Raw genomic sequence first — 113,553 nt, 5'->3', positions numbered from 1 at the left:
CTGGTCATCATGACATAGCCCTTGCCCTTGCATGCGTTCTGGCCCTTGCAGTCGCTCGCGGCGCTCTTGCACGCGCTTTGCCCTTTGCAGGCATTGCCGGCGACGCATTTCACCTCCGAAGCAGCCGCTTTCGATTCGTCCGCGGCGAGCGCCGCGCTGCCCATGAACGACAGCGCAACCGCCGTAGCCAGAACCGCACCAGTAAGTCTCGATCTGTTCATCGTTCGAATCTCCCTTCGATTGTCGCCGGAGCCTGTCTCCGGCGTCTTGTCATGATTCATCCGTCGTAACCGCGAACGCAGCCGCAAAATTCCCGCGCCCGCCGCCAGTAATCGTCTTAGCGAATTCCTGGCGCGTTACATAGCGACTTTCCTCTTCTAGGATGCGCCTGCGGCCGCCGAGTTACATCCCAGTCGCGCGATCCGGTTCAAAATTATCGCCGCAATCGCAAGCTAGTTTCGCTCGGCGGGAACATATCGGGCCGCCGCAAGATTTTAATGATACGGGATGCTATGTATCTAGACTTCGCATATGGCGGGCAAGGGTGGCATCGGCGACGACCGCCGCAAGCGGTTCGAAGAGGAGGCTTTGCCTCATCTCGACGCGCTCTACAGCACGGCGATGCGCCTTGCGCGCAACCCCGACGACGCCCACGATCTGCTGCAGGAAACTGCGCTGCGGGCCTATCGTTTTTTTCATCAGTTCGAAGCCGGCACCAACTGCCGGGCGTGGCTGCTGACGATACTGTTCAACAATTTTCGCAACGGGTACCGCCGGACGGCGCGCGAGCAGCCGGCCTCGAGCGCGGAGGATTTCGAGCATAGGATAGAACTCGAAAGCATCCGCGGGAATCACGCCGAATCGAACCCTGAAGCCCTGCTGGCGGGCTACGGGATGGAGCAGGAAGTCGAGGCGGCGCTTGCTAAATTGCCAGACGAATTTCGCGAGGCGCTGCTGTTGGTGGATGTGGAGGAATTGAGCTACCAGGAAATTTCGGGGGTTCTCAACATTCCGATCGGTACGGTAAAATCGCGGGTATCGCGCGGGCGATCGATGCTGCGCGAGGCGCTGGCGGGTTACGCCAAAGTTAGAGGAATAATTCGCTCTTGACTCACGCGAAGCACGAAGCCTACTGGACGTTAATGGCGCATCGTAGCGAGGGGGTTCGGCGCCGGGCCGCGGTTTCTAGCGTCAGCGGCTCATAGCGCGGAAACTCAACAATGGATTGCACCACTTACATCGAGCGGTACCTGGACGCCCACGTTGATGGCGAGCTCGGCGCGGTCGAAGCCGGCGCCGTCGAGCAGCATCTCAAGGGATGCGCCAATTGCCGGCTTCTTTATGCCGAAGAGCGCGCGGTCAAGGCGCTGGTTCATGAGCGCGCGCGGCGCTATCAGACGCCTGCCCAGGTGCGTGGCTCGATTCTCGCTGCGCTGGACGCGGTCGATTCAGCCGCCGGGAATCGCGAACGGCCGCAGCGGACCAGGCGCGCTGCGCTCTCCGCCCTGCGGAGCGCGCGGCTATGGATTCCGACCGCGGCCGCCGCGGCGGCCGTGATCGCATTCGTGATCTTTCATGGCGGAGGCGTCCCACCGGCAGGCGCGGTTCCAGCCTTCGACGTAGCAATCGCGCGCTACCAACATTTCGACGCTCACTTCGAGCCTAACGTCCCGTCCGCGTCACCGGCAGATATCTCGGACGCTTATCTGGGTCACAAGATGCCCGGCCTGCTCTGGAACCTGCAACCGAGCGGCTATCGGCTGGTAGGCGGTCGCCTCGATCGGCTCTCCGATGGCAGCCTCGCTGCGTTCACCTTTTATCGTGGCGAGGGCAGTTCGATTCTGTGCGCGTTCATGAAGGCGCACGGGATGCAACTGCCCCAAGGTGCGACACAAACCGTCGGGGGCCACAGCTACTATAGCTACAAGGGTTATCGCGTGTGCATGAGCTACTATCCGCGCGGCGATTTCATCTGCGTGATGGTCTCGCGCAACACGATGCCACACTTCGTGCAGGACATCCTGGGCACCTCGCTCTGAGGCGCCTCCCTTTCGGTCGCTCAATTTCGTCATTCTGAGGCGACGGCTGCCGTCCTATACCTCGCCCGTTATTTTACGGGAGAGGTATGAGGAGCAGCCTCCGCTCAAGACGGATGATATCGGCTAGCGGCGGTCGGCCTTCAGCCCATCCTCGTTGGCGAGAAACAGATGCAACTGCGCGGGGCCGTTGCCGCGCGGAATCTCGACTGGATAGTTTCCGGTGAAGCACGCGTCGCAAAATCCCTCCCGACTCTCGCCATTGAACGAGTAGAGGCCGTCCCAACTCAGGTAGCCCAGCGAGTCAGCCGTGATGTAGCGGCGAATCTGTTCGACCGATTGCGACGACGCCAGCAACTCCTCGCGCGTCGGCGTGTCGATTCCATAGAAGCATGAGTTGGTCGTCGGCGGCGCCGCTATTCGCATGTGAACTTCGCGCGCGCCCGCCTGCCGGAGCATCGGGATCACTTTTCTGAGCGTGGTGCCGCGCACGAGTGAATCCTCGATCAGCACGATACGCTTGCCCTTCAGCAACTCTGCGACGGGATTGAACTTTATCTTCACGCCGAAATGGCGAATCGATTCGCGCGGCTCGATAAACGTCCGCCCGATGTAATGGCTGCGCACCAGTCCCATCTCGAATGGAATGCCCGATTCCTCCGCGTAGCCGAGCGCCGCCGGCGTGCCCGAGTCCGGCACCGGCACCACGATCTCCGCGTCGGCGGGGCATTCGCGCGCGAGCGCCCGCCCCTGCTGCTTGCGCACCTGGTACACGTTGCGCCCGTACACCTGGCTGTCGGGGCGCGAAAAATAAACGTACTCGAAGATGCATCGCGTGGCCGGCGCGTGCGCGAACGGATGAATCGAATGCAGGCCGCTTTCATCGACGATGATCATCTCGCCGGGCTCGATCTCGCGGATATATTCCGCGCGCACCAAATCGAGCGCGCAGGTTTCCGAGGCGACGATCGTCGCGCCGTTCAGGCTGCCGAGCACCAGCGGCCGGAAGCCATGCGGATCGCGCACCGCCATCAGCGTGGTCTCGGTCAGCACCACCAGCGAATACGCGCCGCGCACCTGCGCCAGCGCTTCCGCGACGCGCTCAGGCAGCGTCGCCGCGCGCGACGCCGCGATCAGATGAATCATCACCTCGCTGTCGGACGACGATTGAAAGATCGATCCGGTCGACTCGAGCCGCTCGCGCAATTCCTGGAAATTTACGATGTTGCCGTTGTGCGCGAGCGCGAGTCCGCCGCGCGCGTACTCGACCACCAGCGGCTGGCAGTTATTGATTGTGGTCGAACCGGTGGTCGAATAGCGGTTGTGTCCGATCGCGCTGGTGCCTTCGAGCTTGGCGATAATCGAACTGTTGAAGATGTCGGCGACGAGACCCATCCCGCGATGCGAGATCAGCGACTTGCCGTTGGACGAAACGATGCCGGCGGATTCCTGCCCGCGATGCTGCTGCGCGTAGAGGCCGAGGTAGGCGAGGTTCGCCGCCTCGGGATGCTGATGCACGCCGAACACGCCGCATTCCTCATGGAACGCGTCGAGTTTCGATTCTTCAATTTCGACAGCCAAGTCGGTTTCTGTTTCAGTCACCGGCGGCCAGCCTCCTCGGAATCGCGTCTTCGTAAATTCGCATCAAGTCCCGCACGTCCTCGTCGATCGCATCGCCAATCCTGAGGCGCGGCTCGGAGATCACTCGCCCAATCTGCGTAACTTCGAGACCGCTGCCGGAAAACAATTGCTCGATTCGCGCGACGTCGCCGTTGGCGACCGAGATCACCACCGTCGAGGGTCCTTCGCCAAACAACTCCGCGGCGTCGATAACCTCCGCGCGCTCCGTATCGATTTGAGCGCCCAGCGGCGTCCTCGAATTGAAACATCCTTCGGCGAGAGCCACCGCAAGCCCACCCTCGGCTACGTCGTGAGCCGATCTTATCAACCCGAGTTCAGCCCCGGCAACCAGCCCCTCGATCAGCGCCTGTTCGCGCGCGAGATCGATCGGACTCATCGTGGCGTCGTCGATTCCGAAGGCAGCAGCGTACTCACTCGCCGCGAACGACGGCTTCGCCGTGCGCAATATCACGATCGCGTCGCCAGGATTCTTGAACTGCTGCGTGACGTGCCGCGCGACGTCGTCGAGCACGCCCAGCACGGCGATCGTCGGCGTCGGCGGGATCGCGAGCCCCTCGGTCTCGTTGTAGAAGCTCACGTTGCCGCTCACGACCGGTGTGCCGAACGCGATCGCTGCGTCGCGCAGCGCCTCGACGCCGCGCGTGAATTGCCACATCACTTCGGGCCGCTCTGGGTTTCCGTAGTTGAGGCAGTTCGTGATTCCGACCGGCCGCGCTCCAGCGCACGCGACATTACGCACCGCCTCGCATACCGTCGCGACGGTGCCGATATAAGGATCGAGCGCGCAGGCGCGCGGATTTGAATCGACCTTCAGCGCAAAGCCGCGGCTCGAATTCTTGATTCGCATCACGGCCGCGTCGCCGCCGGGTCCTTCGACCGTGTTGCTTTGTACGATCGAATCGTACTGGCGAAAAATCCACTTCTTAGACGCGACGTTGGGATTGTCGAGCAGCGCGCGCAGCGCTTTCGCAGATTCCGGATGCAGCGGCGAGACGCTCGCCATGATCGGCGGATGCGACCTCGGCGGAGCGGACGGCCGATCGTACATCGGGGCCGCATCGGCGATCTGAGCCGCCGGGATATCGGCTACGATCTCGCCGTGCCAGCGCGCGCGCCACCGCTTGTCTTCAGTAACCTGCCCGATCACCACCGCGTGCAGATCCCATTTGTCGAACACCGCTTGCAACTCGGCTTCGCGGCCGCGCTCGGCGACGATCAGCATCCGCTCCTGCGATTCGGAGAGCAGAATTTCGTACGGGGTAAGTCCCGCTTCGCGCAGCGGCACGAGATCGAGATCGAGTTCGATTCCGAGCCCGCCGCGCGCCGCCATCTCGCTCGACGACGACGTGAGCCCGGCAGCGCCCATGTCCTGTATCGCGACGATCGCGCCGGTGCGGCCCGCTTCGAGGCACGCTTCGATCAGCAATTTCTCCGTGAACGGATCCCCGACCTGCACCGCGGGCCGCTTGGCTTCGCTCTCCTTGTCGAACTCCGCCGACGCCATCGAGGCGCCGTGGATTCCGTCGCGGCCGGTGGCCGAGCCGACGTACAGCACGGGATTGCCGGGACCGCGCGCTTTCGCGCTCATGATTTCATCTTTGCGAACGAGGCCGAGGCAGAACGCATTCACCAGGATGTTCGCGTTGTAAGCCGCGTCGAACATCACCTCGCCGGCGACCGTCGGCACGCCGACACAATTGCCGTAGCCGCCGATTCCGCCCACCACTCCGCCCAGCAGATAGCGCGTGCGCGGATGATCGAACGCGCCGAACTTGAGCGAGTTCATGCTCGCGACTGGCCGCGCGCCCATCGTGAAAATGTCGCGCAGGATTCCGCCGACGCCGGTCGCCGCGCCCTGATACGGCTCGACGAACGATGGATGATTGTGGCTTTCGATTTTAAATACTGCGGCCCAGCCGTCGCCGACGTCGATCGCGCCGGCATTCTCACCCGGCCCCTGCACCACCAAATCGCTCTTCGACGGCAGCTTCTTCAGATGCAGCCGCGACGACTTGTACGAGCAATGCTCCGACCACATCACGGAGAACACGCCGAGCTCGGTGTAGGTCGGCGTGCGGCCGAGGATCTCTTCGATCTTGCGATACTCGTCGTCCGAAAGTCCGTGGCCGCGCGCCATCTCGAGATCGACTTTCGGCTCGCCGGGAAGAGAAACCGGGCGCTCGCTCATCGCACGCTCTCGATAATCGATTGGAAAATTTTGCGGCCGTCGGTGCCGCCGAGCATCGCCTCGACCGCGTGCTCCGGATGCGGCATCAGGCCGAACACGTTGAAGCGCTCATTGGCGACGCCGGCGATCGCGCGCGTCGAGCCGTTCAGGTTCGAAGCCTCGGTCTCGCGCCCGTCTTCATCGACGTAGCGCAGGATAACCTGGCCGCGCTCTTCCATCTGCCGCAGTTCATCTTCGGGCGCGACATACAGTCCCTCGCCGTGCTTGATCGGAAGTCGCAGCAGGTCGCCCTGCTTCATCGCGCAGGTAAACGGCGTGCTGGCGTTCTCGACGCGAACCATCACGCGCTCGCAGATGAACGAGAGCGTGCGATTGCGCGTCAGCGCGCCGGGCAGCAGATGCGCCTCGCACAGAATCTGGAAGCCGTTGCAGGTGCCGATCACCAGCCCGCCGTCAGCCGCGAATTTCGCGACGCTTTCCATCACCGGCGAGAAGCGCGCGATCGCTCCGGTGCGCAAATAGTCGCCGTAGCTAAACCCGCCCGGCAGCAGCACGCATTCCGCGCCGCGCAGCGTGGTCTCCTTGTGCCACAGCATCGCGGCATCCTGGTGCATCACGTCGGCGAGTGCATGGAGCGCGTCGGCGTCGTCGAGCGAGCCGGGAAATCGCACGACTCCCCACTTCATTGCGCATCCACCTCGAAGCGAAAATCCTCGATCACCGCGTTCGCCAGCAGTTGCTCGCACATTTTTCTCGCCTGCGCGCGAGCATCTTCAGCCGTGTCCGCGTCGATCTCGAACGTGATGAATTTGCCGACCTTCACTTGCGAGACATTTTTGAAACCAAGGCTGTGCAGCGAACCTTCGACGGCGCGTCCCTGCGGATCGAGGATGCCCGCGCGCGGCGTCACGAAAACTCTTACTTGCAAGTCGATCTCCCGTGACTGAATCCGATTTTCGGCATCGAGAAACTGCTGGAGCGCAACTAACTCTCAACCCGCCGCAGCATTTCGTGATACGCATCCTCGACGCCGCCCAAGTCGCGCCGGAAGCGATCCTTGTCTAGTTTCTGCCGCGTTGCCTTGTCCCAGAAGCGGCACGTATCGGGGCAGATTTCATCGCCGAGCAGAATCTCGCCGTGATGACGTCCGAACTCGAGCTTGAAATCTACGAGGATCACGCGGCGCTCGTCGAGGAATTCTCTCAGTAACTCATTCACACGCAGCGCCATCGAATGTATTTGCTTCAGCTCATCCGCCGTCGCCCAGCCGAATGCGATCGCGTGGTCGCCAAGAATCAGCGGATCGTCGAGCGCGTCGGACTTGTAGTAGTACTCGACGATCGGGCGTTTGAGCTGCTCGCCCTCTTCGCGCCCCAGCCGCTTCGCGAGCGAGCCTGCGACGATATTCCGCACCACGGTTTCCACCGGGATAATCTCGAGGCGCTTGCATAACATCTCGCGATCGTTCAGCCGCCGCACGAAGTGAGTCTTCACGCCATTCTTTTCGAGCAGCAGGAAGAAGAGCTCCGAGATGCGATTGTTCATCGCACCCTTGCCTTCGATCGTGCCTTTCTTCTTTGCATTGAACGCAGTCGCGTCGTCCTTGAAATACGCGATCACGAGGTCGGGGTCGGAAGTCGAATAGAGTTTCTTCGCCTTGCCCTCGTAAAACATTTCGAGCTTCTGCGGAGTGGTTTCCACCGGTATTTCCTCGGAACTAACGAGTTCGGAATATTATAACTTAACTACGATACGCGGGGCGCGCCGCAAGGAGCACAAAGGCGCGCGATGCTTATCCACAAAATTTTCGCGATTATAAACATTACAATCGCGCCGATGTGGACAATCTCATTTGCGTGATGCTTTCCGCGCCGATGCGCCCACTTCGTGAGCAGCGGGCGCGAACCTTTCGACCAGCTCCGCAGCCAGGCCGATGTAGTTGCGCGGATTCAGCTCACCGAGCGCCGCCTTGGCCTTCTCGTCGAGTGGCAACGACGCGATGAACTCGGCGATCACCTTGCGATCGATTCGCCGCCCGCGCGTCAGTTCCTTCAATGTCTCGTACGGACGCGGCATCCCGTAGCGGCGCATCAGGGTTTGTATCGCCTCCGCGACGACTTCCCACGCCTGCTCGGCGTCGAGATCCTCGGCAATTCGATGCTCGTCGACTTCGACGCGCGCGAGTCCCCGCTCGAGCGAGACCAGCGCGACCACGACGTGGGCAAACGCCGTGCCCATCGCGCGAATCGCGGTGCTGTCGGTTAAATCGCGCTGCCACCTGGAGATCGGCAGCTTGCCGGCCAGATGCTCGAGCAGCGAGTTCGCGATTCCGAGGTTCCCCTCGCAGTTCTCGAAGTCGATTGGATTGACTTTGTGCGGCATCACCGACGAACCGGTCTCGCCCGCCAGCGTCTTCTGCGCGAAGTAGCCGATCGAGATGTAACTCCACATGTCGCGGCAGAAGCCGAGCAGGATCGTGTCGATGCGCGCGACGATCGCGAATAACTCGGCGATAAAATCGTGACTCTCGATTTGCGTCGTTAGCGGATTCCAGACGAGCCTCAGTCCCGCGACGAATTTTTGGGAATGCGCGATCCAGTCCACCTCGGGATACGCAAATCGATGCGCGTTGAAGTTGCCGACTGCGCCGTTCAGCTTGCCGAGAAATTCCTGCCCGTGAAGATGCTTCAATTGCCGCGCGATCCGCGCCGCGAAAATCGCCATCTCCTTGCCGACCGTGGTCGGCGAGGCTTCCTGCCCGTGCGTTCGCGCGAGCATGGGCGTCGATTTATATCGATGAGCCAGCGCGGTGATCGGCGCGACCGCTTTTTCGATCGCCGGCGTCAGTTCATTTTCGACAAACTCTTTCAGTATCAGCGCGTACGCGAGATTGTTGATGTCTTCCGAGGTGCACGCGAAATGCACCATCTCGACCGGCAGCGCCGCGCCATGCTCGCGAGCGATTTCGGCGATCCGTTCCTTGAGAAAATACTCGACCGCCTTGACGTCGTGATTGGTCGTCGCTTCGAGTTCCTTGACGCGGCGCGCGTCTCCGAGCGTGAATTGCTCGTAGATTCGACGCAGCTTTTGCACGGTCAAGGAATCGAGCTTCGCGATCGCATCGATCGCCGGATTTTCCGCGAGCGACAGGTACCACTCGATCTCGACGCGGACCCGATAGCGGATCAGCGCAAATTCACTGAAGTAGTTTTCGAGATGGCGCGTGCGCGCGCGATAACGCCCGTCGATTGGCGTTACGGCCATCAACGCCGTATCTGTTCCGGCGGCGTCGGTTTCGATTGGTCGATCTTTCACCGCTTCTCCGATTCGCCAAGCATCACGGGCAACTGCGATACTGATGCGATTAAATTATGCGGTTTGAAGCTCGCAATCGAGTAGCGTTTTCATGTGGCACAGGCTTTAGCCTGTGTGGCGGCAACAACGTGCCCGCCCCGCTAGCGTCCGGTATGACCGAAGCCGCCGGGGCCGCGGGTGGTCGGCGCGAGTTCCTCGACCTCGACGATCTCGGCGCGCACGACGGGCGCGATCACCAGTTGCGCGATCCGGTCGCCGGGCATGATGCGGATCGGGAGCTGTCCCAAATTTACAAGTAATACTTTAACTTCGCCGCGATAGTCAGCATCGATCGTGCCGGGCGAATTGATGACTCCGAGGCCTTCCTTCAGCGCGCGCCCGCTGCGTGGACGCACCTGCCCTTCGTATCCGACGGGAATCTCGACCGCGATACCGGTCGGCAGCGCGCGGCGCTCGCCCGGCGCCATGTTCCACGGGGCGTCGATATCCGCCATCAGGTCGATTCCGGCGGCGTGCTCGCTTTGATATGCGGGAAGCGGCAGCGAACTTTTCCGCACTCGCGCGATCTTCAGGGTCGGATTCATCGCCGTACGCGATACCGCGAATCGAGTGCGTAGCGCAACATTCATCGCGGCGAATATCGCACAGGCTTAACTTAATCGAGCGGCGGCGAAGGTGGCACAGGCTTTAGCCTGTGGGGAGAGACCGTGCGGGCCCCGCGATTGAGCGTCCAACCCGCTCAGGCCAGCGGGGCGAATACGTCGCTGGTCAGCTCGCGGCCCTTGAGGTCGCCGAGCAGCACCATCGCGAGTTTTTCAGGACGAAACCACGAAGAAGCCAGCTCCACGATGTTGTCGTTGGTCACCGCCTCGATTCCCGCCGACAGTTCCTCGAGCGAGACGTCGCGCCGAAAGTAAATCTCGTTGCGCGCGAGGCGATTCATCCTGCTGTCGGTCGATTCCATCCCAAGCAGCATGTTGCCGTGCAACTGGCTCTTCGCGCGCGCCAACTCGGCCGGCTTGAGCCCGTCGCTCTCGATTTTTTTCAGCTCAGCCACCGTGACCTCGAGGACTTCATCGACCCATTCCGGATTGGTGCCCGCGTAAACGCCGAAGTAGCCGCTGTCGATGAACGACGAGATGAACGAGTAGATACTGTAAACGCGGCCGCGCTTTTCGCGCACTTCCTGGAACAGCCGCGACGACATCCCGCCGCCGAGCGCCGTGTTCATCACGTATGCCGCGTAGCGCAATTGATGGGTCTGGCTGATTCCGGGGCCGCCGATACAGATATGCGCCTGCTCGAGATCCTTCTGATGATTCAGCACGATCGGACGATCGGTCGGCGGCGCGATTTTCTCGACTTTGCCGTCGCCGGCGATTCCGCCGAACAGCCCCGCGAATTTCGCCGTCAGCCGCTCATGCTCGAGTTGCCCCGCCGCCGCAATAAAGACCCGGCCCGATCGGTAGCGCGCCGCCATGAACGACGTCAGCAGTTCGCGATTGATCCGGTTCACGGTTTCGACCGAGCCGAAAATCGGCAGCGCCAGCGGATGCCCGCGCCAGAAATTCTCGGTGAACAAATCGTGGATAAAATCGTCGGGCGTGTCCTCGGCCTGCGAGATTTCCTGCAGCACGACCTGCCGCTCGCGATCGATTTCATCCGACGCGAAGGTGGACTCGAGAAAAATATCGGCCAGCACGTCGGTCGCCATCTCGAGGTCCTTGCCCAGCACCTTGGCGTAATAGCAGGTGTATTCCTTGCCGGTGAAGGCGTTCAGCACGCCGCCGACGGAATCGAACGCCTCGGCGATTTGCGCCGCGGTGCGAGTCTTGGTGCCCTTGAACAGCAGATGCTCGATGAAATGCGAAGTCCCGTTCTCATGCGGGTCCTCGTAACGCGAACCGTTCTCGACCCAGATTCCGATCGACGACGACACGACTTGCGGCATCGCCTCGGTCAGAACCCTGACGCCGTTGCCGAGGACGGTTTTTTGAATCATGCGACTTATTTGCCTTTTTCCTGCTCCGCTTCGCGCATCGAGAGCCGTATTTTTCCGCTGCGATCGACGTCGAGCACTTTCACGTTGATCTCGTCGCCTTCGTGCAGGACGTCTTCGACGCGGCGGATTCGTTCGCTCGAGATTTGCGAGATGTGCAGCAAGCCGTCGGTACCCGGCATGATCTCGACGAACGCGCCGAACTCGACTATTTTGCGCACCTTGCCGCGATACACCTTGCCAATCTCCGGCTCGGCGGTAATCGCCTGGATCATGCTGATGGCTTTTTCCATCGCGGCGCTATCCGACGACGCAATCAGCACCGTGCCGTCGTCCTCGATATCGATTTTGCAGCCGGTCTCTTCGACCAGTCCGCGAATTACTTTGCCGCCCGGTCCGATCACTTCGCGAATCTTGTCGGGCTTGATATGCAGCGTCACGATTCTGGGCGCGTATTGCGATACGTCCTTGCGCGCGCCCTCGATTCCTTTTTCCATCACGCCGAGGATGAACAGCCGGGCGTCGCGCGCCTGATGCAGCGCCTGGCGCATGATTTCCTTCGAAACGCCGCCGGCCTTGTTGTCCATCTGGATCGCGGTGACGCCCTGCGTGGTGCCGGCCACCTTGAAATCCATGTCGCCGAGATGATCTTCGTCGCCCAGGATGTCGGTCAGCACGCGGACCTTGTCGCCTTCCTTGACGAGCCCCATCGCGATTCCCGCGACCGCCGACTTGATCGGCACGCCGGCGTCCATCAGCGCCAGGCTGCCGCCGCATACCGTCGCCATCGAGGAGCTGCCGTTGGACTCGAGCACCTCGGACACCACGCGAATCGTGTATGGAAAGCTCTCTTCGTCGGGCAGCACCGGTGCGATCGCGCGTTCGGCGAGCGCGCCATGCCCGATCTCGCGGCGTCCCGGTCCGCGCAGAAACTTCACTTCGCCGGTCGAGAATGGCGGGAAGTTGTAGTGCAGCATGAATTTCTTGTAGCGCTCACCGAGCAACGCGTCGATCTTCTGCTCATCCGACGACGTGCCGAGCGTGACGGTCGCCAGCGCCTGCGTCTCGCCGCGGGTGAACAATGCGGAGCCGTGCGTTCGCGGCAGCACGCTGACCTCGCAGCTTAGCTGCCGGAGCTCGTTGGATTTGCGATCGTCGATCCGCCTGTCATTGTCGAGAATCTCGGCGCGCACCACTGTCCGCACCAGGTGGTCGCATGCGTCGGCGATTTCCTTCTCGCGGCCGGGGAACTTGTCCGCCAGCGCCGCGACCGTGTTGTCCGACACCGCGTAAACCGCCGCGCCGCGTTCCTTTTTGCTCTTGATTGCGAGCGCTTTCTCGATACTGTCGCCGATACTCGACTTGACCGCCTCGAGCAGTTTCGGATCGCGCGTCTTCACCGCGAATTCGCGCTTGGGCTTGCCGGCCAGATTGCGCAGTTCGCGCTGCATCGCAAACACCGGCTGCATCTCCTCATGCGCCGTGAACAGCGCCTCGAGGATCGTCTCTTCATCGACGATCGCGGCGCCGCCCTCGAGCATCATGATCGAGTCGGGATTCGCCGCGACCACCAGCGAGACGTCGCTCGCCTCGAGGTCACCGTAGCCCGGATTGACGATGATCTGGCCGCCGACGCGGCCCATCCTGACGCTCGCGACCGGTCCGCCGTGCGGGATATCCGAAATTTCGAGCGCCGCCGACGCCGCGATCAGCGAGAGCATGTCAGGATCGTTCTCGCGATCGACCGAGAGCACGGTCACGACCAGTTGCGTTTCCTTATCGTAGCCCTTGGGGAACAGCGGGCGCATCGCGCGGTCGATGAGGCGCGAGGTCAGAATCTCCTTTTCGGAGGGACGCCCCTCGCGCTTGAAAAATCCGCCGGGAATTTTACCGGCGGCGAACGTCTTCTCGACGTAATCAACCGTCAACGGCAGAAAATCCACGTTGGCGCGGCCTTCGTAAGCCGACACCACCGTAGCGAGCACCACGGTATCGCCGTATTGCGCGAGCACCGCGCCATGCGCCTGCCGCGCGAGACGGCCCGTTTCGAGCGAGAGCTTGCGCCCGGCAAAATCGATCTCCAGTTTTCGATACATTGAACTGACACCTGAGGGAGGACTGAGGCCGCGTGACGATGGCGGAGTTTCCGCGAGGCGCCGCAGGGGACGCGCCTTGAACACGACCGGCCGGTCGGCCAAGGCCCGCGCTGACCCGAAATGTTGCGGGCGGCGCGGCAATATGTGTGCGGCCTATCTCCGGATGCCGAGCTTCTCGATCAACCCTTTGTAGCGCGAAAAATCGCGTGACTTCAGGTAGTCAAGCAACCGTCGGCGTTTGCCGACCAGCCGGAGCAACCCGCGACGCGAATGATGGTCTTTCTTGTGCGTCCCGAGATGACCGGTCAACTGTTCGATCCGGCCCGAGAGTAGCGCCACCTGAACTTCAGGCGAGCCACTGTCATTGGTGGTTCGAGCGTTGGTTTGAATGATTTCCCGTTTACGGGAGAGCGGAAGAGGCATCAGGAGTTCTTACTTTCCCTTTTTCCTTTATCTTAGCCGCCCAAAATATCAGAGGCGTGAACCCGTGTAAAGCTAGCCCGCAGCGCGGGTGATTAGGACACTCCCCGGCCTCCGCTCAAGATGACGGATGTGCTTGGTGCCGCTCCGTGTCATTTCGAGCGCAGCGAGAAATCCCGGATGCGGGTTTCACGCCTCGTCGCAAGGCGCCGTCGGGATGACACGGAACGCAGGCAGCCTCCGCTCAGGCCGCCGATGCAGGCCGTTTACTGCGGCCTCCAGGCATTGTGAATACCACGTGCAGGGTATTCGATGCCTTGCTCCGTGCTACCGGATTCGACATACAACAATGGCGGATCGAAAGTGAATCGCGAACCTGCCACACTGGCGGCGGCCCGGTGACGCTTCATCGCGAAGGAACTGCGAGTTAGGCGAACGATCTTGACGGAGTCTGCGCGAGCATGAAGTACGCTGTACTGATTTTGAAGAATCTGTTTCGCAGCAAGCGGCGAACGATTTTGACTGTGCTGTCGATCGCAGTTTCGCTGTTCATTTTTTCGGCGCTGGTGAGTATCCCGACCGTCGCGAATCAAATTCTGGGCGCCACCGCCGCCTCGACGCGAATCGCGACGCACAATCGCGCCGGCATGGCGTATTCGATTCCGGTCGCGTACCGGCAGCGAATTTTGGCGATCCCGCACGTCGAGGCGGCGATCACGCAGAGCTGGTTCGGCGGGGTGTATCACGAGCTATACGATCAGTTTCCGAACTTTGCAGTCGATCACGACCAGATCGAGAAGGTCTATACCGATTGGGGATTGACGCCCGAGGCGATCGAGCAATTCAAAAAAATAAGAACCGCATGCGTGGTCGGCGCCGACACGATGAAGCGCTTTCATCTGCACGTTGGCCAGCAGATCCAGTTGAAGGGCTCGATCTACAACTTCAACCTGACGCTGCAGATCGTCGGAGTGCTGGGGGGCAAGGCGCCGCCCTCCTTCCTGATTTTTCGGCGCGACTACCTCGAGGAAGCTGCCGGCCGACCGGGTTTCGTGAGCCTGATCTGGGTGAAGGCCGACAAGTCCGAGCACGTGCCGCAAGTGATCGCGGCGATCGACGAAGGCTTCGCCAACTCGTCGGCTGAAACGCTGTCGGAGTCGGAGTCCGCGTTCATCGGCAACTTCATGCAGACCTATCGCACGTTCTTCAGAATGGCGGAGATTCTCGGTTTTATCGTGGTGCTGACGATCGGGCTAGTGGCGGCCAACACCGCCGCGATGTCGATTCGCGAGCGGCGCGGCGAAATCGCCGTGATGCGCTCGATCGGGTTCACCTCGCGCACGATCCTGTCGCTGCTGCTGTCCGAGTCGCTGATAATCGGGCTGCTCGGCGGACTGCTTGGATGCGGTTCGGCGTTTATCGTGCTCAAGCTGTTCGCGATCGGCACCGGCGGCGTGGGTCCGCTGAGCTCGATCAGGATGCCGCCGCTGGTGCTGGGTGAGACCCTGATCGCATCGGCGCTGATCGGAGTTTTCAGCGCCCTCGGGCCGGCGATGTCGGCGGCGCGGCGCAATATCGTCGATGCGCTCCGGACGGTCGCGTAGATGGCGATTCCGCTCAAGTACAACATCAGGAGCCTGCTGGTGCGGCGGATCTCGACCGCGATGACGGCGGGCGGGATCGCGCTGGTGGTCGCGGTGTTCGTGATCGTGATGGCGCTGGTCGCGGGCCTCAACTCCGCGATCGCGGATACCGGCTCGGCCGACAATCTGATCGTGCTGCGCAAGGGCGCGACCACGGAAACCGTGTCGGGCTTTCAGCTCGATCAATTCGACGCGCTCAAATTCCTGCCGCAGATTCGGCGCGAAGCGAACGGCGACGTTGACATTTCGCCCGAACTGCCGGTGCAGGCGCTGATGGATCGAATCGGCGGCGGCCGCGACAATATCGTGGTGCGCGGCGTGCTGCCGATCGCGCTCAAGGTGCACGACAAAGTGCGTATTGTCGAAGGCCGGATGTTCACGCCCTCGATGAACGAAGTAGTAGTCGGCAAGGGCCTGCTCGGGCATTACAAGGACGTTTCGCTGGGCTCGACGGTGCACTTCGGGCGCGGCAAGTGGAAGGTGGTGGGAATAATCGCGGCCGACGGCGGTTCATACGAATCGGAGATTTGGGCCGACATTCATAATGTGCAGGACGACGCGCAGCGCGGAAAATACTACGCGGCGGTGCGCCTCAAACTCGCGCCCGGCGCAGACGCGGAAGCGCTGATTCGCCGCCTGGCCGACGATCCGCGAATCAATCTGCAGGCCCAGACCGAGACTGACTACTATCGCGATCAGGCGGTGGTGGCGAACCAGATGCGAGTGCTCGGAATGATCGTCGCGGTGATCATGGCGGTCGGCGCGATCTTCGGCGCGATGAACACGATGTACGCGTCGGTGTCGGCGCGCACCACGGAAATCGGTACTTTGCGCGCGCTCGGCTTCGCGCCGACCGCGGTGATGGCGTCGTTCCTGCTCGAATCGCTGGTGCTGGCGGTGGCTTCGGGCGCGATCGGAATCGTGCTGGCGATGCCGATCAATGGGCTCTCGACCACGTTTGGCAATTTCGTTACCTTCTCGACCCTGGCTTTCAGTTTCCGGGTCACCTTCGCAATCGTGCTCGAGGCGCTCTGCTTCGCCGCGGTGATGGGCGTGGTCGGCGGATGGCTGCCCGCGCGCCAGGCGATGAAGATGCCCGTCGTCGATGCGCTCAGGAGCGTGTAATCGTGTCGGCCGAATCTCCCCGCGGACCGAATATTCGCGAGCTTGAATCGCTCCGGATTGCCCGCGCGCCGGAAGCGAAACGGCCGGGAAGATTGCTGCCCGCCGCGATTGCGCTGGTGGTGCTCGCCGTGATCGGCGCGGCGGGATACCTGATCTATCAGCGCACGCTCGGCCGTCCGATCGAAGTGCAGACCGCGATCGTCACGATGAAGCAGGCGGGGCAAGCCGGCACGCTGCTCACCGGCAGCGGCTACATCATCACCGAGCACAAGTACACCGTGATCGGCACCAAGATTCTCGGCCAGATCATCGCGGAGCCGATCGAAGAGGGCCAGAAGGTAAAACGCGGCGACCTGCTCGCGCGGATCGACGATCGCGACTACCAGGCGCAACTGCGGCAGGCATACGCGGATCGCGATTTGGCGATGGCAAACGTGAAGCTCAAGCACCAGCGAGCGAAGAGGGTGCGCGAGCTATACAAGGAAGGCGTCCAGTCGAAGGACGCGCTCGACGACGCGGAGAATCAGTTGTCGGTAGCCGAGGCCGCGCTGAAGCGCGCTGACGGCGCGATCGATTATGCGAAATTCAACGTCAGCCAGACCGTGATCAGGTCGCCGATCAATGGCGTGGTGCTGCGGAAGTATCGCGAGGTAGGCGACACGATCAATTTTGGCGGGACGATCCAGGCCGGCGGCGGCACGACGGATATCGCGCAACTGGCGGATTTGAGCGATTTGCGCTGCGAAGTCGATATCAACGAAAGCGACATCTCGAAGGTCGTGATGGGCGCGCCGGCCACGGTGATCCCGGACGCTTATCCCGATAATCCGTTCGCCGGCAAAGTCGTGAAGATTTATCCGCAGGCCGATCGGCAAAAAGGCACGGTGAAAATCGAGGTGCGAATCCTGCAGCCGGATTTGAAAATAATCAAACCCGAGATGAGCGCGAAGGTCACCTTCCTCTCGAGTGCTCCAACCACCAAGGTCGAAACTGCGCCGACTGTGCTGGCGCCGAAAAAGGCGATCGTGACCGAGGGCAATTCGAATTCGGTGTGGGTGATCCGCGACGGTATCGCGCATTCAATTCCGGTGACGCTCGGACGCGAGTACCAGGAAGGCGTCGAAGTGAAGCAGGGGCTGAACGGCGGCGAGATGGTGATCGTGGTACCGCCCGCGCAATTGCGCAACGGCGAGGCCGTCACGCCCGCATCATCGTAAAACGCCGCGCCGACGCCGTACTGCAATACAATTTGTATGTCGGCGAATCCCGCTACAGAATCCTCGGACGATGGCCTATCGCATCACGATCGGCTCAAGCGGCGTCACGTTCGAAGCGCACCGCGGCGAGACGATCCTCGAAGCGGCGGAAAACGCCGGCCTCGATTTCCCTTACGGATGCCGGCGCGGAATGTGCGGCACTTGCGTCGCGCGCGTGGCTCGCGGCGAGGTCAGGATGCCCGGCGAAGATTTGTTCGGCCTGATGGATGACGAGCGCGAGCGCGGGTACATCCTGATGTGCTCGACCTACGCGGCGTCCGATCTCGAGCTCGCCGATATCGGCGAAGCGCCGTAGAGATTGCGATCGACTATTTGTGCGCGAGGATCAGCGGCGAAGGCGCGTTGGCGGCGACCGTGGTCACGCGCTTGAAGCCCGCCTCCTTGAGCCACGCGCGATATTCGCCCATCGTGTAAACGCCGCCCTCGGGCGTCGCGACGAACATATTCAGGCCGAACATCAGCGCGAGTGCGGGGCCGGTGCGATTTTCGTTGGGGATAAAATCGGCGATGAGGAGGATGCCGCCGGGTTTCAGCGCGATGCAGGCGCGGCGCATCAATTGTTTGGCGCGCTCGACTCCTTCGCCGTGAACGATGTGGCCCAGGATGGCGAGGTCGAATTGCTCGCTGCCCCAATCGATCTCGAAAAAATTCCCCTCGAGAAAATCGAACCGATCGCCAACCTTGAACCGCGCCGCGTATTCGCGCGCAATCGCGGTCATCTCGGGATAATCGATCAGAGTGGCGCGCGCCTTGCGCAGATTCTCCGCAAACGGAATCGACCACGCTGCGGCGCCGCCGCCGATATCGAGAATCCGCTGGATTCGCGAGAGCCGCGCCTTGGGCATCTTGCGGATCGCGGACTGGCTCGCGGTGTAGTTCATCGGAAAGATCTGTTTGACGAGGATCGGAAAAAACGCGCGCGCCTGATCTTCTGAAACCGGACCGGCGAGGCTGGCACCCGCCTTGACCGCGTCGGCGAGCGTTGACCAGAGCATCGTCATGCCGCGTATAACCTGCGACGCTCCTTCCATGTACATCGGACTTTCGCGCACGAGGAACGTCGCTGCAATCGGCTCGAGTCCGTAGCGATTGTGGGTTTTCTTGAGGTACTTGAGCGATGTGAGCGTATCGAGCAGGCGTTCCATCCCGCGCACCTGTGAATTGGTGGCGGACGCAATCTCAACGGAGGTGCGCTTGCCCGATCCGATCGCGCTGAAGACGTCGAGTTCCAGCGCCGCGGCCAATACCGCCGTGGTCTGGAACGCCCAGATATCCGACGCGAGCCGCACAAATGACGCCGCCTTGCCGTCGCGCTTCGATGCCATCGCAACTACCTCGCGCGCAGATTAGCGCCGGCGCAATCTTCGGCCAAGCATCGCTCACACGTTGGATCAGTGCGACGTTACACTGCTGCAGACGGATCGATCACGGACGGTGCAGATCCTGCACGATCTCCTTCAGCACGCCGCGATCGTGATCGTTCTTGATCGACATGTCGAACGACAGGCGGTTGGCGCCGGCAAAGCGTTTCTTGATGACGCTCGCGATTTGATCGTAGGTGCCGACGGCCGCGAAGGCGTGCACCATCTCTTCGGTGACGAGCTTGGACATCTCAGGCCACTTCTGTTGCACGGACATCTTGTGCAACTGATCGGCGGTGTCGCCCCATCCGTCGATCTCGAAGCTGGAGCGGTATGAGCGCGTCGAGCCGTAGAACGCGATCGTCGATTTCATCGAGTTGACGGCGCGCGCGAGCGAATCCTGATCCTTCGCGGCGCAGAGAAATCCGCCGCCGCCGATCTGGAAATTGTCCCACTCCGAGGCGGGCCGTCCGGATTTGTCGAAGCCCTTTTTCAAATTTGGAAATGCGATCTGATCGAGATATTTGCGCGTGACGATTCCATGCAATCGCACGCCGTCGCAGACTTCGCCCGCGACCTGGAGCATCCGCTCCTGCACCGCCGCGATCAGCACCGGAATATGCGGATGAGCCTGCGGCGGCGGCGAAAAATTCGGCGTCATCAGCGAGAGATTGTAATGCTCGCTGCGAAAATCCAGCGGCTCGCCGGTCTGCCACGTCTCCCAGCACGCGCGCATCGCGTTGACGTAATCCTTCATCCGCTGCGCGGGCTTCGACCACGGCATCCCGAAGCGGCGCGTCACGTGGCCTTTGACCTGCGAGCCGATACCGAGCACCAGGCGCCCGCCGCTCATGCGCTGGATATCCCACGCAGTGTAGGCGGTCGCCACCGGGCTCTTGGTGAAGCAGAGCGCGATGCCCGTGGCGAGTTCGATCTTCGATGGCTCCTGCGCCGCGATCGCGAGATCGAGATATGGATCGTGCTGAGTTTCGACCGCAAGCACCGTGTCGTAGCCGAGCGAATCGGCCTCGCGCACCTGATCGCGCAGCGTGCTCCAAGTCGGCTCGGGGCGTTTGCCGCCCTCCTGCATGTCCGGCGCGTATGGAACTCCGTGATGAAGGCCGCGTTCAACTTTGATTTGTGCCATGGGGCGTTTATCGCGTCAGCAGCTCGATGCTGTCAAGTCATTCGGCCGGGGCAGCGGCAGCAGAACTCTCAAGCGAAGTGGGCGAAGCTCAGAAGGACTTCGAGCAGAATCAGCAGCACGACCACGACCTCGAGCAGAATCAGGCGGCGCTCGCGCGCGACGTCGAGCACCAGCACCAGCGAATCCTGGATGCTCTGCAGCTTGCTGGCCAGCGCGGCGTAGCGATCGACGAGATCGAACTCGTCGCGGAGATCGTCGTAGATGCGATCCATCGCGGGGTCGTCCCAGGTCGCGGCGGGCTTGTCGAGCAGATGGAGAATCGAGAGCACCTCGGTGCGGGTCGAAATCGATTCGCCGATAAATCGATGCAACGGCTTGACGCGAAACTGCACTGTGCCGTGCGATTCGAGCCGCTGCACCAGTTTGCCGGTGCGATCCAACAGATCGTCGACGATGTGCTCGTAGTATTCCATCGCGGCGCTCTGCGCGACGGTCAACGCGACTACGCCGGAGCGGGCCGGCGTGAGGCGATCGACGCGCAGCATCCCGTCGAAAATTCCGATCGGCGCGGCCGGATCTTCGAGCACGGAGTAATGCTCGCGGATGATTTGCTTTGTAAGCTTCGGCAATACGTTGCCGAGGCGCTTGAAAATTGGTTCGCGATTCTCGGCGCTGACATCGTGGGTGACTACCGCGCCGAACGGAAATATGTACAAGCCGCCGTCGGCCTCCAGCGGCAGGTACAGTTCAAGCGGCGTGATCCTCGCCTCTGGAAATGCGGGCGCGATCTGGCGCAGTGAAAAATTTTCCTCGAACGCGACCGCGTAGAATTGATGAATCCGGTCAGGCATATTGCGACGATCCGATGCGCCATCTCTCGACAGTCAACCAGCTATCGGGCAATAGTCTCAGCCCCATGAATCGATTGAAAGCGGTTCACATCCGAGCCGCCACCGCTTGCTGCGCGGGCCTGATTGCCTGCATCGTTCTGCTCGCGTCTAGTTCTTCGCGATCGAGCGCCGACTCGGCGGTATCGAACTCCGCCGCTCGCTTCCATCAAGAGACTGCGGAGTTCATCGAAGCTGAACTGCGGCTTTATCCGGAGCGCGCGACGGCGCTTGGCGATCATCGCTTCGACGATCGCGTTAACGATTTGTCCAGGGCGGGCGCAACCGCCGTAATCGATCACGCACACGAGTGGATCAGGATTTTCGGCGGCGACGATCCGCACGCGCTGGCTGCGGCGGACGAGGCCGATCGCGAATGGCTGCTCGCTCATCTGGATGGAGAACTGCTGTGGAACGAGCAAATTCGCACCTATGAGCGCGATCCGGGCGGTTATCTTCCAACGTCGGCGATCAACGCGCTGATAAAGCGCGACTTTGCGCCGCTGCCATCGAGGATGCATTCGGTGGCGGCGCGCGAAATCGCCGCGCTCAAAAATCTCGAAGCGGCGCGAATCAATCTGAAGCCGACTGCGACGCCGAAGGTCGCGATCGAGATCACGCTGCAGCAGATGGCGGCGACGATCGCATTTTTTCGGAGCGACGTGCCGCTCGCATTCGCGAAATTGCCAGACGGTCCAGACAAGTCGAACTTCGCCCGCGCGAACGCAAATCTGATCGCGGCGATCGAAGACTACTCGCGATGGCTCGAGCACGATCTGACGCCGCACGCTTCGGGCAAATACGCGATCGGCGCTGACGCGTACCGCCGGATGCTCGCGGACGCCGACATGGTCGATTTGCCGCTCGAGCAACTCGAGACAGTTGGCGTGAATGAACTCGCGCGCCTGCAAGCCGAGTTCGTCAAGACGGCCGCCGCGATCGAGCCGGGCCGCGCGCCCGCCGACGTGATGAAGGCGCTGGCTCGCGAGCATCCTGATAGCGCGGAAGTCCTGCCCGCGGTCGCATCTGGGCTCGAAGATCTTCGCCGCTACGTGCTCGAGCATCATCTCGCGGCGATTCCCTCCGACGTGTTGCCGCTGGTTCGTGAAACACCACCGTACATGCGCGCGACTACGTTCGCCTCGATGGACACGCCGGGGCCGTTCGAAAAATCCACCGAAGCTTTTTTCTATGTCACGTTGCCGGAGCCGTCGTGGAGCGCGGAGAAGAAGGCGCAACTGCTCGCGTTCTATGCGCGCCCCGCGATTTCAGATACGTCGGTGCACGAGGTTTATCCCGGCCACTACGTGCAGTTCTTGAACAACCGGCTGCTGCCGGATCAGGTAAGGCGGATTTATCATTCGGGCGCGAACGCCGAAGGATGGGCGCTATACTGCGAGCAGATGATGCTCGACGAAGGGCTGCATCGCGGCGACCCGAAATATCGGCTCGCGCAATTGCAGATGGCGCTGATGCGCGCGTGCCGCTACCTCGCGGGAATCCGGATGCACACGCGCGGGATGACGGTGGACGAGGCCGCGAAGTTTTTCGAGACCAATGCCTATCAGACGCCGCACAACGCGATGGTCGAGGCGCTGCGCGGCACCGACGATCCGGGCTATCTGCGGTATCAGCTTGGCAAGCTGATGATTTTGAAATTGCGCGAAGACGTGCGGCGCCAGCAAGGAGCGGCATTCGACCTCGGCAAATTCCACGACGATTTTCTCAAGCAGGGTGCGATCCCGATCAAATTGATTCGCCGCGCGATGCTCGGTACCGACGGCCCGTTGCTCTAAGGCCAGGCGCGAGCATGCTACCTGGGTTCACGCATATCTCGCGCAACCAATGATTGAACTTTTTGAATTCGCTTCAGCGCGCCTTGAAGCCGCCGTGGAGTGACCGCAGAATTCCAAGGATCATCGGAATTCGCGCCTGGCTGATCGGGTCACCGGCGAGATGTCCGGGCAGGGCGTTTAGGAATTCAGGGTTATCGACAAGCATGCCGATTTCTCTGCCGATGTAGCGCCGGAGCGCCGCCGAGGAATCGGCGACTTCCTCGACAACCGTCGGGCGACCATCGAGCACCGTTGTGATGTCTTCAAGGTCGCTGCTCGCATAGAAATCTCCCTTACCTCGGCCGCGAAAAGCTCCCAGCTTCGTCGCTATAAAGTACGGAGCGGTCACAACCCTTAGCTCGAATCCGTCGAGCGGGATGAGGTTGGCAGTTTCGATTGCGGGTTTGTACCAGCGGTTCGAGAAGCCAAGGATTCGCTCGTCGGTCGGCATGACATCGAGCTTCATGTGGTCGATCAGCCATCGGCAGATCGGAGCACCTTCTGACGAGTCTTCGGAAAAGCCGAGGCTGCGAAGTCTCTTCGAAAAGCGCGAATACTCGGCGTAGGACGCAACTTCCACGATGACATCGACATCATCTGTTGCTCGCACCGGAGAGGCGCCGGGGTCGGTAATCAGGAGCCCGGTCGTGCAACCACCAAGGAACACGATCTCCGGCAGCAATGGCTTCAGCTTAGCCGCCATTGCGGCCAGAAGTTGCCTATTCGATTGGAGGCTCAATTCTTGAGCCGAACGGAGAGTTCGTGTTTCGCCAGTGCGCGCTCCCTCGCACTCCCGTCGCGCAGGGCGTCGACCAGCGCGAGAAGCTGGTAAAGTTCCGGGTCCTTCAGCGCCGCTTGAGGAACTCTTTTGTAAAGTGGCAGGAACGCGTAGCCGCGCCTGGAACCTTGCTCGAACGGCCAAACCGGAACGGGCTCTTCCTGCGTCATTTTGCGATTAAGCGGCTCGGCCGCAGAAGCGGTGGGAATGCCACGAGTCATGCCTCCTTTCTGGGGAGGAAAAGCGTACCTGATCCCATGGACGATAAATTCCTCGAGCGCTTTAGCGTTTACGCGGTTGCCAAGTTCGGGTCCGTGAATCAGCCGCGCCGCGCGAGCGCGGTGAATTGAAGCGTGCACCTCGGATGGGCTCATGTAAAGATCAACGGCCAATTGGGCATAGGTGGGCCGCTTGTCCCCGGTCTTGAGGAGCTTCAACAGGACCACAATATCTTGAGGCTTCAGTGTCATGCGCTTCATTGAGCGTTCTATTCGCTATTCGCGATTCTAGAATAGCGAATACCCGGAAGCAACCCGGCAAGCCTTGGCCGTCGCGCCCCTGAGCTGTAGAGCCAACGCCGCCTTGTATCGACCCTTCGGCCGGAGGAACCGGAACAGCCAGTTCCACGTTAGATCGGAATTGGAAACCGACTGCGGATTTTTTTCCGCACCCTGCTAATATCGCCGCGATGATTGGCGCGCCAGACAGCGACTCGTATCAACGCGGATGGTATGAACTCGAACCGGATCGCGAGGCGGGACTTTCCGGCGGCGCGCGTATCGCGGCCGACGCGATCGCGACGATTTACATCGCTGCGATTGCCGCGACGGCCACCGCCACCGGAATTTACTTCATCATGTTTCCCGAACTCGGCGCGCTTTCCTACGACGTCTTCGGCCGCCCGCGCGGACGCTGGAGCAATTCGCCGACGTATCTCGCGCTGACGCCGGTCATCACCGCGATCCTCGGTGTCGTCGTGACGCGCGCCATGCCTTACGGCGTCGCGTCGGTGATGATCACCGTGATCGGCGCGCTGGCCATTATTCTCGCGATGCGCTCGCCGGTCGCGCCCGCGATTTCGGCCGGCCTCCTGCCGCTGGTGCTCGGAATCAAAAGCTGGATGTATCCGCCCGGGATTCTGTTCGGGACGACGTTGCTCGCGCTGATGTCGATCGGCTGGCGGCGATATCACGCCAGTCCGAGCGATGACGTCTCGCGCGAGCCCCAACCCGACGCGAACCCGACTGGAATCGCGTGGCTGATAGCTCTGCTCACGTTCGTCGCGCTCGCGGCCTGCGTCGTCCGCATCACGGGGCTTCGCTTCATCCTGTTTCCGCCGTTGGTGGTGATGGCTTACGAAATGTTCGCGCACGAGGCGTCGTGCGCGTGGGCTGACAAGCCATTCAGGCTGCCGGTCGCGGCTTTCCTCGCTTCGGCAGGCGGCTTTGCGTTCTGGCATTTCTTTGGAGCGACTCCGCTGACCGCCGCGAGCGCCATGATTTGCGGAATCGTGGTATTGCGCGCGACACGAGTGCACGTTCCGCCCGCGCTGGCGGTCGCGTTGCTGCCGATGGTGATGGATGCGCCGACTATCGCGTATCCATTCGCGGTGGGATTCGGCACGCTGATGCTGACGCTGTGGTTCTATCTCTATCGCCGCGTGCTCGGCGCGATCAATTGATTCCTGCAGCACGAAAAAAGGGCGGGCATCGATTGCCCGCCCTGATTCACATCCTGAGAGTTGCGAGTTCTGCGCGTTTGCTAGAGCGACGATTTGACCGGGCGTCCCGAGATCACTTCGTCGATGAGGCCGTACTCGACCGCCTGCGCCGCCGACATGAAGTTGTCGCGATCGGTGTCCTTCTCGACCTTCTTGATGTTCTGGCCGGTGTGGCGCGACAGGATTCCGTTCAAAATTTCGCGCAGCCGGAGCGCCTCGCGCGCGTGAATCTCGATATCGGACGCCTGTCCCTCGAATCCGCCCGACACTTGATGAATCAAAATGCGCGCATGCGGAAGTGCGTAGCGGCGGCCCTTGGCGCCCGCCGCGAGCAACGTCGCACCCATGCTGGAGGCCTGCCCGACGCATAGCGTCGACACCGGCGGCTTCACGAATTGCATGGTGTCGTAAATCGCGAGGCCCGCCGTTACCGAACCGCCGGGAGAATTGATGTACATATTGATTTCGCGCTCGGGATCCTCGGATTCGAGGAACAGCAGTTGCGCGGTGACGATGTTAGCAAGATCGTCGGTGACGGTCCCGCCCATGAAGACGATTCGATCCTTCAGCAGCCGCGAATAGATATCGTACGACCGCTCGCCTCGGCCCGTCTGCTCGACAACGTAAGGAACAAGAACACTCATATGATAAGGATACTATTTGGCGGCGTTCTGGTCGAGGGCGTAGGTGCTGAATCGAGCAAAACTGAAACTTTTGTGGCGCGTGATGGCGATGCTGACGATGACACGGCTCGTCGCGATCGCATCGGCGGCGGCGCCCGTCGACGACAAGCACTACTACTTGCCGGATGCGGCGGCGTCGAAGATCGTCTCAGTCGCGAAAACCGGCAAGGCGGAAGCCGAGGTGATCGTGATGACCGAAGCGGTCGCAATCAAGGAGACCGGCCCGAAAGAGACGGTCGCAAAATTCGGCGAGGTTTATGCGTTCTCGCCGACGTTAATCGCGATTCAGCGCGACGTGCCGACGATACTGACTTTCTGGAATCTGCAATCCGACGACGAGCACGATTTGATGCTCGCCGATCCGAATTCAAGGGTCCTGATGCACCTGAAGCTGCCGCCGCTCTCGAAGACGTCGTACACGTTCACGTTCCATAGGGATGGGATTTTCAATTTCTACTGCGCGATGCATCAGCCGGAGATGAACGGACAGATCATCGTGATGCCGGCGTCGAAATGATCTGGCCGCGGAACTTCAAGTGCCCTTTTTGATGCGTTCCACGGCGCTGGCGAGACGCTTGACGGTGCGCTCCTTGCCGAGCACCTCGATCACTTCATAGATGCCCGGACTGACGGTGCCTCCGGTGATCGCGACGCGCACCGGCTGCGCCAGTTGTCCGAGCTTCAAATTGTACTTCGCGAGAACCCGCTCGAAGACCTGCTGCACCGCCGGCGCCGTGAATTCGCCGTCGATCGAACCGATCTCGGACGCCAACGCGCGCAGTGGTTCGGCGATCTCGGGTTTCAGAAATTTCGCGGCAGCCTTCGCATCAATCGCGATGTCATCCTTCAGATAGAAGACCGCGAACTCGGCGAGTTCATCGAGCGTCTTGGCGCGCTCGTGCAGCGTCGAGACCATCTTTTCGAGCCACGCGTCATCACCCGGAATCGGCCATCCGCGCTTTTCGATGAACGGCTTGACCTCGCGCGCCAACTGCGGTATCGGCCGCTGCTTAAGATAGTGGAAATTCAGCCACAACAATTTTTCGGCGTTAAAAATGCCGGCCGACTTGCCGCATTCGGCGAAACTGAAAAACTGGACCAGTTCATCCTTCGAGAAAATTTCCTGATCGCCATGCGACCAGCCAAGCCGCGCGAGATAATTGAGCATCGCCTCGGGAAAATACCCGCCCTCGCGATACGCGATCACCGACGTCGCGCCGTGACGCTTCGAGAGCGGCGAGCCGTCGGGACCGAGCACCTGCGGCATATGCGCGAACGCAGGCGGCGCGAAGCCGAGCGCCTCGAACATCTGAATCTGCCGCGGCGTGTTCGGCACGTGATCGTCGCCGCGCACGATGTGCGTGATGGATAAGTCGGCGTCGTCGAGCACGCTCGCGAAGTTGTAAATCGGCGAGCCATCCGAGCGGATGATGATCCAGTCGTCGAGATCGGCGTTCTGAAAAACCATGCGGCCCTTCACGAGATCGTCGAGCACGGTCTCGCCGTCGAGCGGCGCCTTGAAGCGAATCGTGTAGTTGCGGCCGGCCGCTTTTTCGGGCAGCGCAAGGTCTGGCGAAAAGTCGAGGTTGCGGCATTTGCGATCGTACACCGGGCGGCGGCGTTCGCGCTCAGCCTGCTTGCGTTTCGCGTCCAATTCTTCGGCGCTGCAATAGCACGGATAGGCCTTTTGCTCGAGCAGCAAAGTGAGCGCGGCCGTGCGATGACGCTCGACGCGATTGGTCTGAAAGTACGCGGGATCGGGTGGACCTTCGTCCCAATCCATCCCGAGCCATCGCAAATCGCCGAGTTGTTCCTCGAGCGATTCCTTGCTCGAGCGCTCGCGATCGGTGTCGTCGATTCGCAGGATGAATGCGCCGCCGTTGTGGCGCGCAAAGAGCCACGCAAACAGCCCCGAGCGGACGTTGCCGATGTGCAGCGAGCCGGTCGGGCTCGGCGCGAAGCGGGTGCGGACCTTCACGATGACGTTACCAATCGCACGATGTCACTCCCACTCGATAGTCGCGGGCGGCTTGGACGTGATGTCGTAAACGACGCGATTGACGCCCTTCACTTCGTTGGTGATGCGGCTCGACACGCGCGCCAGAAACAACGGATCGAGGCGCGCCCAGTCAGCCGTCATGCCATCCTGCGACTCGACGACGCGAATCGCGATTACGCTTTCGTAGCTGCGGCCGTCACCCATCACGCCGACCGTCTTGAGCGGCAGCAGCACTGCGAACGATTGCCAGATCCTCGGGCCGAAGCCAGCCGCCGCAGTTTCTTCCATCACGATCGCGTCGGCGCGACGCAACAAGTCGAGGCGATCGCACGTGACCTCGCCGACGATTCGCACCGCTAGTCCCGGCCCGGGGAAGGGCTCGCGATCGACGACCTCCGCTGACAGGCCCATGCTGCGGCCAGCCTCGCGCACTTCGTCCTTGAAAAGCTCCCGGAGCGGCTCCACCAACTGAAGGCGCATCCGCTCCGGCAATCCGCCGACGTTGTGATGGCTCTTGATGACTGCCGACGGACCTTTGAACGACACCGACTCGATCACGTCGGGATAGAGCGTGCCCTGGCCTAAAAATTTCGCGTCGCCGAGCGACTGCGCTTCTTCCTCGAACACATCGATAAAGGTATGGCCGATGATGCGTCGCTTCTGCTCGGGATCGAGCACGCCCGCGAGGCGCGTGAGAAAAATTTCGGACGCATCGACGATCTTGAGCTCGAGACCGAGCTGGCCGGCGAAGACGTGCTCCATCCGATCGCGCTCGCCCGCGCGGAGCAATCCCGTATCGACGAACACACACTCGAGGCGGGAGCCGATCGCGCGATGAATCAGTGCGGCGGCAACCGACGAATCGACGCCGCCGGAAAGTCCCATCAGAACCTTGTCGGTCGGGCCAACCTGCGCGCGAATCTCGGCGAGCTTGGTCTCGACGAAGTTCGCCATCGTCCAGTCACCCCGCTCCCCGCAAATCCTGAGCACGAAATTGCGCAGCACCTGCGCGCCGCAGGGAGTGTGAACTACTTCAGGATGAAACTGGATGCCGCGGATTCGGCCGTCGCGCGTTTTGAAGGCGGCGTACGGCGAATTTCCGCTGTGGGCGATCGCGGTGAGCATCGCGGGCAGCGCCTCGACGCGATCGCCGTGACTCATCCAGACGCGATGCTCGCGGCCGGCCAGGCCATCGAACAGGATGTCGTCGCCGTCGATCGTCAACGTCGCGGGGCCGTACTCGCCCGCGCGCGAACCGACGCTCGCGGCGCCGAGATGCTGCGCAATTACGTACAGGCCGTAGCAGATTCCGAGCACGGGGCATCCGAGGTTGAGGACCTCGTCGCTGATATCGGGCGCGTTTTCCTCGTACAGGCTCGCAGGGCCGCCGGAAAGAATAATTCCGCGCGGATTCATCTCGCGGATTTTGTCGGGCGCGAGATTGAACGGATGGATCTCGCAATACACGTTGGCCTCGCGCACTCGCCGCGCGATTAGCTGCGTGTATTGACTGCCGAAATCAAGAATCAGGATCACGAAAATTGCCCCGGGACGCCGCGATTCATTGCGCGATTCATTGAACGAAGAATATACCGGACGCTCGAAGCTGTACGAAGCGCGCCGTCATAGGATTCCACACAGACTCGATTCACGCTCGCTGCGGCTTCTGCCTCGGACGCGGCTTGCCGCGAGGCTGGCGCGCCGGCGCGCTGCCCTGCACCCACGAACGGCCGGTGCGGCGAAAATCGAGCCTGAGCGGCGTGCCGACGAGTCCGAGCGCTTTGATGAACCGAGTTTCCAGAAACCGCACGTAATGAGCAGGAATCCCGCGTTCGACGTTGGTGAAAAATCTTAAGCGCGGCGGCGCGCTGCCGACCTGCGTGACATACATGATGTTGAGGCGGCGCCGATCGACCAGCGGCGGATCCATCGCGGCGGTCGCCTCCGCCAGAATTCGATTCAGCATCGAGGTTTGAAACACCGATCGCCACGAATCGCCCGCCGCGATCGCCGCCGCGATGATACCGCTAACGCCGTCGCCCGTGAGCGCCGACGTAAACACCATCGACGCGTACTCGAGAAACGGGTAGCGCTCGTGAGCGTCGCGCACGAACGTCGCGAGCTTGAGGCCCTGCTTCGCGGCGACATCCCATTTGTTGCAGACGATCACCATCGCGCGATCGTTGGTGTCGGCGAGGCGCGCGAGCCGTGCGTCTTGATCGGTGATTCCTTCGGACGCATCGATCACCAGCAGCACGACGTTAGCGCGCTTGATCGTTTCGATCGCGCGGCCCACCGAATGATGCTCGAGTTCGCCCTCGACGCGCGTCGGCCGCCGAATCCCCGCGGTGTCGATCAGCAGCACCTCGCGGCCCTCAGCCGAAAGCCGCACGTCCACCGGATCGCGCGTGGTGCCGGGCGTGTCGTCGACGATCGCGCGCTCGAATCCCGAGAGCCGGTTGAGCAGCGACGATTTGCCGACGTTGGGCCGACCGACCAGCGCCAATCTCAAATCGGGGCCGGAGGCTGGCGTGGCATCACGCTCCGGCAGCATCGCGACGATTCGATCGAGCAGCTCGGCGACGCCGAGACCATGCGCGGCGGAAATAAAGGAGATGTCGTCGGCGCCGAGTGCGTAGAACTCCGACGCCTGCGCTTCCTGCCCCGGCCGATCGATCTTGTTCACGGCCATGATCAGCGGACATCCGGTTTCGCGCACCAATCCGAGCGCCTCGGTGTCCGCGTCGCTGAGGCCGCTCTTGCCGTCGAGCAGAAACACGACGACGTCCGCGACGCCAACTGCGGCGAGCGCCTCGCTCACGATTCGATCGGTCATCCGTTCGCGTCCGCCAAGCTCCAGGCCGCCGCTATCGACCACGACGAACTCGCGATCGTTGTGCTGCGCGCGGGCGAAATTCAAATCGCGGGTGGTGCCGGGAATCGCGCTGATGATCGCGCGGCCGCCCTTCGCGATTCGATTGAACAGCGTCGATTTGCCGGCGTTAGCGCGTCCGACCAGCACGACCGCCGGCAATCCTTCCGCCGCGATTCGTTTTGCTTCAGCGCCCCGCGCGACGCCGCTCGATCCGCCGCGCATCGTCACGTTCCAAACTCCGCGATCTTGCGCGGATCCTGCGTCCAGTTGCGCTCGACCTTGACGATAACTTCGAGAAACACCTTTGCGCCGAGCAGTTGCTCCAGTTCGATCCGCGCCGCGGTGGCGATTTCTTTCATCGTACGGCCGCCCGCTCCGATCAGCATCCCCTTGTGCGATTCGCGATCGACAATCACGGTGGCGCGAATCTTCTTGAGATTGCGCTCCGCCTCTTCCACGAATTCATCGACGCGCACCGCCGTCGAGAACGGCACTTCCTGGCGCATCTTCAGGAAAATTTTCTCGCGCACGATTTCTTCGGCGATCATCCGCTCGGTTTGATCGGTGTATTCGTCCTCGGGCATCAGCGCCGGACTGAGCGGGAGCAGCCGCTTGATCGTCGCGATCAATTCATCGACGTTTTCGCCTTTCAGCGCGCTGATTGGAACGATTTCCGCTCCCGGAAAGCCCTGATTGATCTCCGCGATCAGCGGCAGGATACGCGCCCGCGCGAGCCGATCGACCTTGTTGATCGCAATGATGGTCGGATGCTTCAGCGCTCGAATGTCAGTCAGCACGATCCGATCGCCGGGGTGGAGCGTATCGCCGGCTTCCACCACTGCCACAATGACTTCGCCCTCCGCGATTGCGCGCCGCGCGACCTGCACCATCCGTTGATTCAGTTCTTTTTTCGCTTCGTGCAGGCCCGGCGTATCGAGCAGCAGCATCTGCGAGTCCGCGTCGCTGCGGACGCCGAGAATCCTGCGGCGCGTGGTCTGCGGGCGCGGCGTGACGATCGCGATCTTCTGGCCCACCAGGCGGTTGACCAGGGTCGATTTGCCGACGTTGGTCCGGCCCGCGATCGCCACGAATCCTGCGCGATGCTCATTCATTTGGATTCAACGCGCTCCTGCATGATGCGCTCGAGCGCGAGGCGCGCCGCCGCCTGCTCGCTTTGCTTCTTGCTGCCGCCCTCGCCGACGCCGAGATCGCGCCCCGCGATCTTGATCCGGGTGGTGAAGCGCTTGGCGTGATCGGGACCTTCGGTCGCGATCAGTTCGTACACCGGCTGCATCCGAAAACTGCGGTACGCCGTTTCCTGCAATTCAGTTTTGTAGTCGCGCTCGGCCGCGGGCCCGCCGATATCATCAGCGAACAGATGCTCGATAGTGTGCTGCGCGGGCGCGAGGCCGCCGTCGGTGTAGATCGCGCCGATCACTGCTTCGAACGCCGCCGCGAGGATCGAGGTCTTCTCGCGTCCGCCGCTCTTTTCTTCACCCTTGCCAAGTTTCATTATTCGGTTCAATTCGATCGACTGCGCCTTGAGCGCCAGCGTGCGCGCGTTCACGATCGATGCGCGCTGCTTCGAGAGCAGTCCTTCCTTCGCGGTCGGAAACTTCCGCATCAAGAGATCGGCGATCGCCAAATCAAGCACCGCATCGCCGAGAAATTCGAGCCGTTCATAGTGCGTGTCCGTGCCCACCGCGGCGCTCGGATGCGTCAGCGCAGTCTCCAGCAGGTCGGCGCGGCCAAACGTGTAGCCCACCGCGCGCTCGAGCTTGATTCGGGGATTTTCAGGAGGCTCGGCCGGACGCCGCGGCTGCTCCGCGCGGCCGAACAATCTCCGCAACCAATTGGGCGCCTTCAACTGCTGAGGCCTCCACCTCGACTTCGTGATTTATCAATTCATCGGGAGCTTGCGTCTGGACCCGCACGTAATTGCGGCTATAGCCGCGCAGCTCGCCGGTCTCCGCCCGCTCTTCAAGCAATACTTTAAGTGTGGCGCCGACGAAACGACGTGCAAATTGATGTCGCTTCCGCTCGCCGAGTTCTCGCATCAACGCGGCGCGGCGCTTGATATCCGCAGGATTAACTCGTCCCGGCAACTTCGCCGCCGTGGTCCCCGCGCGAACCGAATACGGAAACACGTGAAAATAGCTCAGCGGGATCGCTTCGACAAAATTAAAGCAGGACTCGAAATGACGCGCCGTCTCGCCGGGAAAGCCCACGATCAGATCGGTGCCGATCGCGGCGTCGGGCCATACGCTCAGCACCTTCTCGACGCGTTCGCGAAAATGCTCGCGTAGGTAGCGGCGGCGCATCTTCGACAGCAATTCGTCGTCGCCGGCCTGCAGCGGCAGATGAAGATGCGGGCAGAATTTTTCGCTGCGCGAAATTATCTGCACGATTCGATCGCTCAACTCTTCCGGATCGAGCGAGCTGATTCGCACGCGCTCGAGCGGACATCGCTCGGCGACCATCTCGAGCAGATTCGCCAGTTCGATTTGCGGCTCGAGGTCCTTCCCGTAGCCGCCAAGATGCACGCCCGACAGCACCACTTCCTTGAAGCCGCGCGCGTGCAGATCGTCGAGCGCAGCCATCACGCGCCGCGGTTCGACACTGCGCGAAGCGCCGCGCGAAAATGGCACGATACAGAAGGTGCAGAACTGGTCGCATCCTTCCTGCAATTTCAGAAACGCGCGCGTGTGGCCGTCGAGCGTCACCGCGCCAAGTTCGATCGGCGCTTTTTGCTTGCGGAGATCGGACACCATCACGCGATCGCCCGCGCCGGATTCGATCACGCGCTCGAGATCGCCGAGGCGCCCGAGTCCCACGACCGCATCGACTTCGCGCGCCTTCGCTAATGCTTCGGGATTCGCCTGCGCCAGGCATCCGGTCATCACGATGCGCGCGTTGGGATTCAGCCGGCGCGCGCGCCGCGCAATCCGGAGGCTCTCCGCGTCGGCGCGGTCAGTCACCGTGCAGGTATTAACGATATAAACGTCGGCAGGCTCGGAAAAATCGCAGCGCTCCATGCCGCGCGCCGCGAGCCGCGACTCGATAATCGCGGAATCGTACTGATTGACCTTGCATCCGAGCGTGGCGATTGCGAAGCGCATATCGATCAAGCCTCGAGCGCCCGCTCGATAAACCCGCCGCCGAGCACTTCATCGCCGCGATAAAAGACGCAGGCCTGTCCCGGCGTCACGGCGGGGCCGCCATCGATGAACCTAACTTCGGCGCGTCCGTCGGCTTCGAGATTAAATGACGCGGGAATCGCTGCGTGACGGTAGCGAATTTTTACTTCGACCATCGTTTCGCCGCGCGACGCGATCGATTCATCGACCATGCTGACGCGGCTTGCGATCAATCCCGCCGAATCGAGTTCACCGCGGCGCCCGACGACGACTTCGCCCGATTCGGCGCGAATTTCGCGCACGTACAGACGATCGCCGGTCGCGATTCCGAGCCCGCGGCGCTGGCCGACGGTGAAACGATGCAATCCGTCGTGCGAGGCGAGCGCCCTGCCCTCTGCATCGACGATTCGGCCGGTTCGAATCGCGGCGGGAGCGCTGTTGCGCTCGACGAAGCGCGCATAGTCGCCGTCGGGCACAAAACAAATTTCCTGGCTCTCGGGCTTGTCCGCGGTCGCGAGACCCAACTCGCGCGCGCGGGCACGCACTTCGGCCTTGGTCATATTGCCGAGCGGAAAAATCGTGCGTGACAATTCAGCCTGGCCGAGCGAGAAAAGAAAATACGATTGATCCTTGGCGTCGTCGGCCGCGCGCAGCAAATGAAACGTGCCGCGATCGTCGCGATGAATGCGTGCGTAGTGCCCGGTCGCGATATAATCGGCGTCGAGCGCGCGCGCCCGGCTCCACAACCGATCGAACTTGATCTCGCGGTTGCACATCACGCATGGATTCGGCGTTCGGCCACCCAGATATTCGGACACAAAATTGTCGATCACGCGGGCGTTGAAATCCGCGCGCAAATCGATCACGTAGAAGGGGAAATCCATCCGCTCGGCGACCCGGCGCGCATCTTCGAAGTCGTCGTGCGAGCAGCAAGTACCGCGGCGCTTCGCGATGTGCGTCGCGGGCTCCGATGCGAGACGCATCGCGATACCGACGACATCGTAGCCCTGCTCACAGAGCATTGCGGCGGCGACCGAACTGTCCACTCCGCCGGACATCGCGACGATCACACGCGCGCTCATCCTGCTCGCGCCTCGAGCGCAGGCTCGGCGGCCGCAACGCGCCGCCACACCCGCGGAATAATCTGCGCTGCCTGCTCGATTTCGTCCGCACTGGTATTCCAGCCGAGGCTGATTCTGAGCGAACTGCGGGCATCGGCGACGCTACGCCGCATCGCGAGCAACACGTGCGACGGTTCGACCGCACCCGCCGCGCACGCGGAACCCATCGATACTTCGACTCCTTCCAGGTCGAGCGCAATCAGCATGCTCTCGCCGAGCACACCCGGAAAAGTGAGATTCAGCGTGTTCGGGATTCTGCTCGACATCGAGCCGTTCAACTTCAAACCAGAAATCGCTTCGCCGAGACGCGAATACAGCGACGCAGCCAGCACCGCGATACGTGCTGACTCAGTTGCCATCGCATCGCGAGCCGCGTCGGCGACCGCGCCGAATGCGATCGCGCCGAGCAGATTCGGCGTGCCGGCGCGAAGTCCGTTTTCCTGCGGACCACCGAGCATCACCGGCGCGACGCGGGCGGCATCGCGGGTGTAAACCGCGCCGATTCCGGCTGGCGCGCCAAGCTTGTGCCCGCTGATCGTTATGAGATCGCATCCGAGCGCATCGACGTCGATCGGAATTCGCCCGGCCGCCTGGGCCGCATCGATATGAAAGACAGCGCCCGCATCGCGAACGTGGCGCGCGAGCTGCGCTAGATCCTGAATCGTTCCGACTTCAGAATTGGCGAGGCCGAGCGTCACCAGCGCCGTATTTCGATCGAGCGCTGCGGCAATTTGTGCAGGATCGATTCGGCCGTCTAAGTCGGGCGCGATGCGAACAGTCTCGAAACCGCGCCGCTCGAGTTCGTTCAGGGAGCCAAGAATCGACGAATGCTCGATCGCCGACGAGATCACCTTGCGGCGATTGCCCGCAGTGGCGATCGCGCCGAAGATCGCAAAATTATTCGACTCGGTACCGCCGCTGGTAAACACCATCTGCTTAGGCTGCGCGCCGATCAACGACGCGACCTGCGCGCGCGCCTGCTCGAGCATCCGTCGCGCGCGCTGGCCGCTGCGATGCGCCGAAGATGGATTCCCGTGCGCCTCTGCGGCGAAGCGCGCAATCGCGGCGGCCGCTTCGGGCCGAAGTGGAGCGCCGGCATTATGATCGAGATAAATCGCCATTGACCGTTTGATAGGTTAGCAGAGAACCATTTAACTTATCTCACCCGGAACAATGGAAAAAGGCGGGGTAGCAGGCGCGGTTCGCGCGAGCCGACCGGCGCCGGGGCGGAAGCTTCGGGAATCCACGCAAACGTGCGCGCCAACGTCGTTCGATTCCGGGTCGTTCGGAATCGAGCGAATTCTCGGCGGACGCCTAATCGAGAGCCCGCACGAATACGCGATGGGCGCCGGCTTCGGCCACAAACTGTAGCGTCAGACCTTGTTGGCGAGGATCTGTTCGGGCGTCGGTGGATGATGCTCGCTGACTTTGTCCTCGAGGCAATCCTGCCGCTCCTCGATTTCTTCCATCCGCGCGCCCATCCGATTGAGCTTCTCGACGACGTTGCTGATCGCGCGCGCGACCGGGTCGGGCAATTTCGCGTGATCGAGTTCCATCACTTCGTGGCGCGCGCTGTCGCCCTCGATGATTTTCCCCGGGATGCCGACGATGGTCGAATACGGCGGCGCTGACGACACCACGACCGCGCCCGCGCCGATACGGCTGCCCTCGCCGATTCGCACCGGCCCGATCACCGACGCGCCGGCGCTGACCATCACGTGATCTTCGAGCGTCGGGTGGCGCTTCTCTTTCTTTAGACTGGTGCCGCCGAGCGTCACACCCTGATAGATGAGGACATCGTCGCCGATTTCGGTAGTCTCGCCGATCACGACGCCCATTCCGTGATCGATGAACAGCCGGCGGCCGATTTTTGCGCCGGGATGAATCTCGATTCCCGTTATCCAGCGCGTTATTTCGCTCAGCAGCCGGCCGAGCAGCTTCAATTGATGCTCCCACAACCAGTGCGCGAGATGATGAAACCAGATCGCGTGCAGGCCGGGATACGCGAGCGCGACTTCGAGCCCGGTGCGCGCGGCCGGGTCGCGGTCGAACACCGCCTGGATGTCTTCCCTCATTCGGCTGATAACACCCATGCGCACGTGCCTCTTCTGGCGCCCGCGGGGAACTAGACCTTCGCCGCGGACACCTGGTTTATCGCAGCCGCCTTCGACCGCGGATGCGCGCCGTTGAGCTTCGGCGCAGCGGGTCTCGATCGCGGCTTCACGTTATCCTTGTGCAGCTTGTACTCGATCGAGTCAACCAGCGCCTGCCAGCTCGCCTCGACCACGTTGCTCGACAGCCCGACCGTGCCCCAGCGCCGCTTGCCGTCGGTCGATTCGATCAGTACGCGCACGCGCGCTTCGGTGCCGACGCCGTTATCGAGCACGCGGACCTTGTAATCGACGAGCTGCATCTTTTCCAGATTAGGATAGTACGGAACGAGCGCGGCGCGCAGCGCAGAGTCCATCGCGTTGACGGGACCGTTGCCGATCGCGGAGTTGCGGGTGCGCGCGCCGTCGGGCCCTTCAAGCACGATCACCGCCTCGCTGAACGGCGCCTGCTCCTCGTGCCATTTGTCGTCGAACACGCGAAAACTGACGAAGTTGAAATGCTCGCGCGTCATCCCGAGCGTCCTGAGCATCAGTAGTTCAAACGACGCGTCGGCGCCGTCGTAGGTATAGCCCTGCGCTTCGAGCCGCTTCAGCTCTTCGAGCAGCACGCCGATTTTCTCGTTCGAGGGATCGATCTGGAGCCCGAATTCCTTGGCCTTGTACACGATATTCGCGCGTCCCGAGAGCTCCGACAGCAGCACGCGCCGATCGTTGCCGACCAGCTCCGGATCGAGATGTTCATAGGTTTTCGTGTTGCGCTGGATTCCCGAGACGTGCAGGCCGCCCTTGTGTGCGAACGCGCTCCGGCCAACGTAAGGTTGTCTCGCGAACGGCGTGATATTCGCCAGCTCGTACACCAGCCGCGATACTTCGCGGAGAGTTTTCACCTTGGCCGGCGGCACGCAGTGATAGCCGAGTTTGAGCTGCAGATTCGCGATGATCGAAATCAGGTTCGCGTTGCCGCATCGCTCGCCGAAGCCGTTGATCGTGCCCTGCACCTGAACCGCGCCAGCATGCACACCGGCCAGCGTGTTCGCGACCGCAACCTCCGAGTCGTTGTGGCAATGAATCCCGATCGGACAATTTACTGCTGCGCGCGCGGCCGTTACTGCGGCTTCGATTTCATGCGGCAGCCGTCCGCCGTTGGTATCGCAGAGCGCGATCAGCGTGACGCCCGCGTCATCGACGGCGCGCAGGCATGCCAGCGCAAACTCGGGATTCGCGAAGTAGCCGTCGAAAAAATGCTCGGCGTCGAAGAGGGCTTGATCGAAATTTTTCTTCAGGAACGCGATCGTATCGTTCAGAATTTCGAGATTTTCCTGATTGCTGATTCTGAGCGCCTCGCGCACGTGCAGATCCCAGGTCTTGCCGACCACCGTCGCGACCGGAGTTTCGGCTCGCAGCAGCAGTTGCAGGTTGCGATCCGCCGCCGCCTTGATGCCGGCCCGCCGCGTCGAGCCGAACGCCGCGATCTTCGCGTGCCTGAGCTTGCTCTTTTTGATTTCCTTGAAGAACGCCGCGTCGCGATCGTTCGATCCCGGCCATCCGCCTTCGACGTAGTCGATTCCGAGTTCGTCCAGCCGCTCGGCGATAGTGACCTTGTCCTCGACTGTCAGCGAGACGTCTTCCGATTGGCATCCGTCGCGCAGCGTCGTGTCGTAAACCTGGATATGTTTGGCATCCGCCATCGAACTAAACCGTCTCCGCCGGCGCGGCATTCGCGGCGCCGTTGATAAACGCGTCGTGCAGCGCACGCATCGCGAGTTCGCCGTATTTGGAATTCACCACCACCGAGACTTTGATCTCCGAGGTCGCAATCATCTCGATATTGATCCGTTCGTTGGCGAGCACCTGGAACATCCGCGCCGCGACGCCCGCGTGCGAGCGCATCCCGAGTCCGACCACCGACACTTTCGCGGTCTGATCTTGATGCCGCACGCCTGCCGCGCCAATTTCCTCCGCGACGCGGCGCGTCAGATCGAGCGTGCGCTGCAAATCCTCGCGTCCGACGGTGAACGTCATGTCGGTGCGCCCGTCGGCGCTGGCGTTTTGAATGATCATATCGACGACGATTCCCGCCTCCGCGATCGGGACGAAAATTCGCGCCGCCAGTCCCGGCCGATCCTCGACCCCGGCGATCGTAACCTTGCTCTGGTTCTGATCGAGCGTTACGCCCGAAACGAGTACGTCTTCCATCGACTTATCCTCCTGGCCGACCCAGGTTCCTTCCGCTTCGTTGAAACTCGAGCGCACGACCAGCGGTACGTTGTAGCGGCGCGCGAGTTCGACCGATCGAAGCTGCAGCACTTTCGCGCCGAGTCCCGCCATCTCGAGCATCTCGTCATAGGAGATTCGGCCGAGCTTTTGCGCCTTGGGACAAACTCGCGGATCGGCGGTATAGACGCCGTCCACGTCGGTGTAGATTTCGCACGCGTCCGCTTTGAGAGCGGCCGCCAGCGCCACCGCAGTCAGGTCCGACGCGCCGCGCCCGAGCGTCGTGATATCGCCTTCCGAGTTCACGCCCTGGTAACCGGCGACTACGACGATGCGCCCGCCGTCGAGCGCGCGTTTCACCCGATCGCAATGCACTGATTTGATTCGCGCGCGGCCGTGATTCGAGTCGGTCGCGAGATTCATCTGAAAGCCGAGAAACGAAACCGCCGGGTAGCCGAGCGATTGCAACCGAATCGAGAGCAGCGCCGCCGAGACCTGCTCGCCGGTCGCGACCAGGACATCAGTCTCGCGCACATCGGGCTGTTCGCAGAGTTCCGACGCGAGCTTGAACAGCCGATTGGTTTCGCCCGCCATCGCCGAGACGACGACCACTAATCGATCGCCGCGATCGCGCGACTTCGCGATCCGCGCAGCGACTGCCTTGATTCGGTCGATCGATCCGACCGAGGTTCCTCCGTATTTTTGAACGATCAACGCCAACGAAAATGCACCTTCAGTACGAAAAATCGAAGTAAACGAACATTATGTCCGGAAGTGGAGGCGCAAACCAAGCCCTCGCGGGGCCGGTGCGGTCGCCTGAGCGCCCGCGGGCTCAGGAGAATCGAGTTTTCAGCTTGGTAATAATCGACGCGTGGCGCACGTCGGCGGCGCTGAATTCGATTCGGCGGGCGTTCGCGCCGGCATAGCTGATTCTCACCGAGAGCGATTCGAGTCCGCTCGAACCGCGCAAGCGCTCGAACCATTCGACCGCGGCGATACCGTCGGAAAACAGGTATTCGCGGAGGCCTAAGTCGTCGAGGCCCGCTTCCTCGAGGCGGTACAGATCGATGTGAAAAAGCGGCAGGCGCCCGCGATGCTCCTGGATCATCGTGAAGGTCGGGCTCAGGATATCTTCCTCGCGCAGGTTGAGCCCGCTCGCGAGCCCCTTGATGAAGCAGGTCTTGCCACTGCCGAGGTCGCCGATCAGCCCTAGCAACTCGCCGCCTTCGAGCAGTGAAGCGAGGCGCCGTCCCCACGACTTGGTTTCGTGCGGCGAGCGGCTTTCGATCACGAACGTGAAGCTCGCGCTCTCTGTCGCGGCATCGACCATCGAACCTAACTTACCACAACGGAGTTAACGCGCAATTGCTTCGATCGCCGCGGGCAACTCGTCGATCAAGTCACCGGTGATGTAGCCGACGCGACCGATCCGCGCGGCGACTCGATCGGCCGCATAGCCATGCAGAAACACGCCGAGCGCAAGTGCATCGAGCGGTGCGCGCGGATTCGCGGCGGATCGCGACTGCGCGAGCAGCGCGCCGACGATTCCGCAAAGCGCGTCGCCCATCCCGGGCGTGGACATGCCGGGATTCCCCGACGAGTTGATCAAAACGATACCTTGCAACGATGCGATCACCGACCTCGCGCCCTTGATCATCACGCATGCGCCGGTTCGTTGCGCGATTCTCCGCGCCGCCGAAATGCGATCGCCGTTCACCGCGGCGGTGCTTTCGCCGAGCAGTCGCGAAGCTTCCCCCGGATGCGGCGTGAGCACGATCGGGCCGCGCGCGCGCCGCGCAAAATCGCATCCAATTTCGGCGAGCGCGTTCAATCCGTCCGCATCGATCAGAATCGGCAGGTTCGGCTCCGACGCTTCGGTGATTAGCCACTCGATTAGCAACTTCGTATCGTCGCTGACTCCCATTCCCGGCCCGACGATCAGCGAGTCTTTGCCCTTGACGATTATTCTCAAAGCATCGATTGCGTGCGCGCCGTCGAAATGGCCGTCGCGATCTGCGATCGCCTCGGTCATCAGTTCCGCCTGCCCCGCCGCGACGATCGGCTGAACTGTTTGCGGTACGGCGGCGGTGACAAGGCCTGCGCCAGTCCGCAGCGCCGCGCGCGAGGCGAGCAGCACCGCGCCCGACTTGCCGCGGCTACCCGCTATCACCAGCGGATGCCCATACATACCCTTGTGCGAATTTTCGGGCCGTCGACGAATCAGCGGGCGGACGTCGCCCGCTTCGATAAATCGTCCTTGCGGTGCGATTTCATCGAGCGCTCCTTTCGCGAATCCGATATCGATGATCCTGAGTTCGCCGCTCGCGCCCGCGCCTGGATAGGATACGTGGCCGAATTTTGCGAAGCCGAATGTCACCGTCAGCGCCGCCTGGACCGCGATGCCCATCACCGCACCCGTGTCGGCATTCACGCCTGAAGAAATATCGACCGCGACGATCGGAACTTCGAGCGAATTGATGATCGAGATCGCGCGATGCGCGATGCCTCGTACTTCTGCATTCAGGCCGGTGCCGAAGATCGCATCGATCACAGCGCTGGGCCGCGGTTTGAACGCCGCCTCGAGCGTCGATTCATCGAGCGCTTCTATAACTGCGCCGCCCCCTTCGCGAAAATCCCGGTATGCCCGCGCCGCGTCACCCTTCAGATCTGCGCCACGCCCGAGCAGAATCGCACGCGCGTTGAATCCGGCCTCGCAGAGTCGCCGCCCCGCGACGAACCCATCGCCGCCATTGTTGCCTTTGCCCGCGACCACCATCACGTCGGCGATCGATTCGGAAAATTTCTCGACCAGCGCGTCGGCAACGCTTTCGCCGGCGCGCGTCATCAACAGGTACGAGTCGATGCCGTACGTTTCCTGGCTGATGCGATCGAGTTCGCGGCTTTCGGCGCCATTGAGCAGAATCATCGATTCAACCTGTCGCGCCAAATCTTAGCAGAGCGACTCGAATTCGGCGCGTGATAGTGCTTGGATCATCGCGCTCTGATACTTTTCGATCGCGCAATCACACCGCTCTGACGACCGCAACGATGATCCGGCTCAGCGTCAATCTCAACAAAATCGCGCTGCTCAGAAATGCGCGCGGCGGCAAGCGTCCGAGCGTGCTCGACGCGGCCACGGCCTGCATCGCCGCCGGATGCCACGGCATCACGGTTCATCCGCGGCCCGACGCGCGCCACATCACGCGCCAGGACGTGCTCGACCTGGCCGCGATGCTCCCGGTCGAATTCAACATCGAAGGATACCCGAGTCCTGAGTTTCTCAAGCTCGTGCGAAGCGTCAAGCCGGCGCAAGCCACGCTGGTGCCGGACCCGCCCGATGCGCTCACTTCAAGCGCCGGCTGGAAACTGACCGAAGGCGGCGATTGGCTGCGCGACGTGCTGCAAAGCCTGCGCGGCGAAGGGATTCGAACCAGCCTCTTCATGGAGCCGGAGCCGCCTCAGATCGAACGCGCGCGCGAACTCGGCGCCGATCGCATCGAACTCTACACCGGGCCGTATGCCGAGGCGTTCGGCACCGCCGAAGGAGAATCGATCTTGCGGGCGCATCGCGAGGCGGCGCGCTTTGCGAGAAGCATCGGACTGGGCATCAACGCCGGCCACGATCTCGATCTGAAAAATCTCCCGGCCTATGCGAAAGCGATTAGAGGATTGCAGGAAGTCTCGATCGGCCACGCGCTCATTTGCGACGCGCTCTACATGGGGCTGACGCGCGCCGTCAAGGCGTATCTTAAGGCGCTCGGCTCGACGCCGCGAACGACACGGACGAAGCGCTCGAAGCTCAAACGCTAGCGATCGATCCGCTCAGCGCGCGCCCGCGTGATGCTTGATCGCGTCGCCGATCTCGTGCGCGATAGTCTTGATTTGCGCGGCGTCCTCGCCCTCGACCATCACTCGCGCCAGCATCTCCGTGCCCGAGTATCGCACCAGGAGGCGGCCGTTGCCTGCGAGCCGATGCTCGGCGTCTTCGATCAACCGCTGCACCTTTGGCATCTCCGCGAGCGGCACGCGATCCTTGACCGGCACGTTTTCCAGCACCTGCGGTACGCGATGCATCGCGCGCAGTTCGCTCAGCGGCTTGCCACTCTCCGCCATCTGCGCCAGCACCAGCATCGCGCTGATCAGCCCGTCGCCGGTGGTCGAATGATCCATCAGGATGACGTGGCCGGATTGTTCGCCGCCGAGATTGTACGAATTCTGCCGCATCTCGCGCGCTACCGCCGGATCGCCGACCTCGGTGCGCACCAGCTTGAGTCCGGCCTCGCGCAACGCCAGTTCGAGTCCGAAATTGCTCATCACGGTGGCGACGACAGTGTTGCCGGCCAGCCGCCCCTCCGCCGCCATGCTCCGCGCGAGCAACGCCATGATGTCGTCGCCGTCGAAAACTCCGCCGCGCTCGTCGATCAACATCACGCGGTCGCCGTCGCCGTCGAGCGCGATTCCGACGTTGGCGCCGTCGGCGATCACCTTTTTCCGGATCGCGTCGAGATGAACCGCGCCGCAATCGAGATTGATATTCTTCCCGTCGGGATCGACCGCCATAGGCAGCACGTCGGCGCCGAGTTCTTCGAGCGCCTCAGGACCGACCCTGTAGGCCGCGCCGTTGGCGCAATCGATCGCGATCTTGAGGCCCTCGAACGTGAGCGAACGCGGCAGGCAGTTCTTCAGGAATACCAGGTAGCGGCCGAGCGCGTCTTCGATTCGCGCCGCCTTGCCGATATCGTCGGCGCGCGCGCGATACTTGCCGAGTTCGCCGTCGTCGAACACCAGGTCCTCGATCCTGCACTCGGTTTCGTCGTCGAGTTTGAATCCCTCGCGCGAGAAAAATTTGATCCCGTTGTCCTGAAACGGATTGTGCGACGCCGAAATCACGACGCCCGCGTCCGCGCGCATGCTCCGCGTAAGAAATGCGATCCCGGGCGTCGGCAGCGGCCCCACCAGCCACACGTCAACGCCCATCGAGCAGATGCCCGATTCGAGCGCGGTCTCGATCATGTAGCCCGACAGCCGCGTGTCCTTGCCGATCAGGATCCGGCGATGGCGTCCGCGCGAATTGCGGAACACGAACGCGAGCGCGCGGCCCAACCGCAGCGCGGTCTCCGACGTCATCGGTTCCTGGTTGGCGACGCCGCGCACGCCGTCGGTGCCGAACAGTTTATGATGGATGTTGCTCATCGGCGCTAATCGTCAGCCTCTCGCGATAAACCCGCAGTCTAACTTTGTCGGGCGATTGATGCACCAACTGCATCCCGTCCGGCAACGCGATCTGCAGCGGCAGCTCATGCGACCCTGGCATCATGCCTTTTGCATCGACGTATGCGATTCCCTTCGCGTCGAGGCTCGAGAGCTTGAGCCTCGGCCCGCGAATCGTCAGCGTCGCCTGCTTCGGATCGACGCGAAATCTGTAATCGGGATCCTTCACTTCCACCTTCACCCCTTTAAACTCACGATCGGCGATCTGCTCGCCGACTTCCACGCGCGCCTCGACCCGCGTGACCGAGTAGCGGACCGCCGGATTCCAGCCCGCGAGTTCGATCGAGCGCTCGATGTCGGCGCTAAGTCCCTTGACGTCGAAGGGCTGCGTCTCGACCTGCGTCACTTGCGATACGTAGCGGCCCGGGCCGTTGATCGACACCGTCGGCGGACGAACCTCGACCGCCGAAATCTTGAATCCATCCGCGACCTTCCCTTCGAGCGCAACCTTCACCGGCACGTCGCGGCTGACCAATCGATCGATATCGAGCGAAAGCTGATCGGGCGAGATGCGCGTAACGCTGGTCTGGCGCGGCACATTGAACATCGCGGGGTAAATTTTGAAATCGGATTGGCCCGGCGCGACGCCGCGCAAATCGAGGCGCAGCGACAGGCGCTCCGGCTCGAGCAGCGAAAGCAGCGTGCGCGGCCCCGCGACTTCGATCGTCACGAAATCCGGCGGATGGTTCATGATCGCCAACCCGGCCGGCAGCGAGCGATAACTGATCGGCACGGTCAGCGGCATCACCGAACCGCGCTCGCCGGCATTGACGAAAACCCACAGCCCGATCGCAAGCGCGATCGAAAGCACGCGCAATCCCGTCTCGCTGAAACGGAAAACTCCGCCGCGGCCGAGTCCGATCCATTTTTTCAGATTCGCGATTCGCATCGTGATGACAATCGTCGCCGCTCGATTCGCGCTACGCCGGCAATCTGCGGAGCGTCGCCAGCACCTCGGACGCCTCCAGCCCGCGCCGCAGCAATCCGCCGCGCGCAATCGAGATCGTGCCGTCCTCCTCCGATACCACCAGCACCACCGCGTCCGTGTCCTCGGTCATGCCGATCGCCGCGCGATGCCGCGTGCCGAGCGACAGGCTCACGTTGGGATTGCTCGACAGCGGCAGCAGACACGCCGCCGCCAGAATCTGCGATCCATCGATGATCACCGCGCCATCGTGCAACGGCGATCCACGCATGAAAATCGTCTCGAGCAATTCCGGCGATACCCTCGCGTCGAGCGTGCGCCCGCTTTCGACGAAATCGCCCAGCCCGTCGTCCTGCTCGATCACGATTAACGCGCCGATCCGCCGCGCGGCAAGCCACGCGACCGCAGTCGCGATTTCATCCGATGCGGCCGCCGCCGCCGCACGCGGACTCAGAAATGATCGGGCGCCCACGCGGGTCAGCGCGCGTCGAATATCGGCTTGAAAAATAACCACCAGGATTACGAACAACGAACTTAGAAAACTGTTCAGCAGCCAGTTCAGCGTGAAAAGTCCGAGCACCTGCGATGAAACAAACGCGACGCCCACCACCACCATCCCGACCACCATCTGCATCGTGCGCGTGCCGCGAATCAGGATCGCGATGCGGTAAATCACGTATGCGACGATCACCACGTCGAGCAGATCCTGCCAGCGCGGCGGCGGTATCATCGGGATGTAGTTATGCATGATGCCTGTAGCGGCCGCCGCGTCCGCTAAGCGCCGCCGCCATCTTCACCGTCGCGAGCGCGATTGCCGGTTCGTGCACGCGCACAATCGACGCCCCTCGCGCAATCGCGATCGCATTCACCGCGGCGCTCCCGTACTCCAGTTCCGCCGCCGAATCTCCCGCAATCCTGCGCACGAACCTCTTGCGCGATGCGCCGATCAACACCGGAAAGCCGAGCGCGCAAAGCTCCGGCAAATTGTCCAACAGCTTCAAATTATGGTCGGCGTTCTTCGCGAATCCTAGACCCGGATCGACAATGATGCGCGATTTCGCGATGCCCGCCGCGATCGCCGACTGCGCGCGCTCGCCCAGATATTGCACGACCTCCCGCACCACGTCGCGATACCGCGCAAACCTGACATGATCCTGCGCACTGCCCCGCATGTGCATCAGGACGACCGCGCATCTTTCCTTCGCCGCGAGCCGCGCCATCTCGAGATCGCCAGTCAGCGCCGTGATGTCGTTGATTATCGACGCGCCGGAATCCAGCGCCGCGCGGGCGACCGCGCTCCGCCGCGTGTCGATCGATATCGGCACCCGAAGGTTAGCCCCAAGCTTTGCGAGCACCGGCAGGATCCGCTCGAGTTCCACCTCCAGCGGCACCTCGCGCGCGCCGATCGGCCGCGTCGATTCACCACCGACGTCGATTATGTCGGCGCCCGCCGCTTCCATCTCGAGACCGCGCGCCACCGCCCGCTCAGGATCGAGGTAGCGCCCGCCATCCGAGAACGAATCGGGCGTGACGTTGAGCACGCCCATGATTGCGGGAAACTTGATGACGCGGCCGTCGCGGAGTTTCAGTTGCGACGGCAGCTCGCCCAAAACAAACCGCCCGCGTGACGAATCAGGCGAGCGGCTGTGTGTTAGACTCTTCGACATCCGCGAGCTTCGTATCTGTCCGCGCCCGCGAAACGCGTGGACCGATCAGGCGAGAACCGGCTTGGGCGGCAATCCCGGCACCGCAGTCCCTTCTTCGACCCGTTTTTCCTTGCCGATATCGGGGCCCGGACGCGGCGGCAGATCATTCCGAACTGGCGCCAGCGACGGCGGCATCGGCCGACCTTCCTTGAACGCCAGCGCCATCGATTCTACTTCGACGCCGTCGAGCACTTCCTTCTCGAGCAGACGCTCCGCGACCGCATGCAGCAACGGCAGATGGTCCGAGAGAATTTGCCGCGCCTTCTGATACGCATCCTCGACGATCTTCCGAATTTCCCTGTCGATCTCGACCGCGGTGTGCTCCGAGTAGTCCTTGTGCTGCGCGAAATCGCGGCCCAGGAATACTTGCTCCTCGTGTTTGCCGAACGTCATCGGGCCGAGTTCCTTGCTCATGCCCCATTCGCAAACCATCTTGCGCGATAGCTCAGTCGCCTTTTCGATATCGTCGCCGGCGCCCGTCGTCATGTGCCCGAAGATCAACTCTTCGGCGACGCGCCCGCCGAACATCATCGCAAGCCGCGTCATCAGGTAGTCGCGCGAGTAGGTGTAGCGATCGTCGAGCGGCAATTGCTGCGTCACGCCGAGCGCCATCCCGCGCGGAATGATCGTCACCTTATGCAGCGGATCCGCGCCGGGCATCAGCACCCCGACCAGCGCGTGGCCGCCCTCGTGATAAGCGGTATTCTTGCGCTCCGCCACCGAAAGCACCAGCGAGCGCCGCTCCGCGCCCATCATCACCTTGTCTTTGGCGAGTTCGAAATCGCCCATATCGACCTTGTCCTTGTTGCGGCGCGCCGCCAGCAGCGCAGCCTCGTTCACAAGGTTTTCGAGATCGGCGCCCGCGAAGCCCGGCGAAGAACGCGCTAGCTTGGTAATATCGACGTCGTCACCGAGCGGAACTTTGCGAGTGTGTACCTTGAGGATGCCCTCGCGCCCTTTCACGTCGGGACGCGGCACCACCACGCGCCGGTCGAATCGGCCCGGCCGCAATAGCGCAGGATCGAGCACGTCTGGACGATTGGTCGCCGCGACCAGGATTACGCCCTCGTTCGCTTCGAAGCCGTCCATCTCGACCAGCAACTGATTGAGCGTCTGCTCGCGCTCGTCGTGCCCGCCGCCGAGACCCGCGCCACGATGACGCCCGACCGCGTCGATCTCATCTATAAAGATGATGCATGGCGCGTGCTTCTTGCCCTGCACGAATAAGTCGCGCACTCGCGACGCGCCGACGCCAACGAACATCTCGACGAAATCCGAACCTGAAATCGAGAAGAACGGCACGCCTGCCTCGCCTGCGATTGCGCGCGCCAACAGCGTCTTGCCCGTTCCGGGAGCGCCGACCAGCAGCACGCCCTTCGGGATTCGTCCGCCGAGGCGGGTGAACCGCTTGGGGTCGCGCAGGAACTGGATTATCTCCTCGAGCTCGTCCTTGGCCTCGTCGATTCCGGCCACGTCGGCAAAAGTAATTTTGTGCGTATTTTCAGTCAGTAGCTTGGCGCGGCTCTTGCCAAACGACATCGCCTTGCCGCCCCCAATCTGCATCTGGCGCATGAAGAATATCCACAGCGCCGCCAGCACCAGCACCGGGAACCATTGCACCAGCGCGACCATCCACCACGGGTCGCCTTCCGCCGGTTTCGCCTCGATCTTCACGCCCTTGGCGCGGAGCGTCTTCACGAGGTCGGGATCCTCCGGCGCGTAGGTCTTGAAATGCTCCCCGGCCGAACCCTCGCCCTTGATAAGGTTGCCCTGGATCGTCGCTTTGGCGACCTGCCCTTTCTCAACCTGGTTGAGGAAGTCCGAGAAAATTATTTCAGGCTCACGGGGCTGCTGCCTGCTGAAGATGTTGAACAGCAGCAGGAACATCAGTCCCAGCACTAGCCATAGCGCAATACTGCGAGAAAACTGGTTCATGCTATTTTGACGCTATCACGCTCGTTAATAAGCACGCAATGTTGCTCCGCTACGCCTTTGTTTCATGCGATTCGATTCGCAAAACCGTTTCCGTCGTGATGTCGATTGGCGCCTGGGTTCCCCGCATCAACCCCGGAATCCACACGGGTTCGCCGCGCATCGTGATGATCGGATAACTGCTCCGCCGAGTCCGCGGCATTTTCCGATCGATAAATACGTTTTTCACCTTTTTGACGCCTGTCATGCCGAGCGGCCGAATCCGATCGCCCGGGCTGAAATTTCGCACCATCAAGCCTGATTCTCCGATCGCGCCCGCATCGAACATCGCGATTGACGGACTCGCCGGCAGCCGCGCATCCGTTACGGACATCGTCGAGGCCTGAAAAACGAAACCCGCCGCATCGACGATCGTCGCGCCCTCAAAACACAACGCTACTGAATAATCTAACGACGATTTTGGCTTCGTGTCGGTCAGCCGCAACAGATTATATTCGCGGCAGGCTCGCCATCGGTTCGGCAGGTCAATCGAATCGCTCGGCCCGCCTTCGATCGCAAGCCGCATGATCGCATCGATATGCACGCGGCCGAACCGGCGGAGATCGCCTACCTGCTCGCCGATGAAGTTGCGAATCACCGCCGCCTGCACCGCGCGATGGAGCCCGCCGAAGTGCGCGATGTCGAGCGCGTCGCGTCCCGCTCGCATCGAGTCGATCTCGCGCGACGCGATCGCCGTAACCAATTCGTCGAGCGAGCGCATCTCGGCGGCCAGTTCGACCAGCCGTTTGCCAACCCCGATCGCGTACTCGCCTTCCAGCAGCGGGATCAGTTCGTTTCTGATTCGATTGCGCAAAAAAATCGGCGACGAGTTAGTCGCGTCTTCGATGTAGGCCAAATCAAGCTCGCGGAGATAGCCGATAATGTCGGCGCGGCTCAGCGCCAGCATCGGGCGAATCAGACGGCCGGGGCCGCGCTCCGACATTGCGCCGAGTCCGGATGCGCCCGCTCCGCGAATCAATCGCATCAGCACCGTTTCCGCCTGATCGCCGCTGTGATGCGCGAGTGCGATATGCTCCGCCCCGAGCGCGTCCGCCGCACGATTCAAAAAGTTGTGGCGAGCCTCGCGCGCACGCTCCTCGAGATTCGAAGATCCCGCATCGAGTCCGGCGGCGCGCTCAACGATCAACTCGACTCCGATTCCAGCGCACATCTCGCGCACGAAATTTTCATCGCGATCGGATTCGGCGCCGCGCAATCGATGATTCAGATGGGCTGCCGCGATCTGCCCGCCGAACTGCCCGCGCAACTCGATCATCGCATGCAGCAGCGCGGTCGAATCCGCTCCGCCGGAGACTCCGATTACGATCTTCGCGCCATGCTTAATCGGAATGCGCTTCAGCGCCGTCGCGATCGCCTGATGCACGATCGCGGCGTGCTTTCGTGATCCATCGTCGCGGCTCGCCGATCTGCTCCGGCCAATCCGACTGGATTTGTTCTCGCGGGTGGGCACCCAAACAGGCTATTCCGGCGGGCCGAACGCATCAAACCCGCTGCGGCGCCGTACTGGTTACGACTTGAACGCCGGGATAACTTCCTCGGCGAAGCGCTGCACATCGTCGATGAAATACGGCGCCATCATCATGAAGATAAAGTGCGTGACGCCGGCTTTCGTGTAGCGATCGATCGTCTCGAGACATTCGTCGCGCGAGCCGATCATCATCTGGCGGCGCACCTGCTCCGGTGACGACTGGCTCATCGCGGCGATAAGCCCGCTCATCGCGTCCTGGCGCTCCTTGGGTGCGCCGTAGCAGAGCGCGATCATCACCGTCTTTTCGATTTCATCGGTGTCGCGCCCCACGATATCCCCATGCCGATCGATCACTCCGATCAGTTGCGCCATCTTCTCCGCGCTCGCGTTGGGGAGATTCCACATATCGGCATGTTTCGCGACCAACTTGAGCAACACCTTCTCGCCCTGGCCGCCGATCATGATCGGCGGATGCGGCTTCTGCAGCGGCTTGGGATTGCAGAACGCGTCGGTCACATCGTAGTGGCGCCCGTGCAGCGTGGTTTTGTCCTGCGTGAACATCCCCTTGATGATTTGGATCGATTCATCCAGCGCCTGCAGACGGCCGGGAATCGTCTTGAAGTCGATTCCGAAACTTCGATGCTCCAGCTCGAACCATCCCGAACCGACGCCCAGATTCAGGCGCCCGCCGCTCACCTGGTCGAGCGTCGCAGCCATCTTCGCCAGCACGCAAGGATTGCGATAGGTGTTGCCGGTGACGAGCGCGCCGATTCGTGCGCGTTTGGTTTGCTGGCTTAGCGCGCTCAGCGCAGTCCACGCTTCCAGGCAGGGACCGCTCGGGTCAGGAACGAAGATTGGATAGAAGTGATCGAACGTCCACAGCGAGTCGTAACCCCATTCGTCGGCCTTGCGCCACAGATCGCTCAGTTCGCTCCACTCGACATGCTGCTGTCCGGTCTGAATTCCAAATCTGATTGGATGAGTCGGCATCGACGTCCCCTACCGTCTAATCCAAAGCGCCCTTCGCGCGCATCGCATCCACTTCCGCCTTGCTGTAACCGAGCAGAGTCGTCAGCACCTCGTCGGTATGCTGCCCCAGCGTCGGCGCCGCCGATCGCACCTCGCACGGCGTGCCGCTCATCCGCCACGGAATCCCGCAGTGCTGTTGCACCCCGACCTCCGGATGCTCCCGATAGACGAAGTAACCGCGCGCGTTCAGATGCGGGTCCTCCGAGATGTACTTGTTGTCGGCGCAAGCGCCCGCCGCGACACCCGCTGCCTGCAACGTCTCGACCACGTCTGCGACTCTGCGCGTCGAGGTCCACTCCGTAATCACCGCCTCGAGCGCATCTTCGTTCTGCTTGCGCGCCGCGAGCGTCTTGAACCGCGCGTCACTAGCCAATCCCGGTTTACCTAATGCACTAGCCAGTCGCGCCCATTCAGCGTCATCGGCACATACTATCGATACCCATTCGTCGATAGTCACATCCAATACCTTTTCCGGCAAATCGAGACACTTGAATATTCCGTGCGGCGCCATCATCGGATCGCGATTGCCGTTTCGTTCCGGCTCCCGCCCGTTCATCGTGTATTCCAGAATCCCTTCTGCCAGCAGGTCCATCGCGCATTCCCACTGGCTCATGTCGATATATTGCCCTTCGCTGGTCTTCGCGCGATGAAACAGCGCCGCGATAATCGCGAACGCGCCGTGTATTCCCGCACTAGGATCCGCATAGCTAAATCCCGCATGCATCGGCGGGAACCCCTTATAGCCAGTCAGCGCCGATAGTCCCGAGAGCGGGACCTGCGCCGGCCCGTATGCAACATACTTACTATACGGCCCGGTGTCGCCGTAGCCGGATAGCGACGCCATCACCACGTTGGGATTCACTTTCCTGATCGCTTCGTAGCCGAAGCCCATCTTCTCGATCACGCCCGCCGCGAAATTGTTGATCACGACGTCGGCGCGCTTGATCAATCGCCACGCCGCCTCGTGCGCCTCGGGATGCTTGAAATTCAGCGACAGCGATTTCTTGCCCTGGTTGTATTGATTGAAGTAGCCCGACTTGTTGAGGCTGTCGAATTTCCCATCCGGCCACGGCGGCAGCATCCGCGTCACGCATGGCCGATTCTTGGTCTCGATCCTGATTACCTCGGCCCCCAGATGCGCCAGTTGCAGCGTGCAATACGGCCCGGCCCACACCCATGTAAAATCGCAAACCTTGATTCCCGATAGCGGCGGCTTGGCCATGACTAGATCACACCTTTGCGCTTGAGTTCACTCTGCTTCGATTCCGATATTCCGAGCTTGCCGAAAATTTCGCCATTATGCTGGCCTAGCGTCGGCGCCGGCCGCTTGATCTCCCACGGCGTGCGACTGTACTTGAGCGGCGCGCCCGGATACTTGTGCGTCCCCGCCACCGGCTGCGCGATCTCGACGAAAAATCCGCGCGCCTTCAGATGCTCCGAACTGAGCAGGTCGCCCATCGTCGAGACCGGCGCGAACGGCACCCGCTTCGCCTGCGCCTTGCGATACAAATCGAGCACCGTCTGCTGGCCCACCCATTCCTGCAGCAGCACCTTCAGCACGTCCCAGTTGAGCGCCCGCTTCAATCGATCGCCGAAAATCTCCTCGTCCGCCCACTCCGGATTGCCCATGATCTCGACGAAGCCGCGCCACTGATGCTCCTCGATACAGCACAAGTAGATGTAGCCGTCCTTGCACTCCATCGTCTCGACCGGCTGCAGCGGCTTCTGCCCCAGCCGCGTCGCGATCATCTTCATGTAGGGCCAATACTCGAACGTCATCTCGAGCATCGACGTGATCGATTCCTGGCACGACACCTCGATATGCTGACCCTCGCCGCTCTGAATTTGCGCGAACGCCGCCGCGACTGTCGCCGTCGCGCCCGCCACGCCCCCTTGGTATCCCGCCTGATGCCCCGCGGTTTTGAGCGGCGGCAATTCCGGATGCCCCGGGCTGCCATTCAGCACGCAAACTCCGCCCGCCGCCCACACCGTTAAATCCTCAGCGCGATAATTCCGATACGGCCCGCTGAGCCCGAACGGCGTGATCGACGTCATGATCAATTTCGGACTCACGCCGCGCATCCGCTCGTAGGTGAACCCGATTCGATCCATGTCAGGCGGCGCGACGTTGTGAATCAGGATGTCAGCGTCGGCGGCGAGCTTCTCGAGCAACTCGAATCCTTCCGGCTGCGCGATATCGAGCGTGACGCCGCGTTTGTTGGTGTTGAGATAGAGAAAAAGCCCGCTCTTCTCCGGATGCGACTGGTCGCCGGGGAACGGCCCTCGCGTACGCGTCCGATCGCCGATTCTTGGCCGCTCGACCTTAATAACGTCGGCGCCCATGTCCGCCAGCAACTTGCTGCAATACGGCGCCGACACCATCTCGCCCACTTCAACAATTTTCAGACTTGATAATGCGCCTGCCATCGAAGCTCCATGTCACTTCTTTTCTTGTCATTCTGAGAGCCTGTGATTTTTTTGTCCGTGCGAACTTCTGTCATTCCCGCGCGTGGCCGCCGCGCGAGGAATCCCGGCTCCTGTTCCTTCTTCTATCACCCGCGCCGTCCCCCCTCGATCATCCTCGCCTCTGTTGTTCTGAGCGCAGCGAGAAATCCCGGATCCGGGATCCCTCGTCGCTACGCTCGCTCGGGATGACACGGAAACCGCTCCGCACACTCTCTTGTCCGCTGCCGGAGTCGAAGGATCCCTTCCTCTCACTCCGGGAACACCTGCCGGAACGGCTTCACCTCGACTCGCTCGAACACGCCCTCCGTGAAGTATGGATCGCGCTGCGAAAATTCGATCGCCGCCGCCTCCGTCTCCACGTCGATCACGATCAGGCTCCCGCTGCCATCCGTGAATGGCCCCGCGAGCCGCACCTTGCCCGCCGCGACGTACGGCCTCAGATGCTCCAGATGCACCGGCCGTACCTTTGGCCTCAGCGCCGCGCCTTCCGGTCCGTCATATCCGATAATCGCGAACAGCATTACAGCTTTTTTCCTTCTCGATTTCTCGTTACTTAGCACGCTCAGACTTCACCTCCCAACCACTCCGCCCGCCTTGCCTAACGGCCACGACGCATTCACAATAGCCACCGCCTGATGCCGCCTGATCGAAAGGATCAAATGCTCCAACGCCGCACCTCGATTCCCCCGACGCTCGCACTTCTCGCCCTGCTTTCACTGCTCCCTGCTTGTGGCTCGATGCAGCCTCCGCCGCCATCGCCGCAGCAGAAGTCGCAGACGATGGGCGAGATGCTCTCCGCCGCGGGCTTCCAGATGGTACCCGCCGACACCCAGGAAAAGCAGGAAAAACTCGCCAGCGAGCTGCCCCTGCAAGTCCAATACACCGTCGGCCGCCACGGCAAGATGCACTACTGGATGGCCGATCCGTACGACTGCAAATGCATGTACGTCGGCGGCGAGCAGGCCTATCAGCGCTACGAGAAGATCAAGCTCAACGAGCAATTCCAGGCGAAGGAAGATCGGGTCGCGCAGCAGGAAGCAGAAGCGGGCCAAATCGAGGAAATGGACCAGCAGGAAGAGATGTTCAATCCATACGGCGGCTTCGGCTACATCGGCCCCGATTACTATTGGTGAGATCGGAAAGGCCGGCGGCGCATCTCGATTGCCGAGCCTCGAACGCCTCGGCTTTCATGCTAAAGTCGTATCGCGTCAATTGAGTTCAGCCACGCGATGACGAGGAACTTCATAATTGTCTGATTCCCCGATCAAACCATCCGCCGGCGCCGCGCCGCGGCCAAGCTGGGATCAGTACTTCATGACAATCACGCGCGAGGTCGCGGAGCGTTCGACCTGCCTGCGCGCGAAAGTCGGCGCCGTGATCGTGCGCGATCGAAGTATCCTCGCGACCGGCTACAACGGCTCGCCCGCCGGCCTGCCGCATTGCACCGAAGTGGGATGCCTGATTTACGAATCGCGCACGCCCGACGGCGAGCTCGAGCAGAACTGCTATCGCACCATCCACGCCGAGATAAACGCGATCTCGCAGGCCGCGCGCAACGGCGTCGCCATCCGCGACGCCGATATCTACGTCACGCACACGCCCTGTATCCATTGCCTGAAGGTGCTGATCAATACTGGCGTGCGGCGGGTCTATTATGGCCGCGAATACAAGCTGCACACCGTCGCAGAATTGTTGAAGCCATCGCACATCGAGCTGGTGCAGGTGCCGGAGCTGGCCGCAGGAGCAAATCAATGACGCCGACCGACGCTGCCGCTCAGCAGTGCGGAATCTGCGCGATCATTGATCGCGTCAAGGCCGGCGCGTTCCGCGATTTCGTCGCAGAGCTGCCCGGATGCTACGTCACTCTGGGCGATCGCCAGTACTATCGCGGCTACTGCGTGCTGCTATCGAAAATACACGCGACCGAGTTGTACTTGATGACCGTCGAGGATGCGCGCGTCCTCTTCGATGAACTTCGTCTCGTCGCCGAGGCGATCGCGGCGGTCGTCAAGCCGTGGAAGATGAACTACGAATGCCTGGGCAATTCGGAGCCGCACGTCCATTGGCATCTTTTCCCCCGCGACGAAAGCGATGAACAGCGCCGCGGCCCGATCTGGACGCGCGCCGAATCGGAACAGAAGGTCGAGCTGCAAGAAAACGATCGAGGCGCGCTGATCGCATCGCTGCGCAATGAAATCGCCGCCCGCTTCCCCGGCGCGATTCTCGCGCGCTAGCAAGTTCCGCACGTCGCTACTGCGCGCTCGCCCCCCGAGCGTCGGGTTTGACCACGTCGTAGATCGCCCGCAGCAGCGTCGCCTTGTTGACCGGCTTGCTCACGTGCGCGTCGCATCCCGCCATCCGCGTCAGGCGGACTGCTTCGCTGAACACTGACGCGGTCAGAGCGATTATTGGCGTGGGTGCGCGATTGTGCGCGCGCTCCCAGTCGCGAATCGCTCGCGTTGCCGCGTAGCCATCGACTTCCGGCATCTGGATGTCCATCAGCACCAAGTCGTACCCGCCGCCGATGAACGCATTGATGGCTTGCCGGCCGTTTTCGACTTCGTCGAGACGATAGGAAGTCTTCTTCAGGAAGGCGCGGACCAGCAGCCGGTTGTCGCTCGAATCGTCGGCAAACAGAATTTTGAGCGGTCGCTCAACGATCGGTGGCGGACCGGCGCCGTTTCCGGCGTCCGCAGGCTTATGCGGCAGTTGCAAAGTGTTGCACGGCGCTTGCTCGCTCCCGCTCGCCATCACGCGGCCGATCGCTTTGGCAAGTTCGCTCAGCTCGACCGGCTTCACCAGGTAGTTTTCGAGCTTCATCGATCGCAGCCGCGAAATATCGGCGGCTAGATTGTCGCAGCGAATCATCGCGATGATCGACGCGCCGCACTGCGATGCCGCCGCGATCAACTGCGACGGCTCGCGAGGGTCCGGCGAAGGAATCCGGTCGTCAAGCAGGATGATGCGCGGTGACCGTTTCGCGGCGCAGGCTTCCCTGATTTCGATCAGGCAAGCCGCATACGATGCGGCCTCGATGACGCTTGCGCCCCACCCGCTCAGCATCTCACGCAGCACCGCGCGCGCGGTTTGATTGTCATCGACGACCAGCACCGGCATCTGCGCCAGGGCGGGCCACTCAATCTCAGCCGGCGGGTTGAACTGGTGCTCGAAGAGCGACGTGAAGCTCAAGATACTGCCCTTGCCGACTTCACTCTGTAACGCAACTTCGCCTTGCATCAGGCTGACCAGGCGCTTGACGATCGCCAGTCCAAGGCCGCTGCCGCCGTACTTCCGCGCGGTCGAGGAATCAGCCTGCGAGAAGGCGGCGAATAAGGAAGCAAGCTTGTCTTTGGCGATTCCGATTCCGGTGTCGCGAACGCTGAATTTCAAGCGCAAAAGATCCCACGGCGTGGAATCGCGCTCGACTGAGACCATCACCTCGCCGCGCTCGGTAAACTTGATTGCGTTGCCGATCAGATTGATCAACACCTGTCGTAGCCGCAGCGGATCGCCTACCAGCGCAGTCGGGACGTCGGGCGCGATGCTCACGATCAGCTCCAGCCGCTTCGCGTGTGCGCGGATCGCCAGCGTCTGCGCCGACTTTTCGATGACGTCGCGCAAGTCGAAATCAACGTGCTCCAGCGTCAGGCGCCCGCTCTCGATCTTGGCGAGATCGAGGATGCTGTTGATCAGGTCGAGCAGCGCATTCCCGTTGTTGCACAGGATCTCGATATAGCGGCGCTGCTCGTCGTTGAGTTCTCCTTCGGCCAGCAGCTCGGCCATCCCCAGGATCGCGGTCATCGGAGTGCGAATCTCGTGCGACATGCTGGACAGGAATTCCGATTTGGCGCGCGACGCAGCCAGTGCCGCCTCCCGCGCCGCGACCAGTTGGCGCTCGGTCTCCTTCATAGCCGTGATATCGCGAGCGATGCCCGCGACGCCGGTAACCTTGCCCTGCGAATCGCGGATCGGAAAAATATTTACCGCCGAAACGAACGGAGTGCCGTCGCGTTTGCGCGCGTGCTGCTCCCACCAGGACGGCTCGCCGGTCTCGGCCACGCGCCGCGTGGTGGCCATCGCTTCAGCAAGTTGGTCGGGGGCCACGATCAGATCGACGCCCTTTCCGATCGCCTCCTCAGCCGTGTAGCCGTACGCTTTTTCCGCCGCCGGGTTCCATGTGATGATCTTCGCCTCCGACGAAAGGTTTATTATCGCGGCGTCGGAGGATTCGACGATCGCTGCGAGCAGCGCCTGCTCGCGCTCGGCGCGTTTGTGTTCGGTGACGTCGCGCAGGATTGAGGAAACGCCCAGCAGCTTGCCGCCGCGATCGTAAATACCAAACAGAGTCATCGAGATCTCGATGACGGCGCCATCCTTTTTCAGCGCCGGACCCTCGAAGTTGATGACGCGGCCTCGATTGGCCTCGATCTCCCCAACCATGGCTACCGCAAGCTCGCGCTTGTCGGGAGGGACGATCAGCAGGAAACGTTGGCCGATTGCTTCGGCCTGCGTATAGCCGAACAGCTTCTCAGAGTAGTGGTTCCAGGCGGTGATCATCCCGTCGAGCGACACGATCATGATCGCGTCGCCGCTCGATTCAAACATCGCGGCCATCAGCGCCCGCTCGCTCTCGATCTGTTTCAGGTCACTGATGTCCCGCGCGAAACTGATTATGCTCTCGACCCTGCCTTCGGCCGTGACCACCGGCATGTCGATAATATCGAGGCGCCGGTAATTGCCTTTGAGCGTAAGCAAGTCCAATTCAAAGCGAATCGTTGCGCCGCGCGCGAGATGTGCCGCGACATCCCGAATCTTTTCCGGTTCCATCGATCCCAACGAGTAGATGTTCGTCCCGATCAACTCGTCTTCGTCGGCTTCCAGAAGCTTTAGCGCGGTTGGATTGACCTTCAGGATCGTACCGTCGGGTCCGTAGAGCAGCGCCGCCTCGGGCACCAGATTGAGGCTGACTTCGAACCCTTCGGCTTCGCGCGGCTGGGCCGGCCGATCGGGCAGCACTCGGACCGACAGTTCATGCTCTTGCTCAGTTGTCATAACTGGCCCTGGCGGCTGCGGGTCGAGCGCGATCCCCGCGCCAGACCGGCTCACAATGGACACGCCGCGGTCAGCCACAGCTCGTTACCGCTCAATCTATTTTGCGCGGCGAACTCGAAGTCGTACTTCACAGAAATGTGGACCGCGACGTTCCAGATTTTGACCGTGACGCCGCCGAGCGGCCCCAGCGCGATCACGCGACCCTTGAACGGCCCGAATTCGGCGCCGCTCCCCGTATCGGCCGTGGTCTGCTGCAGCGCATAACCGGCCATGCCTAGCGTTATGCCGCGCGGCAGATGCTGCGCCAGCAGGAAGTCGGCGTGAAACTCGTCGCCGCTCCAATAGTGCGTCGAGGTGTTAGGGCTGTTGATCGTGTAGCCAATGAACGCCGACGCCTGCCGGCCCGTCTCTTCGTCCATCCACGTCATGCCGACATCCGGTTCAACCGACCATCGGTTGAGACCCAGGTCGATGATTCGATGGCGCTCGTAACTGCCGGTCGGCGCATACAGCATCAGGGAGTGCATCAGGTGGAAACGTCCAAAACTCCAGCCTAGCAGCCACGGCGACACGATCAGGTCGCCCAAGCCGAACACGGTGTCGGTCTGGCGCTGCTGATGGCCGGCCGGTCCCGCGCGCAGCGTTTGATCGGCCAGCCGGGTCTGCACGATCGCGCCAAATGCCCAATACGAGCCGAGAATCCGCCAGCCCGTGACGTGCGCGCCGAACAGGGCGTCGGTGTAGGTCACCGTATGCGCGTGGACCTGGATGCGCCCGTTGGCGGTGGTGGCGTCGGCCCTCGCGTCCTGGAAGAGCGTGAAGTTCTTCAGGATCGTCGCGCCCGGCGGCGCCAGGTAGCCCGCGAACATGTCCATGATCCCCGTCCGATAGGTGCTGACGCCGTACTCGGACGCGAACGAGCGCTGATTCGACGCAAGCATCACGACGAGCCCGATCCCCATGACCGCAGACCGGGCTGCGTCATGATTGCTCGCCCACCTTTGACGGAGAAGTTGCATCTGCGACTGGAAGGGTCAGCAGCAACTTCGATGCCGAACTCTATTGCGCGATCGAGTGCAGATCGAGGCACTGGATTCCAAATCGATGGCTGGATAGGTCGATCATCGGACACTGCATCGATGCGATTGTTCCAATCTGACACGCCATGCAGCAGCATTCGCGGATCGCTTGCTAACAATGAGACACTCCGGTCGAACCAGTGATTTCCGAAACGACACCCAAATGCCGCACCGCGCCCAATTCCGGTCGCCCTGCTATCCTCCGGCCACTATCGCGAACCGAATTGCGACAATCGCGAGGCATCCGTAGTCTTAGGAGCGGACCGCCGCGCCTATCGACGCGGATAGCTCGACGATCGAGTTTTTTTCAGACGGAATAGAATGCCCCGGAATAAAGATTGGTTAGCTTCGACCGCTGCGTAAACTTTCTCCGGCGATTTTCGCGCCGCACTGCGTTTTTCATCATGGCGATCTGCACCGCATGCCATCCCGCGCCGCTGCCCGACGCGGACAGCCCCAGTGCGAAGACTTACGTCGCGCGATGCGGCCAATGTCATGTGCCGTATAATCCGCATGAACTCACGGCCTCGATGTGGGACACGCAAGTACTGATGATGGAAGCAAAGATTCAAAACGCCGGGATGCCTCCGCTTTCCACCGACGATCGCGAGGCCATCCTCGAATATCTGAAGAGCAACGCGGGCACCCAGTGACGATGCGCCGCGTCGCGACGCTCGAGGCGTTCGCACCCCGATGCGCTTGGTCTGACGCCTCGCATGATGGTAAACCGTCCTCATGTCAGACGAATTGCTGATCAAGCTCTATTACGACTACAAAAGCCCGTTCGCGTATCTCGCGATGGCGCCCGCGTATGCGCTGATAGAATCGCATCGCGTGAAGTTGCGATACATCCCGCACGAACTGGACGTGCGCGGCGCGTTCGGCGGGGAACTCGAGGAGCGGCCGGAGCGCGCGTGGCGCAAAGTCCGCTACCTCTATCTGGACGCGCGCCGTTTCGCCAATGAGCGCGGCATCATAATCCGCGGTCCGCAGAAGATCTTCGATTCGCGGCTCTCGCTGATGTCCGGCATCTTCGCCGACCGGCACGGCCTCTTCCGCGCTTACTCGGACCGGGTCTTCGAGCGCTTTTTCAAACGCGAACTTAATATCGAAGATGAATCCGCGCTGGCCGCGGTGATGACCGAAGTCGGCCTCGATGCTGCCGCGTTCCATCGCTATGCGGGGCAGGACGGTCAGCGCGACTTGAAGGACGCATTCGCCGAGGGCGAGCGCGACGGCGTGTTCGGAGTGCCGACTTTCATCGTCGATGGCGAGCCGTTCTGGGGCAACGATAGGGTCGAATGGGTGGTCAAGAAGCTCGACGCGATGGGACTGCGGCGCAATCGATGAATCGATTCGATGCCGCGCTCACAGTGATGCAATGAAACCAATTCCAATCGGTAGCAAGGGCACGTTCTCGAAGACGATCGCGAAGGCCGACCTCGCGAGCGAACTCGATTCATCGCTCGCATCCGTGATGTCCACGCCGACGATGATCGGCATGATGGAACTCGCCGCGATGGACGCAATCAACGCGTACTACGACGCCGGCGAAAGCTCGGTCGGCATGTCGATCGAGGTGAGCCACACGGCGGCGACGCCGCCCGGTCATCGCGTGCGCGCCGAAGCCGAACTGACCAAGGCCGAAGGCCACCGCCTCGAATTCAAGGTCACCGCATTCGACGAGACCGAGCAAATCGGCGCGGGCACTCATCGCAGAGCCGTGATCGACGCCGCCAAATTCACCGATCGCATCAAAGCCAAACAGAAGAACTGAACCTGCTCTGAGCAAAACGCCAATGAGTGCTGAAATATTCGATCGCAAGGAAGTTTTCGTCGGCCGCGACTACGGCGGTATCGCGTACGACATCACGCCTGAGCTAGTCGCGGCTTACACCGCCGGCACCGGTGACGACAATTCATGGTATCGCGGCGAATCACCGGTCGGCGGCGCGCTGGCGCCCGCGCTGATTCTGCACAGCGCCGTGTACCGCAATCTCGATTGGTACCTGCCAAACATTTTCGGCAATCTGCACACGCGCCAGGAATGGCAACTCTTCGCGCCGGCGAACGTCGGCGAGCGCCTCACGACTCGCGCGGTGATCGTCGATCGCTACCTGAAGCGCGATCGCGAATACGTCGTCAACGAAGTGATCGTCAGCAACGCCGCGGGCCAGATCGTCTCGATGAGCCGCACGCATCAGAGTTTCCTCCTGCCCGAGCAGACGACGCAGGGCTTCGTAGTCGATCGCTCGCGCGAAAAAGATTCGAAGCGATCGTTCAAGATCGGCGAGCGCGGCGGCCAACCGATCGAATCGCCGATGCGCCGCATCACCGAAGCGATGTGCATGGCGTTCTCCGGACCGGCGCGCAACTATCACAACGACAAGCAGAAAGCGGTCGAACTCGGCTTTCCGGAAATCGTCGTGCAGGGGATGCTCTCGGTATGCATGGTCGCCGAGATGATGACGCAGCGCTTCGGCCTGGGCTTTCTCTACGGCGGAAAGATGGATCTTAGGCTCGTCAACGTGGTGTGGGGCAACGACGTGACCGGCCCGAAGGGGCTCATCGTCGAGACGCATCCCGAAGGCAAGCGCACGCGCGCCGAAGTCGAAGTATGGTGCGACAAGTCCGACGGCGCCAAAACTATCGTCGGCTCCGCCTCGGCGTTAGCGCTTTGACGAATCAGAAATAAATCGCGCGCCCGTCCAACTGCGCGCCGAAACTTCGCGGGAGGTGCGGATCATGGCTGGACTCTTACAGGGAAAAATCGCGTTGGTGACCGGCGGCGGCTCGGGAATCGGCCGCGCTACCGCGCTCAAGCTCGCGCGTGAGGGAGCCAAGGTCATGATCGCCGACTACATTCCCGAAGGCGGCGAGCGCACCGTCAGGATGATCAAAGAGGCCGGCGGTGACGCCAGCTTCGTCGGCGCTGACGTTTCGATCGCGCGAGAGGCCGAGGCGATGGTCGCCGAGACGATCAAGCGCTATGGCCGTATCGACTGTGCCTTCAACAACGCCGGCATCGAAGGCAAAGTCGCCAACACCGTCGATTGCACGGAGGAAGTGTTCGATCGAGTTATCGCGATCAACCTGAAAGGCGTCTGGCTGTGCATGAAGTACGAGATCCCGCAGATGCTCAAGCAGGGCGGCGGTAGTATCGTCAATACCGCGTCGATCGCCGGGCTGGTCGGCTTCGAAGGATTGCCCGCCTACAACGCCTCGAAGGGCGGCGTCATTCAACTCACGCGCACCGCGGCGCTGGAATTCGCCACCAAAAAAATCCGCGTTAACTGCGTATGCCCCGGCGTAATCAGGACGCCGATGGTCGAGCGGCTGCTCGACACACAGGGATTCAGCGAACAGGATCTCACCCTGGGCGAGCCGGTAGGCCGAATGGGCAAGCCGGAGGAAATCGCGGAGGGCGTGCTCTGGCTGCTGTCCGATGCGGCGTCGTTCGCGACGGGGCATCCGCTGGTGATCGACGGCGCCTGGGTCGCCCGCTGACGGCAAGCGCGCTCTCATTTCCGCGCGCGAAAAGCTTCGTTCAGCCCGCAGTGATTGCCCTGTTGCCGCGGGCTCGGCTTCTACGCCAAATTTGGCGTATTATCACTTGATATATTAGCTATATCTGGCATAAAATAACCATTGAGTTGAGTGGTAATTATGAACATGGCAAATCAAAACAAGTTTTCTTTAGCTCTGTTTAGACATCTCGACGGTCGCCGCAAGGAAATCGGAATGAGCATGAAAATTCTCGCTCAGCGCTCCGGCTTGGGAATGCGAACTGTCCAACGCGTGCTCTCCGGCAATGAGCCGAATGCGACTCTCAACACCGTGTTGTCCATCGCCCATGCGCTCAGGGTTGAGTTTCCGATGCCGAGGGAGATCGTATCGGCTCGTCTGGTTCGCAGAGAACAAGCGGAGCAGAAAGCGACAAGATTGGCTTCGATGGTTCAGGGAACGTCTGCCCTGGAAGCACAGGCGGTTCCTAAAGAAGCTCTTCTAGAGATTAGGGAAGAGATCGCCGACAAATTGGCAGCAGGGTCGAGGAGACGCCTCTGGTCAAATTGATGCGTGACGAACCCGCGGGCGCCACGCCGTTCGACTCAGACGGGCTGATTCCGGAGCACATACAAACCCGCGAGCAGCTTTTCATCGCAGAAGCGCGGAACATTAGCAAAGCCACACTGAAGTACCTGGCAACTGCTCCATCGAAGAGGATGGCGCCCTTTACGCGCGAGTGGGCTTACCGGCTCCACCACGAAATGTTCGGGGATGTATGGGCATGGGCAGGTAAACGACGCATAACCCAGACGAATATCGGTGCTCCGCCCCATGAGATTGACTCGCGTCTAAAAGATCTCTTCGATGATTTGACCGAATGGCACAAACACAAGAGCTATCCCCTAATCGAGCAGGCAGCCCGACTCCATCATCGTGCCGTGCTTATTCACCCCTTTAACAATGGCAATGGGCGATGGTCACGCCTTCTAGCCAACATTTTAATCAAGCGATCCGGTTCGGCTCCGATCGATTGGTTGGAGAACGATATCTCGAATCAAACTGCGGCTCGGACGCAATACTTGTCCGCGATTAGAGCGGCGGACGAGCAAGACTACGCTCCTTTGATCGCTCTTCACCAAAGATACTCGACGTGCTAACCATTTCTGACACTGGGCGATACAAGAGGGACTGGTCGGTTGGTTGTCGGGGGTACATCGATGCGCTGCCCAAAATGCGGGACGAATAATCCCTCCACCAATAGTTTCTGCGCGCGGTGCGGGAAAGCGCTCACCAAACTCTGCGCAAAATGTAAGGCGAAAAACCCGCCGACATCCGACTTCTGTGGCAAGTGCGGCGCTCCACTCACTAATGGTGCGGGTGCCGTAAACGCCACGTCGTCGCCGCCAGAATCAGCCTCCGGCGTTCGCATTGCACCGGAACAGACTGCTACCGAACTCATGAAACAGGCCCGCGCAAAGGAAATTATTTTTGGTCCAAAGGACGCACAGGAAATGCGAGCAGAGCTAGACGCTTCACCTCTTATCGAAGGCGAGCGTAAGGCGGTCACTGCGCTCTTCGCGGACATCAAGGGCTCAAAGACCGTCATGGCTTCCGTCGCTCGCGTGTTGTTCGAAGTAGTATCCTCTTTCGCTGTCGTCCTGGTGGCTGCAGGTTTAGTCGGGGGAATCAGTGATAGTGCCTTCAGAATCGCTGGAGCAGCCTCGGTCGTTGGTCTTATCCACGCCTTGAGAAGCGAGCGCGCGAGCAGAAACGAGATACCGGTCGACGTCAGCAATGGCGTCAGAGGCGTCGAGGGCTTCCTCGAAGATACCGCCAAGCAGATGAAGGCGGCAGGTGCGGAAGCGGCGATGATTGAGATCACCAATTTGACCGAGAACGCCCCATTGGTTCTCGGTGTGGTCGAAAGGTTTGCCGAACACCACTTACTCTACTGCTGCGCCCTGCCACGAGGGCTGAAAGACGGCGAGCTCTGGCTGACTCGGAATGAAAGCCTAAAAGAGGCCGTGTACTCTGAGTACAGAAACTCGAACCTGTACGAGGGTCTCAACGACCCCAAACTCAGATCACTATCCACGGAGCCAACGCGAGAGTCGCTGCTTCGTGGCTTGATTGTTCGGCGCAGGTTAGCGCTACGCCCTCGGGTATAGCCCAAAACGCAGTCTGACAGGGCCCGTGAAAGGCGGGGGCGGTATCCCATCATTGATCGCGTCTGCCGCCTAATCACGCCCTGAACAAAGGATTGGCAAGATACTTAGGACAGTTGACCGATCTGAGCGGCTGCTCGACACGCAGGGATTCAGCGAACAGGATCTCACCCTGGGCGAGCCGGTAGGCCGAATGGGCAAGCCGGAGGAAATCGCGGAGGGCGTGCTCTGGCTGCTGTCCGATGCGGCGTCGTTCGTGACGGGGCATCCGCTGGTGATCGACGGCGCCTAGGTCGCCCGCTGACGGCAAGCGCGCTCTCATTTCCGCGCGCGAAAAGCTTCGTTCAGCCCGCAGTGATTGCCCTCGACTGCCGAGCGGAGGCTGCCGGAGTCGAAGGATCTCGAATCTGGGTTCCCTCGTCGCCGGGCTCGCTCGGGATGACACGGAACGGCTCCTGACGCCTGTTATACCTAAGGCAAATTACTCACCCGGCGGTGAGCGCCTCGACGTCCGCGATCGTCTTGGGCGTCGCGGCAGTCATCACTTCGTGCCCGTTCGCCGTCACCAGGATGTCGTCCTCGATTCGGATGCCGATGCCGCGAAAACTCTCCGGCACCGTGTCGTCGTCGCGATCGATATACAGCCCCGGCTCTACTGTGAGAACCATCCCCGGCTCGAGCACTCGCGACGCGCCGCCGACGCGGTAAAGTCCCACGTCGTGCACGTCCATGCCGAGCCAGTGACTCGTGCGATGCATATAAAAGCGCCGGTAGCTGGCGCTTTCGAGGATCTCGTCGGCGGAACCCTGCAACATCCCGAGTCCGCGCATCCCATCGACCAGCACGCGCAGCGCAACATTATGTGGGTCGTCAAAGCGCGCGCCCGGTTTGATCACGTCGATCGCTTTAAGCTGCGCATCGAGCACCACTTGATACAAGTCGCGCTGCAACTGGGTGAATTTCGCGCCGATCGGTGAAGTGCGGGTGATATCGGCCGCGTAATAATCGTATTCGGCGCCCGCGTCGATCAGCAGCAGCTCTCCTGTCCGCATCTCGCGATCGTTCTGGATATAGTGCAGCGTCGCCGCGTTTGGCCCCGACGCGATAATCGTTGGATAACTCGGTCCGGCGGCGCCCTGCGAACGAAACGCGTAGTTGACCTCAGCCTCGATCTGCCACTCCTTCATCCCGCCGCGCGCTTTCAGCATCGCCTGCCGATGCGCCTCGCGGGAAATCTCCATCGCACGGCGCATCGCCGCGATCTCGGCCTCTTCCTTCATCAGCCGCGCTTCGTGGATGATGTCGCGCGGATCGATCAGCACCGTCGGCCCGACGCCGAGCCGCGGGCGCATCGCCTGCGCCCAGCGGACCATCTTGAGCACGCGCTCGTCGAACTTTTCGTTCAGCCCGAGCGGATAGTGCACACGCTCGCTCTTTTCCAGATAGCGCGGCAGGATTTTTTCGAGTTCATCGATCGTATACGCCTTGTCGGCGCCGTGATCGATCATCGCGCCTTCGATTCCCGCGCGCCGGCCGGTCCACGTTTCGCGCTCGCGATCGCGCGGCCGCACGAACAGCACGAATTCGCCGTCGGGATGCCCCGGTGAAAAAACCGCGACCGACTCGGGCTCGGCAAAACCCGTCAGGTAGTAAAAATCGCTGTCCTGCCGATAGATGAATTCGACGTCGCCGGAACGGATCGCGACCGGCGCGCTCGGCAGGATCGCGGTTGCGCCGGCTGCGATGCGCTCCATGAAATGCTTGCGCCGCGTTTTGAAGGAATCAGCTTTCGCGTCGAGGCTCATGGTCTAATGATTACGCCACGGCGCGATGCTCCACGCCAGTACACGCGTATCGGGGTGCGAAAAACGCGCGGCGCGAGTCGTCGCGCGAACCGTCACGGCAAGCCGGCGTGGCCGACCTCGACCTGCGTGATTTCGATTTTCCCGGTCCGATCGCGCTTGCACTTTTCGGGATCGGAATTCGCCGCGGTCGCGACGAACAGCGTCTTACCGTCGGCGCCGCCGAGGATGCATGCAAAAGCGTCGGCGCCGACTTTGATCCGCTCCGCGATCTCGCCGCCCTCTTTCACCCGCACCACCTCCGACGCGCTCGGACACGCCACCCAGATAGCACCTTCCGCATCGAGCCCGATTCCATCCGGGATGTAAGTGCCCAACTGCGCCCACACGCGCCGATTCGAGAGCGTGCCATCGGCCGCGATATCGAATGCAGTCAGCCGCCGCCCCATCGACTCGCCGACGACTAGCGTCTTGCCATCAGGCGTGATCACGGTGCCGTTCGGAAAGCTCAAATCGTCGGCCGCGATGCGCGCCTGCCCGTCGGGCGTCACCATGACCATCGTGGTCGTGCGCGGTTTTTCATTCTTGTGCAAATCGAAGCCGAAATTCCCGACGTACGCGCGGCCCTTCGCGTCCACCACCATGTCATTGCAATCGAAGGGCGCGAGCTGGCTCATGTCGGCGTGCGGCTTCAGGCCGCCGGGCTCGAGCCGGAGCAGCTTCCGATCAGTCATCGATACGACGAGCATCCGTCCGTCTGGGAGCCATCCTAGTCCTGAAGGTCGTTGCGGTACTTCGCAGACGACGGATTTTTTGCCGGCCAGATCGACGGTGCAGACCTGGTTGGCGTGCATGTCGGAGAAGAAGAGCTTGCCGTCGCGCCATCGCGGCCCTTCGGGGAACGCCAATCCTTCAACTAATACTTTAAGGGTGCGCATGATGCCCTCCAAAACGACAATTTCGATTTTGCTTGTACTTTCTGCTCACAGATCGCTGATTTATGCAAAGCTCGCTGAACTCGATAAGACCCGAGGTCTTTTGACTCCGGCGGCCTCCGCTCAAGATGACGAAGTGGAGCGGAGCGTTTCCGTGTCATCCCGAGTGAGCCTTGCGACGAGGCGTGAAACCCGGATCCGGGATTTCTCGCTGCGCTCGAAATGACACGGAGAGTGCAGGTCCGTCATCGAACAAAAAATTCATATGTCGTGAAGAAGCGGCTAGCTTTTCATCAGGCGGCCGCGCCAGTAGCCGAAAAAGTTCGCGCATTCCAGTTCGTGATAAATCGCGCGCTCGGAATCGCCGCGCGACATCGCGGCGAGCATCCTGATTGAATTTTTCACCAGTTTGTCGAGGCGGTTGTGATTGCGGCCGCCGGCGAACGCGCTGCCGACGCCGTAAGCGAAGCTCTTGCGCCGCAGGTAAGCGCGCGTCATCCGCTCGCGCGGAATCATGTGATGGACGATCGCGTCGGGCGCAAAGCCCATCGCCCCGCCGCGTGCGATGATGCGCGCGAACAGTTCCGTATCCTCGCCGGAGATCGGATTGCCGCCGACGACGCCAAGATCCTCGCGAAATTTGCCGAAGCGCTCGAATGCGGAACGTTTGAAGCCGACGTTCGCGCTGAAATAATTGTCGAGCGTCTCGGCCGATGACACCGGCGCGCTCGCGATCGCCTGCCGATCGTGAACCGCGAGCTTGACCCACAGACTCGGGCCGAGCCAGGGCGGCGGTTCCGACGTCCATCGCGGCAGCACCATCCCGCAGGCGGCGTCGAGGTTGCGGGACCGCATCGCGGCGAACAGCTTCGCGGCCCAATCGCGTTCGGCGATCGCGTCGTCGTCGATAAAAAAGATCAATTCGGATTGGGTCTCATCGACGGCGCGATTGCGCGCGAAGCTCGAACCGAGGCGAGGCTCGAATACGCGGCGCACGGGAAGGCGCGCATCGCGCGCGAAGTTATCGACGGCCGCCGCGGTGGCGTCGATCGAGGCGTTGTCGATGACGAGGCAGTCGGCGTCGATTTCGGCGGGTAGCGCGAGGGCATCGATACTGGCGAGCGTCTCGCGCACCGTGGCGGCGCGATTATGCGTCGGGATCGCGATAGTCAGCTTGGTAGGCAAGTTTCGTTGAAGCGTGGTTCGCGCGAGATGAAAACTTCGACGCATCGATAATAGCGAACCGCGCCCCGAATCGGATAATCCGATTCGCAGGCGCGGTTCGATTCTTCGAGCGCTATCTCGATCAGTGAGCAGCCGCCGATGGCGCCGCGGCCGGCGCGGCAGCGGAGGCCGCGGCAGCCGGCGACGCGCCCGCCGACGGGGTCGCGGACGGCGCCTCCTTCGGCTTCGGCAGCGGCGCCGACGATTGGGTGAATACGACCGCCGTGACGTTCAGGTCCGGCGTCGCCTTCTGCTGCACGTCGGCGGGTGCGGTCAGCCTGAAGCCGAAGCTGCGCGTCTCGCCCGGGACGAACGGCAGCACCGGCCGCATGAAGTTGGTGAATTCCATCGGCGTCGCGACCGGCGTGTGCACCTCGCTGAACACGTCCTTCTTTTTCTTGCCCTTGCCCTCGGAATAAGTGACGGTCATTTGCAGCTCGTCGATCGCCTTGTCGCCGGTATTGGTCATCTTGCCGAAGATTCCAGGGACCCGCGAGGCCGCCATCTTCATGTCCACGTCGCTCAGCGCGATCTTCGGGATGTAGGCTTGCGCCTCGGAAATCTGCTTCTGGATATTCTGAATATCGGCCAGCTCCTTGCCGTACTGAAATTTCAATCCGGCGTTGCCAGTGGCCGGTTCCTTGTCGAGTTCGTCGATAATCGTCTGGTAGGCGGCGACGGCCTTGTCGTAGTCGTGCTTGTGATAAAGATCGACCGCCTCCTTGTGCTCCTTAAGGATTTTCTCCCGGAATGGAAAATTGACCAGCACTTTCCATTCGTCGCCCTGCTTAACCATCGCCATGTTGTCGTCGTAAGTGACCTTAGGATAGGTTTTTTCCTCGAGATTTTTCTGCGCCGCGGCGTCCGGGGTCTGGTCGCCGGAAATTGACGCGTCCACGGTCCGCTCCCATAGCTTCAAATCGGGGCGCGTGACGCTGACAGTAACGTTAGCGTTGTTGCCGTCGATTTTGGCTTCGCCGACCTTGTAATCGTAGGCGCGCACCATCGCTTTGAACCAGTCCTTATTGACGTCAGGCGCCATCGGCACCGCGAGCAGGAACTGATCCAAGGTGCGATCGACCTGGTCCTGATGCGACATCGCCTGGTACAGCTTCGGATAGTTGTAGATTTTCAGATTCTGCAAATAGGTTTCAGCGGCGCTGCCCGGCGTTTTGCCTCCGCAAGCGGCGAGAAACATCGCGCAGAACAGGGCGGTCGCGAGCAAGATGCCCCTGGCTTGAATCCTGGATTTGGTCATCGGCGGAACTCTCCTCCCCGCAGGCGTAAAAACGGTTCGATTCTAATGTTGCCCTCATCGAAAACAAGTTCTGCTAACCGGCGCGATTTTTCAGGCCGATCAAAAGTAGATGAGACAGTTCTGCTTAGCAGAAAAGAAGCGCGCCGTGCGACCCGCCGCGTATCCGGCTTAAGACTGCGCGGCAAGTTGCTTGAGTTCGACGACGTTGCCCTCGGAATCGCGGATGTAGATCGAGAGACCCATCCCGCGCGCGCCGTAGCGAGTCGCAGGTTCGCCGATTACTTCGACGCCCAGGTCGCGCAGGTAGCCTGCGATTTCGTTCAGGTCGCGAGCCTCGATGCCGAGGCAGAAGTGATCGACGTTGAGACCGCGCTCGTCGCGCGCGCCACTCGCGGGCACCAGATCGATCATGCTGGCGCCAGCGCGAAGCTGGATCAGACCGATCTGCTCGATCCGCCGCTCCTCGGCGAGGCCGAGCACGCGCGTGTAGAAATCCAGTGCCCGCGTCTGATCGCGGCATCGGAGCACCACGTGATCGAGTTCGGCAACCTTAAACGGCAATTCCATGCTTATTTTTCGACCGGCAGTCCCGCGTCGTTCCACTCGAGCATCCCGCCCTTAAGATTCAGGACGTGCTCGCAGCCGAGGCTGGTGAGAATTGCGGCCGCAGTCGCGCTGCGCAAGCCGACGCGGCAAACCGTCACGATCTCGCGATCCTTCATCGCAGTCAGTTCGCTGGCGCGCTCGGTCAACTCGCGCAGCGGTATGAGCTGGCTTCCGGCCAGATGGCCGAGTTCGCCCCGGTATTCACCGGGCTCGCGCACGTCGATCAGAATCGGCGAGTCGCCGGCTTTGATGCGCTCGTAGAGCTCCTGCGGATTCATCTGCCGCACGCTATTGAGTTGCGAGAGATTCGGAAATGCGAGCGCGGCTGAGTCGACGTCAGACTGATTAGGCTGCAGGGCCTCCTGGATTCCGTCGGGCAGCGGCAACCCAAGCTTGTTCATCAAATCGACGTATGCTTCGCGACTTTTACCCGCCAGGCGCGGATTCGATCGCTTCTCCTCGCCGATGGTGGACTGGGTATGGCCGCGATAGTCGTGCGCCGGCAGCACGATCGTGCTGTCGGGCAAGGTGAACAGCTTCGACATGATCGAATCGAACGAGGCAGCCGGATCGCCGCCGGCAAAATCGCAGCGGCCCGTCCCATGAATCAGCAGCACGTCGCCGGTGAAGACGCGATCGCCGGCGTGGAGACTAATCGAGTCGGGGGTGTGGCCGGGCGTGTACAGCACGCGCATCGCAAGGTCGCCCACGGTGAGCATCTGGCCGTCTTCGACGTGAATTTTGACGTGCGGCGCGGGGGCCCGGCGATGCATCGCGACGGGCGCGCCGGTGAGTTCGCCCAGTTCGAATGCGCCGCTGCGATGATCGGCGTGCGTATGAGTATCGACGATCAAGCCGAGCTTCAGGCCGCGATAAGCAAGGAGCGCGAGGTAGCGCTCGATCTTGTCGCGAACCGGATCGATCAGCGCCGCCTGATCACTGGTGTCAGACCATCCGAGATAGGTCTTGCACTTCTGGAAATTAATTTCGCGGAACACGATCGGCGTCCTCTGCACGGCGGACTATAGCGCCGGATGCGCGATAAGTGAACAAATCCAATCACACGATTCCGGTTAGGCACTCGGGCAACAATCCGCGAGGGACGGCTCCGTGGACGGACCGCCGCTGGTTATGTACGCTTGTGCATACGCGAGGAGTACGAAAAGCAAAAGACATGAAGCGCGAATACGATTTCAGCAAGGGCAAGCGTGGCGCGGTCGTACCGCCTGAGCCGGGCAAGACCAGGATCACCATTCGGCTGGACAACAAGGTTCTCGATTATTTCCGCGAGCAGGTCCATGCGATGGGCGGCGGCAACTACCAATCCCTGATCAACGAAGCGCTGCGCGAGCACATGCGACGCGGCGGAATCGAGGCGGTCGTGCGCCGAGCGGTGCGAGAAGAGCTAAAGGATGCCGGCATCAAACGCGTCGCGCGCGGCTGAGAACATCGCGGGATCGATTTGTTCCTTTCGCCAGCACCTCGAATCTTGGAAATATCGGAATCGACTTGTCGGTCTGTTTCCACGTCGAGGCGCGTGGGCGACATCTGCGCTCGCGATCAGCGCGAGGTTTCGGCGGCGCGGGACGGAGCGGCCGAGTTGCGCGGGGGAAACTGGAAGCGCTGCACCTCGGTGGCGTTCACCGCGTCGGCGATCATGCGCGGGATATCGAAGCGCGATTCGGCGGCCTCGACTTCCTCGATTCGCGCGCGCGTCTCCGGATGCGCCGGCACGAACAACGTGCAGCAATCCTGATCCGGCAGAATCGAAGTTTCGAAGGTTCCGAGCACGCGCGCCTGATCGATAATTTCGCTTTTATCCATCCCGACCAGAGGCCGCAGAATTGGAAATGAAGCGGCCTTTTCGATCACCGCCATGTTCACGAGCGTCTGCGACGCGACCTGGCCGAGGCTCTCGCCGGTGACGAGCACGGTCGCGCCCGATCGCTCGGCAAGGGCGCTCGCGATTCGCAGCATAAAGCGGCGATACAGCACGACGCGCAACGGCCGCAGCGTATTCGCGACGATCTCGCGCTGGAGATTGCCGAACGGCACCTGCATCAGAGTCGAGCGCGCCTGGTAGCGCGTGAGATGCGCCGCGAGGTCGGCGGCCTTCTCGCGGCTGGCCGGCGAAACCAGCGGATGCGCGTGGAAGTGCACGAAATCGAGCGCGAGTCCGCGCTTCATCATGCGGTAGGCGGCGACCGGCGAATCGATTCCGCCCGACAGCAGCGCCATCCCGCGGCCCGAGATACCCACCGGCAGTCCGCCCGCACCGGGCATCTTGCCGGCCGACACCAGCGCCGCGTCGTTCATGATTTCAATCGAGATGGTGAGTTCGGCGTCGTCTAGATCGACTTTGAGGCCAAGCGCCTCGCACATGAGCGCGCCGACTTCGCGATCGATCTCGGGCGAGGTCATCGGGTAGCGCTTGTCCTCGCGCCGCGTACGCACGCGGAAGGTTTTCGCTGGATTGCCCGAGGCGCGCGCGATCGCTTCCCGCGCGATCGACTCGATATCGCGCGGCACGGCGCGGCTGATCGAGAAATTCTGAATGCCGAAGATCAGCGCGGCGCGCTCCGCCGCGAGATCGTCGGTTAGGTCGTCGGGCAGCGTGGCAGTCAGGCGCGGTCCGATACTGCGGACGTTGCCGAGCCGGTAATCAGCGAAAATATCGCGCAGGTTCTGTTTTAGTTGATCGACGAAGCGCCACTGGTTGCGCCCTTTGAGCGCGATTTCGTGGTATCGGCCGATGAGGTATCGCATGCGGATTGCGCGAGCGCGCTCGCCACAGGTTATCCGATCGATCGGCGATACAGAAACGCAGCCTCGCTCGGGATGTCGATAGCAGTGGATAATGCTTGGCCATCTGTGTTCAACTACGAAGCGACGATGAGCGACGCGACTCAATTCGAACGACACATCGAGCAGATTCGGCTGAAGCTGGTGGGAATCGAGCCGGCGCCGCGCGAAGCGCTCGCCAATCGGAACAACGCGGCGGCGGTGCTGGTGCCGCTGTTCGAGCGCGAGCGTGAGCTGCACCTGATTTTCATCCGGCGCTCGGATGAGGTCGCGAGTCATCGCGGGCAGGTCGCGTTTCCGGGCGGACGCGTCGATCCGGTGGACAATGCGCTGGTCGACACGGCGCTGCGCGAGGCGCACGAAGAGGTGGGGCTCCATCCTACTTTGGTCGAGGTAATCGGCGCGCTGCCGCTGATGAATACGATGGCGAGCGGGATTTCGGTCGCGCCGTTTGTCGGCGTGATTCCGCGGGATGCGAAGCTCGAAGCCGACCGTCGCGAAGTGGCCGAGATTTTCGATGTCCCGCTGAGCGCGCTGCGCGGGCCGCAATTTCGCGGCGAATACGAATGGGGCGCCGACGGCCGCAAATCGAAATTCCCGGCGATCCTTTACGGCGGCCAGACTATCTGGGGGCTGACGCTCCGCATCACGATGAACCTGCTCGACATCCTCGACGGCAAATCCCTGTAGTGCGCATCGCCTGCCTCGATCGCAGAAGCTACTAACGACCGCTTCCGCAGCTATGGCCGCGCGAGCATCTCGAAATATGAAACCTCGATCAGATCTGCCGCAGCGATCGCGAGCGCTGCGAGCAGTTCATTGGCGGCGCCGCGGCTGTGCTCGGGATCATCGCCGTCGGGGATCACTGCTTCGATCTCGCCGAAGTTTCCGAGCGTAGCTACGCGATCGAGATGGAAGCGGACGTTATCGCGCATCAGAAGGGCTCGCTCTTTCTCGACGACGGCGATCGTGCCGAGCGCCGCGGTCATCATCGCGAGCATCGGTGCAGGTTCGATGACCTTGACGATTTCGTAATTACTCAGCATCAGGGGGCCGCTCTCGCCGCGATTATAGTAGATGAGGACGGCGGTTCCGTTTTCCTCGCGCAGCTTGAGTTTGCCGCGATTGACGCGAAAAAACGTATCGCGCTGGGTAAGCGTCGCGCGCTCCGTGTACCCGAGCGAGAGAGCCGATTCGCGGGCGATTTCGAGATCGGCGAGACGAAACTTGGCTTCGAGATTTTTCATGATTGGAAATCGCTCATCGATCTAAATTCAATCGGTGGATTGGCGCGGCGCGGCCGTGAGAAACTTGACAGGTCAGGAAGCGGGCGCATAGTTTGCGACGACATCGAGAACGAATTTCTGCGCGCGGCGTCTCGCAATTCAACCGATAGCATCGAATAAAATTGGCTCATCCAAAAGAAAATGAAATCGATCGGGACGACGCGGCGCTGACCACGGCGGGTTTCGATCCGTCGTCGGCGCCGGCCGACGCAGTCGCGCGACTCCGCGAACTGCGGGGCACGCCGAATATCACGGACGCGGCGATCGCGCGTGCGCTGGGGCGCATCACCAACGCCGGCGCAGCCGCGATGCTCACGGAAATGGAACCGGGCGCGGCGGGAGCGCTCCGACGCGAGATCCGGCGCGCGCTGTTTCGCCTGAAGCAGCACGGAATCGAACCGCCGGCGACGATCGACGCGCCGATTGTGAGCGGGACTCAGGCGACAGCGTCGTCGATCACTGCGCTGCTGTCTCCGATCGATCCGGAAGGCGCGCGAATCGTGTGGCTGATGAAGCCGCGGATGCAGGGCGGCATCCTGCGGATGTGGGCGCTGATATCCGAAGCGGATGGACTGGTCGGCGCGCAGAACACCGGCCTCACGCGGCGCGAACTCAGGAACGAACGCGAGCAACTGGAAGCGCGCGCGCGGATGAAGCTGGTCGAGGCGGATTGGCGGCTGGCGGATTTCATCATCTGTGAGGCGTATCGCAACACGCCGGAGAAGCGCCGCGGGCAGGTCGGCAATTTCATGACGCTGCGGGCGGAGATGATTGGTACTCCGCCGGCGCAAGAATTCGAGCATCCGGTTTACGCGGAGTTCGCCGAGGAGATTTCACGCGAGCCTTCGATCGAGCTGATGAAGGAGCCGGAAATCCAGGAATGGCGGCTGCCCGCGTCGCTGATCAAGCCGTACGTCGATGAAATCAACCAGCTCGGCGAAAGCGTGATCGTGCTGAGCGCGATTCAGAAGCAGGAGCGCGTCAATATCGTGCTCGAGCGCGCGATGGGCGAATTGCTGGCGGGTGAAAACGCGCATCGGCTGCGGCGGCGGCTCGAGGATATCGCGTACTACATGGCGCGGGATGGTCGGCGCGTCGCGGCCGGATGGGCGGCGGCGGCGGCGGCGAAAATCCGCGCCGGCGCGGACCTGAAGCAAGTTGCGTTTTTTCAGGCGCTGCTGCGCGCGCAACTCGGCGCGCTGGCGGCGGAAGAGCAGCAAAAAGTCGCGGACGAGCCGCGGCTGATCATGACTCCGGCCGAGGCGATGCGCGCGCGGGAAGCATCGCGGCTGCACCGCCGCTAGCGGCGGGATGAAGTTGCGACGCGCCTCTAATCCAAACTGAATGAATAGCCGAAGTGAGTTTTGCTCCAGCCGAGGCGCTCGTAGAATCGATGGGCGTGGCGCCTTTTGAGATTGGTCGTGAGCGATAATTTGTAGCATCGATTGCGCTCGGCGATTCGCGCCGCTTCGTCGATCAATTGCTCGCCGATTCGCTGCGAGCGCATCGTGTCGAGCACCACGACATTCTCGACGATCGCGACGGGATGCAGGCCGTGGCCGAGGTGCCGAAAAATCAGCACGTGCAAAGTGCCGACGACGTGACTGTCGAGTGTCGCGACGAGCAGGTGATGCGCGCGGTCGCGTGCAATCGCGCGAAATGCAGTGCGCATCTCGCGGAGTGACGGAGGCCGGTAGCTATAATCGCCCAGGTGAAGCTGCTCGTAGAGCCGAATCAATTCCGGCAGGTCGGATTCGCGCGCTTTTCTGATTCGGATTTCGGGAGCGGCGTCCATTGATCGATTTTGTTGGTTCATCCGGTCAGCTACGATGCGTCAAACGCCTGCGGAGTGAAAGCGTTATCCACTTAAAGTAATGGATTAGCTTTTGCGGCCGAGCCCCAACGCGGATTCAATCGAAGGAATGCAAACATGATTGCTCAAAAGCCGCTGAACGGCGTGCGGATTCTCGATCTCACGCGCGTGCTCGCGGGGCCGTTCTGCACGATGAACCTCGCGGATCTTGGCGCCGACGTGATCAAAATCGAGGTGCCGGGGCGCGGCGACGACGCGCGGAGTTTCGCGCCGATCATGCCGTCGGGCGACTCGGGCTATTTTTACAGCGTGAATCGGGGCAAGCGGTCGGTGACGATCGATTTGAGGACGGCGGACGGCGCCGCGATTTTTCTCGAGCTCGCAGCGAAATCTGATGTAGTAGTTGAGAATTTCTCGCCCGGCACGATGGACCGTTTTGCGATCGGCTACGAGCGGCTCAAAGCCGCGAACCCGAAAATAATTCTGTGCTCGATTTCAGGCTTCGGGCAGACCGGGCCGATGTCGGCGGCGCCGGCCTACGATATCGTGGCGCAGGCGCTCGGCGGCACGATGAGTATCACCGGCAGCCCGGGCGGCGAGCCGGGACGCTGCGGGGTGTCGGTGGGCGATCTGTCGGCAGCGCTATATGGCGTGATCGCGATCGTGTCGGCATTGCGGGTGCGGGACCGCGACGGGGTGGGCTGTCATCTGGATATTGCGATGCTCGATTGCCAGGTCGCGATGCTCGAGGATGCGCTGGCGCGGTACTCGGTCTCGGGCCGGATTCCGGAGCGGCTCGGCACGCGGCATCCGTCGATCACGCCGTTTCAGCAGTTTCGCGCAGCGGACGACTACTTCGTGATGGGCGCGGGTAACGAGTCGATCTGGCTGCGGTTCTGCGACGCGATTTCCAAGCCGGAACTGAGCGACAATCCACTATTCAAGACCAACGCCGAGCGGACCGCGAATCACGGCGCGCTCGAAGCGATTCTGGCGGAGCATTTCGCGACGATGCCGCGGGCGCACTGGCTGAGGCTGCTGGGCGACGCGTCGGTGCCATGCGCGCCGATCGCGAACGTGCAGGAAGTCAGCCGCAATCCTCATCTCGAGGCGCGCAACATGATTCTCCACGCGGAGCATCCCGACTTCAGCGGACTGATCGTGCCGGGCTCTCCGCTCAAGACTGCTGGCGGCGATGCGACGCCCCCGACGCGGGCGCCGAGCCTCGGCGAGAGCACCGACGAAGTGCTTGAATCGATTCTGGGCTACGACTCTTTGCGGCTTTCCGAGCTGCGCCGCCGGAGTATCATATGATGCTTGGACGTAGCCGGATCGCGCGCGCATCAGGCAGTCTGGTGATGCATCGCCACGCGATCAAATCGGGGAGGCAATAAAATAGTGATTCGATCGTTTCGGATTCTGGTGGTGGTGGCGATAGTCGCAGTCGTGGCGGCGTACTTTTTTCCGAGGAATGAAGCCCCTCAACCGCAGGCGCTGGTGGAGATACCGCTGGCGAAATCGTCGCCGGGCGATCAATCGGGATCGTCGCTGGACGAAAAAAACCCGCCGCCCGCAGTACCCGACTCCGCGAGCGCAAAGCATCGCGATGACGGCCTCAACTTCACGACGCAGAGTCTCAGCGGCGGCAAGATCAATCTCAGCCAGTACCGCGGGCATCCGGTGATCGTCGATTTCTGGGCGACGTGGTGCTCGCCGTGCCGCCGCCAAATTCCGGAGCTGAACACGCTGTACAAGAAGTACAACAAGTCGCGCGGACTGGTGGTGCTGGGCATTTCGTGCGACATGATTGAAGGCCGCGGCTTGCAGAGTGTCGAGCCGTTTGTCGAGGAATTTCAGATCGACTATCCGATCGCGCTGGCCGACCAGGCGCTGCTCGATGGCCTCGGCGTCGAGGCGATTCCGACCACGCTGTTCGTCGATAAGGACGGCAAAATCGTCGCGCGAATTCTGGGCGCCGGACGAAGCGGCGAGATCAGCAAGAACACGATGCTGCTGCTCGACGGCGGCGACAAGAGCGGCCACGTCGCGGACCTTTAGCGATAGTGGATTCGGCTATCGCAGACGGGATAGTATCGCTCCTCAAGTATGGATCCGAAAACAATCGAAGAAATGATCGCGCGCGGGATTCCTGATGCCCAGGTCGAAGTGCGCGACTACACCGGCGGCGGGGATCATTTCGAGGCGATTGTCGTGAGTCCGAGCTTCGAGGGCAAGGGGCTCGTCGAGCGGCATCAACTGGTTTATCAGGCGCTGGGCGACGCGATGCGCGTGCAGGTCCACGCGCTGACGCTCAAAACTCTGACACCGGCGCAGCATCAGAACCGGAGGTAAAAAATGTCGGACATCTTCAAGCAGATCGAAGCGGACGTTAAACAGAACAAGATCATGATTTTCATGAAGGGCACGCGGAGCTTCCCGCAGTGCGGCTTCTCGGCCGCGACCGTGCAGATATTCGACGAGCTCGGCGTGGACTACGAAACTGCCGACGTGCTGAGCGATCCGGATCTGCGCGACGGGATCAAGAGCTACAGCAACTGGCCGACGATCCCGCAGGTGTATATCAACGGCAAGTTCGTCGGCGGCTGCGATATCATCCGCGAGCTGCATGAGAGCGGCGAGCTCGAGCCGATGGTGAAGGCGGCTCTTAGCGAAAGCACTCAGCACTAGATCATCCTGTTCCCAGGGATGATGCGCAGAATTCTGCTCGCGGCGAGTTTATTCGCGTCTGCCTTGGCGATCGCGCTCGGCGGTTGCGGCGGATCGAACATTTCCGAAGAGCCGGTTTACACGACGACGCCGCAAGGGGTGCACGTCGCGGCGCTCGCGATGAGCACTCCGCGCGCCGACGCGGCCGCGATTCGGCTCCGCGACGGCCGCGTGCTCATCTGCGGCGGCAACGCGACCGGCACCATTGGCGGCGTGCTCTCGAGCGCCGAGATTTACGATCCATCGACGCAGACTTTCTCACCCACCGGCAACATGACCGCGCCGCGCGAGGGCCAGACGATCACGATGCTCCAGGATGGGCGCGTGCTGCTAACTGGCGGCGCGCAGAATATCGGTTTCCGCTCGGAGCTTGCGAGCGCCGAGATTTTCGATCCATCGAGCGGAACTTTTACCGCGACCGGTTCGATGTCGATACCACGCGAAGGGCATACGGCGACGCTGCTGCGCGACGGGCGCGTGCTGGTGGTCGGCGGCAGCGATAACGGCACGCATACGCTGGATTCGGCGGAAGTTTACGTGCCGGCCAGTGGCGCGTTCACAGGCGCGGGACATCTCAATCAACCGCGAATCGCGCACACCGCGACGATGCTGCTCGACGGCAAGGTGCTGATCGCAGGCGGCGGACGCGGCGACCGTCCCGGCGGATACATCGCTTACGACACCGCGGAAATCTTCGAACCGATCACCGGCGGCTTCGGGATGCTGCGCGCGCACATGGTGAATGCCCGCGTCGGCGCGGCGTCAGTGCTGCTGAGCGACGGGCGCGCGCTGATCGTGGGCGGCAAGAGCGGGCAGATGTTGATGGCGGGCTTCATCGGCAATATCGCTGGACTGACTCCGCTGAACACCGCCGAGACGTACGATCCCGAGGCGCGCCGCTTCGTGCCGACCGGGCAGATGGGAGCGGCGCACTACCTGCCGACTGCGACCAAGCTCGACGATGGCGAGGTGCTGGTAGTGGGCGGATGGAAGCAGCAGGGTCCGACCGTCGTTGGGATGACGGCGACGGAAGTCTATATGGATCGCACCAACCAGTTCTCGAGCCCCGGTCCGACGAATGTCGGGCGGCTCGAGAATACCGCGACGTTGCTGCCCGACGGCGAGGTGCTGGTCGCGGGCGGAATCGACGCCAACTCGAAGATCACGTCGTCGGTGGAATTCTACTCGCCCCGCCAGCACAGCTTCATTTTGATTCCGGAAGCGGGCGCTCCTGCCGGCCCCGCCGAAAATCCGTAATCATGGCGCGAAGGATCTCCAAGGCTGAGGGCATTCGCCGGGCAAGAGCGGCACGCCTCAAACGAGCGTCGATGAAGGTCCGCAAGGAAAGCATGCGGGTAAATGCGGAATTCGCGAAGTTCGAACGCGATCCGGATTGATTTCCGTAAGCGACGCTCACTCGTAGTCCTTGAAGATGAGCCCAGAGCCGCGGTGCTCGACGGCGACGTGGCGGATGTAGCGTTGTAGCGATCGCAGAAAACGCTGCATCGCAGCGCCAAGAATCCGTCTTCGTGCGGCAATCGGATGCCGCCTCGGACATCAATGAATCCGATTCGGCTCTCTCATCCTTATCGGGCAGACCCGCGAACAGTGATGCGAATTGGGACAATCGTCTGGAAACTGTAGCGGACTCGTACGCCCATCGCTCGATCCAGCCATGGATGCGGAAACCGCCGCGTCAGATTAGCCAGCAGTCGAGCGAGATTTTATAGCGGCATCGAAGTTGCTGCGCCGCCCTGGGGTATCAGCACGTATCGTCCGGGCCTGCTGGATCTGTTTGCCGGCTACTTGGCGCCATCCGGATCGACGTTCGTGAAGGGATTCGGCAATGTCTGAGATGTATGATCTGAAGCGATTCACGCTTGCTGATATGACCCGCTGCGGCGCCGAGTTGCGGCGATTTGGTTCGGAATCAAAGAGCATGGAGCAGGCCGCAGTCGGGATTGTCCGCTATCTCTATGAACGGCTTGGTTATTCCGACTCGGGTCAACGCTGTTGTGTTCTGGTACGATTCTTCAAGACGCATCCTTACGGCGACCTCGGGCCGCAGTTGCAGGAGTTTAGCCGTTCGATGATGCCCGGCGTTTCGTTGGGGTCTGCAGTCAAGTGCTTAACGCTGCTCGGCACCGCCGGCGATCGACCGGAGTGGAATCATCCTCAAGAGTCACGCCACCACCGAGCAATTCCGCTGCCGAGCCTGCACGCGCTTGAACAAGTTCCGATGATCGCCCAGTTGGTCAGGCAATTCGGTCTCGAAGTGAATATCCTCCTGGAGCCGAAGCCCGAAATCATCAAAGAGATGGACCGAAAAACATACAACGTGTTTTATGTTGAACCCGCGAAGGACAGTCTATACATTCCGGCCCAAAAGGATTTCGTGGTACCGAATCATGTCGAGTCCGTCCTAGGTTTCGGCGGAGTATTGCCCGAGGGAAACTTTTTTGCCGTGATCATGTTCGCAAAAGTGCCGATCCCAGCGTCGACCGCCGAGATGTTCCGAACGGTAGCGCTCAACGTGAAACTGGCTATTCTGCCCTTCGTTGAAGGACCGATCTTCGCCGGGTAACGGCCGGCAGAGGAAGCATGGAAGGACGGAGAAGAACACCGCCGTATGCCTGAGGATGGGGCCCAAAGCTACCTTCGTCAGCTCGAATCGCGCGTTCACGCCTTGGAGGAGTTGCTCGAGGCTGAAGAACGCACCGTGACTGAGCAGTCGGAGCGGATCGAGGGAGCGCTTGCGGCGGCGCTGGCGGCGTCCAAAGCCAAATCCGAATTTCTGTCGAGTATGTCGCACGAGATTCGCACTCCCATGAATGCGATTCTGGGGATGGCGGAATTGCTCGAAGAAAACCCGCTCAACCCCGAGCAGAAAAAATATCTCGAGATAATGACCCACAATGGCGCGGCGCTGTTGGACCTGATTAATGGAATCCTCGACCTCGCACGGATTGAGAGCGGCCGACTGTTGCTCGAAGAGGCCGGCTTCGATCTCGAAAGCGTAGTCGATGGTGCGGTCGAGACCCTAGCCGTTCGCGCGCAGCAAAAGGGACTCGAGATGCTGGCACAGGTGATGCCCAATGTCCCGATCGGACTGATCGGCGATCCGTTGCGTCTCCGACAGATCCTGCTCAATCTGATCGGCAACTCGGTCAAATTCACGGAGCATGGTCAGGTGCTGCTCACCGTCGAGCTTGAGCATGAGTCGGCCGGTCCCGGCCATCTTCATTTCTCGGTAGCGGACACCGGCATCGGAATAGCAAAGGACAAACTCGACGAGGTCTTCTCCGTTTTCACCCAGGCGGACTCTTCGATCACGCGCCAGTACGGCGGGAGCGGGCTCGGGCTCACGATCGTGCGACGCCTGGCGGCGCTGATGGGGGGTCGCGCCTGGGGCGAGAGCGAGTTGGGGCGCGGGAGCATCTTTCATTTTACCGCGCACTTCCAGGTTCAACCGCAGGCCCCCGTCGAACGAAACCCGACCCCAACCGTGATGCTGAACGGCGTTCGCGTACTGGTGGTTGACGACAATTTCACCAATCGGCTCATCCTGCGCGAGATGCTCTCGATTCGCGGTGCGGAGGTTGATGAAGCCGACAACGGGCCAACCGCGCTCGAACAAATCGAGCGTGCCAGGGCAAGCGGGACTCCGTACCAGCTGATGTTGCTCGACTGCCGAATGCCCGGGATGGATGGATTTGAGGTTGCTGAACGGGTCAACGCGCGACCGGATCGAGGTTTGACGGTGCTGATGCTGTCGTCGGACGACCTCCAGCTCCAGGTTACGCGCGCTCATGAGTTGGGACTCGACGCATACCTGGTGAAACCGGTTCGCCGCACCGAACTGTTCGCGGCGATCGGGACGGCGATGGCCAATCATACGGCTCGTCCCGACCGTCTCAACACCGAACCCGGGCAGACCGCCGAATTCGCCGCGACCCAGGCCGTTGCTCCGAATACACCATCGGCTATTAACCTGAATATCCTTCTGGCCGACGACTCGCAGGACAATCGTATGCTGATACACGCCTACCTCAAGGACCGGGGTTATCGGCTGGACGACGCCGAAAATGGCGCGATCGCTGTCACCATGGTGAAGGCTGGAAATTACGATCTGGTGCTCATGGATGTACAGATGCCGGTGATGGACGGGCTAGAGGCCACCCGCACGATTCGCGATTGGGAGCGGGAACGCGGCCTGCCCCGGGTGCCGATCTTCGCCCTTACCGCCTCGGCGGTGGAGGAGGATGTCCGACTGGCACTTGAGGTCGGGGTCGACGTGCACCTCAGCAAGCCGATCAAGAGGGCCGTGCTGATCGCCGCGATCAAGAAATCGGTTCGCGCACCCTTCGCCCTCGAAATCGTGAAAGCCTCGGACGACACAGCAATGTGAAGTGCTCGACGGCGACGGGGCGGATGTAGCATTGTAGCGATCGCAGAAAACGCTGCATCGCAAAATGCCAGAGTCATCGACAAGCCCGCTCCCGCAATTCAACTTAGCCGACGCTCAGAATGCGGAGCGTTCGTTTCCCACGGGCCGCGCGGCGCTGCTGTGTTTCGTCAAGGAAGACTGCCCCACCTGCGGGATGAGCATGGCGCTGATCGAAGCGGCCCATCGCGCATTTGGCGCAAAGCTCGACGTGCTCTCGATCGGACAGGATGCCGAGGGCAACGCGAAGCTGGTCGAGCGCTACGCGCTCAGCGTGCCGATGCTCGATGACTCGGCGCTCGCGGTTTCTTTCGCGTACGATCTCGACACGGTGCCGACGATCATTCTGGCTGATGCCAACGGCGTCGAGCAGCGGCGATTTATCGGCTTCGGCCGCGACGATTGGCGCGAGATGTTCGCCGAGTTGAGTCGAATTGCTGGCACCGACGCGCCATCGATCAATTGGAATGAATACCCCGAGTCGCGGCCGGGATGCGGCTCGAAGTCAGTGGAACCAGGAGTCGCTGAAAAACTTGAAGCCGCGGCGCGCGGTGAATTCCTGACGGCGCGGCGAATCGAGCTGGGCGATTCGGAAGACGTTTTCGAGTTCATGTTTGAGCGCGGACTCACCGACGGCCTGCCGGTGGTGCCGCCGACGCCCGAGCGCGTGATGCGCATGCTGACCGGGACGCGGCGCGATCCGCGCGAAGTCGTCGCGACGGTGCCGCCGAATCTCGCGCCGGTGACGGTCGAAAAAATCGCGGTGAACGCGGTGATGGCGGGCTGCAAGCCCGAGCATCTGCCGGTCGTGATTGCCGCGCTCGAGGCGGTCTGCACCGACGAGTTCAATATCCACGGCGTGATGGCGACGACGTGGGGCGCGACGCCGGTGATTGTCGTGAACGGCCCGATTCGGCATCGCCTCGGCATGAACATGGGCATGATGGCACTCGGCTACGGTAATCGCGCGAACGCGACGATCGGGCGCGCGCTGAAACTCGTGCTGCGCAACGTTGGCGGCGCGCGGCCGGGCGAAATCGAGCGCTCGACGCTGGGCGCGATCGGCAAATTCACCACCTGCTTCGCCGAATGGGAGGAGCGGAGCGCGTGGGAGCCGCTGCACGTCGAGCGCGGCTTCAAGAAAGAGGAAAACGTGGTGACGGTGTTCGGGCTCGAGGCGGGCTCGCGGCAGATCGCGGACCAGATGTCGCGCACGGCGCACGCGCTGGTCGGCAGTATCGGGCTCGGGCTCGAAGCATGCTGGCATCCGAAGCAGCACGGCAGCGGCGAGATCCTGTTGGTCGTTTCGCCGGAGCACGTGGACACGATCGCGCGCGACAAATGGAGCAAGGCGCAGGTGCGCGCGCGCATCCAGGAGATCACGTCGCGACCGCTGCGCGAGCTGATGCCCGACGCCGAGAGCGGCGAAGGCGTGCCGCCGAAAGCGCTCGGCTTCACCAATCCGACCGCGGAGCAACTTGCAACGAAGCTTCCGAAGTTTCGCAAGCCTGAGAATATCAATATGATCGTCGCCGGCGGCGAGGCCGGAAAATTTTCCGCAGTATTCGCCGGCTGGGTCTCGGGTCCGATGGGATCGTCGAGCGTCAGCCGGCGTATCGAGGAGGCTCCATGAAACAGGTGATCATCGATCCAACTGACGAGCGCGTACCGATTCGGCGCACGCTCGCGAAGCGCACCGATTCGATTCGCGGACGCGTCGCGCTGCTGGATATCGCGAAACCGCGCGGCAACGTGTTGATCGATCGGCTCGCGGAGCATCTGCAGGACCGCCTGCCGGGAATCGAGATCAAGCGTTTTCGCAAACCAACTTTCACCAAGCCGGCGCCCGACGATCTGCGCCGCCGTATTGCGGAGGAAAGCGACTTCGTTATCGAAGCGCTAGCCGATTGAGGGTCATGCACAACGTGCAGTGTGCACGATTCAGTATGGTTCGAGATCAATGGCAAGCCCTCGGTAGTAATCGCGTCGAGCACGTTCGTCGATGCCGCACAGCGCCAGGCCGAAGCGCTCGGATTGCCGGAAGTGCGGCGCGTGTTCGTGCCGCATCCGATTCAGGATGCGAACGATGACGAGATGCGCGCGAAGGCCGACGCAATAGTGAACGACGTGATCGCGGCGCTTAGAAATTAGCGCTGATCTTTGGGATCGCGGGCAAGCTGCGGTCCCGCGGCAATCATTGCGGCGCAGCCCAATCGAGGGCTGCGCCGTATTTATTTGAGCGCCCGCGCATGATGGAATCGCTGCGGGAGCATCTTCTTTGGAATCCGGAAAAACAATCGCGCACGAAACTCGCGATTCGCGCGCCGATTCGATCGCGCCGGCGCTGACGCCGGCGCCGCGGCGGATTCTCGTCAAGGAAGTAAACTGGCTCGGCGATCTCGTGATCAGCCTGCCGGCGCTGCGCGCCATTCGCGCCACGTGGTCGGACGCTCATCTCGCCGTGCTCGTGAAAAGGGAGCTCGCGGGCTTTTTCGACGGTGTCGCATGGGTGAACGAGGTTATCCCCTACTCCGTCGCGCGCGGATTGCCAGGCCTGATCGATCGACGGCGGATCATCAAGGAGATTCGCTCGCGGCAATTCGATCTGGGCGTGCTGTTTCCGAATAGTTTTGAGTCGGCGCTGTGGCTCACGATGGCGGGAATCGCGCGGCGCGCGGGATTCATCGCGGATGCGCGCGGGGCGATGCTGACGCACAAGACCCTGCCGCCGCGCGAGGCGATGACGGGTCATCAATCGCAATACTGGCTTTCGATGGTGCGGCTGACGATCGGCGTGTCGGAGACGAATGACAAAGTTGCGCTCGAGGCGCACGGACCGCATCGCGAGAAGATGCGTCGATGGTTGTTGGAAAATCGCAAGCGCAAAAATGCGCGACTGATCGCGATCGCGCCCGCCGCGGCGTATGGCCCGGCGAAGGAATGGCCGGCTGCGCGTTACGGCGCGCTGATCGATCTGCTGGCATCGCGCGACGACGCGGAAGTGGTGCTGGTCGGTGCGCCGGGCGAGCGCGCGAAATGCATCGAAGTCGCCGCGGCGACCAAAGTTGGCGCGATCGTCGCCGCGGGGCATACGACGGTCGGTGAACTGAACGCGCTGTTATCGCTGTGCGACGGTTTCATCGGCAATGACTCCGGATGCGCGCATCTTGCGGGTGCGCTTGGAATTCCAACGCTCGCGATTTTCGGCTCGACCAATCCCGCGCGCACCGCGCCGATCGGAAATCGCGCGCTCGTCATCTATCGCAAGCTGGAATGCAGTCCGTGCCTCGCGCGCACTTGCCGCTTCGGGCACTACAATTGTCTGACGCAGATCAAGCCCGAGGAACTGGCTGGCGCGATGCGGACGTTGAGCGCGCTGATCTGAAAATCGCGCGAAGTTTGCGGTGAGGAACGGAGCATCCCGATGAAACTGAAAGACCTGGCGGCGAGGCTCGGATTGGAACTGCGCGGCAACGGCGACGCCGAGATTTTCGCACCCGCGCCGACTGAAGCCGCGGCGCCGGGGATGATCATTTTCGTCGCGACGCCGAAGTTCGCGCCGGCGTTGCAATCGAATGTATCCGCCGCGATCACGACCGCCGAGCTCGCATCGGGCGCAAAGTGTTCGACCCTGATCAGCGAGAATCCGTACGCCGATTTCGCGCGCGTGCTGGAGATATTTTTCCCGCCGTATCGGCCGCAGCCTGGCATCGATCCGAGCGCGCAAATCGCAACCGATGCGAAAATAGGCGAGAACGCCTCGATTGGCGCGCGCACCGTGATCGGAGCCGGTGTGACGATTGGCCGCGATGCGATCATCCATCCCAATGTGACGATTTACCCGGATGTACGCATCGGCGATCGATTTACGTGTCACAGCCAGGTGTCGATTCGCGAGGGAACCTCGATCGGCAATCGCGTCACGATCCTGAATGGCGCGGTGATCGGCGCGGATGGATTCGGCTTTGTCGAGGAGCGCAACGACCTGATCAAGATTCCGCAAATTGGCAGCGTGATAATCGAGGACGACGTCGAGATCGGCGCCAACTCGACGGTCGATCGGGCGACGATGGGCGCGACGATTTTGCATCGCGGAGTGAAGCTCGATGACCTGGTGCATATCGGCCATAACTGCGAAATCGGCGAGTACTCGCGATTCGCCGGACAGGTCGGGATTGCGGGCTCGACGCAAATCGGCAAGTGGTGCCAGTTTGGCGGACAATCGGCCTGCGCTGATCACGTGAAGATCGGCGATCGCGTGATGGTGGTGGCGAAGGCCGGCATCCACAATGATTTGAAAGACGACTCGGTCGTGTCGGGCATCCCGGCAGTGGACGTGCGGAAATTTCGCAGATACGCGGCGGTGCTGACGCGGCTGCCGGAAATATTCCGGCGCGTGCGCGCGATCGAGCATCGGATCGGAATCAACGTGAACGATTGACGACGGGAGGGTTCGAGTGCTCGCGTATTTGCTGATCGGCATTGGCAGCGCGCTCGGCGGGATGGCGCGATATTTTGCGCAGGGCGTGATCGCGGCGATGACGGGCGGCGCGTTTCCGTACGGCACGATGTTCGTGAATGTCACCGGCTCGATCGTGATTGGATTTTTCGCGACGTTTTCCGGACCCGACTCGCGCTTCATTGTCGGCACGCCGGCGCGCCAATTCGTGATGGTCGGAATATGCGGCGGCTACACGACCTTTTCGACCTTCTCGCTCGAGACGCTCAACCTGCTGCGTGACGGCGAGTTGATACCGGCCGCGCTGAACGCCGCCGGATCCGTCGCGCTGTGCCTGATTTTTGTGTGGCTCGGCCATGTGATGGCTGCAACTCTCAGTCAGTGAGTAAAGCGATGCAGATTCCGAAAGATGCGATCCTGCTCCGGGTGTTTATCGGCGAAAACGAACGCTTCGACGGCAAGCCGCTTTATCAATCGATCGTGATGAAGGCGCGCGAAGTCGGCGTCGCGGGTGCGACCGTGCTCCGCGGTCCGCTCGGCTTCGGCAAATCGAGCCAGCTTCATTCGGCGAAACTTCTGCGGCTATCGGAAGATCTGCCGATCATAATCGAGGTCGTGGATGGCAAGGATAAAATCGATGCGTTCCTGCCGGTGCTGGACGAAATGATGGGCAAGAGTTCGGGGTTGATCACCGTCGAAAAAGTGCAAGTGCTCAAGTACGGCAAGGAAAACACTTGATTCGCAAATAGTCAGTCGCGCGAAAGGAGAATCGACATGGAAAAAAAGTATATAAATCCCGATACCCTGATGACGCCGCGAGGATATACGCACGTCGTAACCGTCAGCGGCGCGTCGAAGATGGTATTCGTCTCGGGGCAGGTTGCAGTAGATAAAGCAGGCAAACTGGTTGGGCCGGGCGATCTGAAGGCGCAGATTTTGCAGGCCGGCGCCAACCTGAAAGCGGCGCTGGCCGCAGCGGGCGCCACGCCACAGGATATAGTCAAAACGAATACTTACATCGTTAACTACAAACAGTCTGACTATAGCGCGATGCGTGAAGCGCGCGCCGCGCTTTTTCCCGAAGGCGACCCGCCCGCATCGACGCTGGTCGGCGTATCGGCGCTCGCAGTGGACGGCCTGATGGTCGAGATGGAAGCGATCGCTGCAGTCAAGTAGTCGAGCATCCAGCGCGCCGAAGAAATGCGGATAGCTGACCATCCATTTCCGCTCGACGTCGATCCGACTCTGCCGGGACATCCGGATCCTTATCCGCGGGCGCGTGAATTTTGATGCCTAGAGTCATTTTGACGTTAAATGCTACTGTTGGTCGGGGAGGAGACGATGAACAGCATTGAAGAACGTTATCGCGCCGCCAGCGCCAGGTCGGCGGAACTGGGCAAGCAGGCCGAGCGCGTGATGCCCGGCGGCGACACCCGCACGACCGCGTTCTATCGGCCCTACCCGCTCACGCTCGCGCGCGGCGAAGGTCCGTTCCTGTGGGACGTCGATGGCAACCGGTACATCGATTTGCTCGGCAACTATACGAGCCTGGTGCATGGCAACGCGTATCCGCCGATCGTTGAGGCGGTGAACAAGGCGGCCGCGAATGGCACGGCGTGGCCGGCGCGATCTGAGGCGCAGATCGAACTGGCGACGCTGCTCTGCGAGCGCATCGCGTCGGTGGAGCGCGTGCGATTCTGCAATTCAGGCACCGAGGCCGGGATGCTCGCGGCGCATCTCGCGCGGCGGCTCACCGGGCGCAAGCTGATCCTGATGGCGCGTTACGGTTATCACGGATCGTACGAAGACTTGGAAGTCGGACTCGCGGGGCAGGATGGCGAGCGCACGATGCTTGCGGATTTCGGCGATGCGACGGCGTTCGAGGCGCTACTTTCGGAACGCGGCTCGGAGATCGCGGCGGTGTTCCTCGAGCCGGTGCTCGGCTCGGCGGGCGTGGTCGAGCCGCAGGCGGGATTTCTCGGGCGGGTTGCAGAAGCTGCGCATCGCGCGGGCGCGCTGTTCGTACTGGACGAAGTGATCACGCTGAGGCTGGACGAGGGCGGCGCGCAGAAGATTTACGACGTGCGTCCCGACCTCACGATGATGGGGAAAATAATCGGCGGCGGATTTCCGGTCGGGGCGATTGGCGGCAGCGAAGAGGTGATGTCGAGTTTCGATCCGCGCAATCGCGGCTCGATTTGGCATTCGGGCACCTTCAACGGAAATCCGGTGAGCTGCGCGGCAGGCGCGGTATCGGTGCGCGAACTAACGTCGGATCGAATCGCCACAATGAATCAGCAGGCGGAGCGCCTGGCCGATGAACTGACGCGGGCGGCGCGGCATGCCGAGTTGCCATTCTCGGTGCGCCAAGTCGGTTCGCTGATGAACATTTTCTTCCTGAAGGAGCCGCCCGCCGCGACGATCGTGCGCGAGGACGGCCGCGCGATCGCGAACTTTCATCTGGCGGCGCTGAATCACGGATTGTTCGTCGCGCCACGCGGACTGATCGCGCTTTCGACGGTGATCAGCGACGAGTTGCTGAACGAGATTATCGGGCGCGCCACTGAGGCGATCGCTGACGTCGCGAGCGCCGGCGACTAGATCACGCGGCCTTCAGGTCCGACGTACAATGAGGGCATCGCGTCGCGCCGATCGGAATCATCGTCATGCAGTATGGGCAGCTCTTGGTTTCCGGCGGCTTGGGACGATTCGCGCGGGTCAGGATGTTGGTCCATTTCACGATCAGGAATACCGCGAACGCGATGATCAGGAAGTCCACGATCGAATTGAGGAACATCCCGTAGTTCAGCGTCGGCGCGCCTGCGGCTTTGGCCTGCGCGATGGTATCGTAGTGCCTGGACGAGAGATTGACGAACAGATTCGAGAAATCGACGGCGCCGAGCGCGAGCCCGATCGGCGGCATCAGGATGTCGTTGGTAAACGACGTCACGATTTTTCCGAACGCGGCGCCGACCACGAAGCCCACAGCCAGATTGACGACGTTGCCCTTGATCGCGAATTCCTTGAATTCTGAAATAATCGACATCGCGCGACGACCTCCGCAATTAAACTGGAGTCTAGCAACCGGCGCGTGCTTGATTCGGCCAACAGAGCATCGTCGCTGTTCGATGTAAATCTGCGCGTATGATTCGTGCCTCGGGGCGAGCCGCGCGCCCTCGCGGATTGACAATTTGGAAAGGCTTCTGATAGTCCGTTGGATGGGAATATTCAGGCCGCGGATCGGCCGTGCGATGAACGTCAAAACAAAGCTCGCAGCCCGAGGAGGCGAAGATGTCACAGGTGCACATAAAAGACGAGGAGCGAGTCGGTTCAGAAGCCAGGGTAAAGCTTCAACCGTCGGTCTATCTGAAAAAGCTCTACGACAGTGGCACGCCGGACTTGGAGTGGATGAATCAGATGGGGGAATGGGGCGTGCGGGCCAAGCCGGGCAACCTCGGACTGCGCCTGAAGGACATTGAGATCGGCAGCTACGGCGTGGTGCCGGAGCATGGCGGAGAGCATCGCTCGATGGCGCCGCGTGGCGCAAGGATCGTCGAGGAGCTGCCGTCGCTCGGTTTCACCATCAATGATAAGGCCGAGTGCTGGGCGGACAACGTTTCCGAGCTTTACGAAGAAGCCGTAGGCCGGCAGTGGAGTTCGGCGCGCGACATTCCGTGGACGGAGCTCAAGCCGCTGCCCGACGATCTCGAACGGGCGATGTGCCAGCTATGCACCTTCCTGACCGAAGTCGAATTCATCGCGGCGGACGCGCCCACGCGATGGATGAGCAAAATGAATCACGATTTTTTCGAAGTGAAGATGTTTCTGGCCACGCAGGCGATGGACGAAGCGCGGCACATGGACGTGTTCCGCAAGCGCGCGCTCGCCAACGGCGGCGGACTCGGCAAGGCCAGCGCGCTTAGCGAACTATCGCTCAAGAAGATCTTCGACGCGCCGAGTTTTTCGGCGCAGACCGCCCGGCTCCATCTGCTGGGTGAAGGCTTCGTGCTGACATTGTTCCGCCAGGGCGAATTCATCGCGCCCAGCCGGGTCGATCAGGAAATCTTCCGCCGCTGCATGCAGGACGAATCGCGCCACGTTGGTTACGGCGCGATGCATCTGCGGGCGCAATTGAAGGCGAATCCTGCGGTCGCGGAGGAAGTTCACCAGCAACTCGATGACGCCGAGCGGATTTTGCTCGAGACATTCAGCGTGCCGGAAGCAGTCGAGCCGATGGCAATCCTGATGGGCGGCGGAATCAAGAACTTCGACAAGGGCATGGAAATGCAGGGGCAGTTGTGGCGGCGAATCGTGCACGAGTATCTGCAGCGATGCGATTCCGCCGGACTCGACCGGCGTCCGCGATGCATCCTGCCGACTGACTTCAGCAAACTCGTCGACGTGGCCGTCGCTGCCTGATGCCGTCGTTTCCGGAAGCACGATGGTTCGAGACCCTCGGCCAGTTGATGCGGGCCGAGGGTGAACATTTCCGGCGGTTGGGTTACGCGGAGACGCGTTTCGCAGTCCGCATCATTCCGGACAACGTCTCGAACGGCGGCGATCGGATCGTGGGGCTGACGATCGACGGCTATCAGCTTAGCGAGGTGAAACCGGTAGCCGATCTCAATGAGTTCGATCCTGATTTCGTCATCTGCGGCAAGCGCGAGATTTGGGATCGGATGCTGGGGGAAATTATCGAGAATGGGCGTCCGGATCTGCGGCATACGCTGAGTTCGCTCGCGCTGGTGGGCGAGGAACTCTGGCTCGAATCAACCGATCAATTGCGTGAAGACAAATTCTACCGGTTCAATCAGACGTTGCAGGAGTTGTTGAACCTCGCCGCGAAGGTCCCGGACTGAAGGTTTTTAATTCTCGATTGCGATTGGGCGGCCCGACGTGGCCGCCTTTTTTTCTGGTAACGCGCGTGCACGTGACGCCTAACACGGAGGAAAACAGATGCTCGAAAAAATGCGGCGCGTAGTGACCGGTCACGACAAGGGTGGCAAATCGATGGTTCTGATCGATGGACCGCCCGGAACGATCGTCGAACGCGGCCTCGCCGGGTTGGGCGAAGTCTGGATTACCGATGGATCGCCGGCGGACAACTCCGGAAAAAAGGATTCATCCAAGCGCAAGCTGCGGCTCGAACCGCCGAAGCGCGGCAGCGTGATTCGTTTTTTTACGATCGCTCCCGAGCAGCAAGGAGTGTCCGCCGCGGAAATGGAAAAGGAATTTGCGGCAACCTTCAAAGCGATCGGCGGGAAGGACGCTCGCGTCGATACGTCGCGCCATCCGGGGATGCATACGACGAAGACGGTGGACTACATAATCGTGCTCGATGGCGAAGTCACCTTGATCCTCGACCGCGAGAACGTGAAGTTAAAGCCGTTTGACGTGGTAGTGCAGCGCGGCACCAATCACGCTTGGACTAATCCGGGCACCAAGCCGGCGCTGCTGGCGGGGGTTCTGATCGACGCCAAAAAGCTCTAGCAGGGTGCGCGATCGGCGCGAGCGATTACGCGGCGAGATCGGTCTCTCGGACACAAGTCCGTGACTCTAAAGACGCACGCTGGGGTTGGAACGGCCGGACATTAGATCCGGCCGCCCCTGCCACTGACGCGGTCAAAGTCAAGGAAGCTGGCTGGGATCGACCGTCACGCGAGTTGCGGCAATTTTAATATTCTCCGAGAAGAGCAAAGTGGCGCCAGGATCAAACGGGTTGATGCCCGATACCACCTTTATGATCCCATTCCCGGCGAAGCTTTTGCGGTCCTTGGACACGGTCACTTTTTCGTAAACCACGGAGCTGCTGGTCGTGTCCAGATGCCCGTCCGCCCCAGTGTACGAGAAGAAGGGGTGCGATAGTCCATAGGTACGCTGGCCCATAGGGATCCAGACGCCCTGACACACGAACCCGGCGAGCACCGGTCCGCTGTCATTTTGAGTCTCGGTGCGATCGCTGTGCCAGACGTCCCAGAGGTTGGCGACGACGGCATTGGTATCCACGTCGGTCCACGTCGCCTGCCACAGACCGACGATCGGCTCGTCGGCGCGAGCGTTCGGGCTGCCCGCGCCGAGCATGAGAGAACTCCGTGACCGCTGAGCCGAGCGGACAGGCGGGCGGTCTCTACGTAATCGCCTTCTGGCAGCTTGAAGCCGCTCAGATCGAGCCGCGTCGCCTGGCCAAGCTTGCCTTCGGCCATCAGCACGCGCACCACGCCATCGATAAATAGAGGATTGCCCGCCGTCGCCCGATGCAGGTCCGCGGTAAAACTCGAGGTCGGCGTGAGCACAGCCCGTTCTTCAACCATCTGCGCAACTTCGCGCTCGGTCAGTCCCGTCAGCACAATTTGATCGCCCTCACGGGCAATCTCGGCGATGGCCTCCGAAAGCATCTGCGAACGCCGTACTTCGACATCGCGGAAAGTGCCGATGACCATGATTTGAGAGTCGCGCAATCCGCGCGCTACAAACTTGAGCATCTCGAGCGAGGTCTGATCGGCTTCGTGCAAATCGTCAAAAATGAGAACCAGCGGCTGCGATCGTGCCGCGTCCCTTAGCATCGTGGCGACGCCATCGAAGAGCCGAAAGCGCGCCTGATCTGGATCCGACGGAGTCGGTCTATTCGTTTCAGATGACAGTTCGGGGATTAGCTGACCAATCTCCGGCGTGACAAGCGGCGGCCGCGCCCGCGTCCGATCCGGATGAACGACAAGTGAGCGCAGCACTTGCACCCACGGCCAGTATGAGGGTGCACCGCCGCCCTCCCAACATCGGCCCCATGCCACCCGCATCCCGCGGGCATCGCCGTGCCTCGCAACCTCATCGGCCAGCCATGTCTTGCCGATTCCCGGCTCGCCCGAGATCAGGAACAGTCGGCCGCGCCCGGCGATCGCGTCGTCGAGGCCCGCGATCAATAGCGCGGCTTCTCGCTCGCGCCCAACGAGCGAATGAGCTGGCGCGCGGTCGATTTGAGCCGGAGCCAAACGATGACCCCCGAGAATGATTCAGCCAAGCGGAACCGAACCAGTCTCGCCCCCCGCGACCACCGTTTGCAACATCCACTGTTACGCTCTCCAGGACTGCGGGTTTTCAAGGTGCGGACGAAGCGGCCCAATCACTCCAATGCGTTCATTGGGCGTTGAAACTGAAGGCGTTTGACGTGGTGGTGCAGCGCGGCACCAATCACGCGTAGACCAACCCGGGCATCGAGCCGGCGTTGCTGGTGGCAGTTCTGATCGTCGCAAAGAAGCTTTAGCTCCCGGACGATTCGGCGCGAGCGCTTACGCGGCCGGATCGAGCGCGTCCTGATCGCCGGCGATCTCGCGCGGATCGCGCGCCTTCAGGTTCGCACGCGGCCGGCCATCGCGAACGTCGTACGCGAGGCCGAGTTGCTCGAGCGCAAGGATGACAACGTAGCCAACGTCGGGCTGGCGCCAGTTCCACCCGAGCCGCGCCCATCCGGGCCGCGAATGATGGTTGCGATGCCAATTCTCGCCCTGCAGCATATGCATCACAGCGAGCCATCTCACGTTGCGGCTCGAATCCTCACCCGGCACGATTCCAGGTTCGGTGTGGCAGACGCTGTTGACGAAGCATTGCGCATGAAGCGCGAAGCAGAGCCGAATCGCGCCGAGCCAGAAAAACGCCGCGAGGCCGAAATACAGCGGGCCGAGATACGAGAGCGTCAGAATCGGAATCTGGAAATAACGCCAGATGATGTACGTCGGGGCCTTGAGATCGCGGCCGTAGCGATCCATCGGCGAGGGCCCGGTTTGCCAGAGCCATCGGAGATGCGCCCACCAGAAGCCGCCGAAGATCGGACTCGAGACGTCGTCGGCAGTATCCGCCTGTGCATGATGCTGGCGATGGCGCGACGCCCACGACGCTGGCGCACCCGAACCGTTGAACATCGCGACGAACGTGAGCACGCCGCGCGCCCATGGATTCAGCGTGACGCTGCGATGCGCGATCGCACGATGATAGGCGACCGTAGTGCCGAGTCCGCCGACGAACGCGAGCGCCAGCGCGCCGAAAAAGAGCGGCCATCCGGGCAGAGGAAACATCACCAGGCCGGCCAGCGCCGTCGCGTGGATCAACATTATCCAGGCGAACACTCCGATGTCCGGTCCCGATGCTGCGTACCAGCGCTGCTCCCACGGCCGATAGGTCGGTGAGAAAATCGCGCGGGTGTTGGTGTTCGTAATCGCCATTCGTCGCTCCACTGTTCCGTTCTCGGCCTGAACTCTCGCGCACGCCTGATTGCTTGCGCGCTGAGCGAGGCTTCGGCAGCCCGATTGCCCATGAACATCCGGGCGGCCGGCATCCGCACATTTTCACTTGGGGCCTTCGAACCGAAAGCGGGAGGGCAAATGTGCTTGCCGTCGAGGCCACTGACAATACAGGATGGTGCATCGATCCGCTATATCGCGAGGCCTGGCCGCAAAAGGCGAATAAGCGGTTCGAGCGCGACTGATTGACGAATGGATTCTAGCATCGCGAGATACGCAGGGCCGGGCTATGAGGTCGGCAAGACGGCATATCTAGGCGCGAGATTCTTCCGCGAGCCGACACTTCGCGCGAAATAGCCAAGCGGAAAAGTGTTATAAAAGAGAGGCAGCATGGCGGCACAAATGAACGAGCGAGTGGTGCGAGCGTCGAAGCTGAACTTCACCGTGCTCGAGATCGGCGAAGGGCCGTTGGTGCTATGCCTGCACGGGTTTCCTGACACGGCGCACTCCTTTCGCAATCAGATGCCGGCGCTCGCCGACGCGGGTTATCATGCCGTCGCGCCGTTCATGCGCGGCTATGCGCCGACCGAGCCTGCGCCCGACGGCCGCTACGATTCGCCGGTGTTGTCGGAAGACGCGCTCGCTCTGATCGAAGCGCTCGGCTATCAGGAGGCGGTCCTGTTCGGGCACGACTGGGGTGCGGTCGCAGCCTATGGCGCGGCGGCACGGGCGCCGAATGTCGTGCAGAAACTAATTACCGCCGCTGTTCCCTACGGAACCAGTTTTTTCCAGGCGCTGGTGACTAATTACGCGCAGCAAAGGCGCTCTTGGTACATGTTCTTTTTCCAGACTGCGATCGCGGAGACCGCGGTCAGCCTCAACGATTTTGCTTTCCTCGAAAAGATGTGGCGCGATTGGTCGCCCGGCTGGAACTGGACGCAGCCGGAAATGGAAGCGCTCAAGCGATGCTTCCGCGCCAAGGGCACCCTCGAGGCGGCGCTCGGCTACTATCGCGCGACGCTCGGCCCGGTGCTGAAGATTCCGGCGCAACCGAGCGCGCTCGCAACTGCGATGGCCGCGCCGATCGAGGTGCCGACGCTGATGTTCCATGGGCGCGACGATGGATGCATCGGGGCGGAACTTCTTAGCGGGATGGAAGCGTTGTTTCCGCGCGGATTGAAGATCGACGTGGTGCCGGGCGCCGGCCATTTCGTGCATCAGGAGAAACCCGATCACGTCAATCGGCTGATGCTGCAATTTCTTCGGCAAGGTATTTGAAGTGTCTTGCGGACGGCGTCTATCTTACCAAGCTGGACGTCGGCCCTGCCATCCTGCGCTGCGAACGGGGATCGCGATCTCTCTAGGGTAGGGGATAGAATCGAGGCCTGGCGAGGCCCCGCGTGCTTTGCTGGCCTGCGCCATCTCATATTGAGTTGATATGTATCGCGAAATGAGATAGTCTTCGTTCGTGCACGTAATCTCGCGGAAGGCGTTGACGGAGTTTTGGAAGGTTCACGCTGGCGCCGAAGCCCCGCTGAAAACCTGGTTCAAGGCCGCGAGAAGAGGCAGTTTCAAAAATCTCGCGGAACTGAAACAGACATTCAAAAGCGTCGACTATGTGAGTGCCGGCAGGAAAGGTTTTTACGTGTTCGATATTGGCGGCAACAAGTACCGGCTCATTGCCGCGATCCATTTCAATACGCAAAAACTGTTCATCCGGCACGTCCTAACTCATGCGCAATACGACAAAGGCGACTGGAAAAAATGAAGAGTCGAACGATCACTCAGACCCTCAGGAATCCCGAGAAGTACGCTCCCCTGCTCGCCATCCGCAACGGGCGCGAATACGACGCGGCAGTCGCGCAGCTCAACGAATTGGTCGACGAGGTCGGCGACAACCCCAAGGATCCCCGCTACCGCTTCATCGATACCCTGAGCGTACTGATCGAGGCCTACGACGAGGAACACCATCAGATTCCCGATGCTTCGGGCGTCGAACTGCTCAAATTCCTGATGGAGCAGCACGGCCTGTCGCAGGGAGATCTGCCCGAAATCGGCAGCCAGGGGGTGGTCTCTGAAATCCTGCGCGGAAAGCGCGAACTCAACGTACGGCAGGTCCAGGCACTATCGCGACGCTTTCATCTGCCAGCCGGAGCATTCTTTCCGGAGATCGAGCCGAAACGCGAGGCTGTCTAAATCTGCGCGCTCTGCCAATGACCTCTTCCGACTCCGTTCTTCAAGAGTTGGACGTCAGACGCGTCGATTGAAATCGATTACTCGGTGCCCTGCCCTGCGTCGTCGCGCGGGCGCAATAAAGCGTTATTGGTGCGTTCAGTAGGGCGCGCGCGGATCGAGTTACAGCCGGAAGTCAGGGGAACAGTGATGGTGCTGCGTCTTGGCGAAGCCGCGTCCGGCGCGATAACCGCTCATATGAGTTACGCCAGCTTGAGTTTCTTCGCATCGACGCCATTTGCAGTAATCAGCTTTGGCGTTGCCGCTTCTCGTAGAGAAACAGATTCCACTGCGACGCAACCTTGTTCGAAGGCTGACTGCAACGACTGGCCGCTGGCAATGCCACCATAGAACATCGTGGCAAAAGCTACCGCGGCAGCGTCGCCGATGGAGTCTTGCATGGCGATGATGGCCTTCGCCGTACCGAAGAGCGCTCCGCGCGCTCCGGCGCTTCGGCAGGCGTTTAAGACGACGACTTTCGGAGGGTCGTCAGTCGCAGCAAGGGCTTTGCCGAGAAGATCAAACGTGACGAATTGAGTTTTCGTGCGCTTAACGCCGCCGTCGTCGGTCGCCAAGCCGTCGGCATTACCGTGACCCGAGAAGTGCACAATGCCAGGCCGATGATCGTTGAGGCCGCGAATAATGGTGGTGAGGTCGGCCGCAGGCGATTGGTGAAGCGTGATGTTGTCGCGATATTGCGAACGGCGGATCTCCTCACAGACTTTTCTCACCTCGGCGTCCACGCGCAGGCTGTGCTTCCTGATTGGGTTGGCCATAAGGTAAAGCACGTCGAGGTGCTTGTTTTTTTTCAGCGTGCTTCGCCTGACGACGGGTTTGACGACGACCGTCATGCCACGCACCATCGGGTTGCGCTTGGTCGGCGTCTTTTTCGCGAGAGCAGGCTTGTCGGCGTGTTGGACGATCTTCTTGCGGTGCGCGCCAACGTTTGGCTCCTTGCTGTAGACATAGCAGCTGCCGTCAGCCACCGCCCCCTCGTTCTCATTTCGCTCAATTAGCCCATAGCGCCAAAGGTGGTCGAGTTGGTTCTGCGCCTGCTGAGCGTGGCTGGCCTTAAGGCCGACCTCGGCCATCAACTGCTTCTTGGAACGCGGCTTGGAGCCACGACCATAGATGGCGCCGAACAGCATTCGGCGGATTTTATTTTTCCCGAGATGCTTGCCTAGCTGGATGCAGGTTTCTTCGTAGTCGCCGGCCCAATTGACCACTGAAGTTTTGGCCGTCATCGCGCCTTCTTCAAGGAAACGTTTGGAACCATGCGGCTGATAGTCGGCTGACTCACGCCTAAAAGCTTTGCGAGCTGCCCTTGCGAATAACCGTTGTCGAGAAGTTCAAGCAGTTTCAGCTTCCGCAACATCTCGAGCTCCTTGAGGATGGCGGCGGCCTGTTCTTCGGTCATGACTATGTGGCCTCCGCGCCAAGACGACGGTCGGCAATTTTGGCGATTTCCTTGCCGAAGCCTTTCGGGAGCATCCGGCTCAACGTTGCTTCGCTGACGCCGAGCGCGGCCGCGATGTGCTTTTGCTGACAGCCCAAAGCCAGCGCCTGAAGAATGAGAAGCATTTTCACGGCCCGCAGTTCATCCGCGAGCGAATTGCCGTTGTTCTCCATGATGTTCATTTCCTAGAAAGATGAATAAGTCCTGAGTCGTTTCGATTGAGCAATTCCGCGGTTCTCCGCTCTTCAGTAGGAGTACTCATTCTTTCACCTGCCCGCGGCGCCCCGAGCGAAGTAACTTAACGATCGCATTAATGTCATTCATGGAGCCCCCGACAATTTTCCGAATCTGCGCCTGACCAACTCCGGCCAACCCAAGCTGCACGATAATCAGCGCCCGCAGCAGTTCGACGACACGCTCCCCGGAATCGAAGTTCTTTGGCATAGGCGACTACTCCTCCGATTTTTTCATCTTCTTCTTTCTCAGGCGCTGTTGGGTCACAGCCACTGTCGCGGGTGATGTGCCGAGAATCTCGCCGATCTCCCGAGCCGTCAGGCCGGAGTCGTCTAAGAGGGCAATGAGGTCCATCTGGCTCATTTGGGCCTTTAGTTGCGCCGCAAGAAGACGGTTTGTCGTCTTCGCCTGTTTCAACAGGTCGTCAATCGTGGCGGGTCCGCCTGTGGCCATTGTTCGCTACTCCCCCCTCTCGGACCGCTGAATCGCCTTCGCGACTGCGGCCGGGCTCTTCCTCAGCAATTCCGCAATTTCGCGCGCCGCGAATCCGGCTCGGGATAGGAGCACCTCGGGTTTTTCCCTGTCGTCGGGCGCAATCTGCGCCTGGAGCTGCACCAGAAGCAGCGCACGCATGGATTTCGTAAGGTCCTTCACGCTGTTGTCTTCCACGGTTCTACCTCGTAATTCATCAGGATACATGGGGTCGGCGGGGAACGCAAACACTATTACGCAACGGATCCTAAACAGGGAGGTCTAGAATATAGCCGATATTCTTCATGAAATAACCAACGGCCTGACTATGTTTAGACCCTGTCATTTCAATCACGGACAAGAAGCCCTTTCGGTTATGGTGCTCGGCAATTTATTTCTGGTTCGGTTGAGCGATCTTGCCTTGTCCTCCGGCGCCTCACGGCGCATATGTCCATGCCACTACGCAACTGCCATTGAACCGTTTTATCAATCGTTTAGCATAGATTTGGAATCCAGATGGCTGTCACCGCGAAGAGTTCATCGCGCGTTCTTCGAAAAAGCCATTCATCAACCTTACAGCGAACGAGGTCGACCCGGACCACGCCGCCTTAGCGGAAAGAAGACCATTGTCCTATTTCTCAAATACTCCATATCATAAACGTAAACGTCTAGGATTTAGATGCCCGAAAAAGCGCGATAAAAACACTGATTGTTTATGTATTGTTTCATCATCAGCGGACAACGCGCTGATTAAACCCCGGCTTGGCAGTTTATTTCTGGTTCGGTTGAGCGATCTTGCCTTAGCCTCCGGCGCACCGCGGCGCATTTGTTCGTGCCGGAGCGAACCGGCTGATGCTGCAATTTCTTCAGGATGGCATTTGAAGCACCCCGCCAATGCCGCGGACGGTGCATTTTCCCAAGCTGGATGTCAGACGCTTCGAGTGAAATCGATCGAGTCGCCGCCCTGCCCCGCTGCGTCGCGCGTCCGCAGAAAAGCGTAGCCCGCGACCGCGACGAATACCGCCAGATTGATCGCAGACGCCGTGAGAATCGGCCAGGTCGGTTCATCCGCAAAATACGTCGAGGTGTCGGTCAGATGCTTCATGTAGATGAGGTTGAATAGAAGCGTCCCGGTCAAAGCCGCAAATACCAAAGTCAGAAACCGCTTTTCGAGCGCAATCAACGTGATAAACACCAGCGGATAGTAGAGATACCGCTCGTGCATCCGCGGCGTGAACAGAAAAAACCCCAGCAGTGTGACGAAGATCGCGAGTATCGCCGCTGACGCCGATCGCGCACGCCAAATCATCCACGCCGTTAGCGCATAGACCGCGAACGTCAGCGAAAAGCCCAGCGTGCGATACGATACGCCGAACACCAAGTCGGTATCCGACTCCTCGATCCCGCCGAGCAACGCGTGAAAATTAAACGCGCCGACCGAAGCCGCGCTGTATCGCGTGCTCAGGTCCTGGTACACGTTGAGAGTCCAGTTCCACGGATGCCCCAACTGGAACGGCAAGATTCCGAGCACGACGGTTGCGCCGAACGCAACGACGCATACCGCAGTTTCCGCGATGCCCGCGCTGAACAACGTCCAGAGTCCGAGTATCGGCACCGTCGCGAGCGCCTGCGGCTTGGCGAGAATCGCAATCGCCGCGGCAATCCATCCAAGGCGGTAGCGGCCGGCGAGGATCAGCACAGTCGCGGCGATCATCGGCAGCGCGACGATCGAATCGCTCTGACCCCACACCGTGGTGTCGTAGATCAGCGCCGGATTCAGCGCGAACATCAGCATCGCGATAAACGCAGCGAGCGTGCGTCCGTCGCGCCACGTCGCGAAGTAGAGCGTTAGCCCGATCAGGAAGTCGGCAATCAGCGGCGGCGTCTCGACGATGATGCGAAAGCCATCGGCGCTGGGCTCGAGCATCCTGCCAATCGATCCGGAAAGCCACAGGACATAGAGCGAGCCCGGCGGATAAGCGTCGATCGGCAGGCCGGGATCGTAGATTCGCGAAGGGCCGAGTTCCGCCGCGAGCAAGGCGCGATTCGTCTTCGACCAGATGTCCCAGAAGTAGCCGGTAAAGTGGAACAGCGCGGCGAATTTGACCGCGGTGATCGCGAGCATCGCGGCGATCGCGAGCGTCGCGGCGTTGCGGCCGGTCGCCAGCGGCGGTCGCCAAATCGCTACGAGCGCCCACGCCAGCAAGCCATACAGCGCGATCCCGCAAATCGCGCCGCCTGCGCGCGCCGGGCCGCCATCGTCGCGCCACGGGATCTCCGGATGCACTTGTGCGGCGAGCAATTCTTCGCTGCCTGGATTTACGATTGGCATAACTTTGAGATCGCGGAACCACGCGCGGCCAGTGTCGGGATTCGTCGGCGCACCGAGCTGGCAGAGGATCTCGGTGGTCGCTCCCCATCGATCTTCATTGAGCACGATCGAAATCTGTTCCCACCCACTCGAACGATGCAGCGGAATCGACGTCAATTGAGATCCATCGACGCCTTCGACCGCGATTGTCGCGCCGCCGCCGGAAGTTGCGCCTTCGATGCGCGCCTCGGCGCTGACGCGATAAGTTCCCGGCGCAAGCATCAGGCGCTGATGCCAGCTCGAGTAATTCGGTCCGGAATGAGCAAGCTCGAGCGCGCTGGCGCCGTCGGGCGATCGCGTCCACGAAAACGCGCTCAGGTCTCGTTTTGAAGTGATGGCGTACCAATCGGCGGGACGGTCGCCGCTGCCGCGCGCCAGGTTGCCATTGTAAAGCAGATTGTTTTGCGTAGGCGGCGCGCTCCGTCCGCAACCCGACAAACCACACAACATCAGTGCGAGCGCCGCCAGCAGGCGCAGAATTTTGCGATCGATTCCGATGCCGAGAGATGTATCGTTCGCGATGAGCCGAGGAAAGTCCTCGCGAGCGCCGCGACTACCGCGACCGATGATGCGTTTTGCGGCGTCGCCGACTACGATGTCGATCGGTCGAGGGAGGTCGTGCATGGACAGGAAGCGCGGTGCGATTCTAACAATTTTCGCGGTGCTGTTTGCCCTGCTCGCCGTCTCGAATTTCATGAAGCCGCTGAAAATGAGTTCCGAAGTGGGATTCGTTTTTCTCGGCACGCGGCTTTCAGGCATGGCCAACGCGATCGCGGGACCGGTGTTCGGAGTAATTCTCGCAACCTACGCATTCGGTATCTTCGCGATGCGGCAATTTGCACTGCCGATAGCGTACTTGTACGCCGCGTACGTGATCGTGAACCTGGTGCTCTATCTGACAAAGACTTATGCCACCTTGCCGAATGCGCCGCTGCTCGTCGGCATGCTCCTCTATGCGCTAATCGCGATCAGCGTGTCCTCAGGCGCGGCGATCATCCTTCATCAGCGGAGAGCTGAACTCACTTAGATCGAAACTGGCGGTAGCTATGACGACGAAACTGGTGGTGATTCTCGGCAGCGTCACGCCTCCCGGGCGCTTTTTTAAGGCGCTCAATCTAATGATCGACGAGAGTCGAGCTATTGATCCGTCGCTCGAGGCGAGCCTGATAAATTTGGGCGACTGCAAGATAGCGTTCGCAGACGGGCGACCGCCTGCGGACTATCATGACGACACGGCTCAGATAGTCGAGAAGGCGCTGGCTGCGGACGTGTTAGTGCTCGCGACGCCGGTTTATCGCGGCACCTTTACCGGCGCTCTCAAAAATTTGCTCGATCATCTGCCCGTCGAATCGCTGATGGGCAAGCCGTGCGGAATTGTCGCGATGGGTGCGACCAATCACCACTTTCTCGGCGCCGACTGGCATCTGCGCGACGTGCTCGCATGGTTCGGTGCCTTTACCGCACCCACCAGCGTCTATCTGACTTCCACGGACTTCGCGGACGGTCAGCCATCCGATGCCGCTCGCGCCGAGTTGCTAAGTCTCGTGCGCACACTCATCAGGATGAAGGATGTCTTCCCGAAAGGATCGCGCGCCGTCGGTCCGTTGCCTCTTCCCGTGCGCAATCGATAACCAAGATCAGGCGCTAGCGGCTTGCGGTTGAGCTAGGCGTGTGCTCACCCGCGATTAATTCCTCGAGACGAGGCATCGATTCTTCCAGGCTGGTTGGCCGCTCAAGCACGTCGAGAAAGGGATCTATTCCGAGTTGCGCCATCCGCGCCGGCATCGTCTTGATGTTGAACTTCACCGGATCGAGGTCCAGCTTTAGCTCATTCCATTTCATAGGCGCCGATACGGGAGCGCCGTCTACCGGCCGCACCGAATAAGGTCCCGCGATCGTCTTACCGTGACCAAGTTGCAGATAGTCGATATAAACGCGGCCTTCGCGCGTCCGCGGATTGCGATTAATGGTGGCCAGCTTCGGGATTCGCCTTACTACCACGCCTGAAACCAACTCGGAAAACATCCGCGCTTGTTCGTAGGTGTATTTGGGCTTCAATCCGACTACCACGTGCAGGCCCATCTGCCCTGATGTCTTCAAGCAGGGTTCGAGACCGATCTCGCGCAGGACGCTAGCAACCTCAAGCGCAACTTCGACCGCAATTCGAGTTGTTGACCCTTTGGGATCGATATCGAAGAGAAGCCAGTCGGGACGTTCCAGGTGAACGATACGCGACGACCAGACGTGTATGGTCACCGCGGCGAGATTTGCCACGTAGGCCAGCGCTTCCTCGCTATCGATTATGAAGTAAGCGATCTCGCGTTGCGAATCCTCGGAGTAAATGTTCTCAGTGCGGAGCCAGGGTGGAGCAAACGCAGGCGCGTCCTTCTGATAGAACATCTTGCCGCCGATGCCATCAGGATAGCGGGTCAGCATGACCGGTCGATCTTTCAAGTAAGGCAGCATCCATTTCGAAATCGCGCGATAGTACGCTACGAGGTCTCCCTTGGTATAGCCCTCGCGCGGCCAGAACACTTTTTCAGGATGAGTAACTGTCGCGGTGTTAGGTTCGACCTTCGCGGCGCCGCTAGCTGCTTCCTGAATAGCGCTCCCGCGTTTGCCGAGATTTTCATCCACGACCGGCTCAGCCCGGCTGTCGGATCCTTGCGGGCCGTCATAGGTGCATTGACGCGGGTCGGCATCGCCGGCGAGTCCAAGAAAACTCGGTTGTCGGACGCCGCCACTATCGGTCCATTCGGTGAATCGTACTTCGGCCACCAGCTCAGGTTCGACAAAATGGATACCGGCGCGCGCGATAGCAGGCTCGTCGCGCTTCGCTTTGCGAAAGGGAGAGGTCGCTCGCTCGCGTTGTTGAAGCATCGCGTAGATCTTTCTCAACCGATCGCGATTAAAGCCGGTGCCGACCTTGTCAGTGTAGCGGAGCGCGCCGTCGCTCTCGTATTGACCAAGTAGTAGCGCGCCGAAATGCGTGCGAGTGCCGCCGGGATCGGTGTAGCCGCCGACCACGAAGCGTCGCGTCAGCGGACATTTGATTTTCAGCCACGCCTCCGAACGAGTAGCTCGATAAGGTGAATCCCGGCGCTTGGCGATGATGCCTTCGAGCGATTGCTCCGCCACCGCCTGGTAGAAATCGACGCCGCGCGTGAGCACGTAGTCGCAAAAGCGAACCGGTCCTTCGCCGCGAACCAGTTCACGCAGCAGCTTCTTTCGATCTTCAAGCGGCAGCGGGCGCAAATCGAATCGATCGAAGGCAAGCAGGTCGAACACGAAATCGCAGGCGGGCAAGGCGAAGCTGAGGCGCGCGATCTGCCGCGTGTCCTGCACGTGCATCCTGCGCTGCAAAAGCTGAAAGCTCGGCCGGCCGGATTCGTCCAGCGCAACGATCTCGCCGTCCATCACGAAGCGATCGTATGGCAGCGCGTTGAATGCGAGCGCGACCTCGGGATAGCGCGCGGTTACTTCGGCGCCGCTCCGCGCGTACAACTGCACCGCGGAGCCGTCGCGAATCGCGACGACGCGAACTCCGTCGTACTTCAATTCGAAGAGCCAACTATCGCCGTCGAAAGGATTGTCGGCGGTCCGGGCAAGCATCAACGGAAAGTCGGCGCGTTTAAGCCGTCCGGTCAGTTCTGGAAGTTCGCGGCGTGCGAGCTTAGCCGCGACGCGGACACCGGCCGCCGGCGCGTCACGCATTTCCTCGACCGTCAAGCCCGATAACACCGACCGCGGATGCATCTCGAGGACGTCTTCGGACTTCGCAAACTCATCGCGCTTCTTGATAAGCAGCCAACTGGCCTTGTCCTTCGCCGCGGCGCCAGGCCGGCCACCGGTCCGCACCAAGGTGTATGCGCCGTTCAGTTTGAAGCCGTGCAAGCGAATATCGAGCTTGCCTTTGCGCACGGCGTCGCCCGGGCTCCCTTCCGGCGGATCGAGCACCGTATAGATGCCGCGATCCCAGACGATCACCGCGCCGGCGCCGTAGTTACCCTCGGGGATGACGCCTTCGAAATCGCCGTATTCCAGCGGATGATCTTCGACCGCAACCGCTAAGTGCTTATTCGCCGGATCCAGCGACGGTCCTTTCGGCACTGCCCACGAGCGCAACACGCCTTCCATCTCGAGGCGGAAATCATAGTGGAGGCGGCGCGCCGCATGCTTTTGAACGACGAACACGCCGCTGCCGGCGGGACCGGACGCCGGCGGCGCGGTGCCGAAAGGTTCAGGCGTGCGATCGGCGTTTCTCTTGCTGCGATATTTCTCGAGCGGCATCGCGCGTTGCCAAGGGCGCCTAGTCGGGCCGCATCAAGGATCCTTTTTGCGCGCTGCGATCTTACCGGGCCTGGCGGCGCACCCGCGGCGCCCGCGATCCTTTCGAGGCGTGAGCGCGCGCCTTGGCGGGCTCAGCTTCCTCCGCGGCCTCTTCGCTCTCGCGTTCCGACCCGACCTCGACGCCGCGCTTCTTCAACGATGCCTTGAGAGCGCTCATCAGATCGATAACGTTGGCGCGGCGGACTTCGGGCGCGGCCTCGGTAATTTCGTGCCCAGCCATCTTCTGCTCGGCAAGTTCGATGACTCGTTCACGATAGTTGTCCTTGTATTGCTCCGCATCGAAGTATTGCTCCGCATCGAACTTCTTTTTGGTGAGGTCGGCGATCAGGCGCTGTGCGAGCCCCAGTTCCGAGTCCGCGACTTGAGCCCTGGCGCCGTGATCGATTTCGCCGAAGGTCCTGATCTCGTCGTTGTAGTACATCGTATGCAGCATCAGGCCGTCCTCGTACGGACGAACCAATACGAGGCGCTCTTTGCCCCGCATCGTAAATTTTGCGATAGCAACCCGCTTCTCCTTCAGCATCGCCGACATCAACAGGTGGTAGGCCTTGGCTGAGGTCGGTTCGCAGCCGAGCAGATAGGAATTCTCGAAGCGAATCGGATCGACTTCGGTCACCGGTATGAACTCGTTGATTTCGATCGCATGATCGGTTTGCGCCTCGAGCTTTTTCAACTCCTCGTCCGCAAAAGTTACATAGCGGCCCTTCTCGATTTCGTATCCGCGGACCAACTCGCTTCGATCGATCATCTTCTCTTCTGCCTGGCAGAAGATCTTTTCCTGGATCCGGCTGTTGTCCTTGGCGTGAAGCAGGTTGAATCTCACGCTCTTTGGACTCGTGGCAGGAAACAGGCGCACCGGAATAGACACAAGGCCGAAGGTGATACTGGCAGTGGATATTGATCGAGCTGGCATAGATACCTCCAGTATAGACGATCCCTGCTCCCGCGAGACCATCGCGAAGCGCAGAATCGAGAAATCAGCTAAGTCCTGCGCGTAGCGCAATAACTGAACCTACCTCAGCGTTCGCCGCATTGCCTCGGCTCGCGCGTGCTCGCGCGGCCGCCCGGACCGACTATATAATTATTGGTACCCAAGCCTTGCGCAAGAGCCCGCTTGACCCGGATCGAGGGCGAAAAAAGGGCCGGTATCACGATCTTGATAACAGGCCGACGGGAAATCGCTGCAGAAGATCCACGACCGTCGTCGGACCGCCGTCGATAACGTCACCGGTCAAGCGATTGGTCCACCTGCCGGGTGGCAACTCGACTTCGGTTTCGCGCCAGTTGCCGCATTGGCGCATCATCAACCTTGGTGCAACTCCTATAACAGCGCCGCCTCGAGCATAGGCGATGACGTTGCCGGCCAGCCGGCCGCGTACCGGTAGCTGCGCCATCTCACTTTGAGAACCAAACCATGCAGGATGCTGCTTGCGGAGCCAAAGCCCCTGCTTGACCAGCCATAGCTTAGGCATCCCTTCGTCCATCCTTGCCATGATTTGTTCTGGAGTGATCGAATGGCGCGTCTCCGCGAGCAGGTCGCATCTTGTTTCAAAGTCAACCGGCCGGCGATTGTCCGGATCGACCAGGGTGTGATTCCACACTTCGGTGCCCTGGTAGAAATCGGGGATGCCAGGCGCAGTTAGCTTGATCAAAGTAAGTGCGAGCGAGTTCACGCGACCGGGAGCAATAAGCAGGTTCACGAACTCATCTAAAGCCTCAAGAAACTCATCATCCTGATAGATATCCTGGACAAACTTCTGCAGCGCGGATTCATACTTCTCGTCAGGATCGGTCCATGAGGTATGAGTCCTCGCTTCGCGGCTTGCCTTTTGCGCGTACTCGAGCAGTCGCGACTTATCGATTGGCCACGTTCCAACCATCACCTGGTAAAGATGGTATTCGATATTTCGATCGGGCAAACCATCGCTACGATGCGCATCGTTGATCTTCGACCATCGCAAGACCGCGCGCCGCCAAAGGTCGGGAATCTCGGAGATTAGGTACATCCTTGCGCGCGCGTCTTCGCTGCGCTTGGTGTCGTGGGTAGTGGTCGAGAGCATCGTTTTGGGCCAGTTGCGATGGATGTGCTCGCACCACTCGCAGAAATCCTCGACGCCGGTGCCGAATTTGTCGGGGTCACCGCCGACTTCGTTCAGCGCCACCATCCGATTGAAGGTGTAGAAGGCAGTATCCTCGACGCCCTTGCCCATGACTGCCGCCGACGTCTGCTGAAAGCGCAACGAAAGCTCGCGCGCCCGCTCGCCATCCGCGCGGAGCGTCAAGACGTCGCGCAGGAAATCGAACAGTAGCGGATCAAGATCCGGCCGATACGCCTTAGCGTCTTCGATCGCGGCGGTAATACTACGCTCATCGCGCAGATCGACTGCACCCGATTCTCCGACGTAGGTACGATAGACGCGCAAGCATGCGAGCGTCGCCCGCAGCACTTCATGCATCATGTGGCGGCTGTAGTCGCGATGTAGTAGGTCGTTTTCGCATACGTCGAGCAGCAATGCGGTGAGCCGATTGATATCGCTGCCCAAGGCGTCGCGCATGGCTTGTTGCTTCTTGGCCCGAACTACCGATTGGTAGTCGCATGATTCGCCGGTAAACTCGCGGTAGAAAGCGGTCAGCGGTTCCAATCCTGCCGGGTCAACGAACAAACCGCCGGCAAGGTTCAGAAAGTCGTAGCCAGTGGCGCCATCGATCGGCCAGGTTTCGCGAAGATGCTCGCCGTCGGCAAGTATCTTCTCCGCCACGATCCAGCACTTGTCGCATGCGGCTCTTAGGCGATGAAAGTATCCCAGCGGATCGCGCAAACCGTCGGGATGATCGACGCGTAGGCCGCTTACCCATCCCTTCGATACCCACTCAAGTACGCGCGCGTGAGTCTCCGCAAAGACCTGCGGTTCCTCCATCCGCAGCCCGACCAGTGAGTTGATATCGAAGAACCTTCGATAACCCAGATCGCTCGCGGCCATCCGCCAATACGCAAGCCTGAAGTTCTGAGCCTCGAGGAATTGATGCAGTCGGCTCGGGTCGTTAGTAATCCGCGACAAGGTGTCGTCGATAGCCGCCGCTAACTCGGGATTCTGACTCAGCATCTGGCTAAGCAGCGCATCGAGAACTCGAATGTCGCGTTGGCGGCGCACGATGCTATTCCGATCGCCGAAGCCCGGCGCTGGCAACTCAGCGTATGCATCACCCAGAAAGGCCAGTTCGTCGCTGTGGCATAGCGCGGCGGACGGACCGAGAATCTCGCGCATCGACCGCGGCGCCACCGGAAACTCGCGATCCTCGTAGCGAACTACGAACGCGGCTCCATTGCGTACTACCGTGAGCTTGCCGGCTTCCAGTAACAGGCCATACTGGTCGCCCAGGACGGGAAGCAGGACAGAATTGTGATGGCGGCTTTCTGGGGGCTCCCAATCGACATCGAAAAATGAGGCATAGGTACTCGACGGCCCATTCCTAAGCACGTCCCACCACCATGGATTTTCCCGCTCGATGATCGCCATGTGATTGGGCACGATATCCAGCAGTTGGCCCATCTGATGCCGCTGCAGCGTTTCACATAGATGCTGCAGTCCGCGCGCGCCGCCCCATTCCTCGTTGGCGCGCGAGTGATCTACTACGTCGTAGCCATGAGTACTGTTAGGAGCAGCCTGAAAGTAAGGCGAGCTATAGAGCTGAGTAATGCCGAGTTCGGCGAGATATGGAATTATCTTCGCCGCGGCCGCGAAATCGAATGCTTTGTTTATCTGCAGCCGGTAGGTAGATTCGCTCACACGACGATGCTCGCCACTGACGATTAGTTGAGTTCAAAACCAGGTTGCAGAAACGTTTTCGGCGCGATTGCTTTATTCGCGGTTCCCTTCGAGAGCCTTAAGTCCAATTATTAGTGGTGTCGGAATCGATTCTCGGCATCATCATCGACGACGTCACTCGGTGCGTGCGATTCGAGGTGATGCAAGTAGGCTTGTAGTTCCCTGACCAGCTCGGTTGCGCGATCAAGAAGTCCCGCCAGCCGCCAGCTATCACTATCGGTGCGGGATCCCGCGGGGCGCCCTCGAAGCAGCGCAGATCGAAGAGCGACTGCATTCAGCACATCGTTAAGATCGGTTGCAGCCTTGGATACGACCCGAACTATTGGCTCCGCCTGGCGGACAAATTCCGCGTTCCTACGCGCTTGCCGCGCAACTTCATTACCATGTCTTCGGGGATCCATTTTATCGCTACTACGCTCAGGCATTCGTAGTCGTACTAAAGGTGGAGCAAGAGAAGTGCCACTAAGAAACTAGGAAATACGGTGGTTTTTCCTCGGACTACGCGCGTAAAGTTTGCAACTCCGGAAATCGGTACACGGATTGCGGATGAGCTGGCTCACTTTTTTCCGATTCGATTCGGCGCCAATGAACACGCGGTGCTCGGACGAGCCTTCACGTATTTTGAGGCGATTGCTGCTGGCTGAAACGCTCGAGCTTGTTGTACAGCGTCTTCGCACTCACCCCAAGCACATCGGCCGCCCGCGTCTTGTTGCCGCCGGTGAACTCGAGCGTCCGCGCGATCATTTCCTTCTCGACT

At 61.2% G+C, this 113,553-nt stretch carries 113 protein-coding genes and 3 pseudogenes (1 of these 116 only partly in view); 50 read left to right on the top strand and 66 right to left on the bottom strand.

The features are described 5' to 3' along the window. Positions 1–221 carry the 5' portion of a hypothetical protein gene (locus Q7S58_RS20930; RefSeq protein ID WP_304830637.1) on the bottom strand. The gene continues 58 nt to the left of window position 1, outside the view, so 221 of the gene's 279 nt are visible here — the first part of the coding sequence; the start codon lies at positions 219–221; its stop codon lies off the left edge, out of view. Positions 222–531: 310 nt separating this feature from the next. Here Q7S58_RS20930 and Q7S58_RS20925 point away from each other — a divergent pair, with 310 nt between their 5' ends. Further along, on the top strand, positions 532–1,110 hold the full coding sequence (locus Q7S58_RS20925; RefSeq protein ID WP_304830635.1) for a sigma-70 family RNA polymerase sigma factor: 579 nt from the start codon (positions 532–534) through the stop codon (positions 1,108–1,110). A gap of 110 nt (positions 1,111–1,220) precedes the next feature. After that, positions 1,221–2,039 carry an anti-sigma factor gene (locus tag Q7S58_RS20920; protein ID WP_304830633.1) on the top strand — a complete coding sequence of 273 codons (819 nt, stop codon included), beginning with the start codon at positions 1,221–1,223 and terminating at the stop codon, positions 2,037–2,039. A gap of 123 nt (positions 2,040–2,162) precedes the next feature. Here the strand turns inward: Q7S58_RS20920 and purF are convergent, their stop codons facing one another. The 10 genes from purF to rpsO form a co-directional block, all read right to left on the bottom strand. After that, complete coding sequence (purF, locus tag Q7S58_RS20915) at positions 2,163–3,605, bottom strand: amidophosphoribosyltransferase (RefSeq protein ID WP_370655570.1); 1,443 nt, start codon at positions 3,603–3,605, stop codon at positions 2,163–2,165. A gap of 25 nt (positions 3,606–3,630) precedes the next feature. Continuing rightward, on the bottom strand, positions 3,631–5,865 hold the full coding sequence (gene purL, locus Q7S58_RS20910) for a phosphoribosylformylglycinamidine synthase subunit PurL (RefSeq protein ID WP_304830629.1): 2,235 nt from the start codon (positions 5,863–5,865) through the stop codon (positions 3,631–3,633). Further along, a complete protein-coding gene (gene purQ, locus Q7S58_RS20905) occupies positions 5,862–6,551 on the bottom strand; it encodes a phosphoribosylformylglycinamidine synthase subunit PurQ (RefSeq protein ID WP_304830627.1) in 690 nt (229 codons plus the stop codon). The genes purL and purQ overlap by 4 nt, the downstream gene beginning before the upstream one ends. Beyond that, positions 6,548–6,793, bottom strand: a complete 246-nt coding sequence (purS, locus tag Q7S58_RS20900; RefSeq protein WP_304830625.1) for a phosphoribosylformylglycinamidine synthase subunit PurS — start codon at positions 6,791–6,793, stop codon at positions 6,548–6,550. The genes purQ and purS overlap by 4 nt, the downstream gene beginning before the upstream one ends. Before the next feature lie 56 nt (positions 6,794–6,849). Further along, the gene (gene purC, locus Q7S58_RS20895; protein WP_370655569.1) at positions 6,850–7,539 is read right to left on the bottom strand and encodes a phosphoribosylaminoimidazolesuccinocarboxamide synthase; all 690 of its coding nucleotides are present in this window, start codon (positions 7,537–7,539) and stop codon (positions 6,850–6,852) included. A gap of 174 nt (positions 7,540–7,713) precedes the next feature. Further along, positions 7,714–9,180 carry an adenylosuccinate lyase gene (gene purB, locus Q7S58_RS20890; protein WP_304830621.1) on the bottom strand — a complete coding sequence of 489 codons (1,467 nt, stop codon included), beginning with the start codon at positions 9,178–9,180 and terminating at the stop codon, positions 7,714–7,716. Positions 9,181–9,320: 140 nt separating this feature from the next. Continuing rightward, a complete protein-coding gene (dut, locus tag Q7S58_RS20885) occupies positions 9,321–9,764 on the bottom strand; it encodes a dUTP diphosphatase (RefSeq protein ID WP_304830619.1) in 444 nt (147 codons plus the stop codon). Between the two features lie 155 nt (positions 9,765–9,919). After that, the gene (locus Q7S58_RS20880; protein WP_304830617.1) at positions 9,920–11,182 is read right to left on the bottom strand and encodes a pitrilysin family protein; all 1,263 of its coding nucleotides are present in this window, start codon (positions 11,180–11,182) and stop codon (positions 9,920–9,922) included. 5 nt (positions 11,183–11,187) lie between these two features. Next, positions 11,188–13,275, bottom strand: a complete 2,088-nt coding sequence (gene pnp, locus Q7S58_RS20875; protein WP_304830615.1) for a polyribonucleotide nucleotidyltransferase — start codon at positions 13,273–13,275, stop codon at positions 11,188–11,190. Between the two features lie 153 nt (positions 13,276–13,428). Further along, positions 13,429–13,698, bottom strand: coding sequence for a 30S ribosomal protein S15 (gene rpsO / locus Q7S58_RS20870; RefSeq protein WP_304830613.1), 270 nt, complete (start codon positions 13,696–13,698; stop codon positions 13,429–13,431). 458 nt (positions 13,699–14,156) lie between these two features. On the opposite strand from rpsO, the gene Q7S58_RS20865 reads away from it, so the two are divergent. The 4 genes from Q7S58_RS20865 to Q7S58_RS20850 all read left to right on the top strand — a co-directional run bounded on the left by Q7S58_RS20865 (position 14,157) and on the right by Q7S58_RS20850 (position 18,035). Beyond that, positions 14,157–15,299: an FtsX-like permease family protein gene (locus Q7S58_RS20865; RefSeq protein WP_304830611.1), complete on the top strand. Its 1,143-nt coding sequence runs from the start codon at positions 14,157–14,159 to the stop codon at positions 15,297–15,299. Beyond that, positions 15,300–16,463, top strand: coding sequence for an ABC transporter permease (locus Q7S58_RS20860; RefSeq protein WP_304830609.1), 1,164 nt, complete (start codon positions 15,300–15,302; stop codon positions 16,461–16,463). 2 nt (positions 16,464–16,465) lie between these two features. After that, a complete protein-coding gene (locus Q7S58_RS20855; protein WP_304830607.1) occupies positions 16,466–17,680 on the top strand; it encodes an efflux RND transporter periplasmic adaptor subunit in 1,215 nt (404 codons plus the stop codon). A 70-nt stretch (positions 17,681–17,750) separates the two neighbouring features. Further along, positions 17,751–18,035: a 2Fe-2S iron-sulfur cluster-binding protein gene (locus tag Q7S58_RS20850; RefSeq protein WP_304830605.1), complete on the top strand. Its 285-nt coding sequence runs from the start codon at positions 17,751–17,753 to the stop codon at positions 18,033–18,035. Positions 18,036–18,048: 13 nt separating this feature from the next. Here the strand turns inward: Q7S58_RS20850 and Q7S58_RS20845 are convergent, their stop codons facing one another. The 3 genes from Q7S58_RS20845 to Q7S58_RS20835 all read right to left on the bottom strand — a co-directional run bounded on the left by Q7S58_RS20845 (position 18,049) and on the right by Q7S58_RS20835 (position 21,099). Beyond that, complete coding sequence (locus Q7S58_RS20845; RefSeq protein ID WP_304830603.1) at positions 18,049–19,065, bottom strand: class I SAM-dependent methyltransferase; 1,017 nt, start codon at positions 19,063–19,065, stop codon at positions 18,049–18,051. Between the two features lie 100 nt (positions 19,066–19,165). After that, the gene (locus Q7S58_RS20840; protein WP_304830602.1) at positions 19,166–20,248 is read right to left on the bottom strand and encodes a TIGR03617 family F420-dependent LLM class oxidoreductase; all 1,083 of its coding nucleotides are present in this window, start codon (positions 20,246–20,248) and stop codon (positions 19,166–19,168) included. 68 nt (positions 20,249–20,316) lie between these two features. After that, a complete protein-coding gene (locus Q7S58_RS20835) occupies positions 20,317–21,099 on the bottom strand; it encodes an RMD1 family protein (RefSeq protein ID WP_304830600.1) in 783 nt (260 codons plus the stop codon). 65 nt (positions 21,100–21,164) lie between these two features. Here Q7S58_RS20835 and Q7S58_RS20830 point away from each other — a divergent pair, with 65 nt between their 5' ends. Continuing rightward, complete coding sequence (locus Q7S58_RS20830) at positions 21,165–22,931, top strand: DUF885 domain-containing protein (RefSeq protein ID WP_304830598.1); 1,767 nt, start codon at positions 21,165–21,167, stop codon at positions 22,929–22,931. Positions 22,932–23,004: 73 nt separating this feature from the next. On the opposite strand, the gene Q7S58_RS20825 is transcribed toward Q7S58_RS20830, so the two are convergent. Together Q7S58_RS20825 and Q7S58_RS20820 are read right to left on the bottom strand one after the other, a co-directional pair. Further along, a complete protein-coding gene (locus Q7S58_RS20825) occupies positions 23,005–23,673 on the bottom strand; it encodes a hypothetical protein (protein WP_304830596.1) in 669 nt (222 codons plus the stop codon). A 32-nt stretch (positions 23,674–23,705) separates the two neighbouring features. Then, positions 23,706–24,227 (bottom strand): hypothetical protein, encoded by a 522-nt coding sequence (locus tag Q7S58_RS20820; RefSeq protein WP_304830594.1) that lies wholly within the window; start codon positions 24,225–24,227, stop codon positions 23,706–23,708. A gap of 209 nt (positions 24,228–24,436) precedes the next feature. On the opposite strand from Q7S58_RS20820, the gene Q7S58_RS20815 reads away from it, so the two are divergent. Beyond that, on the top strand, positions 24,437–25,429 hold the full coding sequence (locus Q7S58_RS20815) for an HPP family protein (RefSeq protein WP_304830591.1): 993 nt from the start codon (positions 24,437–24,439) through the stop codon (positions 25,427–25,429). A gap of 80 nt (positions 25,430–25,509) precedes the next feature. Here Q7S58_RS20815 and clpP read toward each other — a convergent pair whose 3' ends face one another. Then, positions 25,510–26,112 carry an ATP-dependent Clp endopeptidase proteolytic subunit ClpP gene (gene clpP, locus Q7S58_RS20810; protein ID WP_304830588.1) on the bottom strand — a complete coding sequence of 201 codons (603 nt, stop codon included), beginning with the start codon at positions 26,110–26,112 and terminating at the stop codon, positions 25,510–25,512. Between the two features lie 43 nt (positions 26,113–26,155). On the opposite strand from clpP, the gene Q7S58_RS20805 reads away from it, so the two are divergent. Next, complete coding sequence (locus Q7S58_RS20805; protein ID WP_304830586.1) at positions 26,156–26,668, top strand: hypothetical protein; 513 nt, start codon at positions 26,156–26,158, stop codon at positions 26,666–26,668. 15 nt (positions 26,669–26,683) lie between these two features. Here Q7S58_RS20805 and gltX read toward each other — a convergent pair whose 3' ends face one another. The 13 genes from gltX to Q7S58_RS20740 form a co-directional block, all read right to left on the bottom strand. Further along, complete coding sequence (gltX, locus tag Q7S58_RS20800; RefSeq protein ID WP_370655568.1) at positions 26,684–28,132, bottom strand: glutamate--tRNA ligase; 1,449 nt, start codon at positions 28,130–28,132, stop codon at positions 26,684–26,686. Positions 28,133–28,153: 21 nt separating this feature from the next. Continuing rightward, a complete protein-coding gene (guaA, locus tag Q7S58_RS20795) occupies positions 28,154–29,686 on the bottom strand; it encodes a glutamine-hydrolyzing GMP synthase (protein WP_304830582.1) in 1,533 nt (510 codons plus the stop codon). A 112-nt stretch (positions 29,687–29,798) separates the two neighbouring features. After that, the gene (der, locus tag Q7S58_RS20790; protein ID WP_304830580.1) at positions 29,799–31,247 is read right to left on the bottom strand and encodes a ribosome biogenesis GTPase Der; all 1,449 of its coding nucleotides are present in this window, start codon (positions 31,245–31,247) and stop codon (positions 29,799–29,801) included. A 2-nt stretch (positions 31,248–31,249) separates the two neighbouring features. Beyond that, positions 31,250–32,137, bottom strand: a complete 888-nt coding sequence (gene era / locus Q7S58_RS20785; protein ID WP_304830577.1) for a GTPase Era — start codon at positions 32,135–32,137, stop codon at positions 31,250–31,252. Further along, positions 32,134–32,892, bottom strand: coding sequence for a ribonuclease III (rnc, locus tag Q7S58_RS20780; protein WP_304830575.1), 759 nt, complete (start codon positions 32,890–32,892; stop codon positions 32,134–32,136). Before rnc ends, era begins: the two co-directional genes overlap by 4 nt. Further along, positions 32,819–34,144: a tRNA (N(6)-L-threonylcarbamoyladenosine(37)-C(2))-methylthiotransferase MtaB gene (gene mtaB, locus Q7S58_RS20775; protein WP_304830573.1), complete on the bottom strand. Its 1,326-nt coding sequence runs from the start codon at positions 34,142–34,144 to the stop codon at positions 32,819–32,821. The genes rnc and mtaB overlap by 74 nt, the downstream gene beginning before the upstream one ends. Before the next feature lie 5 nt (positions 34,145–34,149). Next, positions 34,150–35,244, bottom strand: a complete 1,095-nt coding sequence (gene mnmA / locus Q7S58_RS20770) for a tRNA 2-thiouridine(34) synthase MnmA (RefSeq protein WP_304830571.1) — start codon at positions 35,242–35,244, stop codon at positions 34,150–34,152. Beyond that, positions 35,241–36,404, bottom strand: a complete 1,164-nt coding sequence (locus Q7S58_RS20765; RefSeq protein WP_304830568.1) for a cysteine desulfurase family protein — start codon at positions 36,402–36,404, stop codon at positions 35,241–35,243. Before Q7S58_RS20765 ends, mnmA begins: the two co-directional genes overlap by 4 nt. A 252-nt stretch (positions 36,405–36,656) precedes the next feature. After that, complete coding sequence (gene cysE, locus Q7S58_RS20760; RefSeq protein ID WP_304830566.1) at positions 36,657–37,376, bottom strand: serine O-acetyltransferase; 720 nt, start codon at positions 37,374–37,376, stop codon at positions 36,657–36,659. Between the two features lie 32 nt (positions 37,377–37,408). Further along, the gene (cimA, locus tag Q7S58_RS20755) at positions 37,409–39,082 is read right to left on the bottom strand and encodes a citramalate synthase (RefSeq protein WP_304830564.1); all 1,674 of its coding nucleotides are present in this window, start codon (positions 39,080–39,082) and stop codon (positions 37,409–37,411) included. Positions 39,083–39,086: 4 nt separating this feature from the next. Then, the gene (locus Q7S58_RS20750; protein ID WP_304830562.1) at positions 39,087–40,328 is read right to left on the bottom strand and encodes an aspartate kinase; all 1,242 of its coding nucleotides are present in this window, start codon (positions 40,326–40,328) and stop codon (positions 39,087–39,089) included. A gap of 112 nt (positions 40,329–40,440) precedes the next feature. Next, positions 40,441–40,938: a tRNA (adenosine(37)-N6)-threonylcarbamoyltransferase complex ATPase subunit type 1 TsaE gene (gene tsaE / locus Q7S58_RS20745; RefSeq protein ID WP_304830560.1), complete on the bottom strand. Its 498-nt coding sequence runs from the start codon at positions 40,936–40,938 to the stop codon at positions 40,441–40,443. Between the two features lie 24 nt (positions 40,939–40,962). Further along, positions 40,963–42,534 (bottom strand): NAD(P)H-hydrate dehydratase, encoded by a 1,572-nt coding sequence (locus Q7S58_RS20740; protein ID WP_304830558.1) that lies wholly within the window; start codon positions 42,532–42,534, stop codon positions 40,963–40,965. A gap of 122 nt (positions 42,535–42,656) precedes the next feature. Here Q7S58_RS20740 and Q7S58_RS20735 point away from each other — a divergent pair, with 122 nt between their 5' ends. Further along, on the top strand, positions 42,657–43,418 hold the full coding sequence (locus tag Q7S58_RS20735; RefSeq protein ID WP_304830556.1) for a pyridoxine 5'-phosphate synthase: 762 nt from the start codon (positions 42,657–42,659) through the stop codon (positions 43,416–43,418). A gap of 12 nt (positions 43,419–43,430) precedes the next feature. On the opposite strand, the gene glmM is transcribed toward Q7S58_RS20735, so the two are convergent. From glmM to Q7S58_RS20685, 10 genes are all read right to left on the bottom strand, one after another. Further along, the gene (gene glmM, locus Q7S58_RS20730; protein ID WP_304830554.1) at positions 43,431–44,801 is read right to left on the bottom strand and encodes a phosphoglucosamine mutase; all 1,371 of its coding nucleotides are present in this window, start codon (positions 44,799–44,801) and stop codon (positions 43,431–43,433) included. Next, positions 44,782–45,768: a YbbR-like domain-containing protein gene (locus Q7S58_RS20725; RefSeq protein ID WP_304830551.1), complete on the bottom strand. Its 987-nt coding sequence runs from the start codon at positions 45,766–45,768 to the stop codon at positions 44,782–44,784. Before Q7S58_RS20725 ends, glmM begins: the two co-directional genes overlap by 20 nt. Positions 45,769–45,799: 31 nt before the next feature. Then, complete coding sequence (gene cdaA, locus Q7S58_RS20720; RefSeq protein ID WP_304830549.1) at positions 45,800–46,552, bottom strand: diadenylate cyclase CdaA; 753 nt, start codon at positions 46,550–46,552, stop codon at positions 45,800–45,802. Then, on the bottom strand, positions 46,545–47,414 hold the full coding sequence (gene folP, locus Q7S58_RS20715; RefSeq protein ID WP_304830547.1) for a dihydropteroate synthase: 870 nt from the start codon (positions 47,412–47,414) through the stop codon (positions 46,545–46,547). Before folP ends, cdaA begins: the two co-directional genes overlap by 8 nt. A gap of 102 nt (positions 47,415–47,516) precedes the next feature. Then, positions 47,517–49,445 (bottom strand): ATP-dependent zinc metalloprotease FtsH, encoded by a 1,929-nt coding sequence (gene ftsH / locus Q7S58_RS20710; protein WP_304830545.1) that lies wholly within the window; start codon positions 49,443–49,445, stop codon positions 47,517–47,519. A gap of 49 nt (positions 49,446–49,494) precedes the next feature. After that, positions 49,495–50,865 (bottom strand): tRNA lysidine(34) synthetase TilS, encoded by a 1,371-nt coding sequence (tilS, locus tag Q7S58_RS20705; RefSeq protein ID WP_304830543.1) that lies wholly within the window; start codon positions 50,863–50,865, stop codon positions 49,495–49,497. A gap of 144 nt (positions 50,866–51,009) precedes the next feature. Then, entirely contained in the window at positions 51,010–51,960 is a 951-nt protein-coding gene (locus Q7S58_RS20700; protein WP_304830540.1) for an LLM class F420-dependent oxidoreductase, read from the bottom strand. Between the two features lie 16 nt (positions 51,961–51,976). After that, positions 51,977–53,221 carry a CaiB/BaiF CoA-transferase family protein gene (locus tag Q7S58_RS20695; protein ID WP_304830538.1) on the bottom strand — a complete coding sequence of 415 codons (1,245 nt, stop codon included), beginning with the start codon at positions 53,219–53,221 and terminating at the stop codon, positions 51,977–51,979. A gap of 2 nt (positions 53,222–53,223) precedes the next feature. Then, entirely contained in the window at positions 53,224–54,426 is a 1,203-nt protein-coding gene (locus Q7S58_RS20690; protein WP_304830536.1) for a CaiB/BaiF CoA-transferase family protein, read from the bottom strand. Positions 54,427–54,713: 287 nt separating this feature from the next. After that, a complete protein-coding gene (locus tag Q7S58_RS20685) occupies positions 54,714–54,986 on the bottom strand; it encodes a YciI family protein (protein ID WP_304830534.1) in 273 nt (90 codons plus the stop codon). Between the two features lie 138 nt (positions 54,987–55,124). Here Q7S58_RS20685 and Q7S58_RS20680 point away from each other — a divergent pair, with 138 nt between their 5' ends. The 3 genes from Q7S58_RS20680 to Q7S58_RS20670 all read left to right on the top strand — a co-directional run bounded on the left by Q7S58_RS20680 (position 55,125) and on the right by Q7S58_RS20670 (position 56,699). Continuing rightward, positions 55,125–55,598, top strand: a complete 474-nt coding sequence (locus tag Q7S58_RS20680) for a hypothetical protein (protein WP_304830532.1) — start codon at positions 55,125–55,127, stop codon at positions 55,596–55,598. A gap of 115 nt (positions 55,599–55,713) precedes the next feature. Next, positions 55,714–56,220 (top strand): dCMP deaminase family protein, encoded by a 507-nt coding sequence (locus Q7S58_RS20675; protein WP_304830530.1) that lies wholly within the window; start codon positions 55,714–55,716, stop codon positions 56,218–56,220. Continuing rightward, a complete protein-coding gene (locus tag Q7S58_RS20670; RefSeq protein WP_304830527.1) occupies positions 56,217–56,699 on the top strand; it encodes an HIT family protein in 483 nt (160 codons plus the stop codon). Before Q7S58_RS20675 ends, Q7S58_RS20670 begins: the two co-directional genes overlap by 4 nt. 16 nt (positions 56,700–56,715) lie before the next feature. Here Q7S58_RS20670 and Q7S58_RS20665 read toward each other — a convergent pair whose 3' ends face one another. After that, positions 56,716–59,517, bottom strand: a complete 2,802-nt coding sequence (locus Q7S58_RS20665; RefSeq protein WP_304830525.1) for a PAS domain-containing hybrid sensor histidine kinase/response regulator — start codon at positions 59,515–59,517, stop codon at positions 56,716–56,718. 50 nt (positions 59,518–59,567) lie between these two features. Beyond that, positions 59,568–60,479 carry a transporter gene (locus tag Q7S58_RS20660; RefSeq protein WP_304830523.1) on the bottom strand — a complete coding sequence of 304 codons (912 nt, stop codon included), beginning with the start codon at positions 60,477–60,479 and terminating at the stop codon, positions 59,568–59,570. Between the two features lie 521 nt (positions 60,480–61,000). On the opposite strand from Q7S58_RS20660, the gene Q7S58_RS20655 reads away from it, so the two are divergent. From Q7S58_RS20655 to Q7S58_RS20615, 10 genes and pseudogenes are all read left to right on the top strand, one after another. After that, positions 61,001–61,249 (top strand): hypothetical protein, encoded by a 249-nt coding sequence (locus Q7S58_RS20655; RefSeq protein WP_304830521.1) that lies wholly within the window; start codon positions 61,001–61,003, stop codon positions 61,247–61,249. Positions 61,250–61,331: 82 nt separating this feature from the next. After that, positions 61,332–61,946 (top strand): 2-hydroxychromene-2-carboxylate isomerase, encoded by a 615-nt coding sequence (locus Q7S58_RS20650; protein ID WP_304830519.1) that lies wholly within the window; start codon positions 61,332–61,334, stop codon positions 61,944–61,946. Between the two features lie 31 nt (positions 61,947–61,977). Continuing rightward, on the top strand, positions 61,978–62,373 hold the full coding sequence (locus Q7S58_RS20645; protein WP_304830517.1) for a thioesterase family protein: 396 nt from the start codon (positions 61,978–61,980) through the stop codon (positions 62,371–62,373). A 22-nt stretch (positions 62,374–62,395) separates the two neighbouring features. Then, on the top strand, positions 62,396–63,277 hold the full coding sequence (locus Q7S58_RS20640; RefSeq protein ID WP_304830515.1) for a MaoC family dehydratase: 882 nt from the start codon (positions 62,396–62,398) through the stop codon (positions 63,275–63,277). 64 nt (positions 63,278–63,341) lie between these two features. Next, positions 63,342–64,103, top strand: a complete 762-nt coding sequence (locus Q7S58_RS20635) for an SDR family oxidoreductase (RefSeq protein ID WP_304830512.1) — start codon at positions 63,342–63,344, stop codon at positions 64,101–64,103. 165 nt (positions 64,104–64,268) lie between these two features. Beyond that, positions 64,269–64,670, top strand: a complete 402-nt coding sequence (locus tag Q7S58_RS20630) for a helix-turn-helix domain-containing protein (protein ID WP_304830510.1) — start codon at positions 64,269–64,271, stop codon at positions 64,668–64,670. Next, on the top strand, positions 64,670–65,260 hold the full coding sequence (locus tag Q7S58_RS20625; RefSeq protein WP_304830508.1) for a mobile mystery protein B: 591 nt from the start codon (positions 64,670–64,672) through the stop codon (positions 65,258–65,260). The genes Q7S58_RS20630 and Q7S58_RS20625 overlap by 1 nt, the downstream gene beginning before the upstream one ends. A 60-nt stretch (positions 65,261–65,320) precedes the next feature. Next, positions 65,321–65,446 (top strand): annotated as a pseudogene (locus Q7S58_RS22380) (zinc ribbon domain-containing protein); the annotation flags it as partial. Between the two features lie 114 nt (positions 65,447–65,560). Then, positions 65,561–66,271 carry a hypothetical protein gene (locus Q7S58_RS20620; RefSeq protein ID WP_304830506.1) on the top strand — a complete coding sequence of 237 codons (711 nt, stop codon included), beginning with the start codon at positions 65,561–65,563 and terminating at the stop codon, positions 66,269–66,271. A gap of 175 nt (positions 66,272–66,446) precedes the next feature. Then, a pseudogene (locus Q7S58_RS20615) lies at positions 66,447–66,560 on the top strand (SDR family oxidoreductase); the annotation flags it as partial. 193 nt (positions 66,561–66,753) lie between these two features. Here the strand turns inward: Q7S58_RS20615 and Q7S58_RS20610 are convergent. The 6 genes from Q7S58_RS20610 to Q7S58_RS20585 form a co-directional block, all read right to left on the bottom strand. Beyond that, positions 66,754–68,073 (bottom strand): aminopeptidase P N-terminal domain-containing protein, encoded by a 1,320-nt coding sequence (locus tag Q7S58_RS20610; protein ID WP_304830504.1) that lies wholly within the window; start codon positions 68,071–68,073, stop codon positions 66,754–66,756. Positions 68,074–68,165: 92 nt separating this feature from the next. Further along, positions 68,166–69,008, bottom strand: a complete 843-nt coding sequence (locus tag Q7S58_RS20605; RefSeq protein ID WP_304830502.1) for an SMP-30/gluconolactonase/LRE family protein — start codon at positions 69,006–69,008, stop codon at positions 68,166–68,168. Between the two features lie 279 nt (positions 69,009–69,287). Continuing rightward, on the bottom strand, positions 69,288–70,190 hold the full coding sequence (locus tag Q7S58_RS20600) for a glycosyltransferase family 2 protein (RefSeq protein WP_304830500.1): 903 nt from the start codon (positions 70,188–70,190) through the stop codon (positions 69,288–69,290). Positions 70,191–70,311: 121 nt separating this feature from the next. After that, positions 70,312–71,487 (bottom strand): hypothetical protein, encoded by a 1,176-nt coding sequence (locus Q7S58_RS20595; protein WP_304830498.1) that lies wholly within the window; start codon positions 71,485–71,487, stop codon positions 70,312–70,314. A gap of 168 nt (positions 71,488–71,655) precedes the next feature. Further along, a complete protein-coding gene (locus Q7S58_RS20590; RefSeq protein WP_304830496.1) occupies positions 71,656–72,054 on the bottom strand; it encodes a VOC family protein in 399 nt (132 codons plus the stop codon). 2 nt (positions 72,055–72,056) lie between these two features. Next, positions 72,057–73,091, bottom strand: coding sequence for a rhodanese-like domain-containing protein (locus tag Q7S58_RS20585; RefSeq protein WP_304830494.1), 1,035 nt, complete (start codon positions 73,089–73,091; stop codon positions 72,057–72,059). A gap of 143 nt (positions 73,092–73,234) precedes the next feature. Between Q7S58_RS20585 and Q7S58_RS20580 the strand changes: the two genes are divergently transcribed. Beyond that, positions 73,235–73,537, top strand: a complete 303-nt coding sequence (locus Q7S58_RS20580; RefSeq protein WP_304830492.1) for a BrnA antitoxin family protein — start codon at positions 73,235–73,237, stop codon at positions 73,535–73,537. A gap of 116 nt (positions 73,538–73,653) precedes the next feature. Here the strand turns inward: Q7S58_RS20580 and thiI are convergent, their stop codons facing one another. After that, a complete protein-coding gene (gene thiI, locus Q7S58_RS20575) occupies positions 73,654–74,859 on the bottom strand; it encodes a tRNA uracil 4-sulfurtransferase ThiI (RefSeq protein WP_304830490.1) in 1,206 nt (401 codons plus the stop codon). Between the two features lie 84 nt (positions 74,860–74,943). Here thiI and Q7S58_RS20570 point away from each other — a divergent pair, with 84 nt between their 5' ends. Beyond that, positions 74,944–75,585, top strand: coding sequence for a CoA pyrophosphatase (locus tag Q7S58_RS20570; RefSeq protein ID WP_304830487.1), 642 nt, complete (start codon positions 74,944–74,946; stop codon positions 75,583–75,585). Positions 75,586–75,635: 50 nt separating this feature from the next. On the opposite strand, the gene Q7S58_RS20565 is transcribed toward Q7S58_RS20570, so the two are convergent. Next, positions 75,636–76,142: a class IV adenylate cyclase gene (locus tag Q7S58_RS20565; protein ID WP_304830486.1), complete on the bottom strand. Its 507-nt coding sequence runs from the start codon at positions 76,140–76,142 to the stop codon at positions 75,636–75,638. 161 nt (positions 76,143–76,303) lie between these two features. Here Q7S58_RS20565 and Q7S58_RS20560 point away from each other — a divergent pair, with 161 nt between their 5' ends. After that, positions 76,304–77,485 carry a hypothetical protein gene (locus tag Q7S58_RS20560; protein WP_304830485.1) on the top strand — a complete coding sequence of 394 codons (1,182 nt, stop codon included), beginning with the start codon at positions 76,304–76,306 and terminating at the stop codon, positions 77,483–77,485. 26 nt (positions 77,486–77,511) lie between these two features. On the opposite strand, the gene Q7S58_RS20555 is transcribed toward Q7S58_RS20560, so the two are convergent. After that, a complete protein-coding gene (locus Q7S58_RS20555) occupies positions 77,512–77,997 on the bottom strand; it encodes a GNAT family N-acetyltransferase (RefSeq protein ID WP_304830484.1) in 486 nt (161 codons plus the stop codon). A 114-nt stretch (positions 77,998–78,111) separates the two neighbouring features. On the opposite strand from Q7S58_RS20555, the gene Q7S58_RS20550 reads away from it, so the two are divergent. The 15 genes from Q7S58_RS20550 (at position 78,112) to Q7S58_RS20480 (ending at position 92,225) form a co-directional block, all read left to right on the top strand. Next, positions 78,112–79,308: a CaiB/BaiF CoA-transferase family protein gene (locus Q7S58_RS20550; RefSeq protein ID WP_304830483.1), complete on the top strand. Its 1,197-nt coding sequence runs from the start codon at positions 78,112–78,114 to the stop codon at positions 79,306–79,308. An 84-nt stretch (positions 79,309–79,392) separates the two neighbouring features. Further along, complete coding sequence (locus tag Q7S58_RS20545; protein WP_304830482.1) at positions 79,393–80,052, top strand: TlpA disulfide reductase family protein; 660 nt, start codon at positions 79,393–79,395, stop codon at positions 80,050–80,052. A gap of 48 nt (positions 80,053–80,100) precedes the next feature. Further along, complete coding sequence (locus Q7S58_RS20540; RefSeq protein ID WP_304830480.1) at positions 80,101–80,346, top strand: BolA family protein; 246 nt, start codon at positions 80,101–80,103, stop codon at positions 80,344–80,346. A gap of 3 nt (positions 80,347–80,349) precedes the next feature. Continuing rightward, on the top strand, positions 80,350–80,682 hold the full coding sequence (gene grxD, locus Q7S58_RS20535) for a Grx4 family monothiol glutaredoxin (RefSeq protein WP_304830478.1): 333 nt from the start codon (positions 80,350–80,352) through the stop codon (positions 80,680–80,682). Between the two features lie 18 nt (positions 80,683–80,700). Then, on the top strand, positions 80,701–81,978 hold the full coding sequence (locus tag Q7S58_RS20530; protein WP_304830476.1) for a kelch repeat-containing protein: 1,278 nt from the start codon (positions 80,701–80,703) through the stop codon (positions 81,976–81,978). A 598-nt stretch (positions 81,979–82,576) separates the two neighbouring features. Next, entirely contained in the window at positions 82,577–83,305 is a 729-nt protein-coding gene (locus Q7S58_RS20525) for a hypothetical protein (RefSeq protein ID WP_304830474.1), read from the top strand. Positions 83,306–83,350: 45 nt separating this feature from the next. Then, positions 83,351–85,129: a response regulator gene (locus Q7S58_RS20520; RefSeq protein ID WP_304830472.1), complete on the top strand. Its 1,779-nt coding sequence runs from the start codon at positions 83,351–83,353 to the stop codon at positions 85,127–85,129. Between the two features lie 64 nt (positions 85,130–85,193). Beyond that, entirely contained in the window at positions 85,194–86,798 is a 1,605-nt protein-coding gene (locus tag Q7S58_RS20515; protein WP_304830470.1) for a redoxin domain-containing protein, read from the top strand. Beyond that, positions 86,795–87,316: a UGSC family (seleno)protein gene (locus tag Q7S58_RS20510; RefSeq protein ID WP_304830467.1), complete on the top strand. Its 522-nt coding sequence runs from the start codon at positions 86,795–86,797 to the stop codon at positions 87,314–87,316. The genes Q7S58_RS20515 and Q7S58_RS20510 overlap by 4 nt, the downstream gene beginning before the upstream one ends. 127 nt (positions 87,317–87,443) lie before the next feature. Beyond that, positions 87,444–88,550: a lipopolysaccharide heptosyltransferase II gene (gene waaF, locus Q7S58_RS20505; protein ID WP_304830465.1), complete on the top strand. Its 1,107-nt coding sequence runs from the start codon at positions 87,444–87,446 to the stop codon at positions 88,548–88,550. Between the two features lie 39 nt (positions 88,551–88,589). Beyond that, positions 88,590–89,606, top strand: a complete 1,017-nt coding sequence (lpxD, locus tag Q7S58_RS20500) for a UDP-3-O-(3-hydroxymyristoyl)glucosamine N-acyltransferase (protein ID WP_304830463.1) — start codon at positions 88,590–88,592, stop codon at positions 89,604–89,606. 16 nt (positions 89,607–89,622) lie between these two features. Continuing rightward, positions 89,623–90,009: a fluoride efflux transporter CrcB gene (gene crcB, locus Q7S58_RS20495; RefSeq protein ID WP_304830461.1), complete on the top strand. Its 387-nt coding sequence runs from the start codon at positions 89,623–89,625 to the stop codon at positions 90,007–90,009. Between the two features lie 8 nt (positions 90,010–90,017). Beyond that, entirely contained in the window at positions 90,018–90,362 is a 345-nt protein-coding gene (locus Q7S58_RS20490) for a DUF190 domain-containing protein (protein ID WP_304830459.1), read from the top strand. 36 nt (positions 90,363–90,398) lie between these two features. After that, positions 90,399–90,800, top strand: coding sequence for a RidA family protein (locus Q7S58_RS20485; RefSeq protein ID WP_304830457.1), 402 nt, complete (start codon positions 90,399–90,401; stop codon positions 90,798–90,800). A 165-nt stretch (positions 90,801–90,965) separates the two neighbouring features. Continuing rightward, positions 90,966–92,225 carry an aspartate aminotransferase family protein gene (locus tag Q7S58_RS20480; RefSeq protein ID WP_304830455.1) on the top strand — a complete coding sequence of 420 codons (1,260 nt, stop codon included), beginning with the start codon at positions 90,966–90,968 and terminating at the stop codon, positions 92,223–92,225. 1 nt (position 92,226) lies between these two features. Here the strand turns inward: Q7S58_RS20480 and mscL are convergent, their stop codons facing one another. Beyond that, a complete protein-coding gene (gene mscL, locus Q7S58_RS20475; RefSeq protein ID WP_304830452.1) occupies positions 92,227–92,670 on the bottom strand; it encodes a large conductance mechanosensitive channel protein MscL in 444 nt (147 codons plus the stop codon). Positions 92,671–92,915: 245 nt separating this feature from the next. Here mscL and Q7S58_RS20470 point away from each other — a divergent pair, with 245 nt between their 5' ends. The 3 genes from Q7S58_RS20470 to Q7S58_RS20460 all read left to right on the top strand — a co-directional run bounded on the left by Q7S58_RS20470 (position 92,916) and on the right by Q7S58_RS20460 (position 95,114). Continuing rightward, a complete protein-coding gene (locus Q7S58_RS20470) occupies positions 92,916–94,043 on the top strand; it encodes a hypothetical protein (protein WP_304830450.1) in 1,128 nt (375 codons plus the stop codon). Then, positions 94,043–94,483, top strand: a complete 441-nt coding sequence (locus tag Q7S58_RS20465) for a hypothetical protein (RefSeq protein ID WP_304830448.1) — start codon at positions 94,043–94,045, stop codon at positions 94,481–94,483. The genes Q7S58_RS20470 and Q7S58_RS20465 overlap by 1 nt, the downstream gene beginning before the upstream one ends. Positions 94,484–94,580: 97 nt before the next feature. Beyond that, positions 94,581–95,114 (top strand): cupin domain-containing protein, encoded by a 534-nt coding sequence (locus Q7S58_RS20460; protein ID WP_304830446.1) that lies wholly within the window; start codon positions 94,581–94,583, stop codon positions 95,112–95,114. A gap of 138 nt (positions 95,115–95,252) precedes the next feature. On the opposite strand, the gene Q7S58_RS20455 is transcribed toward Q7S58_RS20460, so the two are convergent. Beyond that, entirely contained in the window at positions 95,253–95,705 is a 453-nt protein-coding gene (locus Q7S58_RS20455; RefSeq protein ID WP_304830444.1) for a hypothetical protein, read from the bottom strand. Positions 95,706–95,716: 11 nt separating this feature from the next. Between Q7S58_RS20455 and Q7S58_RS20450 the strand changes: the two genes are divergently transcribed. Continuing rightward, complete coding sequence (locus Q7S58_RS20450; protein WP_304830442.1) at positions 95,717–95,857, top strand: hypothetical protein; 141 nt, start codon at positions 95,717–95,719, stop codon at positions 95,855–95,857. Between the two features lie 210 nt (positions 95,858–96,067). Here the strand turns inward: Q7S58_RS20450 and Q7S58_RS22375 are convergent. Beyond that, positions 96,068–96,610: pseudogene (locus Q7S58_RS22375) on the bottom strand (AAA family ATPase); the annotation flags it as partial. 297 nt (positions 96,611–96,907) lie between these two features. After that, positions 96,908–97,837, bottom strand: coding sequence for a fatty acid desaturase (locus Q7S58_RS20445; RefSeq protein ID WP_304830440.1), 930 nt, complete (start codon positions 97,835–97,837; stop codon positions 96,908–96,910). Between the two features lie 408 nt (positions 97,838–98,245). Between Q7S58_RS20445 and Q7S58_RS20440 the strand changes: the two genes are divergently transcribed. From Q7S58_RS20440 to Q7S58_RS20430, 3 genes are all read left to right on the top strand, one after another. Beyond that, positions 98,246–99,133 carry an alpha/beta fold hydrolase gene (locus Q7S58_RS20440; RefSeq protein ID WP_304830437.1) on the top strand — a complete coding sequence of 296 codons (888 nt, stop codon included), beginning with the start codon at positions 98,246–98,248 and terminating at the stop codon, positions 99,131–99,133. Positions 99,134–99,323: 190 nt separating this feature from the next. Continuing rightward, positions 99,324–99,623 (top strand): type II toxin-antitoxin system HigB family toxin, encoded by a 300-nt coding sequence (locus tag Q7S58_RS22370; RefSeq protein WP_370655565.1) that lies wholly within the window; start codon positions 99,324–99,326, stop codon positions 99,621–99,623. Beyond that, positions 99,620–100,051: a type II toxin-antitoxin system HigA family antitoxin gene (locus Q7S58_RS20430; RefSeq protein WP_304830433.1), complete on the top strand. Its 432-nt coding sequence runs from the start codon at positions 99,620–99,622 to the stop codon at positions 100,049–100,051. Before Q7S58_RS22370 ends, Q7S58_RS20430 begins: the two co-directional genes overlap by 4 nt. Before the next feature lie 239 nt (positions 100,052–100,290). Here the strand turns inward: Q7S58_RS20430 and Q7S58_RS20425 are convergent, their stop codons facing one another. From Q7S58_RS20425 to Q7S58_RS20395, 7 genes are all read right to left on the bottom strand, one after another. After that, entirely contained in the window at positions 100,291–101,331 is a 1,041-nt protein-coding gene (locus Q7S58_RS20425; protein WP_304830431.1) for a CHAT domain-containing protein, read from the bottom strand. After that, entirely contained in the window at positions 101,328–101,504 is a 177-nt protein-coding gene (locus tag Q7S58_RS20420; RefSeq protein ID WP_304830429.1) for a helix-turn-helix domain-containing protein, read from the bottom strand. The genes Q7S58_RS20425 and Q7S58_RS20420 overlap by 4 nt, the downstream gene beginning before the upstream one ends. Before the next feature lie 2 nt (positions 101,505–101,506). After that, complete coding sequence (locus tag Q7S58_RS20415) at positions 101,507–101,716, bottom strand: hypothetical protein (protein WP_304830427.1); 210 nt, start codon at positions 101,714–101,716, stop codon at positions 101,507–101,509. Positions 101,717–101,801: 85 nt separating this feature from the next. Continuing rightward, on the bottom strand, positions 101,802–101,987 hold the full coding sequence (locus Q7S58_RS20410; protein WP_304830425.1) for a hypothetical protein: 186 nt from the start codon (positions 101,985–101,987) through the stop codon (positions 101,802–101,804). 6 nt (positions 101,988–101,993) lie between these two features. Next, positions 101,994–102,230 carry a hypothetical protein gene (locus tag Q7S58_RS20405; RefSeq protein WP_304830423.1) on the bottom strand — a complete coding sequence of 79 codons (237 nt, stop codon included), beginning with the start codon at positions 102,228–102,230 and terminating at the stop codon, positions 101,994–101,996. 6 nt (positions 102,231–102,236) lie between these two features. Then, positions 102,237–102,446: a hypothetical protein gene (locus tag Q7S58_RS20400; RefSeq protein WP_304830421.1), complete on the bottom strand. Its 210-nt coding sequence runs from the start codon at positions 102,444–102,446 to the stop codon at positions 102,237–102,239. A 730-nt stretch (positions 102,447–103,176) separates the two neighbouring features. Next, complete coding sequence (locus Q7S58_RS20395; protein WP_304830419.1) at positions 103,177–105,243, bottom strand: hypothetical protein; 2,067 nt, start codon at positions 105,241–105,243, stop codon at positions 103,177–103,179. Between Q7S58_RS20395 and Q7S58_RS20390 the strand changes: the two genes are divergently transcribed. Together Q7S58_RS20390 and Q7S58_RS20385 are read left to right on the top strand one after the other, a co-directional pair. Continuing rightward, a complete protein-coding gene (locus tag Q7S58_RS20390) occupies positions 105,242–105,646 on the top strand; it encodes a hypothetical protein (protein ID WP_304830417.1) in 405 nt (134 codons plus the stop codon). The genes Q7S58_RS20395 and Q7S58_RS20390 overlap by 2 nt on opposite strands. A gap of 19 nt (positions 105,647–105,665) precedes the next feature. Continuing rightward, a complete protein-coding gene (locus Q7S58_RS20385) occupies positions 105,666–106,250 on the top strand; it encodes an NADPH-dependent FMN reductase (RefSeq protein ID WP_304830415.1) in 585 nt (194 codons plus the stop codon). Between the two features lie 13 nt (positions 106,251–106,263). Here the strand turns inward: Q7S58_RS20385 and ligD are convergent, their stop codons facing one another. The 4 genes from ligD to Q7S58_RS22365 form a co-directional block, all read right to left on the bottom strand. Further along, positions 106,264–108,909: a DNA ligase D gene (gene ligD, locus Q7S58_RS20380; protein WP_304830413.1), complete on the bottom strand. Its 2,646-nt coding sequence runs from the start codon at positions 108,907–108,909 to the stop codon at positions 106,264–106,266. Between the two features lie 61 nt (positions 108,910–108,970). Beyond that, positions 108,971–109,882: a Ku protein gene (locus tag Q7S58_RS20375; protein ID WP_304830411.1), complete on the bottom strand. Its 912-nt coding sequence runs from the start codon at positions 109,880–109,882 to the stop codon at positions 108,971–108,973. A gap of 235 nt (positions 109,883–110,117) precedes the next feature. Continuing rightward, on the bottom strand, positions 110,118–112,757 hold the full coding sequence (gene treY / locus Q7S58_RS20370) for a malto-oligosyltrehalose synthase (RefSeq protein ID WP_304830408.1): 2,640 nt from the start codon (positions 112,755–112,757) through the stop codon (positions 110,118–110,120). 651 nt (positions 112,758–113,408) lie between these two features. Next, positions 113,409–113,540, bottom strand: a complete 132-nt coding sequence (locus tag Q7S58_RS22365; RefSeq protein WP_370655567.1) for a helix-turn-helix domain-containing protein — start codon at positions 113,538–113,540, stop codon at positions 113,409–113,411. Between the last annotated feature and the right edge of the window lie 13 nt (positions 113,541–113,553).

Origin of the sequence: Candidatus Binatus sp., assembly GCF_030646925.1 — a bacterium.
In the GTDB taxonomy this organism is placed as follows: Bacteria; Desulfobacterota; Binatia; order Binatales; family Binataceae; genus Binatus.
This window is presented reverse-complemented; position numbering and strand designations above follow the sequence as displayed.

What these genes read in the sequence shown, in the direction of transcription:
- Q7S58_RS20440 (WP_304830437.1), top strand. Translation starts at nt 98,246, where the DNA reads ATGGCGGCACAAATGAACGAGCGAGTGGTGCGAGCGTCGAAGCTGAAC.
- grxD (WP_304830478.1), top strand. Translation starts at nt 80,350, where the DNA reads ATGTCGGACATCTTCAAGCAGATCGAAGCGGACGTTAAACAGAACAAG.
- pnp (WP_304830615.1), bottom strand. Translation starts at nt 13,275, where the DNA reads ATGTATCGAAAACTGGAGATCGATTTTGCCGGGCGCAAGCTCTCGCTC.
- Q7S58_RS20640 (WP_304830515.1), top strand. Translation starts at nt 62,396, where the DNA reads ATGAGTGCTGAAATATTCGATCGCAAGGAAGTTTTCGTCGGCCGCGAC.
- tsaE (WP_304830560.1), bottom strand. Translation starts at nt 40,938, where the DNA reads ATGGTCGATGCCGCGACAGAGAGCGCGAGCTTCACGTTCGTGATCGAA.
- mnmA (WP_304830571.1), bottom strand. Translation starts at nt 35,244, where the DNA reads ATGAGCGCGCGTGTGATCGTCGCGATGTCCGGCGGAGTGGACAGTTCG.
- Q7S58_RS20565 (WP_304830486.1), bottom strand. Translation starts at nt 76,142, where the DNA reads ATGAAAAATCTCGAAGCCAAGTTTCGTCTCGCCGATCTCGAAATCGCC.
- Q7S58_RS20515 (WP_304830470.1), top strand. Translation starts at nt 85,194, where the DNA reads ATGCCAGAGTCATCGACAAGCCCGCTCCCGCAATTCAACTTAGCCGAC.
- dut (WP_304830619.1), bottom strand. Translation starts at nt 9,764, where the DNA reads ATGAATCCGACCCTGAAGATCGCGCGAGTGCGGAAAAGTTCGCTGCCG.
- Q7S58_RS20605 (WP_304830502.1), bottom strand. Translation starts at nt 69,008, where the DNA reads ATGCGCACCCTTAAAGTATTAGTTGAAGGATTGGCGTTCCCCGAAGGG.
- Q7S58_RS20815 (WP_304830591.1), top strand. Translation starts at nt 24,437, where the DNA reads ATGATTGGCGCGCCAGACAGCGACTCGTATCAACGCGGATGGTATGAA.
- purL (WP_304830629.1), bottom strand. Translation starts at nt 5,865, where the DNA reads ATGAGCGAGCGCCCGGTTTCTCTTCCCGGCGAGCCGAAAGTCGATCTC.
- Q7S58_RS20820 (WP_304830594.1), bottom strand. Translation starts at nt 24,227, where the DNA reads ATGAAGCGCATGACACTGAAGCCTCAAGATATTGTGGTCCTGTTGAAG.
- Q7S58_RS20485 (WP_304830457.1), top strand. Translation starts at nt 90,399, where the DNA reads ATGGAAAAAAAGTATATAAATCCCGATACCCTGATGACGCCGCGAGGA.
- mtaB (WP_304830573.1), bottom strand. Translation starts at nt 34,144, where the DNA reads ATGCGCTTCGCAATCGCCACGCTCGGATGCAAGGTCAATCAGTACGAT.
- cysE (WP_304830566.1), bottom strand. Translation starts at nt 37,376, where the DNA reads ATGGGTGTTATCAGCCGAATGAGGGAAGACATCCAGGCGGTGTTCGAC.
- Q7S58_RS20670 (WP_304830527.1), top strand. Translation starts at nt 56,217, where the DNA reads ATGACGCCGACCGACGCTGCCGCTCAGCAGTGCGGAATCTGCGCGATC.
- Q7S58_RS20650 (WP_304830519.1), top strand. Translation starts at nt 61,332, where the DNA reads ATGTCAGACGAATTGCTGATCAAGCTCTATTACGACTACAAAAGCCCG.
- glmM (WP_304830554.1), bottom strand. Translation starts at nt 44,801, where the DNA reads ATGAGCAACATCCATCATAAACTGTTCGGCACCGACGGCGTGCGCGGC.
- Q7S58_RS20410 (WP_304830425.1), bottom strand. Translation starts at nt 101,987, where the DNA reads ATGCCAAAGAACTTCGATTCCGGGGAGCGTGTCGTCGAACTGCTGCGG.
- Q7S58_RS20700 (WP_304830540.1), bottom strand. Translation starts at nt 51,960, where the DNA reads ATGCCGACTCATCCAATCAGATTTGGAATTCAGACCGGACAGCAGCAT.
- cdaA (WP_304830549.1), bottom strand. Translation starts at nt 46,552, where the DNA reads ATGCATAACTACATCCCGATGATACCGCCGCCGCGCTGGCAGGATCTG.
- Q7S58_RS20665 (WP_304830525.1), bottom strand. Translation starts at nt 59,517, where the DNA reads ATGACAACTGAGCAAGAGCATGAACTGTCGGTCCGAGTGCTGCCCGAT.
- Q7S58_RS20845 (WP_304830603.1), bottom strand. Translation starts at nt 19,065, where the DNA reads ATGGCATCGAAGCGCGACGGCAAGGCGGCGTCATTTGTGCGGCTCGCG.
- Q7S58_RS20635 (WP_304830512.1), top strand. Translation starts at nt 63,342, where the DNA reads ATGGCTGGACTCTTACAGGGAAAAATCGCGTTGGTGACCGGCGGCGGC.
- Q7S58_RS20740 (WP_304830558.1), bottom strand. Translation starts at nt 42,534, where the DNA reads ATGATTCTGCTCAATGGCGCCGAAAGCCGCGAACTCGATCGCATCAGC.
- Q7S58_RS20645 (WP_304830517.1), top strand. Translation starts at nt 61,978, where the DNA reads ATGAAACCAATTCCAATCGGTAGCAAGGGCACGTTCTCGAAGACGATC.
- Q7S58_RS20405 (WP_304830423.1), bottom strand. Translation starts at nt 102,230, where the DNA reads ATGGCCACAGGCGGACCCGCCACGATTGACGACCTGTTGAAACAGGCG.
- der (WP_304830580.1), bottom strand. Translation starts at nt 31,247, where the DNA reads ATGCGCGGCGGATCGAGCGGCGTCGCGCGGGGCGCTGAAGCAAAACGA.
- Q7S58_RS20460 (WP_304830446.1), top strand. Translation starts at nt 94,581, where the DNA reads ATGCTCGAAAAAATGCGGCGCGTAGTGACCGGTCACGACAAGGGTGGC.
- Q7S58_RS20445 (WP_304830440.1), bottom strand. Translation starts at nt 97,837, where the DNA reads ATGGCGATTACGAACACCAACACCCGCGCGATTTTCTCACCGACCTAT.
- Q7S58_RS20660 (WP_304830523.1), bottom strand. Translation starts at nt 60,479, where the DNA reads ATGGGGATCGGGCTCGTCGTGATGCTTGCGTCGAATCAGCGCTCGTTC.
- Q7S58_RS20860 (WP_304830609.1), top strand. Translation starts at nt 15,300, where the DNA reads ATGGCGATTCCGCTCAAGTACAACATCAGGAGCCTGCTGGTGCGGCGG.
- Q7S58_RS20765 (WP_304830568.1), bottom strand. Translation starts at nt 36,404, where the DNA reads ATGGCGATTTATCTCGATCATAATGCCGGCGCTCCACTTCGGCCCGAA.
- Q7S58_RS20385 (WP_304830415.1), top strand. Translation starts at nt 105,666, where the DNA reads ATGACGACGAAACTGGTGGTGATTCTCGGCAGCGTCACGCCTCCCGGG.
- Q7S58_RS20655 (WP_304830521.1), top strand. Translation starts at nt 61,001, where the DNA reads ATGGCGATCTGCACCGCATGCCATCCCGCGCCGCTGCCCGACGCGGAC.
- Q7S58_RS20835 (WP_304830600.1), bottom strand. Translation starts at nt 21,099, where the DNA reads ATGCCTGACCGGATTCATCAATTCTACGCGGTCGCGTTCGAGGAAAAT.
- Q7S58_RS20555 (WP_304830484.1), bottom strand. Translation starts at nt 77,997, where the DNA reads ATGAACCAACAAAATCGATCAATGGACGCCGCTCCCGAAATCCGAATC.
- Q7S58_RS20680 (WP_304830532.1), top strand. Translation starts at nt 55,125, where the DNA reads ATGCTCCAACGCCGCACCTCGATTCCCCCGACGCTCGCACTTCTCGCC.
- Q7S58_RS20375 (WP_304830411.1), bottom strand. Translation starts at nt 109,882, where the DNA reads ATGCCAGCTCGATCAATATCCACTGCCAGTATCACCTTCGGCCTTGTG.
- Q7S58_RS20595 (WP_304830498.1), bottom strand. Translation starts at nt 71,487, where the DNA reads ATGACCAAATCCAGGATTCAAGCCAGGGGCATCTTGCTCGCGACCGCC.
- Q7S58_RS20390 (WP_304830417.1), top strand. Translation starts at nt 105,242, where the DNA reads ATGGACAGGAAGCGCGGTGCGATTCTAACAATTTTCGCGGTGCTGTTT.
- ftsH (WP_304830545.1), bottom strand. Translation starts at nt 49,445, where the DNA reads ATGAACCAGTTTTCTCGCAGTATTGCGCTATGGCTAGTGCTGGGACTG.
- Q7S58_RS20540 (WP_304830480.1), top strand. Translation starts at nt 80,101, where the DNA reads ATGGATCCGAAAACAATCGAAGAAATGATCGCGCGCGGGATTCCTGAT.
- purC (WP_370655569.1), bottom strand. Translation starts at nt 7,539, where the DNA reads ATGTTTTACGAGGGCAAGGCGAAGAAACTCTATTCGACTTCCGACCCC.
- Q7S58_RS20610 (WP_304830504.1), bottom strand. Translation starts at nt 68,073, where the DNA reads ATGAGCCTCGACGCGAAAGCTGATTCCTTCAAAACGCGGCGCAAGCAT.
- Q7S58_RS20830 (WP_304830598.1), top strand. Translation starts at nt 21,165, where the DNA reads ATGAATCGATTGAAAGCGGTTCACATCCGAGCCGCCACCGCTTGCTGC.
- Q7S58_RS20625 (WP_304830508.1), top strand. Translation starts at nt 64,670, where the DNA reads ATGCGTGACGAACCCGCGGGCGCCACGCCGTTCGACTCAGACGGGCTG.
- Q7S58_RS20525 (WP_304830474.1), top strand. Translation starts at nt 82,577, where the DNA reads ATGTATGATCTGAAGCGATTCACGCTTGCTGATATGACCCGCTGCGGC.
- Q7S58_RS20480 (WP_304830455.1), top strand. Translation starts at nt 90,966, where the DNA reads ATGAACAGCATTGAAGAACGTTATCGCGCCGCCAGCGCCAGGTCGGCG.
- Q7S58_RS20825 (WP_304830596.1), bottom strand. Translation starts at nt 23,673, where the DNA reads ATGGCGGCTAAGCTGAAGCCATTGCTGCCGGAGATCGTGTTCCTTGGT.
- clpP (WP_304830588.1), bottom strand. Translation starts at nt 26,112, where the DNA reads ATGAGTGTTCTTGTTCCTTACGTTGTCGAGCAGACGGGCCGAGGCGAG.
- Q7S58_RS20725 (WP_304830551.1), bottom strand. Translation starts at nt 45,768, where the DNA reads ATGCGAATCGCGAATCTGAAAAAATGGATCGGACTCGGCCGCGGCGGA.
- era (WP_304830577.1), bottom strand. Translation starts at nt 32,137, where the DNA reads ATGAATGAGCATCGCGCAGGATTCGTGGCGATCGCGGGCCGGACCAAC.
- Q7S58_RS20455 (WP_304830444.1), bottom strand. Translation starts at nt 95,705, where the DNA reads ATGCTCGGCGCGGGCAGCCCGAACGCTCGCGCCGACGAGCCGATCGTC.
- Q7S58_RS20925 (WP_304830635.1), top strand. Translation starts at nt 532, where the DNA reads ATGGCGGGCAAGGGTGGCATCGGCGACGACCGCCGCAAGCGGTTCGAA.
- Q7S58_RS20735 (WP_304830556.1), top strand. Translation starts at nt 42,657, where the DNA reads ATGATCCGGCTCAGCGTCAATCTCAACAAAATCGCGCTGCTCAGAAAT.
- Q7S58_RS20920 (WP_304830633.1), top strand. Translation starts at nt 1,221, where the DNA reads ATGGATTGCACCACTTACATCGAGCGGTACCTGGACGCCCACGTTGAT.
- Q7S58_RS20520 (WP_304830472.1), top strand. Translation starts at nt 83,351, where the DNA reads ATGCCTGAGGATGGGGCCCAAAGCTACCTTCGTCAGCTCGAATCGCGC.
- Q7S58_RS20550 (WP_304830483.1), top strand. Translation starts at nt 78,112, where the DNA reads ATGATTGCTCAAAAGCCGCTGAACGGCGTGCGGATTCTCGATCTCACG.
- Q7S58_RS20490 (WP_304830459.1), top strand. Translation starts at nt 90,018, where the DNA reads ATGCAGATTCCGAAAGATGCGATCCTGCTCCGGGTGTTTATCGGCGAA.
- Q7S58_RS20395 (WP_304830419.1), bottom strand. Translation starts at nt 105,243, where the DNA reads ATGCACGACCTCCCTCGACCGATCGACATCGTAGTCGGCGACGCCGCA.
- Q7S58_RS20415 (WP_304830427.1), bottom strand. Translation starts at nt 101,716, where the DNA reads ATGGAGAACAACGGCAATTCGCTCGCGGATGAACTGCGGGCCGTGAAA.
- mscL (WP_304830452.1), bottom strand. Translation starts at nt 92,670, where the DNA reads ATGTCGATTATTTCAGAATTCAAGGAATTCGCGATCAAGGGCAACGTC.
- Q7S58_RS20690 (WP_304830536.1), bottom strand. Translation starts at nt 54,426, where the DNA reads ATGGCAGGCGCATTATCAAGTCTGAAAATTGTTGAAGTGGGCGAGATG.
- Q7S58_RS20425 (WP_304830431.1), bottom strand. Translation starts at nt 101,331, where the DNA reads ATGACGGCCAAAACTTCAGTGGTCAATTGGGCCGGCGACTACGAAGAA.
- Q7S58_RS20530 (WP_304830476.1), top strand. Translation starts at nt 80,701, where the DNA reads ATGATGCGCAGAATTCTGCTCGCGGCGAGTTTATTCGCGTCTGCCTTG.
- Q7S58_RS20865 (WP_304830611.1), top strand. Translation starts at nt 14,157, where the DNA reads ATGAAGTACGCTGTACTGATTTTGAAGAATCTGTTTCGCAGCAAGCGG.
- Q7S58_RS20685 (WP_304830534.1), bottom strand. Translation starts at nt 54,986, where the DNA reads ATGCTGTTCGCGATTATCGGATATGACGGACCGGAAGGCGCGGCGCTG.
- Q7S58_RS20840 (WP_304830602.1), bottom strand. Translation starts at nt 20,248, where the DNA reads ATGGCACAAATCAAAGTTGAACGCGGCCTTCATCACGGAGTTCCATAC.
- rpsO (WP_304830613.1), bottom strand. Translation starts at nt 13,698, where the DNA reads ATGCCTCTTCCGCTCTCCCGTAAACGGGAAATCATTCAAACCAACGCT.
- Q7S58_RS20850 (WP_304830605.1), top strand. Translation starts at nt 17,751, where the DNA reads ATGGCCTATCGCATCACGATCGGCTCAAGCGGCGTCACGTTCGAAGCG.
- Q7S58_RS20465 (WP_304830448.1), top strand. Translation starts at nt 94,043, where the DNA reads ATGCCGTCGTTTCCGGAAGCACGATGGTTCGAGACCCTCGGCCAGTTG.
- ligD (WP_304830413.1), bottom strand. Translation starts at nt 108,909, where the DNA reads ATGCCGCTCGAGAAATATCGCAGCAAGAGAAACGCCGATCGCACGCCT.
- Q7S58_RS20630 (WP_304830510.1), top strand. Translation starts at nt 64,269, where the DNA reads ATGGCAAATCAAAACAAGTTTTCTTTAGCTCTGTTTAGACATCTCGAC.
- purQ (WP_304830627.1), bottom strand. Translation starts at nt 6,551, where the DNA reads ATGAAGTGGGGAGTCGTGCGATTTCCCGGCTCGCTCGACGACGCCGAC.
- Q7S58_RS20420 (WP_304830429.1), bottom strand. Translation starts at nt 101,504, where the DNA reads ATGACCGAAGAACAGGCCGCCGCCATCCTCAAGGAGCTCGAGATGTTG.
- Q7S58_RS20430 (WP_304830433.1), top strand. Translation starts at nt 99,620, where the DNA reads ATGAAGAGTCGAACGATCACTCAGACCCTCAGGAATCCCGAGAAGTAC.
- Q7S58_RS20695 (WP_304830538.1), bottom strand. Translation starts at nt 53,221, where the DNA reads ATGGCCAAGCCGCCGCTATCGGGAATCAAGGTTTGCGATTTTACATGG.
- Q7S58_RS20620 (WP_304830506.1), top strand. Translation starts at nt 65,561, where the DNA reads ATGAAACAGGCCCGCGCAAAGGAAATTATTTTTGGTCCAAAGGACGCA.
- Q7S58_RS20590 (WP_304830496.1), bottom strand. Translation starts at nt 72,054, where the DNA reads ATGGAATTGCCGTTTAAGGTTGCCGAACTCGATCACGTGGTGCTCCGA.
- Q7S58_RS20470 (WP_304830450.1), top strand. Translation starts at nt 92,916, where the DNA reads ATGTCACAGGTGCACATAAAAGACGAGGAGCGAGTCGGTTCAGAAGCC.
- thiI (WP_304830490.1), bottom strand. Translation starts at nt 74,859, where the DNA reads ATGCGATACCTCATCGGCCGATACCACGAAATCGCGCTCAAAGGGCGC.
- Q7S58_RS20880 (WP_304830617.1), bottom strand. Translation starts at nt 11,182, where the DNA reads ATGATTCAAAAAACCGTCCTCGGCAACGGCGTCAGGGTTCTGACCGAG.
- lpxD (WP_304830463.1), top strand. Translation starts at nt 88,590, where the DNA reads ATGAAACTGAAAGACCTGGCGGCGAGGCTCGGATTGGAACTGCGCGGC.
- cimA (WP_304830564.1), bottom strand. Translation starts at nt 39,082, where the DNA reads ATGGCGGATGCCAAACATATCCAGGTTTACGACACGACGCTGCGCGAC.
- Q7S58_RS22365 (WP_370655567.1), bottom strand. Translation starts at nt 113,540, where the DNA reads ATGATCGCGCGGACGCTCGAGTTCACCGGCGGCAACAAGACGCGGGCG.